At 70.6% G+C, this 110979-nt stretch carries 109 protein-coding genes, 4 pseudogenes and 1 riboswitch (2 of these 114 running past the window's edge); of the genes and pseudogenes, 51 read left to right on the top strand and 62 right to left on the bottom strand.

Going from position 1 to position 110979, the window contains the following annotated elements; all coding sequences use genetic code 11:
- The 3 genes from SLUN_RS05960 to SLUN_RS05950 all read left to right on the top strand — a co-directional run.
- Positions 1 to 627, top strand: partial view of an ABC transporter substrate-binding protein gene (locus tag SLUN_RS05960; RefSeq protein WP_108147492.1) — the 3' portion only. It extends 954 nt beyond the left edge of the window; 627 of the gene's 1581 nt are visible here — the last part of the coding sequence; the start codon falls outside the window, past its left edge; its stop codon occupies positions 625 to 627.
- Positions 628 to 695: 68 nt separating this feature from the next.
- The gene (locus tag SLUN_RS05955) at positions 696 to 1379 is read left to right on the top strand and encodes a uracil-DNA glycosylase (protein ID WP_108147491.1); all 684 of its coding nucleotides are present in this window, start codon (positions 696 to 698) and stop codon (positions 1377 to 1379) included.
- 189 nt (positions 1380 to 1568) lie between these two features.
- Positions 1569 to 2006, top strand: coding sequence for a hypothetical protein (locus tag SLUN_RS05950; RefSeq protein WP_108154559.1), 438 nt, complete (start codon positions 1569 to 1571; stop codon positions 2004 to 2006).
- 707 nt (positions 2007 to 2713) lie between these two features.
- On the opposite strand, the gene SLUN_RS05940 is transcribed toward SLUN_RS05950, so the two are convergent.
- A complete protein-coding gene (locus tag SLUN_RS05940) occupies positions 2714 to 3226 on the bottom strand; it encodes a DinB family protein (protein ID WP_108147490.1) in 513 nt (170 codons plus the stop codon).
- On the opposite strand from SLUN_RS05940, the gene SLUN_RS39340 reads away from it, so the two are divergent.
- Together SLUN_RS39340 and SLUN_RS05935 are read left to right on the top strand one after the other, a co-directional pair.
- Positions 3225 to 3395 carry a hypothetical protein gene (locus SLUN_RS39340; protein ID WP_159100193.1) on the top strand — a complete coding sequence of 57 codons (171 nt, stop codon included), beginning with the start codon at positions 3225 to 3227 and terminating at the stop codon, positions 3393 to 3395. The genes SLUN_RS05940 and SLUN_RS39340 overlap by 2 nt on opposite strands.
- A complete protein-coding gene (locus SLUN_RS05935) occupies positions 3392 to 4297 on the top strand; it encodes a Gfo/Idh/MocA family protein (protein ID WP_108147489.1) in 906 nt (301 codons plus the stop codon). The genes SLUN_RS39340 and SLUN_RS05935 overlap by 4 nt, the downstream gene beginning before the upstream one ends.
- Here the strand turns inward: SLUN_RS05935 and lnt are convergent.
- From lnt to SLUN_RS05915, 5 genes are all read right to left on the bottom strand, one after another.
- Complete coding sequence (lnt, locus tag SLUN_RS05930) at positions 4221 to 5837, bottom strand: apolipoprotein N-acyltransferase (protein ID WP_108147488.1); 1617 nt, start codon at positions 5835 to 5837, stop codon at positions 4221 to 4223. The two genes, SLUN_RS05935 and lnt, sit on opposite strands and share 77 nt — an antisense overlap.
- A 141-nt stretch (positions 5838 to 5978) precedes the next feature.
- On the bottom strand, positions 5979 to 6443 hold the full coding sequence (locus SLUN_RS05925; protein ID WP_175309132.1) for a nuclear transport factor 2 family protein: 465 nt from the start codon (positions 6441 to 6443) through the stop codon (positions 5979 to 5981).
- 239 nt (positions 6444 to 6682) lie between these two features.
- On the bottom strand, positions 6683 to 7840 hold the full coding sequence (locus SLUN_RS05920) for a methyltransferase (protein WP_108147487.1): 1158 nt from the start codon (positions 7838 to 7840) through the stop codon (positions 6683 to 6685).
- A gap of 67 nt (positions 7841 to 7907) precedes the next feature.
- Complete coding sequence (locus tag SLUN_RS39920; RefSeq protein WP_170146555.1) at positions 7908 to 8081, bottom strand: hypothetical protein; 174 nt, start codon at positions 8079 to 8081, stop codon at positions 7908 to 7910.
- A 53-nt stretch (positions 8082 to 8134) separates the two neighbouring features.
- On the bottom strand, positions 8135 to 9010 hold the full coding sequence (locus SLUN_RS05915; protein WP_108147486.1) for an undecaprenyl-diphosphate phosphatase: 876 nt from the start codon (positions 9008 to 9010) through the stop codon (positions 8135 to 8137).
- A gap of 219 nt (positions 9011 to 9229) precedes the next feature.
- Here SLUN_RS05915 and SLUN_RS05910 point away from each other — a divergent pair, with 219 nt between their 5' ends.
- Positions 9230 to 10033: a VOC family protein gene (locus SLUN_RS05910; protein ID WP_108147485.1), complete on the top strand. Its 804-nt coding sequence runs from the start codon at positions 9230 to 9232 to the stop codon at positions 10031 to 10033.
- Here SLUN_RS05910 and SLUN_RS05905 read toward each other — a convergent pair whose 3' ends face one another.
- A complete protein-coding gene (locus tag SLUN_RS05905) occupies positions 10034 to 10759 on the bottom strand; it encodes a TVP38/TMEM64 family protein (protein WP_108147484.1) in 726 nt (241 codons plus the stop codon).
- A 49-nt stretch (positions 10760 to 10808) separates the two neighbouring features.
- On the opposite strand from SLUN_RS05905, the gene SLUN_RS05900 reads away from it, so the two are divergent.
- The 5 genes from SLUN_RS05900 (at position 10809) to SLUN_RS05885 (ending at position 14730) form a co-directional block, all read left to right on the top strand.
- Entirely contained in the window at positions 10809 to 11507 is a 699-nt protein-coding gene (locus SLUN_RS05900) for a DNA alkylation repair protein (RefSeq protein WP_108147483.1), read from the top strand.
- Positions 11508 to 11574: 67 nt separating this feature from the next.
- Positions 11575 to 11697 carry a hypothetical protein gene (locus tag SLUN_RS40950; RefSeq protein ID WP_257153676.1) on the top strand — a complete coding sequence of 41 codons (123 nt, stop codon included), beginning with the start codon at positions 11575 to 11577 and terminating at the stop codon, positions 11695 to 11697.
- 91 nt (positions 11698 to 11788) lie between these two features.
- Positions 11789 to 12967: an elongation factor Tu gene (gene tuf, locus SLUN_RS05895; RefSeq protein ID WP_108147482.1), complete on the top strand. Its 1179-nt coding sequence runs from the start codon at positions 11789 to 11791 to the stop codon at positions 12965 to 12967.
- Between the two features lie 67 nt (positions 12968 to 13034).
- Entirely contained in the window at positions 13035 to 13880 is an 846-nt protein-coding gene (locus SLUN_RS05890) for a patatin-like phospholipase family protein (protein ID WP_108154557.1), read from the top strand.
- 4 nt (positions 13881 to 13884) lie between these two features.
- On the top strand, positions 13885 to 14730 hold the full coding sequence (locus SLUN_RS05885; RefSeq protein ID WP_108147481.1) for a spermidine synthase: 846 nt from the start codon (positions 13885 to 13887) through the stop codon (positions 14728 to 14730).
- On the opposite strand, the gene SLUN_RS05880 is transcribed toward SLUN_RS05885, so the two are convergent.
- The gene (locus tag SLUN_RS05880) at positions 14692 to 16002 is read right to left on the bottom strand and encodes an MFS transporter (protein ID WP_108147480.1); all 1311 of its coding nucleotides are present in this window, start codon (positions 16000 to 16002) and stop codon (positions 14692 to 14694) included. The genes SLUN_RS05885 and SLUN_RS05880 overlap by 39 nt on opposite strands.
- A 51-nt stretch (positions 16003 to 16053) precedes the next feature.
- The gene (locus tag SLUN_RS05875; protein WP_108147479.1) at positions 16054 to 17079 is read right to left on the bottom strand and encodes a DUF8017 domain-containing protein; all 1026 of its coding nucleotides are present in this window, start codon (positions 17077 to 17079) and stop codon (positions 16054 to 16056) included.
- 110 nt (positions 17080 to 17189) lie between these two features.
- Here SLUN_RS05875 and SLUN_RS05870 point away from each other — a divergent pair, with 110 nt between their 5' ends.
- Positions 17190 to 17627: a DUF4442 domain-containing protein gene (locus tag SLUN_RS05870; RefSeq protein ID WP_108147478.1), complete on the top strand. Its 438-nt coding sequence runs from the start codon at positions 17190 to 17192 to the stop codon at positions 17625 to 17627.
- 102 nt (positions 17628 to 17729) lie between these two features.
- Positions 17730 to 18392 carry a DedA family protein gene (locus SLUN_RS05865; RefSeq protein ID WP_108147477.1) on the top strand — a complete coding sequence of 221 codons (663 nt, stop codon included), beginning with the start codon at positions 17730 to 17732 and terminating at the stop codon, positions 18390 to 18392.
- 77 nt (positions 18393 to 18469) lie between these two features.
- Here SLUN_RS05865 and SLUN_RS05860 read toward each other — a convergent pair whose 3' ends face one another.
- Positions 18470 to 19000 carry a gamma carbonic anhydrase family protein gene (locus SLUN_RS05860; RefSeq protein WP_108147476.1) on the bottom strand — a complete coding sequence of 177 codons (531 nt, stop codon included), beginning with the start codon at positions 18998 to 19000 and terminating at the stop codon, positions 18470 to 18472.
- 195 nt (positions 19001 to 19195) lie between these two features.
- Here SLUN_RS05860 and SLUN_RS05855 point away from each other — a divergent pair, with 195 nt between their 5' ends.
- A complete protein-coding gene (locus tag SLUN_RS05855) occupies positions 19196 to 19939 on the top strand; it encodes an acyltransferase (protein ID WP_108154556.1) in 744 nt (247 codons plus the stop codon).
- Between the two features lie 12 nt (positions 19940 to 19951).
- Here the strand turns inward: SLUN_RS05855 and SLUN_RS05850 are convergent, their stop codons facing one another.
- Positions 19952 to 20818 carry a DMT family transporter gene (locus SLUN_RS05850; RefSeq protein ID WP_108147475.1) on the bottom strand — a complete coding sequence of 289 codons (867 nt, stop codon included), beginning with the start codon at positions 20816 to 20818 and terminating at the stop codon, positions 19952 to 19954.
- A gap of 93 nt (positions 20819 to 20911) precedes the next feature.
- Here SLUN_RS05850 and SLUN_RS05845 point away from each other — a divergent pair, with 93 nt between their 5' ends.
- From SLUN_RS05845 to fxsT, 5 genes are all read left to right on the top strand, one after another.
- Complete coding sequence (locus SLUN_RS05845) at positions 20912 to 21484, top strand: helix-turn-helix domain-containing protein (RefSeq protein WP_108147474.1); 573 nt, start codon at positions 20912 to 20914, stop codon at positions 21482 to 21484.
- Positions 21485 to 21532: 48 nt separating this feature from the next.
- Positions 21533 to 22096, top strand: coding sequence for a YbaK/EbsC family protein (locus tag SLUN_RS05840; RefSeq protein WP_108154555.1), 564 nt, complete (start codon positions 21533 to 21535; stop codon positions 22094 to 22096).
- Between the two features lie 443 nt (positions 22097 to 22539).
- Positions 22540 to 24954 (top strand): FxsB family cyclophane-forming radical SAM/SPASM peptide maturase, encoded by a 2415-nt coding sequence (locus tag SLUN_RS05835; RefSeq protein WP_175313518.1) that lies wholly within the window; start codon positions 22540 to 22542, stop codon positions 24952 to 24954.
- Between the two features lie 90 nt (positions 24955 to 25044).
- Positions 25045 to 26379 carry a TIR-like protein FxsC gene (locus SLUN_RS05830; RefSeq protein WP_257153675.1) on the top strand — a complete coding sequence of 445 codons (1335 nt, stop codon included), beginning with the start codon at positions 25045 to 25047 and terminating at the stop codon, positions 26377 to 26379.
- Positions 26376 to 30356 (top strand): FxSxx-COOH system tetratricopeptide repeat protein, encoded by a 3981-nt coding sequence (gene fxsT, locus SLUN_RS05825; RefSeq protein ID WP_108147472.1) that lies wholly within the window; start codon positions 26376 to 26378, stop codon positions 30354 to 30356. Before SLUN_RS05830 ends, fxsT begins: the two co-directional genes overlap by 4 nt.
- A 22-nt stretch (positions 30357 to 30378) precedes the next feature.
- Here fxsT and SLUN_RS05820 read toward each other — a convergent pair whose 3' ends face one another.
- The 3 genes from SLUN_RS05820 to SLUN_RS05810 all read right to left on the bottom strand — a co-directional run bounded on the left by SLUN_RS05820 (position 30379) and on the right by SLUN_RS05810 (position 32632).
- Positions 30379 to 31242 (bottom strand): alpha/beta fold hydrolase, encoded by an 864-nt coding sequence (locus SLUN_RS05820; RefSeq protein WP_108147471.1) that lies wholly within the window; start codon positions 31240 to 31242, stop codon positions 30379 to 30381.
- Positions 31243 to 31369: 127 nt separating this feature from the next.
- Positions 31370 to 32197: an AAC(3) family N-acetyltransferase gene (locus SLUN_RS05815; protein ID WP_254710013.1), complete on the bottom strand. Its 828-nt coding sequence runs from the start codon at positions 32195 to 32197 to the stop codon at positions 31370 to 31372.
- Between the two features lie 27 nt (positions 32198 to 32224).
- Entirely contained in the window at positions 32225 to 32632 is a 408-nt protein-coding gene (locus SLUN_RS05810) for a CoA-binding protein (protein WP_108147470.1), read from the bottom strand.
- A gap of 63 nt (positions 32633 to 32695) precedes the next feature.
- Here SLUN_RS05810 and SLUN_RS05805 point away from each other — a divergent pair, with 63 nt between their 5' ends.
- From SLUN_RS05805 to SLUN_RS05795, 3 genes are all read left to right on the top strand, one after another.
- Positions 32696 to 33322 carry a YigZ family protein gene (locus tag SLUN_RS05805; RefSeq protein ID WP_108147469.1) on the top strand — a complete coding sequence of 209 codons (627 nt, stop codon included), beginning with the start codon at positions 32696 to 32698 and terminating at the stop codon, positions 33320 to 33322.
- Positions 33323 to 33390: 68 nt separating this feature from the next.
- The gene (locus SLUN_RS05800; protein ID WP_108147468.1) at positions 33391 to 34557 is read left to right on the top strand and encodes an exonuclease SbcCD subunit D; all 1167 of its coding nucleotides are present in this window, start codon (positions 33391 to 33393) and stop codon (positions 34555 to 34557) included.
- Positions 34554 to 37682, top strand: a complete 3129-nt coding sequence (locus tag SLUN_RS05795; RefSeq protein ID WP_108147467.1) for an AAA family ATPase — start codon at positions 34554 to 34556, stop codon at positions 37680 to 37682. Before SLUN_RS05800 ends, SLUN_RS05795 begins: the two co-directional genes overlap by 4 nt.
- Here the strand turns inward: SLUN_RS05795 and SLUN_RS05790 are convergent.
- Positions 37672 to 38118, bottom strand: a complete 447-nt coding sequence (locus SLUN_RS05790) for an Lrp/AsnC family transcriptional regulator (protein ID WP_108147466.1) — start codon at positions 38116 to 38118, stop codon at positions 37672 to 37674. The genes SLUN_RS05795 and SLUN_RS05790 overlap by 11 nt on opposite strands.
- Positions 38119 to 38211: 93 nt before the next feature.
- On the opposite strand from SLUN_RS05790, the gene SLUN_RS05785 reads away from it, so the two are divergent.
- Positions 38212 to 38694, top strand: a complete 483-nt coding sequence (locus tag SLUN_RS05785) for a rhodanese-like domain-containing protein (protein ID WP_108147465.1) — start codon at positions 38212 to 38214, stop codon at positions 38692 to 38694.
- A gap of 162 nt (positions 38695 to 38856) precedes the next feature.
- On the opposite strand, the gene SLUN_RS05780 is transcribed toward SLUN_RS05785, so the two are convergent.
- Both SLUN_RS05780 and SLUN_RS05775 read right to left on the bottom strand, forming a co-directional pair.
- Positions 38857 to 40539, bottom strand: coding sequence for a DUF885 domain-containing protein (locus SLUN_RS05780; RefSeq protein WP_108147464.1), 1683 nt, complete (start codon positions 40537 to 40539; stop codon positions 38857 to 38859).
- 93 nt (positions 40540 to 40632) lie between these two features.
- The gene (locus SLUN_RS05775; RefSeq protein ID WP_108147463.1) at positions 40633 to 41127 is read right to left on the bottom strand and encodes an Lrp/AsnC family transcriptional regulator; all 495 of its coding nucleotides are present in this window, start codon (positions 41125 to 41127) and stop codon (positions 40633 to 40635) included.
- Between the two features lie 59 nt (positions 41128 to 41186).
- Between SLUN_RS05775 and SLUN_RS05770 the strand changes: the two genes are divergently transcribed.
- Positions 41187 to 42401, top strand: a complete 1215-nt coding sequence (locus SLUN_RS05770; RefSeq protein ID WP_108147462.1) for a trans-sulfuration enzyme family protein — start codon at positions 41187 to 41189, stop codon at positions 42399 to 42401.
- On the opposite strand, the gene SLUN_RS05765 is transcribed toward SLUN_RS05770, so the two are convergent.
- Together SLUN_RS05765 and pdxR are read right to left on the bottom strand one after the other, a co-directional pair.
- Complete coding sequence (locus SLUN_RS05765) at positions 42322 to 43710, bottom strand: GNAT family N-acetyltransferase (protein ID WP_108147461.1); 1389 nt, start codon at positions 43708 to 43710, stop codon at positions 42322 to 42324. The two genes, SLUN_RS05770 and SLUN_RS05765, sit on opposite strands and share 80 nt — an antisense overlap.
- A 346-nt stretch (positions 43711 to 44056) precedes the next feature.
- The gene (gene pdxR, locus SLUN_RS05760; RefSeq protein WP_108147460.1) at positions 44057 to 45541 is read right to left on the bottom strand and encodes a MocR-like pyridoxine biosynthesis transcription factor PdxR; all 1485 of its coding nucleotides are present in this window, start codon (positions 45539 to 45541) and stop codon (positions 44057 to 44059) included.
- Positions 45542 to 45588: 47 nt separating this feature from the next.
- On the opposite strand from pdxR, the pseudogene SLUN_RS42565 reads away from it, so the two are divergent.
- Positions 45589 to 45993 (top strand): annotated as a pseudogene (locus tag SLUN_RS42565) (EamA family transporter); the annotation flags it as partial.
- A gap of 504 nt (positions 45994 to 46497) precedes the next feature.
- Here the strand turns inward: SLUN_RS42565 and SLUN_RS05750 are convergent.
- Positions 46498 to 47328: an alpha/beta fold hydrolase gene (locus SLUN_RS05750; RefSeq protein WP_108147459.1), complete on the bottom strand. Its 831-nt coding sequence runs from the start codon at positions 47326 to 47328 to the stop codon at positions 46498 to 46500.
- A 168-nt stretch (positions 47329 to 47496) separates the two neighbouring features.
- Between SLUN_RS05750 and sigJ the strand changes: the two genes are divergently transcribed.
- Both sigJ and SLUN_RS05740 read left to right on the top strand, forming a co-directional pair.
- Entirely contained in the window at positions 47497 to 48381 is an 885-nt protein-coding gene (sigJ, locus tag SLUN_RS05745) for an RNA polymerase sigma factor SigJ (protein ID WP_108147458.1), read from the top strand.
- 250 nt (positions 48382 to 48631) lie between these two features.
- The gene (locus SLUN_RS05740) at positions 48632 to 49402 is read left to right on the top strand and encodes a GntR family transcriptional regulator (protein ID WP_108147457.1); all 771 of its coding nucleotides are present in this window, start codon (positions 48632 to 48634) and stop codon (positions 49400 to 49402) included.
- Between the two features lie 75 nt (positions 49403 to 49477).
- Here the strand turns inward: SLUN_RS05740 and SLUN_RS05735 are convergent, their stop codons facing one another.
- Positions 49478 to 50635 carry an ROK family transcriptional regulator gene (locus SLUN_RS05735; RefSeq protein WP_108147456.1) on the bottom strand — a complete coding sequence of 386 codons (1158 nt, stop codon included), beginning with the start codon at positions 50633 to 50635 and terminating at the stop codon, positions 49478 to 49480.
- A 129-nt stretch (positions 50636 to 50764) separates the two neighbouring features.
- Entirely contained in the window at positions 50765 to 52054 is a 1290-nt protein-coding gene (locus SLUN_RS05730; RefSeq protein WP_108147455.1) for an ATP-binding protein, read from the bottom strand.
- A gap of 171 nt (positions 52055 to 52225) precedes the next feature.
- Here SLUN_RS05730 and SLUN_RS05725 point away from each other — a divergent pair, with 171 nt between their 5' ends.
- Positions 52226 to 52648, top strand: coding sequence for a hypothetical protein (locus SLUN_RS05725; RefSeq protein ID WP_108147454.1), 423 nt, complete (start codon positions 52226 to 52228; stop codon positions 52646 to 52648).
- A gap of 158 nt (positions 52649 to 52806) precedes the next feature.
- Here SLUN_RS05725 and SLUN_RS40945 read toward each other — a convergent pair.
- The 5 genes and pseudogenes from SLUN_RS40945 to SLUN_RS05700 all read right to left on the bottom strand — a co-directional run.
- Positions 52807 to 52938, bottom strand: a pseudogene (locus SLUN_RS40945) (mismatch-specific DNA-glycosylase); the annotation flags it as partial.
- Positions 52939 to 52992: 54 nt separating this feature from the next.
- Positions 52993 to 53808 (bottom strand): DUF899 domain-containing protein, encoded by an 816-nt coding sequence (locus SLUN_RS05715; RefSeq protein ID WP_108147453.1) that lies wholly within the window; start codon positions 53806 to 53808, stop codon positions 52993 to 52995.
- A gap of 326 nt (positions 53809 to 54134) precedes the next feature.
- Positions 54135 to 54305 (bottom strand): annotated as a pseudogene (locus tag SLUN_RS42305) (uracil-DNA glycosylase family protein); the annotation flags it as partial.
- Positions 54289 to 55722, bottom strand: a complete 1434-nt coding sequence (purB, locus tag SLUN_RS05705; RefSeq protein ID WP_108147452.1) for an adenylosuccinate lyase — start codon at positions 55720 to 55722, stop codon at positions 54289 to 54291. The pseudogene SLUN_RS42305 and the gene purB, both read right to left, overlap by 17 nt.
- 59 nt (positions 55723 to 55781) lie before the next feature.
- On the bottom strand, positions 55782 to 56561 hold the full coding sequence (locus tag SLUN_RS05700; RefSeq protein ID WP_108147451.1) for an SGNH/GDSL hydrolase family protein: 780 nt from the start codon (positions 56559 to 56561) through the stop codon (positions 55782 to 55784).
- Between the two features lie 59 nt (positions 56562 to 56620).
- On the opposite strand from SLUN_RS05700, the gene SLUN_RS05695 reads away from it, so the two are divergent.
- Positions 56621 to 57625 (top strand): maleylpyruvate isomerase family mycothiol-dependent enzyme, encoded by a 1005-nt coding sequence (locus SLUN_RS05695; protein ID WP_108147450.1) that lies wholly within the window; start codon positions 56621 to 56623, stop codon positions 57623 to 57625.
- A gap of 86 nt (positions 57626 to 57711) precedes the next feature.
- Here SLUN_RS05695 and SLUN_RS05690 read toward each other — a convergent pair whose 3' ends face one another.
- The 5 genes from SLUN_RS05690 to SLUN_RS05670 all read right to left on the bottom strand — a co-directional run bounded on the left by SLUN_RS05690 (position 57712) and on the right by SLUN_RS05670 (position 64197).
- Positions 57712 to 58725 (bottom strand): hemolysin family protein, encoded by a 1014-nt coding sequence (locus SLUN_RS05690; protein ID WP_108147449.1) that lies wholly within the window; start codon positions 58723 to 58725, stop codon positions 57712 to 57714.
- Positions 58722 to 60059, bottom strand: a complete 1338-nt coding sequence (locus SLUN_RS05685) for a hemolysin family protein (protein ID WP_108147448.1) — start codon at positions 60057 to 60059, stop codon at positions 58722 to 58724. The genes SLUN_RS05690 and SLUN_RS05685 overlap by 4 nt, the downstream gene beginning before the upstream one ends.
- A gap of 186 nt (positions 60060 to 60245) precedes the next feature.
- Positions 60246 to 60668: a GNAT family N-acetyltransferase gene (locus SLUN_RS05680; protein ID WP_108147447.1), complete on the bottom strand. Its 423-nt coding sequence runs from the start codon at positions 60666 to 60668 to the stop codon at positions 60246 to 60248.
- A 144-nt stretch (positions 60669 to 60812) separates the two neighbouring features.
- Positions 60813 to 63377 carry an ABC transporter permease gene (locus tag SLUN_RS05675; RefSeq protein ID WP_108147446.1) on the bottom strand — a complete coding sequence of 855 codons (2565 nt, stop codon included), beginning with the start codon at positions 63375 to 63377 and terminating at the stop codon, positions 60813 to 60815.
- A gap of 7 nt (positions 63378 to 63384) precedes the next feature.
- The gene (locus SLUN_RS05670) at positions 63385 to 64197 is read right to left on the bottom strand and encodes an ABC transporter ATP-binding protein (RefSeq protein WP_254708356.1); all 813 of its coding nucleotides are present in this window, start codon (positions 64195 to 64197) and stop codon (positions 63385 to 63387) included.
- Between the two features lie 164 nt (positions 64198 to 64361).
- Here SLUN_RS05670 and SLUN_RS05665 point away from each other — a divergent pair, with 164 nt between their 5' ends.
- Entirely contained in the window at positions 64362 to 64652 is a 291-nt protein-coding gene (locus SLUN_RS05665) for an antitoxin (RefSeq protein WP_257153674.1), read from the top strand.
- Positions 64649 to 65020 (top strand): fic family toxin-antitoxin system, toxin component, encoded by a 372-nt coding sequence (locus SLUN_RS05660; RefSeq protein ID WP_108147443.1) that lies wholly within the window; start codon positions 64649 to 64651, stop codon positions 65018 to 65020. The genes SLUN_RS05665 and SLUN_RS05660 overlap by 4 nt, the downstream gene beginning before the upstream one ends.
- A gap of 1 nt (position 65021) precedes the next feature.
- Here SLUN_RS05660 and SLUN_RS05655 read toward each other — a convergent pair whose 3' ends face one another.
- The 5 genes from SLUN_RS05655 to bioB form a co-directional block, all read right to left on the bottom strand.
- A complete protein-coding gene (locus SLUN_RS05655) occupies positions 65022 to 65699 on the bottom strand; it encodes a class I SAM-dependent methyltransferase (RefSeq protein WP_108147442.1) in 678 nt (225 codons plus the stop codon).
- A gap of 61 nt (positions 65700 to 65760) precedes the next feature.
- Entirely contained in the window at positions 65761 to 66114 is a 354-nt protein-coding gene (locus tag SLUN_RS05650) for a VOC family protein (protein WP_108147441.1), read from the bottom strand.
- Positions 66115 to 66119: 5 nt separating this feature from the next.
- Positions 66120 to 66866 carry a dethiobiotin synthase gene (bioD, locus tag SLUN_RS05645; protein ID WP_108147440.1) on the bottom strand — a complete coding sequence of 249 codons (747 nt, stop codon included), beginning with the start codon at positions 66864 to 66866 and terminating at the stop codon, positions 66120 to 66122.
- Positions 66867 to 66975: 109 nt separating this feature from the next.
- Positions 66976 to 68295: an adenosylmethionine--8-amino-7-oxononanoate transaminase gene (locus SLUN_RS05640; RefSeq protein WP_108147439.1), complete on the bottom strand. Its 1320-nt coding sequence runs from the start codon at positions 68293 to 68295 to the stop codon at positions 66976 to 66978.
- Positions 68288 to 69457, bottom strand: coding sequence for a biotin synthase BioB (gene bioB, locus SLUN_RS05635; protein ID WP_108147438.1), 1170 nt, complete (start codon positions 69455 to 69457; stop codon positions 68288 to 68290). Before bioB ends, SLUN_RS05640 begins: the two co-directional genes overlap by 8 nt.
- A 145-nt stretch (positions 69458 to 69602) precedes the next feature.
- Here bioB and SLUN_RS05630 point away from each other — a divergent pair, with 145 nt between their 5' ends.
- Positions 69603 to 70748, top strand: a complete 1146-nt coding sequence (locus SLUN_RS05630) for an 8-amino-7-oxononanoate synthase (RefSeq protein ID WP_108147437.1) — start codon at positions 69603 to 69605, stop codon at positions 70746 to 70748.
- Between the two features lie 89 nt (positions 70749 to 70837).
- Here SLUN_RS05630 and SLUN_RS05625 read toward each other — a convergent pair whose 3' ends face one another.
- Both SLUN_RS05625 and SLUN_RS05620 read right to left on the bottom strand, forming a co-directional pair.
- The gene (locus tag SLUN_RS05625) at positions 70838 to 71044 is read right to left on the bottom strand and encodes a DUF397 domain-containing protein (RefSeq protein ID WP_108147436.1); all 207 of its coding nucleotides are present in this window, start codon (positions 71042 to 71044) and stop codon (positions 70838 to 70840) included.
- A gap of 22 nt (positions 71045 to 71066) precedes the next feature.
- The gene (locus tag SLUN_RS05620; protein WP_108147435.1) at positions 71067 to 71921 is read right to left on the bottom strand and encodes a helix-turn-helix domain-containing protein; all 855 of its coding nucleotides are present in this window, start codon (positions 71919 to 71921) and stop codon (positions 71067 to 71069) included.
- Between the two features lie 292 nt (positions 71922 to 72213).
- On the opposite strand from SLUN_RS05620, the gene SLUN_RS05615 reads away from it, so the two are divergent.
- Positions 72214 to 72645, top strand: coding sequence for an ATP-binding protein (locus tag SLUN_RS05615; RefSeq protein WP_108147434.1), 432 nt, complete (start codon positions 72214 to 72216; stop codon positions 72643 to 72645).
- Positions 72646 to 72707: 62 nt separating this feature from the next.
- On the opposite strand, the gene SLUN_RS05610 is transcribed toward SLUN_RS05615, so the two are convergent.
- Positions 72708 to 73619 carry a LysR family transcriptional regulator gene (locus SLUN_RS05610; protein ID WP_108147433.1) on the bottom strand — a complete coding sequence of 304 codons (912 nt, stop codon included), beginning with the start codon at positions 73617 to 73619 and terminating at the stop codon, positions 72708 to 72710.
- Positions 73620 to 73701: 82 nt separating this feature from the next.
- On the opposite strand from SLUN_RS05610, the gene SLUN_RS05605 reads away from it, so the two are divergent.
- Positions 73702 to 74331, top strand: coding sequence for a LysE family translocator (locus tag SLUN_RS05605; RefSeq protein WP_108154552.1), 630 nt, complete (start codon positions 73702 to 73704; stop codon positions 74329 to 74331).
- A gap of 44 nt (positions 74332 to 74375) precedes the next feature.
- Here SLUN_RS05605 and SLUN_RS05600 read toward each other — a convergent pair whose 3' ends face one another.
- From SLUN_RS05600 to SLUN_RS05590, 3 genes are all read right to left on the bottom strand, one after another.
- On the bottom strand, positions 74376 to 74855 hold the full coding sequence (locus SLUN_RS05600; protein WP_108147432.1) for a C40 family peptidase: 480 nt from the start codon (positions 74853 to 74855) through the stop codon (positions 74376 to 74378).
- A gap of 3 nt (positions 74856 to 74858) precedes the next feature.
- Positions 74859 to 75014: riboswitch (cyclic di-AMP (ydaO/yuaA leader) on the bottom strand.
- Positions 75015 to 75359: 345 nt separating this feature from the next.
- A complete protein-coding gene (locus SLUN_RS05595; RefSeq protein ID WP_108147431.1) occupies positions 75360 to 75668 on the bottom strand; it encodes a hypothetical protein in 309 nt (102 codons plus the stop codon).
- 7 nt (positions 75669 to 75675) lie between these two features.
- Positions 75676 to 76311, bottom strand: coding sequence for an ATP-dependent Clp protease proteolytic subunit (locus tag SLUN_RS05590; RefSeq protein WP_108147430.1), 636 nt, complete (start codon positions 76309 to 76311; stop codon positions 75676 to 75678).
- An 80-nt stretch (positions 76312 to 76391) separates the two neighbouring features.
- On the opposite strand from SLUN_RS05590, the gene SLUN_RS05585 reads away from it, so the two are divergent.
- Complete coding sequence (locus tag SLUN_RS05585; protein ID WP_108154551.1) at positions 76392 to 76670, top strand: type II toxin-antitoxin system Phd/YefM family antitoxin; 279 nt, start codon at positions 76392 to 76394, stop codon at positions 76668 to 76670.
- A 133-nt stretch (positions 76671 to 76803) separates the two neighbouring features.
- On the opposite strand, the gene SLUN_RS05580 is transcribed toward SLUN_RS05585, so the two are convergent.
- Positions 76804 to 77796: a hypothetical protein gene (locus SLUN_RS05580; protein WP_108147429.1), complete on the bottom strand. Its 993-nt coding sequence runs from the start codon at positions 77794 to 77796 to the stop codon at positions 76804 to 76806.
- 105 nt (positions 77797 to 77901) lie between these two features.
- On the opposite strand from SLUN_RS05580, the gene SLUN_RS05575 reads away from it, so the two are divergent.
- From SLUN_RS05575 to SLUN_RS05540, 8 genes are all read left to right on the top strand, one after another.
- Positions 77902 to 78522 (top strand): TetR/AcrR family transcriptional regulator, encoded by a 621-nt coding sequence (locus tag SLUN_RS05575; RefSeq protein ID WP_108147428.1) that lies wholly within the window; start codon positions 77902 to 77904, stop codon positions 78520 to 78522.
- A 137-nt stretch (positions 78523 to 78659) separates the two neighbouring features.
- Positions 78660 to 78962 carry an urease subunit gamma gene (locus SLUN_RS05570; RefSeq protein WP_108147427.1) on the top strand — a complete coding sequence of 101 codons (303 nt, stop codon included), beginning with the start codon at positions 78660 to 78662 and terminating at the stop codon, positions 78960 to 78962.
- An 11-nt stretch (positions 78963 to 78973) separates the two neighbouring features.
- Positions 78974 to 79285, top strand: a complete 312-nt coding sequence (locus SLUN_RS05565; protein WP_108147426.1) for an urease subunit beta — start codon at positions 78974 to 78976, stop codon at positions 79283 to 79285.
- The gene (locus SLUN_RS05560) at positions 79278 to 80999 is read left to right on the top strand and encodes an urease subunit alpha (RefSeq protein WP_108147425.1); all 1722 of its coding nucleotides are present in this window, start codon (positions 79278 to 79280) and stop codon (positions 80997 to 80999) included. Before SLUN_RS05565 ends, SLUN_RS05560 begins: the two co-directional genes overlap by 8 nt.
- Before the next feature lie 10 nt (positions 81000 to 81009).
- Entirely contained in the window at positions 81010 to 81684 is a 675-nt protein-coding gene (locus SLUN_RS05555; RefSeq protein WP_108147424.1) for an urease accessory protein UreF, read from the top strand.
- Positions 81685 to 81703: 19 nt separating this feature from the next.
- Positions 81704 to 82381, top strand: a complete 678-nt coding sequence (gene ureG, locus SLUN_RS05550) for an urease accessory protein UreG (protein ID WP_108147423.1) — start codon at positions 81704 to 81706, stop codon at positions 82379 to 82381.
- On the top strand, positions 82378 to 83118 hold the full coding sequence (locus SLUN_RS05545; protein ID WP_108147422.1) for an urease accessory protein UreD: 741 nt from the start codon (positions 82378 to 82380) through the stop codon (positions 83116 to 83118). The genes ureG and SLUN_RS05545 overlap by 4 nt, the downstream gene beginning before the upstream one ends.
- A 150-nt stretch (positions 83119 to 83268) precedes the next feature.
- Positions 83269 to 84846 carry an alpha/beta hydrolase gene (locus tag SLUN_RS05540; protein ID WP_108147421.1) on the top strand — a complete coding sequence of 526 codons (1578 nt, stop codon included), beginning with the start codon at positions 83269 to 83271 and terminating at the stop codon, positions 84844 to 84846.
- Positions 84847 to 84930: 84 nt separating this feature from the next.
- On the opposite strand, the gene SLUN_RS05535 is transcribed toward SLUN_RS05540, so the two are convergent.
- The 3 genes and pseudogenes from SLUN_RS05535 to SLUN_RS05525 form a co-directional block, all read right to left on the bottom strand.
- Positions 84931 to 85419 carry a YbaK/EbsC family protein gene (locus SLUN_RS05535; RefSeq protein ID WP_108147420.1) on the bottom strand — a complete coding sequence of 163 codons (489 nt, stop codon included), beginning with the start codon at positions 85417 to 85419 and terminating at the stop codon, positions 84931 to 84933.
- Positions 85416 to 85903: pseudogene (locus tag SLUN_RS40940) on the bottom strand (NAD-dependent epimerase/dehydratase family protein); the annotation flags it as partial. The pseudogene SLUN_RS40940 and the gene SLUN_RS05535, both read right to left, overlap by 4 nt.
- 9 nt (positions 85904 to 85912) lie before the next feature.
- Complete coding sequence (locus SLUN_RS05525) at positions 85913 to 86620, bottom strand: lysophospholipid acyltransferase family protein (RefSeq protein WP_108147418.1); 708 nt, start codon at positions 86618 to 86620, stop codon at positions 85913 to 85915.
- 277 nt (positions 86621 to 86897) lie between these two features.
- Between SLUN_RS05525 and SLUN_RS05520 the strand changes: the two genes are divergently transcribed.
- Positions 86898 to 87314, top strand: coding sequence for an SSI family serine proteinase inhibitor (locus SLUN_RS05520; RefSeq protein ID WP_108147417.1), 417 nt, complete (start codon positions 86898 to 86900; stop codon positions 87312 to 87314).
- A gap of 43 nt (positions 87315 to 87357) precedes the next feature.
- On the opposite strand, the gene SLUN_RS39915 is transcribed toward SLUN_RS05520, so the two are convergent.
- From SLUN_RS39915 to SLUN_RS05500, 5 genes are all read right to left on the bottom strand, one after another.
- Entirely contained in the window at positions 87358 to 87516 is a 159-nt protein-coding gene (locus SLUN_RS39915) for a hypothetical protein (protein WP_170146553.1), read from the bottom strand.
- Positions 87517 to 87579: 63 nt separating this feature from the next.
- Positions 87580 to 88533 (bottom strand): cytochrome c oxidase assembly protein, encoded by a 954-nt coding sequence (locus tag SLUN_RS05515; RefSeq protein ID WP_108147416.1) that lies wholly within the window; start codon positions 88531 to 88533, stop codon positions 87580 to 87582.
- Positions 88534 to 88673: 140 nt separating this feature from the next.
- Positions 88674 to 89699, bottom strand: coding sequence for a 6-phosphofructokinase (locus SLUN_RS05510; protein ID WP_108147415.1), 1026 nt, complete (start codon positions 89697 to 89699; stop codon positions 88674 to 88676).
- A 127-nt stretch (positions 89700 to 89826) separates the two neighbouring features.
- Complete coding sequence (locus tag SLUN_RS05505; RefSeq protein WP_108147414.1) at positions 89827 to 90555, bottom strand: type 1 glutamine amidotransferase; 729 nt, start codon at positions 90553 to 90555, stop codon at positions 89827 to 89829.
- Positions 90556 to 90574: 19 nt separating this feature from the next.
- Positions 90575 to 91813 carry a Mur ligase family protein gene (locus tag SLUN_RS05500; RefSeq protein WP_108147413.1) on the bottom strand — a complete coding sequence of 413 codons (1239 nt, stop codon included), beginning with the start codon at positions 91811 to 91813 and terminating at the stop codon, positions 90575 to 90577.
- A gap of 115 nt (positions 91814 to 91928) precedes the next feature.
- Between SLUN_RS05500 and def the strand changes: the two genes are divergently transcribed.
- Positions 91929 to 92549 carry a peptide deformylase gene (gene def, locus SLUN_RS05495; RefSeq protein ID WP_108154550.1) on the top strand — a complete coding sequence of 207 codons (621 nt, stop codon included), beginning with the start codon at positions 91929 to 91931 and terminating at the stop codon, positions 92547 to 92549.
- A gap of 47 nt (positions 92550 to 92596) precedes the next feature.
- On the opposite strand, the gene SLUN_RS05490 is transcribed toward def, so the two are convergent.
- A complete protein-coding gene (locus SLUN_RS05490) occupies positions 92597 to 93244 on the bottom strand; it encodes a TetR/AcrR family transcriptional regulator (RefSeq protein ID WP_108147412.1) in 648 nt (215 codons plus the stop codon).
- A gap of 168 nt (positions 93245 to 93412) precedes the next feature.
- Here SLUN_RS05490 and SLUN_RS05485 point away from each other — a divergent pair, with 168 nt between their 5' ends.
- The gene (locus SLUN_RS05485) at positions 93413 to 94642 is read left to right on the top strand and encodes an acyl-CoA dehydrogenase family protein (RefSeq protein WP_108147411.1); all 1230 of its coding nucleotides are present in this window, start codon (positions 93413 to 93415) and stop codon (positions 94640 to 94642) included.
- A gap of 302 nt (positions 94643 to 94944) precedes the next feature.
- Here the strand turns inward: SLUN_RS05485 and SLUN_RS05480 are convergent, their stop codons facing one another.
- Entirely contained in the window at positions 94945 to 95433 is a 489-nt protein-coding gene (locus tag SLUN_RS05480; protein ID WP_108147410.1) for a glutathione peroxidase, read from the bottom strand.
- A gap of 105 nt (positions 95434 to 95538) precedes the next feature.
- On the opposite strand from SLUN_RS05480, the gene SLUN_RS05475 reads away from it, so the two are divergent.
- Positions 95539 to 95811 (top strand): DUF4873 domain-containing protein, encoded by a 273-nt coding sequence (locus tag SLUN_RS05475; protein WP_108147409.1) that lies wholly within the window; start codon positions 95539 to 95541, stop codon positions 95809 to 95811.
- A 68-nt stretch (positions 95812 to 95879) separates the two neighbouring features.
- On the opposite strand, the gene SLUN_RS05470 is transcribed toward SLUN_RS05475, so the two are convergent.
- Together SLUN_RS05470 and SLUN_RS05465 are read right to left on the bottom strand one after the other, a co-directional pair.
- The gene (locus SLUN_RS05470; protein ID WP_108147408.1) at positions 95880 to 96770 is read right to left on the bottom strand and encodes an acyl-CoA thioesterase; all 891 of its coding nucleotides are present in this window, start codon (positions 96768 to 96770) and stop codon (positions 95880 to 95882) included.
- 61 nt (positions 96771 to 96831) lie between these two features.
- Positions 96832 to 99405: a DEAD/DEAH box helicase gene (locus SLUN_RS05465; protein WP_108147407.1), complete on the bottom strand. Its 2574-nt coding sequence runs from the start codon at positions 99403 to 99405 to the stop codon at positions 96832 to 96834.
- A 60-nt stretch (positions 99406 to 99465) separates the two neighbouring features.
- On the opposite strand from SLUN_RS05465, the gene SLUN_RS05460 reads away from it, so the two are divergent.
- Positions 99466 to 100257: a metal-dependent hydrolase gene (locus tag SLUN_RS05460; protein ID WP_108147406.1), complete on the top strand. Its 792-nt coding sequence runs from the start codon at positions 99466 to 99468 to the stop codon at positions 100255 to 100257.
- A 111-nt stretch (positions 100258 to 100368) separates the two neighbouring features.
- Here the strand turns inward: SLUN_RS05460 and SLUN_RS05455 are convergent, their stop codons facing one another.
- The 3 genes from SLUN_RS05455 to SLUN_RS05445 all read right to left on the bottom strand — a co-directional run bounded on the left by SLUN_RS05455 (position 100369) and on the right by SLUN_RS05445 (position 104580).
- Positions 100369 to 102150: an ABC transporter ATP-binding protein gene (locus tag SLUN_RS05455; protein ID WP_108147405.1), complete on the bottom strand. Its 1782-nt coding sequence runs from the start codon at positions 102148 to 102150 to the stop codon at positions 100369 to 100371.
- The gene (locus SLUN_RS05450; protein ID WP_108154549.1) at positions 102147 to 103967 is read right to left on the bottom strand and encodes an ABC transporter transmembrane domain-containing protein; all 1821 of its coding nucleotides are present in this window, start codon (positions 103965 to 103967) and stop codon (positions 102147 to 102149) included. The genes SLUN_RS05455 and SLUN_RS05450 overlap by 4 nt, the downstream gene beginning before the upstream one ends.
- A gap of 151 nt (positions 103968 to 104118) precedes the next feature.
- A complete protein-coding gene (locus tag SLUN_RS05445) occupies positions 104119 to 104580 on the bottom strand; it encodes a MarR family winged helix-turn-helix transcriptional regulator (protein WP_108147404.1) in 462 nt (153 codons plus the stop codon).
- A gap of 115 nt (positions 104581 to 104695) precedes the next feature.
- Here SLUN_RS05445 and SLUN_RS05440 point away from each other — a divergent pair, with 115 nt between their 5' ends.
- The 3 genes from SLUN_RS05440 to mltG are packed head-to-tail and all read left to right on the top strand — an operon-like array spanning position 104696 to position 108040.
- Positions 104696 to 106504 carry an ABC transporter ATP-binding protein gene (locus SLUN_RS05440; RefSeq protein ID WP_108147403.1) on the top strand — a complete coding sequence of 603 codons (1809 nt, stop codon included), beginning with the start codon at positions 104696 to 104698 and terminating at the stop codon, positions 106502 to 106504.
- Positions 106505 to 106543: 39 nt separating this feature from the next.
- Positions 106544 to 107137 carry a hypothetical protein gene (locus SLUN_RS05435; RefSeq protein ID WP_108147402.1) on the top strand — a complete coding sequence of 198 codons (594 nt, stop codon included), beginning with the start codon at positions 106544 to 106546 and terminating at the stop codon, positions 107135 to 107137.
- Positions 107138 to 107197: 60 nt separating this feature from the next.
- A complete protein-coding gene (gene mltG / locus SLUN_RS05430; RefSeq protein WP_108147401.1) occupies positions 107198 to 108040 on the top strand; it encodes an endolytic transglycosylase MltG in 843 nt (280 codons plus the stop codon).
- Between the two features lie 12 nt (positions 108041 to 108052).
- Here the strand turns inward: mltG and SLUN_RS05425 are convergent, their stop codons facing one another.
- The 3 genes from SLUN_RS05425 to SLUN_RS05410 form a co-directional block, all read right to left on the bottom strand.
- A complete protein-coding gene (locus tag SLUN_RS05425) occupies positions 108053 to 109135 on the bottom strand; it encodes an NAD(P)-binding domain-containing protein (RefSeq protein WP_108147400.1) in 1083 nt (360 codons plus the stop codon).
- Positions 109136 to 109269: 134 nt separating this feature from the next.
- Positions 109270 to 110163 carry an LLM class flavin-dependent oxidoreductase gene (locus tag SLUN_RS05420; protein WP_108147399.1) on the bottom strand — a complete coding sequence of 298 codons (894 nt, stop codon included), beginning with the start codon at positions 110161 to 110163 and terminating at the stop codon, positions 109270 to 109272.
- Between the two features lie 385 nt (positions 110164 to 110548).
- Positions 110549 to 110979 carry the 3' end of an aldo/keto reductase gene (locus SLUN_RS05410; protein WP_108147398.1) on the bottom strand. 589 nt of this gene lie beyond the right edge of the window, so the window shows 431 of its 1020 coding nt (coding positions 590-1020); the start codon falls outside the window, past its right edge; it ends in the stop codon at positions 110549 to 110551.

The following is a 110979-nucleotide window of genomic DNA, read 5'->3' as shown; positions in this document are numbered from 1 at the left end:
GCCGAGCCGCTGTACTCCATGGTCCCCAAGGGTATTTCCAGCCACACCACCGAGTTCTTCGACCGCTACGGCGAGCCGGATGTGGACAAGGCGCGGGACATCCTCAAGGACGCCGGGATCACCAAGCCGGTGTCGCTGATGTTCGGGTACTCCTCCGACCGTTACGGCTCCGCCTCCAAGCCCGAGTTCGACGAGCTCAAGCGGCAGCTCGACGCCTCCGGCCTGTTCAAGATCACGGTGGAGGGCAAGTCCGAGAAGGACTTCCAGGAGGCCTACAAGGCCGGCGAGTACCCCGTCTTCGGACGCGGCTGGTTCCCCGACTTCCCGGACCCGGACAACTTTGTGGCGCCGTTCGTCGGCGAGAACAACGCGCTCAGCATTCCGTACGAGAGCCCCGAGATCACCAACCAGCTGCTGCCCGCGTCCCGGCGCGAGAGCGACCGCGGTGCGGTCACCAAGCAGTTCGAGCGGGCACAGGAGGTCCTCGTCGACGACCTTCGGCTGCTGCCGCTGTGGCAGGGCAAGATGTACGTCGCCTCCAGCGAGGAGATCGGCGGCGGCGAACTCGCGATCAACCCGCAGACATTCATGCAGATGTGGCAGCTGTACCGGAAGGCCAGCTGGTAGGGCCGGTTGTCAGTGGCCGCCGGTAGGTTCAGTGCTCGATAACTGATCGCATACCGGAGGTTGTTGACGTGACCGACACCGACATGCTGCCCGAGTCCTGGCGTGGCGTCCTCGGCGAAGAGCTCCAGAAGCCCTACTTCAAGGAGCTCACCGACTTCGTCGAGGAGGAGCGGGCGAAGGGGCCGGTCTATCCGCCCCGCGAAGAGGTCTTCGCCGCGCTCGACGCCACGCCCTACGACCGGGTCAAGGTGTTGATCCTCGGCCAGGATCCGTACCACGGGGAGGGGCAGGGGCACGGCCTCTGTTTCTCCGTGCGGCCGGGCGTCAAGACCCCGCCCTCACTGCGGAACATCTACAAGGAGATGAAGGAGGAGCTCGGTCACCCCATCCCGGACAACGGCTATCTGATGCCGTGGGCCGAGCAGGGTGTCCTGCTGCTCAACGCGGTTCTGACGGTCCGGGCCGGCGAGGCCAACTCCCACAAGGGCAAGGGCTGGGAGAAGGTGACGGACGCGGTGATCCGCGCCGTGGCCGAGCGGTCCGACCCGGCGGTGTTCGTGCTCTGGGGCAACTACGCGCAGAAGAAGCTGCCGCTGATCGACGAGGAGCGGCATGTGGTGGTGAAGGGCGCGCACCCCTCGCCGCTGTCGGCGAAGAAGTTCTTCGGCTCCCGCCCGTTCACGCAGATCAACGAGGCGGTCGCGGCCCAGGGCCACGAGCCCATCGACTGGCGGATCCCCGACCTCGGCTGAGCGTTCGCGCACCCGGCTGACAGGCTCGGACCCCTGCCCGAGCCTGTGCGGCATTGCCGGTGGCGGCGGCTAGCGTCGTGACCCGCGGCGTCGGCATCAGCGGCCGACGTCGCGGCCGGCACATTCGCCGCACGGACGTGGGAGGCCGCAGTGACGGAGCAGCAGCAGGAGGCGTCGGACGACGCCGTCATGACCCGGATCGGGCAGGCGATCATGCTGCTGCACGGCGGTGACCGCGAGGAGGCGCGTAATCGTTTCGGCGCGCTCTGGTCGGAGATCGGCGAGGTGGGCGATCCGCTCCACCGCTGCACGCTCGCGCACTACATGGCGGACACCCAGGACGACCCCGGCGACGAGCTCGCCTGGGACCTGCGGGCGCTGTCGGCGGCGGAGGGACTGAGCGAGGAGCGGCTGGCCCGGCACCAGGAGGCGCTCGCGGTGCGGGCCTTCTACCCCTCGCTCCATCTCAACCTCGCCGCCGACTATGTGAAGCTGCACCGCCCCGAGGCCGCGCGGGTCCATATCGAGCGGGCGCGCGCGGCGACGGATGCCCTGGGGGACGACGGATACGGAAACGGCGTCCGTTCGGCGATCGACCGGCTGGAGCGCCGACTGCGCGAGGAGTGAGGGCTCAACTGCCGTAGGCCTTGCGGCAGATGAGGGCCTCGGGGCTGCCGGGCCGCCAGCGGCCGTAGCTCTCACCCAGTGCGCAGAGGTCCGGGCGGGCTGCCGGGCGGGTGCGCGGGACGGGCGGCAGGGCGGGCGCTGCACGGTACGAGGCCAGGGCGGCCGGGGCTGGTCGCGAGGGTGAGCCGTGGCGCCGGGGCGGGTTTCGAGGGGCCTGCCGTGGGGAGGGTGGTGCCGGCGGGGCGGGGCCTCAAGGACCTCACGGGCCGGGCCCTGCACGATCTGCGGTTCCACGACGCGTGCCGGGCCCCCGCCCCGGGCGGGGGATGAGGGCACGGGCAGCGGGTCGGCGGAGACACAGCCGGTCACGGTCCAGGCGGCCACCCCTATCAGGGCGATGGCGGTGATGGTGGTTCGGTGCACCCGCGCAACTCTGCTGGGTGCGGGGCTCGTTCACAGCCGTACGGCCCTCAATGGCCCGCACGGGTGACGCCGGTCAGCTGCCGTCGGCCGCGGGGCTGCTAGGCCGTGTCTGGCAAATCCCGCCTGGTGCGCGACGCCCGGCACGCACACTCGCTGCGTTGTCGGAGTCATCCAAGTACGTCCAGTACGAGGATGATCCTCCGCCTTGCGATTGCACGCACCGAACGCCGCGCACCCCGCCCTGCGGGCGGACGGCGCTATTTGTCAGACACGGCCTAGCCGGGTCATTCGCCGGTCGCACCGTCGATCCGCTCGCGGATGAGGTCGGCGTGGCCGTTGTGGCGCGCGTACTCCTCGATCATGTGCGTCATGATCCACCGCAGGTTGAAGACCTCTCCCGTACGGGGGTGCTTGCTCTGCGCCACGTCGTCGAGGCCGTGGGCGGCGGCCAGTTCACGGGCCCGTACGATCTCGGCCTGCCAGGTCGCGTGCGCCTCGGCGTAGGTGTCCTGCTCCGAGACGTGGAAGTCCCCGTCCTTGTCCTCGCTGGAATAGATCCACTCCACACTCTCACCGGCCAGGATCTTGCGGAACCAGCTTCGCTCGACCTCTGCCATGTGCCGTACGAGTCCCAGCAGCGAGATCTCGGAGGGCGGCACGGACAGCTGCCGCAGCTGCTCGTCGCCCAGGCCCGCGCACTTCATTTCCAGGGTCTCGCGGTGGTATTCGAGCCAGCCCTCCAGCATGTCGCGCTCGCCGGCGGTGGTGGAGGGTTCGGTGCGCTCAGGTGTCGTCATGTCGATCATCCTGAACCACCGGTCGCCGCGTCGCCAGGTGTTAGTCAGTGAGCATCCCGCGCAGCAGTTCGCCATCGCCGACTGGCAGCCGCCGCAGCGCACGTATGCTGCCGGAGCACGCGCCGCACAAGAAGGACAATCGGCACAGCGCCAAGGGAGGCCCCTGTGAAGGTCGGCTGCATCGGGCTCGGAGACATCGCGCAGAAGGCCTATCTGCCCGTGCTCACCACCCTGCCCGGCGTCGAACTGCATCTGCAGACCCGCACTCCGGCCACGCTGGCGCGGGTCGCCGAGACCCATCACATCCCCGCCGAGCGCTGCCACACCGGCCTCGATTCCCTGCTGGCCCAGGGCCTGGACGCCGCCTTCGTGCACGCCCCGACATCCGTGCACGCCGAGATCGTGACCCGGCTGCTCGAGGCCGGGGTCGCGACGTACGTCGACAAGCCCCTCGCGTACGAACTGGCCGACTCGGAGCGGCTTGTGGGCCTCGCCGAGGAGCGCGGCATCAGCCTCGCCGTCGGCTTCAACCGCCGTCTCGCGCCCGGATACGCCCAGTGCCTGGAGCACCCGCGCGAGCTCATCCTGATGCAGAAGAACCGCGTCGGCCTCGCCGAGGACCCGCGCACGCTCGTACTCGACGACTTCATCCATGTCGTCGACACCCTGCGCTTCCTGCTCCCGGGACCGGTCGAGCACACCGACGTACGGGCGCGCATCGTCGACGGGCTGATGCATCATGTCGTGCTCCAGCTGTCCGGCGACGGTTTCACCGCCATCGGGACGATGAACCGGATGAGCGGCTCCACCGAGGAGATCCTCGAGGTGTCGGGGCAGGACACCAAACGGGAGGTCCGCAACCTCGCGGAGATCGTGGACCACAAGGGACAGCCGAGTGTGCGGCGGCGCGGCGACTGGGTGCCGGTCGCCCGGCAGCGCGGCATCGAGCAGTCCGTGCTGTCCTTCATCGATGCCGTACGGGCCGGAAAGCAGCTCAGCGCCCAGGACGCGCTGCTGACTCATGAGTTGTGTGAACGGGTGGTGCGGCAGGCCCTGGAGCAGGCCGCCTGAGCGAACGCGCACCCTCGGAGGCGCAGAGCGCGGCGAGGACGGCGAGCGCCGCGTAGACCGGCCAGTCGCCGAACCTGACGTACAGCGTCGTCCCTGCGGCCAGCGGGACGTCGTAGACGGCGGAGGTGCTGGTGTCCGTACCGATGAGTCCGCCGACCCGGTCGCCGTCCGGCCCGTACACCGCGCTGACACCGGTGAGCGTCGCATGCACCATCGGACGCCCGCTCTCGGCGGCGCGCAGCGCCGCCAGCGCGGCGTGCTGTTCCGGCGCCCAGCTCCCCTGGAAGGACGAGGTCGACGATTGGGCGATCAGGACCTGTGCACCGTCCCGGGTCAGTTGCCGGCTCATGTCCGGGAACGCCGACTCGAAGCAGACAAGAGGCCCGAGCCGCAGTCCGTCATCGCCGTCGCCCGGCAGCACCATCACCACCGGGCGGCTGCCGCGCAGCCGGTCCTCGCCCGCGGCCTTGCCCACCGAGGTGGCCCAGCCCAGCAGCGCACGGGCCGGTATGTACTCACCGAAGGGGACGAGCCGCATCTTGTCGTAGCGATCGCCCGTCGGGCCCTTGGGACCGATGAGGACGGAGCTCTTGAAGATTCCGGCGCCGCCCGACTCGTCCGTGCGCCGGGCGTCCACATTGACCAGCACATCGGCGCCGACGACGCGGGAGAGGACGGCGATACGAGCCGCCAGTTCCGGGCGTTCGCGCAGATCCGCGCCGACGCTGCTCTCGCCCCAGACCACCAGATCGAGGTCCTGGCCCGCCAGTTCGCGGGTGAGTTCCTCGCTGCGGGCGAACCGGCGGTCGACGCTCTCGACACCGTCGACGACACCCGGCTGCACGACCGCGATCCGGGCCCGTCCCGACGGCTCCGGCTGCGGCACCCAGATCCAGACCGCGGTCGTGGTGAGCGCACAGATGACGCCGCCGCCCACAGCAGCCGCACGGGCCTTGGGCACCGCGATGAGTACAGTGACCGCAGTATTCACTGCGAGCACCAGCAGGCTCACCAGCCACACACCTCCCACCGAAGCAAGCCGCAGCGCGGGGGAGACGTCCCACTGACTGGCCCCGAGCAGACCCCAGGGGCCGCCCAACCCCTCCCAGGACCGGGCCAGTTCAATCATGAGCCAGCCCGAGGGGACGACCGCGACAGCGGCCGCGGCACGGGCCGGTGAGGGCCTCCCGCCGAGCAGCGAGTGCGTCAGCCAGCCCCAGGGCGCCCACATCAGCCCCAGCAGCGCGGCCAGCACCACGATGAACACATGCAGACTCGGTATCAGCCAGTGGTGCACGGCGATCATGAAGCCGATACCGCCGAGCCACCCGTCGATCGCCGCACGGCGACCCGTCGGCGCGGACCGCACCAGCAGCATCCACGGCACCAGCGCGACGTACGCGAACCACCACAGCGACGGCTCGGGGAAGGCGAGCGCGGGCAGCGCCCCGGCCGCGACGGCGGCGACGGAGCGCCGAAGGGGAGACGCCGCGAACGCTCGCGCGCGGGCCCAGCCAGGCCGGCCGACCGGAATCCGCATGCCGCGCCTCCTCGTGCTGCCTCGAAGGGCCCGCAAACAGTCTCCCCACCAGTGTGCGGGACCGGGACCGGCACCGACAGTGCGCGCGTCATGTCCCTGGGGGCTTCGCCCCCAGTGCTCGTACGGCCTCCGGCCGGGTCCTCAATCGCCGGACGGGCCGCCTGCCCCGGCTCCCCGGCGCCACTTCTCGTGGATCACCACCGTGCGCAGCCGCCAGCCCGCGTCCGTGCGCAGCAGGCTGAAGGTGTACCGCCCGCCGGAGACGAGGTCGTCCCCCGACTCCAGCCGCATCGGGTTCACATAGTCGGCCTGCACCTCGGCGCGGTCGCCCGGATAGCCGCCCAGGTCCTGGATGTGGAGCCGCCGGTTGACGATGAGGTGCTGGCGTACGGGGAAGAGCCGCATCGTCTCCGCCATCCAGTCGGCGACCTCGGCGGCCGGGCCCTCCACACCGCCCGAGCTGCGGTAGTCCGCGCGCCCCTCCTGTGTGAACAGAGCCCTATAGGCACTCCAGTCGGCATCGTCCACGGCCACCGCGTAACTGGTGATCAATTCATCGATGGTCAGCCGGTCCATCACGGTCGCGAGATCCACGCGCTGCGTCATCGCGCCAGTTTCGGGCAGAGCGGGCGCTACGCCAAGTGCTGTGCACGTCAGTCACCCGCACTTCACCCGCTCTTGGTCAGCAAACGGTCGATCTCCGCCAAATCGGTGTCCGAGAAGCCGGGCGCGTCGAGCGCTCCCAGGTTCTTCCCGCCGACCAGCGGACCGCGTGGATCTCCCGCATCCCGTACGGCCAGTGGCGGGACGTCGACGGCCTCGGCCGGTAAGGACGGCCCCGGCCGCTACCCCTTGACGGCCCGCAGGAGGACGAACTTCGGGTCGCTGGCGACGATTTCACAGTTGCCGAAGAGCCGGCGCAGCCTCACGTGGTAGCCGAGGTGCCGGTTTCCGATGACCCACAGCTCGCCCCCTGGGCGCAGCGCGCGACGCGCCCCCCCGAACATCCGGCGGGCCGTCGCGTCGGTCGTCGCCTGGTGCGAGTGGAACGGCGGGTTGTTCAGCACCAGATCGACGGTCCCGTCCGGCACACCGGACAGCCCGTCGCCCACCACGAACTCCGCCTTGGCGTCCGAAACGATGTTCTCCCGGTAGGTGGCCTCGGCCGAGGCCACCGCGGAGAACGACTCGTCGACGAAGGTCAGCGCCGCCTCCGGGTTGGCGAGCGCGGCAGCCGTGCCGATCACACCGTTGCCGCAGCCCAGATCGACCACGCGTTCGGAGCCGTGGCGCTGCGGCAGGCCGCGGAGGAAGAACCGCGTACCGATGTCGAGACGCTCGGCGCAGAAGATCCCGGCGTGGTTGGTGACGGTCCGGCCCGCGAGCGTGCCGACATCGGCGGGCAGTGCGTAGTGCAGCGGCCATGGGCTGGGGACGCGGGCGAGCTGCGGATCAGGGGTGCAGACGATCAGCCGCGCCTTCTTCACCGCCAGCGAGGTCCTGGTCGGACCGAGAATCCGCTCGAAGAGTTTCAGCGTAGAGGTGTGGATCTCGGTGACCATCCCCGTACCGACGACGACGGTGTCCGCGTGGACGGCGGGTGCCAGGCGGTGCAGCTGGTCCTCCAGCAGCGCGAGGCTCTTGGGCACCCGGATCAGCAGTACGTCGATGCGCTCCGGTGGCAGGTCCCGCACCGACAGCAGGCGCACCGCGTCCGCGTCGATGCCGTTGCGCGCCAGATTCGCCCGAGTCGCCTCCTGGCCGAGGAAGGAGTCGGTGATCTGCACGGGGCGGTGCGCTGCGAGCGAGGTGACCAGGGAGCCCCATCGGTCACCGACGACGACCACGGTGCCGGAGAGGTCTGCCGGCCCGGCGTCGTCGATCCCCTCGAGATGCCGGAGAAGGTACTCATCGGCGGCGTCCCAGGCGCGGAGCGGGTCGCGCGGGTCCTCGGGGAAGCGGGTGAGGTCGAAGCCGCCCCATGACGTCGTCAATCGGTTCATCGTGCACTCAGGCTAGCGGAGTGCCTGTTCAAGCCGCGTATCCGTGGTGTGCGCGGCTTGAACGCGATCAGGCGGCGTGCTCGACGTCCACGAGCGCCGCGGCGGCCCACTCCACGACCAGTGCCTCGTACTCCGGGCGCCGGTCGTCGGGCAGCTCGCCGTCCGCCCACAGCTCTCGGATCCGGGCATTCAGCTCGGCGGCGGACATTGCGGTTTCTGACTCGCGGGACAAGGGGGACATGGAGACAGGCTAAGGCCTCGGTACGACAGTCGTCAGCACCGCTCAAGCGGTACTCAGCCGGCCGACTCACCCGCGTGCGGGCTCAGCGCATCCGTTCCGACCAGGATGAACAGCAGGATTCCGAGCGCGATGCGGTAGATCACGAACGGCATGAAACTCTTCGTAGTGATGAACTTCATGAACCAGGCGATCACCGCGTAGCCCACGGCGAAGGCGATGATCGTCGCGAAGACCGTCTGCGGCCAGTCCACGTGCCCGCCCTTCGCCGCGTCGTTGAGCTCGAAGGCGCCGGAGGCCAGGACCGCCGGGATGGCCAGCAGGAACGAGTAACGAGCCGCCGCCTCACGGGTGTAGCCCATGAGCAGACCACCACTGATCGTGGCGCCCGAGCGCGAGACGCCGGGGATCAGGGCCATCGCCTGGCAGAGGCCGTAGATCAGACCGTCCCTGACGGTCAGCTCCTGCAGCGACTTGCGCTCCTTGATGGCGCGGTGCTTGCCGCCCGTCTCGTCGCGGGCGGCCAGACGGTCGGCGATACCGAGGACGATGCCCATCACGATCAGGGTGGTGGCGATCAGCCGCAGATCGCGGAACGGGCCCTCGATCTGGTCCTTGAAGGTGACGCCGAGCACACCGATCGGGATCGAGCCGATGATGACGAGCCAGCCCATCTGGGCGTCGTGGTCGCTGCGCATCGCCTTGTTCGTGAGCGAACGGGACCAGGCGGAGACGATCCGGACGATGTCCTTGCGGAAGTAGATGAGGACGGCCGTCTCCGTACCGATCTGGGTGATCGCGGTGAATGCCGCGCCCGGGTCGTTCCAGCCGGCGAAGGCGGCGGTGAGCCGCAGATGCGCGCTGGAGGAGATCGGCAGAAACTCGGTCAGCCCCTGGACGAGCCCGAGGATGAATGATTCGAACCAAGACATCGAAAACTACGCCACCCAAGAAATGATCACGGTCTGACGGCGCGTAGCTTTCCCGATCATGCGCCAGTTCTCAGGCAGCGTAGCGTCCCCGAAAATCCGGCTTGTCGCTGGCCCTGTGGGATCCGGCGCGCGCGGCCCCGTGATTCGGGGCCGGGGACCGTCGCTCCCGGCCGCTACCGTGGCGGCGGGGACAGCCGTCAACCGTCGGAGAGGCAGCTCATGCTGACGACCAGATACGTACCGGGCGCACCGAACTGGATCGACCTGGGGACCCCGGACGTCGAGGCGGCCACGGCTTTCTACGGTGCCGTGTTCGGCTGGGAGTTCCGGTCCGCGGGGCCCGGCACGGGAGGATACGGGTTCTTCCTGCTCGAGGGGAGGACGGTCGCCGCCGCCGGAGCGCTCACCGCGGACGGCGCGAGCTCCGCCTGGACGCTGTACTTCCACAGCGCGCACGCGGACGCCACCGCCAAGGCCGTCGAACAGGCCGGTGGTGCGGTGCGGTTCGGACCGCGCGACATCTTCACCGCCGGCCGGCAGGCCGGCTTCACCGACCCGGGAGGCGCCGAGTTCGCCGTCTGGCAGCCCGGTGACATCCAGGGACTCGAAGCGGTCCAGGTCCCGAACACACTGTGGTGGACACAGCTGTACGCCACCGATGTAACGGCGGCGAAGGACTTCTACCGCGCGGTGTTCGCCTGGGACACCGCGGACGTGGTCCTGGTACGCGGTGCCGAGTACACCGTCGTCTCGCCGTCCGGCAGGGGAAGGCTCGGTGCCCACGGCGGCATCATGGCGCCGCCCGCCGATGAGGAGTCCGCAGCCCAGCAGGGCGGTGCGAGCATCCTGGGGTGGCATCCGTACTTCGAGGTGTCGGACTGCGACGCGGCCGTCGCCACGGCCGTGGAGCGCGGTGCCACGGTGGTCTTCCCGGCCGAGACGGCTGCCGGCATCGGCCGGCAGGCCACCCTCCGCGACCCGTTCCAGGCCCTCTTTTCCGTGAACCAGAGCGACGCGGTCTGACTACGTTCTGTCCGCTGTGCCGGCGGCGCCCCGCAGGCCGTGCCGCTTGCGCCAGGCGACCACGGCCGCCGCCGCCCCGGTCAGCACGATGAAACCCATCGCGATCAGGAACGCCGGTGACGTCGGAGAACCCGCCCGGCTGCCCGCCACGACATACGCCGCCGTGTTGGGGATCGAGCCCAGGCCGGTCGCCAGCAGGAAAGGGACGTAGCCCATCCGGGACACGGCCGCGCAGTAGTTCGCCGCGGCGAACGGCACACCCGGGAAGAGCCTGATCGCCAGCATAGAGCGGAAGCCGTGCCGGCTCAGCTGGCTGTCGGCGGCCCTCAGCCAGCGGCCCCGCAGCAGCGGCCGCAGCGCGTCCTGGCCGAGTACCCGGCCGAGCGTGAAGGCGATGCCCGCCCCCAGCACCGTGCCGGCGAGCGCCGAGACGGTACCGGCCTGCGAGCCGAAGAGGGCTCCCGCCGCCAGATTGAGCAGCGGACGGGGGACGAAGGCCGCCGAGCACACCCCGTACGCGACACCGAACAGCACGACCGCCGCGCCGCCGCTCAGCTGCGCAGGCCAGCCGGCCGAGAGCAGCCGCTGCGGCTCGTACAGCACCACCAGCACGGCCCCGGAGGCCAGCATCGCCACCAGCAGCGACAAGCGGGACCAGGGGGAGAACAGCGCCCTGGTGCAGCGGATCGCGAGCGTGGAGGACGGCCTGGGGACGGGCTCGAGCATCCGGGGAGACTAACCGACACCGGGCTGTGATCGCCGTAATCTGGGCCTCATGCCCCCCGCCGTCCCGCCCAGCGAACTCGCCGACACCGTCATGGACCGGCTCACCACCGTGTACCCCACGGGCGCTGACGCGGCCCGGGCCGAGGGTGCCGCCGCGTACATGAAGGACATCGCGCCCTTCCTCGGGCTCTACACGGCTGCCCGCCGCGACCTCTCCCGTACTGTCCTCGAAGGCACCGCACGACCCGACGAGGCGGACTGCGCGGCGATCGCCCTGCGCTGCTGGGACCTGCCCGAGCGCGAGTACCAGTACTTCGCCGTCGACTATCTGCGCCGCCATGTGAAGCGCTGCTCGCCCGGATTCCTGCCCGTCGTCCGCCACCTCGTCGTCACCGTCCCATGGTGGGACACCGTCGACGCGCTCGCCTCGCACGTCGTCGGTCCACTGGTGAGTGCCGATCCCAAGCTGAAGACGGTCATGGACGCCTGGATCGACGACGACCATCTGTGGGTCGCGCGCACGGCGCTGCTCCACCAGCTCCGCTACAAGGACACGACCGACGCCGAGCGGCTCTTCGACTACTGCCTCCGCCGCGCGGACCACCCCGACTTCTTCATCCGCAAGGCGATCGGCTGGTGTCTGCGCGAGTACGCGAGGACCGACCCGGACGCGGTACGCGACTTCGTCGAAGGCGCCGGCGACCGGCTCTCGCCGCTGTCCGTACGGGAAGCGACGAAGCACCTCTGAGCTGCTGAACTCCCGTACGCGGAAAACCATTCGACGCTGCCCCCCGCCGTTGGCGATGATCAGCGACATGTTCCGGTACGCCTTCCTCGCAGCGCCGTCCGCCGTCGCGGACGCGCCGAAGGCTGCCGCATTCCCCGCAGCGGCCGCAGCGGCCGCTGCCGCAGCGCCCTTCGGCGGCGCCCGAAGCTGACCCTTCCCGGATCGTCCGGCGGACCCCACAGGGGGAGGGTCGGCAAGGCCGAGGGGTCCCCGTCACGCTTCGAATTCCGAGGAAGAAAGCCATGCCCAAGACGGCATACGTGCGCACCAAGCCGCACCTCAACATCGGCACCATGGGCCACGTCGACCACGGCAAGACCACTCTGACCGCCGCCATCACCAAGGTCCTCGCCGCGCGCGGGACCGGCACGTTCGTGCCCTTCGACCGGATCGACCGGGCGCCGGAGGAGGCGCGGCGGGGCATCACCATCAACATCGCGCACGTCGAGTACGAGACCGACACCCGGCACTACGCGCATGTGGACATGCCCGGCCATGCCGACTACGTCAAGAACATGGTCACCGGAGCCGCGCAGCTGGACGGGGCGATCCTCGTCGTCTCCGCGCTCGACGGGGTCATGCCGCAGACCGCCGAGCATGTCCTGCTCGCCCGCCAGGTGGGCGTCGACCACATCGTCGTCGCTCTCAACAAGGCGGACGCGGGCGACGACGAGCTCACCGACCTGGTGGAGCTGGAGGTCCGCGAGCTGTTGACGGCCCATGGGTACGGCGGCGACGCCGCCCCGGTCGTCAGGGTCTCGGGCCTGGGGGCGCTGGAGGGCGACCCACGCTGGACCTCCGCCGTGGAGGCGCTGCTCGACGCCGTCGACACCTATGTGCCGATGCCCGTCAGGTACACCGACGCGCCGTTCCTGCTCCCGGTGGAGAACGTCCTCACCATCACCGGGCGCGGCACGGTCGTCACCGGCGCGATCGAGCGCGGCACCGTCCGTGTCGGCGACCGCGTACAGGTCCTCGGTGCGGACGGCGATCCGCAGACCAGCACAGTCACCGGCCTCGAGACCTTCGGGAAGCCGATGGAGTCCGCGGAGGCCGGTGACAACGTCGCGCTGCTGCTGCGCGGCATGGCGCGCGACGCGGTGCGCCGCGGCCATGTGGTGGCGGCGCCCGGCAGCGTCGTACCGAGCAGGCGATTCACCGCGCAGGTGTACGTCCTCTCGGGCCGCGAGGGCGGGCGTACCACCCCGGTCTCCACCGGCTACCGGCCGCAGTTCTACATCCGCACCGCGGACGTCGTCGGTGACGTCGACCTCGGCGAGACGGCCGTCGCGCGGCCCGGCGACACGGTCACCATGACCGTCGAGCTCGGCCGTGACGTGCCGCTGGAGCCAGGCCTCGGCTTCGCGATCCGCGAAGGCGGCCGCACGGTCGGTGCCGGCACGGTGACCGGGCTGGTCTGACCAGTGCTGCCCGCCTCCTGTCACCACACGGGAGGCGGGCAGTTGGCTGTGCGCGACACTGATGCGCATGGCTGAAGCGGCACTGGTACTGGGCGCGGGCGGCATCACGGGCGTGGGCTGGGAGATCGGGGTCCTGCACGGTCTCGCCGAGGCGGGAGTGGACCTCTGGACGGCCGACCTGGTCATCGGCAGTTCGGCCGGCTCGGTCGTCGCCGCACAGATCACCTCCGGGAAGCTGACCAGTGCCGAGCTGTACGAGCGCCAACTCGCCGATCCCCGGGGCGAGATCCCGGGCCGGCTCGGTGCGCCGATGATCCTCCGCTACGCACGGGCCATCCTGTCCTCCCGTACCCCCGAGGCGTACGGACGAAAGCTCGGCCGGCTGTCGCTCGGTACCCGCACCGCCGTCGACGAGAGCGCGCGGCGCGAGGTGATCGCCGGGCGGCTCCTCTCGCACGAGTGGCCGCAGAGCCGCCTGCTGGTCACCGTGGTCGACGCCCTCACCGGCGAGCTGAAGACCTACGACAAGGACAGCGGCGTGCCGATCGTCGACGCGGTCACCGCCAGCTGCGCCGTGCCCGGTGTGTGGCCGGCCGTCACCATCGACGGACGGAAGTGGATCGACGGGGGAGTGCACTCCACGGCGAACGCACACCTCGCCGCCGGATACCGGAAGGTCGTCGTCCTGGCACCGATGGCCGCCGGCAACAAGGTGCTCGTCTCGCCGCGCGCACAGGCCGCCCGGCTCGCGGCCGAGGGCGCCCGGGTCGAGGTCATCACCCCGGACACCGCCGCGAAGAAGGCCTTCGGCCGCAACTCGCTCGACCCCGCCCGGCGGGCCCCGGCCGCCCGCGCCGGACGCGAGCAGGCGGCGGCCCATGCGGAGGCCGTCGCCGCGCTCTGGGCACAATGAGAGCGTGAACGAGCAGATACCCGTCATCCGGGACGTCGACGGGGGCATCGCCAAGCTCATGCCCGATGTGGACCGGGAGCGTGCCTGGCTGCTGACCGTCGACGGCGCCCCCCAGTCGTACGTCGACCTGGACGCGCCCACGCATCTGGAGTTCGAGTATGTGCGCCGGCTCGCGCATATCGTCGACTGCGCGGCGGACGAGGGCGCTCCGCTCGATCTGCTGCACCTCGGCGGCGGGGCGCTGACCCTGCCCCGCTATGTGGCCGGGACGCGGCCCGGCTCGCGCCAGAACGTGGTGGAGGCGGACCGGGGGCTGCTGGCGCTGGTCGCCGAACACCTGCCCCTGCCGGACGGCGCCGGGATCTGCGTACACGGAGCCGACGCCCGCGCCTTTGTGGAAGCGGCGCCTGCGGACTCGGCGGATGTGCTGATCGCCGATGTCTTCGGCGGCTCACGGGTACCCGCGCATCTCACCTCGGTCGAGTACGCACGGGCCGCGGAGCGCGTCCTGCGGCCCGGCGGCATCTACGCCGCCAACCTCGCCGACGGCGCGCCGTTCACCTTCCTCCGCTCCCAACTGGCCACCTTCGCCGCGGTGTTCGATCAGCTCGCGCTGATCGCCGAACCGGCCGTGCTGCGCGGCCGCCGCTTCGGCAACGCCGTGCTCCTCGCCTCGCACGCGCCCATCGACGCGGCGGCCCTGGCCCGCCGCACCGCCTCCGACGCCTTCCCCGCCCGGCTCGAGGACGGCTCGTCGCTGCGGCGCCTCATAGGGGACGCGACCGCGGTACGGGACGCCGAAGCGGTGGCGTCACCCGAGCCGCCCGACGGCGCCTTCAGCATCGGCTGAGGCGGCCCCGGAAGCGGGCTGCGCGACAGCGACCGACTTCGTACGACGGGTCAGCCGCCGCACATCGGGCACCAGCAGCACCGCGGCGGTGAGCAGAACGATCAGCCCCGCACACCCCCAGAGGGACGCGGTGCGCCCGAACGCGCTCTCGGCCGGACCCGCGAGGGCGGTGGCCACCGGAAGCAGCGCCAGCGAACCGAGCCAGTCGTACGCGGAGACCCGGGAGAACTTGTCCTCGGGAATCTCCTGGTGCAGCGCCGTCATCCACGAGACACCGAAGACCTCGACCGCGACTCCGCTGAAGAACATCACCGCCACCAGGGGAGCCACCTGCAACGGCAGCGCCAGCGCTGCCGAGGGAAGGGCCAGCGGGAAGATGCACAGGGTCCCGGCGAGCAGCAGCCGGCGCGGCTTCCAGCGCATCATCACCAGAGCGCCGCCGACGGTGCCCGCACCGAAGGCGGCCAGCGCCAGACCCCAGGGTCCTGGCCCGCCCAGACTGTCCCGGGCGACCAGTGGTCCGTACACGGCCTCAGCGGCGCCGACGACCGCGTTGACCACCGCGAACTGCAGCACGATGCTCCACAGCCAGGGCCGGCCGGCCACCTCGCGCCAGCCCTCTCGCAGATCGGCCAGCATTCCCTCGCCGGGCTCACGAGGAGCGATATGGCTGACGTCCAGGAACGCCCGCAGCGAGCCGGCCACGGCGAACGCCGCCGCGTCGACGGCCAGCACCCAGCCGGGACCGATGGCGGCGATCATCGCCCCGCCGAGCGCCGCTCCGCCGATCCCGGCGCCGTGCATCGCCATCCGGTAGAGCGCGAAGGCGCGGCCGGCCTGTTCGCCCTGGACGCTGGAGAGCAGCATCCCCTCGGAGGCGGGGGAGAAGAAGGCGTGACCGGCACCGCCGAGACCGGCGAGCAGCATCATCTGCCACAGCTGCGCCTCGCCGGCCAGTACCAGGACCGCGAAGGCCGCCTGCGAAAGGCAGTTGAGGGTGTTGGCCGCGACCATCACCCGGTGCCGCGGCAGCCGGTCGGCCACCGCGCCCCCGATCAGCAGGAAGAGGACGAGCGGGAGGGTACGGGCCGCCGCGACCAGACCCACGTCGCCGCCGTCCCCGCCGGACTGCAGCACCGCGAAGGCCGCCGCGATCAGAGCGCCGTGGCTGCCCAGGTTGGTCACCACCGCGGCGGCGGTCAGCAGGGTGTAATTGCGGCCGGCCCATTCGGGGCGGCCGGCACGGCGGGGAGCGGGGGCGGCAGTCGTCACCCGGGGACTATCCCGCTGTCGTCCCGCCGTGCCAAACGCTTATCCGGACGGCTATCCGGCAGGCGTGCCCGCGACCCGCACGGTGCTCAGGATCTGCTGGATCGTGGCGTCGGGAACCTCGTCAGGGACGCCCTTGTTGCCGTAGAGCACCCAGCTGGTGAAGTCACCCTTGCTGTTCTTGAAGGTGAAGGCGATCGACTTGCCGTCGGTCTCGCACTTGTTCTCCTTCTTGACACCGATCGCGGTGCCCGTCGAGACGCTGCCGCTGAGCCCCGACTTGGTGGTGTACGGCACGGCCTTGGTGATCTTGACCGTGCCCTTGGGCTCCGTCTGCGCGTAACCGGCCCAGACCCAGTTGCCGGCCTCGTTGTAGGCCGCCGTGGCGCTGTCCGTGGCGCCCTTGCCGCCCTTGGTGCCGACCGTGCCCATGCCCCACTCTTCGAGCTTGCCGTCCTTGTCGGTGTCGAAGGTGCACCACTTGGACTTGTAGTGGGCCGGGGCCGACATCATGACGACCGCAGAGCCGTCGCCCTTCTTCTCGTCCTCGAAGCCCGTGGCCATGCCCGATCCGGCTACCTCCCAGCCGGCCGGCACGTCGAACTGCGTACCGTGCTTGGGGTTGGTGACGACCTTCCAGCCCGCGATCGTCGGCTTGGCGTCCTCGCGGCCGCGCGGGTTCTCGGTCGGCGAGGCGGGAGCCTGGGTGGGCGTGTCCGACGCCGGCTTCTTGGACTCGCCGACGTTCTTGGCGTCCGCCTTGTCGGTGCCCTTGCCGTCGTCCTTCAGCACGATGACACCGGTGACCACCGCGGCCACGACGACGGCCGTGGCCGCGACGATCGCGATGACGGTCGTCTTCTTCTTGTCGTCCTGCGGCGGCTGCGGCCCGCCGGGCGGCTGCCCGGGCACGGCGTACTGCGGCACGGTCGGCTGCTGGTACGGGTTGGGTTGCTGGTACTCCGGCTGCTGATACCCCGGCTGCTGGTAGGGATTCGGCTGTTGGTACCCCGGCTGCTGGTACGGGTTCTGGTCCTGCGGGTTCTGCTCGCCCCCGGGCGGCTGCTGTCCTGGCCACATGGCGGGTAACGATAGAGGTGCCGCGTCACCGCTGCCACGTCCACCCCCGGCAGGGGATGGCCAAGCGGTACTACTCGTGGGTAACATCGCGTTCCATGAGCGCTGATCAGATGTCCGTGGGCGAGATGCTCGCCGCCACCGTCCCCATGGCCAGGACCCTCAACCTGGAGTTCCTGGAGACCACCGCCGAGCGGGCCGTCGTCCGCATGCCCGACCAGGCCGACTTCCACAACCACGTCGGCGGACCGCACGCCGGAGCGATGTTCACGCTCGCCGAGACCGCGAGCGGGGCGATCGTCATCGCCGCCTTCGGGGACCAGATGACGCGCGCCGTACCGCTCGCCGTCAAGGCGGAGATCGGCTACAAGAAGCTGGCGATGGGCGTCGTCACGGCGACCGCCACCCTCGGCCGCCCGATCGCGGACGTCGTCGCGGAACTGGACGCGGGCGAGCGTCCTGAGTTCCCCGTCAACATCGAGATCCAGCGCGCGGACGGCGCGGTGACCGGTGTCATGACCATCGTGTGGACGCTCCGCCCCAACGCCTGAGCCTCGTCCGGAGCCCGTGGAGTCACCAGGTAGGCTGCCCGGCGTGCGCCGCAGGCGGCGCACGCCGGGCAGCGGCATCTGCACATACGGGAGGAACCGGCGTTGCACGTCCAGGAGTGGCTCGAGACCGTCCCCGCGGTCAGCATCTACATCCTGGTGGGTGTGGTCATCGGACTCGAGAGCCTCGGCATCCCGCTGCCGGGCGAGATCGTCCTCGTCAGCTCGGCGCTGCTCGCCTCGCAGCACGGCGAGATCAATCCGTACATCCTCGGCGCCTGTGCCACCGCCGGCGCGATCATCGGCGACTCGATCGGGTACGCCATCGGGCGCAAGGGCGGCCGGCCGCTGCTGGCCTGGCTCGGCGGGAAGTTCCCAAAACACTTCGGCGAAGCGCAGATCGCCATGGCCGAGCGGTCGTTCGAGAAGTGGGGCATGTGGGCCGTCTTCTTCGGCCGCTTCGTCGCCCTGCTGCGGATCTTCGCCGGGCCGCTCGCCGGCGTACTGCGCATGCCGTACTGGAAGTTCCTCATCGCCAATGTCTTCGGCGGGATCCTCTGGGCCGGTGGCACGACCGCGGTCATCTACTCCGTCGGCGTGGTCGCGGAGGCATGGCTCAAGCGGTTCTCCTGGCTCGGCCTGGTCCTCGCCGTGCTGATCGGGCTCACCTCGATGCTGGTGCTGAAGAGCCGCGCGAAGAAGGCCGCCGAGCAGGCGGAGGCTCGTCCGGCGGCGGCCGAGCCGGAGCCCGTGCCCGCGGGGGACTGAGCCGGCTCGTCGCCCGTACCGTCAGCGCTTGCCCGTACCGCCAGTTCTCGCTCGTTCCTCAGTTCTCGCTCGTTCCGTCACTGCTCGTGCGCCGCGCGGTGCTCCTTGGCGAGGTCCACATAGACCGCCGCGTTGAGCTTGATGCCCTCCAGCTCCTCCTCGGTCAGCTCCCGCTTGACCTTGGCGGGCACGCCCGCGACCAGCGAGCCCGGCGGGACGCGCATCCCCTGCGGCACCAGCGCCTGCGCGGCGATCAGTGAACCGGCACCGATGTGCGCGCCGTTGAGCACGGTGGCGCCCATGCCGACCAGTACGTCGTCCTCGACCGTGCAGCCGTGCAGTACGGCGTTGTGGCCGACCGAGACGCGCTCGCCGACGGTGACCGGGAAGCCCGGGTCGACATGCACCGTGCAATTGTCCTGCATGTTGCTGTTCGCGCCGATGGTGATCGGCCCGCAGTCGGCGCGCAGTACGGTCTGGTACCAGACGCTGGACCCGGCGGCGAGCGTGACGTCGCCGACGACCACGGATGTCGGCGCGGTGAACGCCTCAGGGTCGACCTTCGGGTCCCTGCCGCCCACGCCTGAGATCAATGCCCGTTCCGCCATGCCGTCTTCTCCTCGGTACTCACCGGTTCCACGTGCACCGTAAGCGACCGCCCCGCAGGAGCCCTATGGAGGGGTACTCGGCGCGCGCTCGGCTTAGTCAGTCCCGAACTCGCCGTGCCCGCTGGTGCGGCGTTGGGGCGAACATCACAGCACACCGCGCCGATCGCCCCAGGTGCGGCCGACTACCGTGTGCGGGTGCCGAAGAACAGAAACACGTTCTCATCGCTCTCCGCCTGGCGGCGGCGCTTTCTCGCGTCCGCCGTCCATTGCGGCTGGCGCTGGGTGCAGGAGGCGGGCGCCGTCACCGCCGAGCACCCCGGACGCCTGAGTTTCCGGCGGCTCGGCTCCGGCACCCGGCTCGCCTTCCCGCAGGGCACCGTCTTCGGCGAGGCCTGGATCGAGCTCGGCGACCACTGCATCATCGGCGAGCAGGTCACGCTCACCGCCGGGATGATGCCGGGTCTCGACCTCGGCGCCGACCCCATCCTGACCCTGGGCGACGGGGTGGTGCTGGGGCGCGGCAGCCATGTCATCGCCGACACCAGGGTGACCATCGGCTCGGACACGTACTGCGGTCCGTACGTCTACATCACCTCGACCAACCACAGCTACGACGACCCGCACCAGCCTGTCGGCAAGCAGTGGCCGCGCATGGAACCGGTGACCATCGGCCCGGGTTGCTGGCTGGGGACCGGCGCGGTGGTCCTGCCCGGCGCGCGGCTCGGCCGCAACGTGGTGGTGGCCGCAGGTGCCGTCGTACGGGGAGAGGTTCCCGACCACTCGGTGGTGGCCGGAGCCCCCGCCAGGGTCGTACGGAGCTGGGATCCGGTCCGCGGCTGGGAGCCCCCGCTGCGTACGCCCGCTCCCGTGCCGATTCCGGAGGGCGTCACGCCCGCGCAGCTGCTGGCGCTGGCCGAACTGGAGCCGGACACCCCCTGACCGCCTCGCTCGCTAACCGCTCGCGAGCAGCACCGTCCCCACCAGCGCGAGACCGGCGCCGGCCGCCTGGACCACGCGCAGCCGCTCCTTGAGCAGCACCAGCGCGGCGATGACGGTGACGACCGGGTAGAGGTTGGCGAGTACGGCGGCTTCGGTGACGGGGCCGTGCTGCGCGGCGATGGAGTACGTGCCGTTGGCCGCGACATCGGCGAGACCCACGAAGGCGAGCGCCGGGAGCGAGGACCAGATCACCCGCATCCCGCCGTCCTCCGGCAGCGCCCGTCCGCCGCGCTTCACCGAGACGTACAGCGCCGCGCCACCGACCGTGACATTGGTGACGCGCTGTACGAACAGCGCGAGGAAGAGCCCGGTGAGCGTGGTCGAGGCCTCGGAGATCAGCGCCATCACGGCGCCGAAGCCGAAGGCGGCGACCAGGGTCAGCAGGATCGCCTGCCGCTGCACCGGCGCACCGCGCAGCTCGGGCCCGCCCGCCAGCACGATGCCGGCCACGGCCACCGCGATACCGGCGAACTGGAGCAGTCCCGGACGCTCGCCGATGATCAGCCCGACGCCGACGGGCACGGCGACGCCCAGCGATCCGAGCGGTGAGACCACGCCCATCGGACCGAGCGCGAGCGCCTTGTAGAAGCTCAGCATCGCCACCGGGCCCACCACGCCCGCGGCCACGGCGTACCAGAGCAGCGGCCCGGCTTCGGAGAAGCCGCCGGTGGCGACGACGATCGAGCCCAGCACCAGCACTGCCGTCGACTGCGAGGCGACGACGACGGTGAGCGCCGGAGTACGTCGTGTGAGCAGCCCGCCGCCGAAGTCGGCCAGCCCCCAGAGCAGGCTGGTGGCCAGGGCGAAGAGTGCGGTCATGGCGGGCCTCGCAGTACAGTGCAGTGAACGTTTCGGTGCACCACACGGTAGTGCAGTCTATTGAACTGTGTCATCCATAATATTGGACGGAATGTGTCGGACCTCGACCAGCTCACGCAGTCGCTCGCCCGTAACCTCAAGCGCTGGCGCGGCGAGCGAGGGTTCACCCTCGACGCCCTCGCGGCCCGGGCGGGGGTCAGCCGGGGCATGATCATCCAGATCGAGCAGGCGCGTACGAATCCGAGCGTCGGCACCACGGTGAAGCTCGCCGACGCGCTGGGGATCAGCATCACCACCCTCCTGGACTACGAGCAGGGCGCGCAGGTCCGCGTCGTACCCCCGGAGCAGGCCGTACGCATGTGGTCCACGTCAACGGGCAGCTACACCACCCTCCTGGTCGGCACCGAGAAGCGCGGGCCCCTCGAACTATGGGCCTGGCGGCTGATGCCCGGCGACAGCAGCGCATCCGATCCGCATCCGGACGGAACGGTCGAGCTGCTCCATGTCACCGCAGGTGAGCTCACGCTCGTCGTGGACGGCGAGCTCCATACCGTCCCGGCCGGGGCCTCTGCCACCTTCGAGGCCAACGTCCCGCACGCCTACCGCAACGACGGCGAGGAGGAGGTCGAGATGACCATGGCCGTCTCCATTCCGCCCGCGCACTGAGGAGCCCCTCCAACTGTGCGCATGGGCACGGCTGTTACGGTGGCGCGCATGCGCGCGCCCATCGGAGACTTCGACGACGCCCGGCTCGCCGCCGACTGCCTCGAGCTGCTGCCGCAGCCGGTCGCGGACGCGGTCCGCGCGTGGCACGGCGATGTCCCTGCCGAGCAGCTGATCCACGTCGACACCGCCCCGGAAATCGCGGACACCGCCGTCTTCGTGGAGTACTACGGTCGCGAACTGCTCGACGTGTCGGCGAACTGCGTGGTCGTCGCGGGCAAGCGGGGCGGGGAGTCCATGCTCGCCGCGTGCGTGGTCCTCTCCAGCACGCGCGTCGACGTCAACGGCGTCGTACGCAAGCAACTGGGCGTCCGCAAGGCTTCGTTCGCGCCGATGGAAACGGCTGTGAGCGAGACCGGCATGGAGTACGGCGGCATCACGCCCATCGGGCTGCCCGCCGCATGGCCCCTGCTGGTGGACTCCGCCGTCCTCGACCGTGAGTGGGTTCTCATCGGCAGCGGCGCCAGGCGCGGCAAGATCATCTTGCCCGGCAAGGCTTTCGCGGATCTGCCCGGTGTGGTGATTGTCGACGGCCTCGGCAGGGGCCAGTCTTGACTGTTCCTCAGCGTGGCGCTAGCACCATACCCAGGGCGCTGCCTCCGGGCGTCGCCCGAAGGGGTGGCACTGCCTGTATCTCCCAGAACTATTCAGCCACCAGTTTCGTTGGCGAGGAGATGCGTGTCGTGCAGAATGTCCGAATAATATGGATTCGGTCGTAATTGCAACGGAACGTCATGGCGTGTGTCTGTACGTCATGAGTCATCCACATCGAAAGGCGCTCAATGGACACTGCTCTTGTCTCCGCGGTCGGCAGGCCCGGAGTCGCACCCCGTCGGGGGGCTGCCCGTCGGGTGCCGCTGGCCAAAAGGGCCGCTGCGCAAAATGGTGGGAACCTTCCCGCGTCCGTCAGTCGGCTGCTGTCGACCGGTGATGGGCCGAGTCCGTTGGTTGTTGCAGCCTTTCAGTCGTCGGTCTGAGTGACTGAACGGATCCGGGTCATGGACCGGCCACAGCCGTCGTTGAGCCAATTTGTGCTGAAGGTGCATAGTCGATGTGATCTCGCCTGTGATCATTGCTACGTCTATGAGCACGCGGACTCGAGCTGGCGTGGTCGGCCCAGGGCAATGTCCGAAAGAGTCATGGAAAAGACGGCGGAACGAATCGCCGAGCATGCCAGAGCCCACCGGCTTTCAGCGGTCCACGTAGTGCTTCACGGCGGAGAGCCGTTGCTTGCCGGGCCGGAGCGGTTGCGCAAGGCCGCCGAGGAGCTGTACGGCGCATTGGACGGATGGTGCGCGCTGGATCTGCGCATCCACACCAACGGCGTACTGCTCGACGAGCGTTTCTGTGAGCTCTTCGCCGAACTGGGCATCAAAGTCGGCGTCTCGCTCGACGGTGACAAGGCGTCCAATGACCGGCACCGCCGCTATGCCGACGGCCGGAGCAGTCACCCGCAGGTGATGCGGGCAGTGGACCTGCTCAACCGCCCCAGGTACCGCCCGCTGTTCGCGGGACTGCTGTGCACCATCGATGTCGAGAACGATCCCCTTGCCGTCTACGACGCGCTGATCGCTCTCGATGCTCCGCGCATCGACTTCCTCCTGCCCCACGCGACCTGGGACGCACCGCCACCCCGGCCCGGGGTATCGGCGACGCCCTACGCGGACTGGCTGGACGCCGTCTACCAGCGGTGGGACGGCGCGGGACGGCCGGTCCCGGTGCGGACCTTCGACTCCGTACTGCGCACGCTGCGCGGCGAGAGCAGCCTCACCGAGTCGCTCGGCCTGGCGCCCGCGGATCTTGTGGTGATCGAGACCGACGGCACCTTCGAACAGGCTGACAGCCTCAAAACGGCCTACGACGGCGCTCCTGTCACCGGCATGGACGTCATGGCGAACTCCCTGGACGAGGTGCTCGAGCATCCCGGAATGCTCGCCCGCCAGCAGGGAGTTGAGCAGCTCAGCGATCAGTGCCGCGCCTGCCCGGTGGTCACGTCCTGCGGCGGTGGCCTCTACGCCCACCGCTACCGGACCGGACACGGATTCGACAATCCCTCCGTCTTCTGTGCCGATCTGCTGGAACTGATCACGAACATCCGCACCAGGGAAGCCTCCGCACCAGCCCGGCCGGCCGGCTCTCTCTCGCCCGAGGAATCGGCTGAACTCGACGAGCTGGCAACGGGGTTCGGAAGCGCGGAAACAGTGGGACGGTTGGCGGACGCCCAACTCGAGGTCAATTGGGATCTGTTGGCAGCGGTGCATGAACGTGCTCCGCGGGGCGACAAGGCGGCAGCGGCAGCCTGGGAGCTGCTGACCGAGCTGGACCGCGACGCCCCCGACGTACTGGACGCGGTGGTTGCTCACCCGTACACGCGACCCTGGGCGCTTCGTATTGTGGAGGGTCGGGCACCGGCGACCATCACGACCGGCCTTGCGGAGCTGGCGGCCGCCGGCGCGCTGCGGGCCGGGCACGGCGCCACCGTCGACGTTCCGACACGTGACGGGGTGCTGCGACTGCCGGGCATGGGCGCCGTGATTCTCGCCCACGAAGCCACCCACGCCGAGGTGACCGCGGGCGCCGAGGGCTTCACGGTACGGGCCGCGGGCCGGACGCTGAGGATCGGCTGGGACGAAGGGGCGGACGGGCTCACCCCGCAGTGGCATCCCGTGCGCCGCGCCGAACTGCCGGGCTGGACCGTGGCGCTGGAGGACACCGACCCGCTGCGCGACTCCCATCAGTGGCCCGTGGCAAAGCGTCTCTCCGTCGGTGAGGCCAAGATGTGGGCCGCGGACCTGACCGAGGCATGGTCACTGATCACGCGTGAACTGCCTGCCTATGCGCCGGGAGTGGCCGTCGGTCTCCGGGCCATCACACCGCTTCACTCTCCGGACGGCAGCGATGTCAGCGCCGCTTCCAGGGAGGCGTTCGGGGCGGTGGGGGCAGCCCGGCCCGCCTCGTCCGACCTGCTGGCGCTGCTGATCATCCATGAGTTCCAGCATGTGAAGCTGGGCGCGGTGCTCGACAATCACGACCTGTACGATCCAGCGGACAGCCGGACGTACTACGCGCCGTGGCGCAACGATCCAAGGCCGCTGGCCGGCTTGATTCAGGGTACGTACGCGCATATCGCGGTGACCGACTTCTGGCGTGTACGGCGCCTGACTGCGGTGGGGCAAGCCGCCAGGACCGCGGAGGCGCAGTTCGCCCGCTGGCGGCTGCAGACCTCCGAGGCGGTCGGGGTACTGGCCGGGTCCGGGGTGCTGACGCCCCTGGGCGAGCGGTTCGTGGCGGGAATGGCGAGCACGGTGCACGGATGGTCGAGTGAACCCGTCTCGGCCGAGGCGCTGTCCGAGGCCGGACGCGCCGCCGAGCGCCACCGCGCCGGCTGGCACGCCCGGAATTCGATCAACTGACGCAGAACACAGGCGTGTTCGCGCTGTTCCGCCGAGTAATCGATGTTTTCTACACTGAGGCCCCATCCACCTGGAGCGGGGGAGACATTGGTGCTTGGAGCCACGGGGGCCGGGGGAGATGGGTCGGAACCATACTTCTTCCTCAGCTACGCGCATACGCCGAAGAACCATCCCAAGGACAAGGACCCGAACATCTGGGTGGAGAGGTTCTACCGTGATCTGTGCGCCCATGTGCTGCAGCTGACCTCGCTGCCCGCCGGGGTACCGGCCGGGTTCCTGGACCAGCAGATGCAGCCCGGGGAGGGCTGGCAGGAGCGGCTCTCGGAGGCCCTGGCGAACTGCAGGGTCTTCGTTCCGCTCTACTCGCCGCGGTATTTCCTGAGTGAGCAGTGCGGCCGCGAATGGTTCGTGTTCTCCACGCGCGCGGTGCACCATCAGGCACGCAGCAACAGCAACGCGGTGAGCGGGATCGTGCCGGCGCTCTGGGTGCCCGTACCCGCGAAGCAGCTGCCGCAGCCCGCCGAGCGGCTGCAGTTCAACCACGCGACGTTCGGCGACGACTACGCCGACGAGGGGTTCTACGGACTGATCAAGCTCAGATATCTGCGGGACCAGTACGAGCGTGCCGTCTATCTCCTGGCGAAACGCATCGTCAGCGTGGCCGAACAGACCAGGATCGCCCAGGGTGACCCCCACCAGGACTACGGAGCCATGCCCAGCGCCTTCGGGCCGCCCGGCCCCGCACGGGAGATGGAGGTCTCCGTACTCGCCTGCTCGCAGTCCGACCTGCCGCAGGACCGTGGCCCCGACTGCTACGGCCCGCGCCCGCGCGACTGGAATCCGTACCATCCGAAATCGTCCAGGCCGCTCGCCGACCATGCCGTCGATCTCGTCCGGAACCTGGACTACCGGGTGCGCGTGGGGGAGTTCGAGGCGGATGCGGAGCGCCTGCTGGCCGCGGACTCACCGCAGGCGCCGGGTCTGCTGCTGCTGGACCGCTGGGCGCTCGACGCCCCGCACCGCAGGGAGCTGGTGCGGCGGCTGTGCGCCGAGGAGCGGCCGTGGTTCAGCGTCATGATCCCCTGGAACCGGGAGGACCCCGAATCCCGGCAGCGGGAGGGGGAGCTGAACAGGGTCACCGAGCGGTCACTGGCACCGCGGCTGGAGGAGAGGAGCGGCCATCGGACACCCAGCGGCGGACTTCCCACGCTGGAGGCCTTCAGCCAGGAGCTGCCGGGTGCCGTGAAGGCCGCGGACAGGCACTACGCGGCCCATGCGCGGACCTACCCGCCCCAGGGGCCCAGCGATCCGATCCCCCGGGTGCTTCCGTCGGGTATCGGCTACGGCGCCGGAGTCCCCGCATCCACCGCTCGCGACGCGGACCAGGGCAAGGGCAACGCCGACAAGGGGCAGGTGTCGTCATGACAGAGAATCGCGAAGGGACCATCGTCACCTTCTACTCGTACAAGGGCGGCACGGGCCGCACCATGGCGCTGGCCAATGTCGCCTGGATTCTGGCGGCCAACGGATACCGGGTCCTGGCTGTCGACTGGGACCTGGAAGCACCGGGGCTGCACCGGTTCTTCCACCCCTTCCTCGACCTTTCCGCCCTGGAAGCCACCCCCGGGCTGATCAATCTGATCACCGAGTACCAGGAGGAGGCCCGGCGGGCCGCGGAGCGCGAACCCGACTGGCACCGCGACTACGCGCGGGTCAGGCCGCATGCCACCTCTCTCAACTGGCCCTTTCCGCAAGGCGGCAGCCTGGACTTCCTGTCCGCGGGACGGCGCAATCGCGACTACTCCTCGACCGTCGGAAGGATGGACTGGGACGACTTCTACGAGCGTTTCGGAGGCGGCCAGTTCTTCGACGCGATGCGCGCGGACATGAGGCGGCACTACGACTACACCCTGATCGACAGCAGGACCGGACTCAGCGACATCGCCGATATCTGTACGGTCCAGATGCCGCAGGTCCTGGTGGTCTGCTTCACCCTGAGCGACCAGAGCATCGACGGCGCATCGGCCGTGGCCCGCTATATCGAGGAACGCTTCCAGGACAAACGCATCCGCGTTCTGCCGGTGCCGATGCGGATAGACGACGGCGAGAAGGAGAAGGCCGACGCCGGGCGCGCGCTGGCCAGGGAGAGCTTTTCGGGTCTCCCCGCCGGATTGAACAGGGACGAACTGGCCAATTACTGGGGCTCGGTGGAGGTTCCCTACCGCCCCTTCTACGCCTATGAGGAGATCCTGGCGACCTTCGGGGACGCCCCGAACATCTCCAGTTCCATGCTCACCGCCTGCGAGCGGCTCACCTCGGTGCTCACCGACGGGCTGGTGAACACGCTCCCGTCGATCGACGAGTCGGAGCGGCTCACCCATGTGGCCGCCTATACGCGCCGACGCCCGGTTCCGCCGTCCAACGTGGTGCTTACCTACGTCGCCGAGGACCAGATGTGGGCCGACTGGCTGGTGTCGGTGCTCGCGCGCGCCGGACTCCATGTGGTGCCGGTGGATGTCCGTACGGCCCATCTGACGGGCGTCGAAACGGAGTTCGCGTCGGGCGGGGCGTACCGGGTGCTCGCCGTGGTCTCCCAGGCCTACCTCAGCTCGCAGCGGGCAGGGAACCTGTGGGAGTCGTTCATGAGTCTCGACCCCTCCGGCAGCCGGCGTCAGCTTCTCCCGGTACGCGTCGGCGACGTACGGCTGAACCTGCCCATCAGCAGCCGGGGCCTCGTAGACCTGGTGCGGCTCGACGAGGACGAGGCGGCGACCACGCTGCTGTCCGCGCTGGACCGCGGCGAGGCAGCGGCCACGCCCGCGCCGACGGCCACGGCGGCCGGCGTGCGCTACCCCGGGACCGTGCCGAAGGTGTGGAACGTACGGCCGCGCTACGCCTGGTTCACCGGCCGTGCTCCCGTCCTGGACCGACTGCGCGACCAGCTGCGCGGCGACAGCCGCTCGGCCCAGCGCTTCCCCCAAGTTCTGTACGGACTCGGGGGTGTGGGCAAGACACAAGTGGCCCGGGAGTACGCGCACCGGTTCCGGGCCGACTACGACCTCGTGTGGTGGGTGGAGGCGGAACAGCCCGAGCGGGTCGTGTCGTCGCTGGCCGAGCTGGCCGAGGAGATGGACCTCCGGGCCGGCGACGTGGTCGCCGAGGCGGCGAAGGCGGCGCTCCAGGCGCTACGGCGCGGAGTACCGTACTCCCGCTGGTTGTTGATCTTCGACAATGTGGAGGATCTCGACCGGGCGCTGGGTCTGCTGCCCGAGGAGATCGGCCCCATATCCGGCGGCGTGTACGGCCACATCCTCGCCACCTGCCGCAACAAGCCGGTGTCGACGCGGCTGGAACCCCTGGAGGTAGAGGTCTTCACCCGCCCGGAGAGCGTGGAGCATCTCTGCCGACGGGTGAACAGACTGCCCGCCCGGGACGCCGACCGGGTCGCCGAGGCCGTCGGTGACCTCCCGCTGGCCGTGGAAGTGGCGGCGGCCTGGCTCGCCGAGACGGCCACGCCGGTGGACTCCTATGTGGAGCAGCTGAAGGAGCAGAGCACCAAGGTGCTGTCGCTCGGCAAGCCCGAGGACTACTCGAAGCAGATCGGCGCCACCTGGAACATCTCCATCGCGCGGCTGCGCGAGGAGTCCAGGGCGGCGGTACGGCTGCTCGAACTGTGCTCGTTCTTCTCCGCGGAGCCGATTTCGATGCGGCTGATCGGCAGCGACTCGATGTTCCAGTCGCTCCTGCCCTACGACCCCGACCTGCGGGAACGGTACATGCTGGGCAAGGTCATCCAGACCCTGAACCGGTTCGCGCTGGCCAAGGTGGACCCGGCGGACAGCAGCATCCAGGTCCACCGCCTCGTACAGGCGGCGGTCCGCGCCGGTCTCTCGCCGGACGAGCAGGAGGAGGCGAAGCACGAAGTGCACCGCATTCTCGCGGAGGCCCGGCCCGCCGAGGGGGTGGACAGCGACAATCCGGTCAACGACCCGAAGAGCTGGCCGAGTTTCGATCTGATCTGGCCCCACCTCGGCCCGTCGGGGATCGCGGAATGCGACGAGGAGGGCGTACGGCAGCTGATGGTCGACCGCATCCGCTATCTGCTCAAGCGCGGCGAACTGGAGGGCGCACGGGTCCTGGGCTCGCAGCTGAACGAGACCTGGACCCGCGAGCTGGGTGAGAACGATCTGCAGACCCTCAACATCCGCTTCGAACTGGCCAACGCGCTGCGCGCACAGGGCAAGTACCAAGAGGCCCGCGCCATGGACGAGGACACCCTCGCCCGGCAGATCCAGGTGCTGCACGAGGACCACCCCAACGACGACCACCCCAGCATTCTGATCACCACGGGCAGTCTGGCCGCCGATCTGCGAGCCCTGGGGAGGTTCGACGAGGCACTCGAACGGGATCTGCGGATCTATCACGGATTACGCCAGATCTTCGGGGAGCACCATCCGCGGACGCTGATCGCGGCCAACAACCTCGCGATCGACTACCGGCTGACCGGCGACAGCGAGCGAGCGCGCAGGCTCGACGAGGAAACCGTGGAGCGCCGCAGCGCGCTGCTGGGGGAGGACCATCCGTTCACCCTGACGACCAAGGGGCATCTCGCCCGTGACCTGCGCGAAACCGGCGAGTACCGGTCCTCGGTGCAGGTCCTGCGGGAAGTGGTGGCCGCTTTCGAGCGGGTGCTGAACGCGGATGTGCCCGAAGTGCTGCGCACCGCCAAGAGCCTTGCGGTCTCCCTCCGCAAGGCCGGCTACCCGCACGAGGCGAAGCGCATCACCGAGGAAACGTACAACCGCTACCGGGAGCGGTACGGAACAAAGGTGCCCGATGCCCTGGCCTGCGGTCTCAATCTGGCCGCCGACTACTCGGCGGTCGGCGACAAGCAGGCGGCCCTGGATCTCGCCCACCAGATCATGGACGGGTACCGGGAGACCCTGGGCGAGGACCACCCCTTCACCCTGGCCTGCCGCAACAACGTGACGATCTATCAGCGTGGCCTCGGGGACGCGGCGGAGGCAGCGGAGGCGGGCGAGCGTGTCCGTACGGCGCTGGAGGAGGCACTGGGCCCGCGTCATCCCTTCACGCTCTGCACCGCGATCAACCTCGCCAACTCCTATGGGGACCTGGGGCGGCAGGACCTGGCGGAATTCTGGGAACGCAGCGCGCTGGAAGGCCTGTTGCAGCGGTACGAGCCGACTCACCCCGATGTACTGGCCTGCCGGACCAATCTCGCGATCACGCTGCGCTCGGCCGGCCGGGAGGAGGAGGGCCGCCAACTGCGCGCCGAGATCCTGGAGTCGGCTGCCAAACAGCTCGGCGTCGAGCATCCGATCACCGAGGCGGCGCGTGCCTGGCGGCGCGTCAACCGGGACCTCGAACCACAGCCGGTCTGAACACGTGGCAACGTGGGGCGGTTCAGGAGATGGCCCAGCTCAGTATCCGGGTGAGCACTCGCAGGGCCCCGAAGTGCGCCGCCCCGCTCTCCACCTCGAGGTGCGCACCCGGAATGCGCTCGGCCAGCCAACGGGTGTGCTGTACGGGTGCGAAGACGTCGTCCTCGCCGTGCCAGAGCAGCACGTTCGCGGCGATGTCCTCGGGGCGGAATCCCCAGTCCGTGCTGAACGCCATGACGTCGTCGACCCAGCCGTCGGCCGAACTGCGCAGCGCCTCGGTGAAGTTGCGCACCAGCATGGCCTGGATGCCGACGTCCGCGACGATCCCGCGGTCCGATGCGGACAGTCCGCGGCGCAGGTCGTCGACCGAGCCCCTCGGATCCGACCGGATCGCCACCGAACGGAACTCCAGCGCGGCGGTGAGCTGTTGGCCCCCGGCGGCCGCGTTGTTGTACTCGCGGACATTGGCCTCGGTCATGCCGGCGAACCAGTCGAGGCCCTGGGCATTGCGCGGGGCGAGCCCGACGAGCGCCGCCGTCCGTACGGCGCGCTCCGGCAGCAGCGCGGCGCAGGCGAGCGCGTGCGGGGCGCCACCGGACCGCCCTACGACGGCGAACTCGCCGATGTCCAGTGCGTCGGCGATCGCTTCGACGTCGGCCGCGGCACTGGCCACCCGGCGACCCGGTAATCGGTCCGATTTACCGTAGCCGGGACGATCGAACGTGATCAGATTGACCCCCAGCTGGTACAGCACAATGCTGCGGGGAGCCTGTCCCAGCCGGCTGCCCGGGGTGCCGTGCAGCAGGAAGACCGGCCTGCCGCGCGGATTGCCGTGGTGTTCGACAGCCAGATCCCGACCGTCACTGGTGCGAATCAGCTGCCCCAACTGGTGCCTCCCCGTACGACGACTCCCGTATGACCACCGACACGCGGCAAGTATGGGCGCATGCCGGTGCTTGGTACATACCGCCACAACCCGAATGCGCTCGCGCGGGCGCCCGGCTCGGCCGTGGTCAGCCGTGCCCCGGCACCACCCCCTGCCGGGGCTTCCGGTGCTCCGGCAGCCATCGCTGCGCGAAGTCGACGGCGTCCGCGATCCGAAGCAGCCGGCTCTCCGCCGACCCCACCCGCCCCTTCCGTACGGCTCCGCCGCTCGCCCCGCGCTCGAAGTCGGACCCCAGGGCGGCGAAATCACTGTCGTCCAGATCCACGTCCGCGTACTCCCACCACTCGCGTCCGCCGTTCCCGGACACCACACAGCGGTAGAGGCGTTGGGGCGGGCTCGGCACCCGGTACTCGCCGAGGTGAAAGGCGGTGCAGCGGTCGAAGCCCGTACCCAGGAGCAGCACCTGGGCCCGCAGCTCGTACAGCCGGGCCAGCGGGGACTCCTCGCCGAGGTGGCAGTCCGGGCTGTGGTCCGCGACGATCCGCTCGGCGTGCGGTCCGAGCGCCGCGAACGACGTCTGCGGATGGCCGCTGCGCAGCGCCCCCGGACTCAGCCGGACGGTCTCCGCCAGCGTTCCCATCAAGGGCGCGGGCGTACTCGCCCTGTCGAAGGGCGGCATGCTCGCTCGTACGGCCGCCCGCTCCTCCTCACCGAGGCCGCGCACCCGGTCGTGGAAGCTGGGCGAAGTGTCGGAGTTCTCCGTGGTGAAGGAAGGCACCACCAGCGTGCCCTGTGGCCCGAGCGCCTGGCGCAGCGCGCGGACCATAGCCCCGGGGCCGCCCTCCACCGCGCCCACCGTACGCAGCGACGCATGAACCATCAGGACGCCGTCCGGCTCGACACCCAGCCCGGCCAGTTGTCCGGCCAGCTGCCGGTCGCTGTGGTTCGCGCTCAATGCGGCTCCCCCCGACGGGTCGGCCCGTCAGCCGTGCCGTGGAATCTCGATGGCGGGGCAGCGGTCCATGACCATGTCGAGACCGGCTGCCCTGGTGCGGTCGTAAGCATCCTCGTCGATCACACCCAGCTGGAACCAGACCGCCTTCGCGCCTATGGCCGCCGCCTCGTCCGCGACCGGCCCCGCCAGATCGGAATTGACGAAGACATCGACGACGTCGACCGGGAAGGGGATCTCGGCGAGCGCGGCGTACCCCTGCTCGCCATGGACCGTCTCGGCCTTGGGGTGCACCGGCACGATCCGCTTCCCGTAGCGCTGGAGCACATCGGCGACGCCGTGCGCCGCCCGCGCCTCGTTGTTGGACAGGCCCACGACCGCCCAGGTGTCGCCCGTCGAGGTCAGGATCCTGCGGATCGTCTCTGCGTCTGCGTACATGTCCGGAACAACGGGCGGCCCGCGCGGAGCATTCCCCTCCGGGCGGCGCATAGGGTGGCCGATATGCAGGAGCAGTACCGGACGGTCGCCCGCGAGGGTGTCCACGAGACCGAGATCAACAGATCGCGCTTCATCTGCGCGCTCGCACCCGCCGCGACCGAGCAGGAGGCGCAGGCCTTCGTCGCACGCATCCGCAAGGAGCACCCGACCGCCACCCACAACTGCTTCGCGTATGTGATCGGCGCCGACGCGGCCGTACAGAAGGCGAGCGACGACGGCGAGCCGGGCGGTACCGCGGGCGTGCCCATGCTGCAGATGCTGATGCGGCGCGAGGTCCGGTATGCCGCGGCCGTCGTCACCCGGTACTACGGCGGGGTGAAGCTCGGCGCGGGCGGGCTGATCAGGGCGTACGGGGGAGTGGTCGGCGAAGCCCTGGACGCACTCGGCACGCTCACCCGGCAGCGTTTCCGGCTGGCCACCGTCATCGTCGACCATCAGCGGGCGGGCAAGCTGGAGAACGATCTGCGGGCGACCGGGCGCGATGTGCGCGAGGTGCGGTACGCGGAGGCCGTGACCATCGAGATCGGGCTGCCGGACGCCGACATCGACGCCTTTTCCGCCTGGCTTGCCGATGCCACGGCGGGGGCGGCGGGACTCGAGCTCGGCGGTGAAGCGTACGGGGACGCCTGAGCGGTGATGCGTACCGAGATGCCTGAAGCCGCCTGTGATGTCCGACCCCACCGATACTCTCGGGGATCATGAGATTCCTGCACACGTCGGACTGGCACCTGGGGCGGTCGTTCCACCGGGTGAGCCTGCTCGACGCCCAGGCCGCGTTCCTCGACCACCTGGTGGCGACGGTGCGCGATCGCGACGTGGACGCGGTGCTGGTCGCGGGAGACGTCTACGACAGGGCCGTGCCGCCCCTCGCGGCCGTGGAGCTCTTCGACGAGGCGCTGCACCGGCTCGCCGACACGGGGGTGCCGACCGTGATGATCTCCGGGAACCATGACTCGGCGCGCCGGCTCGGCGTCGGCGCGGGGCTGATCGAGCGCGCCGGAATCCATCTGCGCACCGATCCCGCGGGGTGCGCCACCCCGGTGCTGCTGAGCGACGCCCACGGCGAGGTGGCCTGCTACGGGCTGCCGTATCTCGAACCCGCCCTGGTGAGGGACGAGTTCAAGACGGACAAGGCGCGGCACGAGGCCGTCATCGGTGCGGCGATGCAGCGCGTGCGGGCCGATCTCGCCACGCGCGCCGAGGGCACCCGGTCCGTCGTCCTCGCCCACGCCTTCGTCGCGGGCGGCGAGGAGAGCGACAGTGAACGGGACATCACCGTAGGGGGCGTCTGTGCCGTGCCCGCCGGGGTGTTCCACGGCGTCGACTATGTCGCGCTCGGACATCTGCACGGCTGCCAGACCATCACGGACCGGGTGCGCTACTCCGGATCGCCCCTCGCCTACTCCTTCTCCGAGAGCCTGCACCGCAAGACGATGTGGCTCGTCGACCTCGGCGCGAAGGGCGAGGTCACCGCCGAGCGCGTCGGCTGCCCCGTGCCGCGTCCCCTCGCCCGGCTGCGCGGCACGCTCGACGACCTGCTCGACGACCCGGAGCTGGAGCGGCACGAGCAGTCGTTCGTCGAGGCGACGCTCACCGACCCGGTCCGCCCGGCCGAGCCGATGGCGCGCCTCGCCGAGCGCTTCCCGTACACCCTCGGTCTCGTCTTCGAGCCCGACCGCTCCGACGAGGACACGGCCGCCTCGTACGCGCAGCGGCTGAAGGGGCGCAGCGACCAGCAGATCGCGGAGGACTTCGTGGCCCATGTGCGCGGCGGCAGTGGGCCCGACGACCGCGAACGCACCGTGCTGCACGGCGCCTTCGACGATGTGCGGGTGGCCGAGAGCGCGCGCGAGGTGAGCCGGTGAGACTCCACAAGCTGACCGTCACCGCGTTCGGTCCCTTCGGCTCCAGCCAGCACATCGACTTCGACGCGCTGTCCAGTGCGGGGATCTTCCTCCTCCACGGCCCGACCGGCGCGGGCAAGACCTCCGTCCTCGACGCGGTCTGCTTCGCGCTGTACGGAGCGGTGCCGGGCGCGCGCCAGAGCCCCGGGGCCTCGCTGCGCAGCGACCACGCCCCCGCGGACATCGCGACCGAGGTGTGCCTCGAACTGACCGTCGCAGGACGGCGGATGGAGATCACACGCCGGCCCGCGCAGCCGCGCCCGAAGAGCCGAGGCACCGGTTTCACGACCGAACGGGCCCAGAGCTGGCTGCGCGAGTACGACTCCGGCAGCGGCGCGTGGCAGGCCCTGAGCCGCTCGCACCAGGAGATCGGCGAGGAGATCACCCAGCTCGTCGGGATGAGCCGCGACCAGTTCTGCCAGGTGGTGCTGCTGCCGCAAGGGGAGTTCTCCCGCTTCCTGCGCGCCGACGCGGAAGCGCGCGGCAAGCTGCTGGGCCGGCTCTTCGACACCCGCCGCTTCGCGGCTGTCGAGGATCGCCTCGCCGAACGGCGGCGGGGCGCGGAGCAGCAGGTACGAGCCGGTGACGAGCGGCTGCTCGCGACCGCCCACCGGATGGAACAGGCCGCGGGCACGGCGGCGGGGGAGTGGCCACTGCCGCGGCAGCAGCCCGGCGATCCCGGGCTCGCCACGGCCGTACTGGAATGGGCGGCCGTCGCCCGCGCGGGCGCGCGGGAAGAGCTGGACATCGCCGGATGCGCGCTGGCAGCGGCCGAGAGCCGGCAGGCCGCCGCCCGCCGTGACCTCGACGCCGAACGTGAACTGACCCGGCTGCAGCAGCGGTTCGAGGATGCGCGGCAACGAGCGGAGTTGCTGGAGTTGCGGCGTCCTGAACGGGAAGCGGCGCAGACCAGGCTGGAGCGGGCGCGCAAGGCGGAGCGGGTGGAGCCCGCGCTCCGGCTGCGCGAGGACGCCGAACGGGAGCACGGCGGCGCGAGCGCGGAGCGGGACCGGGCGCGAGCCGTCCTTCCTCCCGATCTCGCCGACGCCGGGGCGGAACAGCTCGCGGCGCGTGAGCACAAGCTGCGCGAGGACCTGGGCGGTCTCGAAGCGGCCCGTCGGGCGGAGCGCCGCAGCGCGGAGATCAGCCGCGAGCGTACGGACCTCGACCGCCAGGCGAGGGCCGACGACGAGATCCTCCAGGACGCTGCGGGCTGGCTGTCCGGCTGGGAGAGCCTCCGCCGGACCCACCAGGAACGGATCGTGGCCGCCCAGGAGGCGGCGACCCGCGCCGAACAGCTGGCGGGCCGGCTGGATCCGGCCCGCGGCAGGCTGCGGGCGGCCCGCGAGCGGGACGCTCTCGCGGGGCGCACCGAGCAGGCGGAGGACCGGCTGCGTACGGCCCGGGAGCGGGCGAACGGCGTGCGCGAGAGCTGGCTCGACCTCAAGGAACGCCGACTGAGGGGCATCGCGGCGGAGTTGGCGGCGGGCCTGGTGGCCGGCCGGCCGTGCGCGGTCTGCGGCTCGGCCGAGCACCCGGCACCGGCGCGTGCCGAGGACGGCCACGTGGACCCTGCGGCCGAGGAGGCGGCGTACCAGGAGTACGTGCGGGCGGGCGAGTCGAAGGCGGACGCGGAGCGCGAACTGGCGGTGGTACGGGAGGCGTTCACAAGGGCGCGGGAGGCGGCGCGTCCCACACCGGCAGGGAGCGGGGCGCGGAGTCAGGACGCGAGGGCCGGCGGCGGGCCAGGGCATGCTGACGCGGAGCTCGATGCGGCGGCCGGCGGTGGGCAGCGGCCCGCCGATGGCGACGACCCCGATGCCGGCGAACTGCTCTCCCTCGTCCAGCGATTGGAGCGCGAGCACGCCGACGCCCACACCGTCGCCTCCGGTATGCACGCCGCCCGCGAGGCGCTCGACCGGGTCGAGCGGGAGTACGAGGAGCGACGCGCCGCGCAGCAACAGGCCGAGCGGCGTGCTGCCGCGCGGACCTCGCAGCGGGAAGCTCTCGACCGTGAACAGACCGCGCTGGAAAGCGAACTGGCCCGGGCCAGGGGCGAGGTGGGCAGTGTCGCCGAGCACGCCGCGCTGCTGGAGCGGCGGGTGCGGATGCTCGCCGAGGCGGCCGAGGCCGTACGGTCCCTCGACAGCACCGCGCAGTGGCTGAAAGAGGCCGACGACCGGCTGGCCGACGCGGCGTTCCGGGCCGGGTTCGAAACGCCCGGGGCCGCGGCCGCCGCGCTGCTCTCCGACGCCGCGCAGCGCCACCTGCAGCACCGCATCGACGCCTGGCACGCCGAGGCCGCCGCGGTCGCCGACCGGCTGGCCGAAGCCGACACCCGCAGCGCGGCCGAGCACCCGGCCGCCGACCCGGAGGCGGCCCGGGCTGCCCATGACACCGCCGAGAGAGCCCTGCGCGATGCCGCGTCCGGGCTCGCCGCCGCCCGCGACCGGTGCGCCGAGCTCGCCCGGCTGTCACGCCAGGGCGTCGCCGAGGTGCTCCGGATCGGACCGCTGCGCGCGGAGTACGAACAGGTGGCCCGGCTCGCCGGACTCACGGCCGGCACCTCCGCCGACAACGAACGCAAGATGCGCCTCGAGTCGTACGTCCTGGCCGCCCGGCTCGAACAGGTCGCGGCCGCCGCCACCGTACGGCTGCAGCGCATGTCGTCCGGCCGCTACACCCTGGTGCACTCCGACGCCAGAGCCGGCGGCAAGCGTTCCGGGCTCGGACTGCATGTGGTGGACGCCTGGACCGGCAGCGAGCGGGACACCTCGACCCTCTCCGGCGGCGAGACCTTCTTCGCCTCGCTCGCTCTCGCGCTCGGCCTCGCCGATGTGGTGACCGACGAGAGCGGTGGAGTACAGCTGGACACGCTCTTCATCGACGAGGGCTTCGGCAGCCTGGACGAGCAGACGCTCGACGAGGTGCTCGACGTACTCGACTCGCTGCGCGAACGGGACCGCAGTGTCGGCATCGTCAGCCATGTCGCCGATCTGCGCCGGCGGATCCCCGCCCAGCTGGAGGTCGTCAAGGGCCGGCACGGCTCGGCGGTGCGGCTCCGCGCGACGCCGCTCAGCGGCTGATCGCGCGGCGTGGCAGCGGCGACGAGTAGACGACGCTCGTGGTGACCGAGCCGAGCGCGCCGATCTTGCCCGAGACCTCCTCCAGGTGGCTCATCGAGCGGGTGGCGACCTTGAGCACGAAGCAGTCGTCACCTGTCACATGGTGTGCCTCGAGGATCTCGGGCGTCGTCGCCAGCAGATCGTGAAACGGCTTGTAGTTGCCGTTCGGATAGCGCAGCCGTACGAAGGCGAGGATCTGCAGCCCGAGCCGCTCCTGCTCCACCACCGCGGTGTACCCGGAGATCACCCCGGCCTCCTCCAGCCGGCGGATCCGCTCCGTCACGGCGCTCGAGGACATCGAGACGGCCCTGGCCAGCTCGGCGAAGGTGGCCCTGCCCTGGCTCTGCAGGGCGTCGAGGATGCGCCAGTCCGTGGCGTCCGGTGAATATCCGCTCATTACCGAGAGATAGCAGGGGAATCCCCGGCCGATCAAGACAAGTGCCGGGATATCTCACTTCAAGGAAGCGATCGCCGATCGTAGATTTCGGTCATGACTACGACGCAGCTCACCACGAACCCTGTCCTCCGCGTTCCGCCGGCCTCGCCCGCAGCTGCCGCCGCCCACTTCGGCGCCTCCCTGGCCTTTCATGCCGATGTCTCCGATGTCGCATCGGCACTGGCGGCCGGCGGCGACCCGGGATTCGTCGTCCTCGACTCGCGTTCCACCGAGTCCTGGGACCAGGGGCATGTCCCCGGGGCGATCCACCTGCCGACCGCGCTGATCCCCGAGCAGGCGGAGGAACTGCTGGACAAGTCGGTTCCGGTCCTCACCTACTGCTGGGGCCCAGGCTGCAACGGAGCGACGCGCGCCGCCCTCGCCCTCGCCGAACTCGGCTACCAGGTCAAGGAGATGCTCGGCGGCTTCGAGTACTGGGCACGTGAGGGCTTCGAGTTCGAGACCTGGGAGGGCAGTGCCACGCGCGCCGCGGACCCGCTGACCGCGCCGCTCGACGCGGAGGACTGCGGCTGCTGATCCGCGGTCCGCCATCGCGTGACGGACGGGGGCGGGGCGGGACGCAGGAACGGCGCGTCAGTGGCTCGAGCCCGGCCGCCCGCCGCAAACGCGTCGCGGCAGATGGCGGCCGGGCTCGAGCCACTCACTCGAATCCGGCCGCCCCGCCGCCCTGCCCGACCGTCAGAGTCTCGACAGCTCGTCGACCAGATCGTCGAGACCCAGCGACCCCTGCGACAGCGCCGCCATGTGCCACGCCTTCGCGTCGAACGCCTCGCCGTGCGCCTTGCGGGCGTTCTCCCGCCCCAGCAGCCACGCCCGCTCGCCCAGCTTGTAGCCGATCGCCTGCGCCGGCATCGACAGATACCGGATCAGCTCGCTCTCCACGAAGTCCGCGGGCCGCCCGCTGTGGTTGCCGAAGAACTCCTGTGCCAGCTCCGGCGTCCAGCGCTCGCCCGGGTGGAACGGCGAGTCCGCCGGAATCTCCAGCTCCAGGTGCATGCCGATGTCAACGATCACCCGGCAGGCCCGCATCATCTGCGCGTCCAGATATCCGAGCCGGCGCTCCGGATCCGGCAGGAAGCCCAGCTCGTCCATCAGCCGCTCCGCGTACAGCGCCCAGCCCTCGGCGTTGGCACTGACGCCGCCGATCGTCGCCTGGTAGCGGGAGAGCCGGTCCGCGACATGCACCCACTGCGCGATCTGCAGATGGTGCCCGGGCACGCCCTCGTGGTACCAGGTCGACACCAGGTCGTACACGGGGAAGCGGGTCGCGCCCATGGTCGGCAGCCAGGTGCAGCCGGGCCGGGTGAAGTCCTCGGACGGTCCGGTGTAGTACGGCGCCGCCGCGCCGCCCGGCGGAGCGATCCGGGACTCCACCTTCCGTACCCGCTCGGCGAGTTCGAAGTGGGTGCCGTCCAGCGCCTCGATCGCCTCGTCCATGATCTTCTGCAGCCAGACGCGCACCTCCTCGACGCCCTCGATGTGCTCACCGTGCACGTCCAGATGCGCGAGTGCCTCCCAGGGCTCCGCGCCCGGAAGGATCTTGCCGGCCTCGGTCCTCATCTCGGCCAGCAGCCGGTGGTATTCGGACCAGCCGTACGCGTACGCCTCGTCGAGGTCGAGGTCGGTGCCGTTGAAGTAGCGCGACCAGCGTGCGTACCGCTCGCGGCCCACCGTGTCGGGCGCGTGGGCGACGGCGGGGGCGTACACGTCGCGCATCCAGTCGCGCAGCTCCGCCAGGGACTCGGTCGCGATGCGGGCCGCCTCGTCGAGCTCGGTGCGGAGCGTGAGGGGGCCGTCCGCCGCGAACTCATCGAACCAGCTGCGGTCCGTGCCGAGCCACTCGGTCATCTGCTCGACATTGGTCCGCGTGGCACGCGGTCCGCCCAGCAGCTTCCGCTCGAGTCCCAGCGCCAGCGAGGCGCGGTAGCCCTCGAGTGCGGGCCGCACCGCCCGCAGCCGCTGTGCGACGGCCGACCAGTCCTCGTCGGTCTGCGTCGGCGTCACGGTGAACACCTCGCGCACGTTGTGCACCGGCGAGCGCATATTGCTCACCGTTCGCAGTCCTTCGTCGGCCTCGTGGACGGCGAGTTCCGCTGTCAGGCGCTCTCGGAGCAAACGGCCGCAGCGCCGTTCCGTGTCACTCCCGGCGCCCGGCAGCTTCTCGGCGTCGTCGAGTCTGGCGAGTGTCTCGCGGGCGAGTGCGGCGACGGCCTCCTGACCGGCGGGTGAGTAGTCGGGAAGGAGGCCTGAGCTCTCCTTCAGTCCCAGATACGTGCCGATGGTCGGGTCGAGTTCGATGAGTGCGTCGACGTAGGCGTCGGCGACCTGGCGGGGCAGCTCGCTGCTGGAGGTGACTGACATGCGCACATCCTCATACGAGTGAGGCCTCCGCGTCACCATCATTGGATCTCGGTCGCCTGTCATCTGGCGCGGTCAGGCGCCTGTCCGTGCCAGTCAGTCGTCGAGGGCGGCTTCCGGCAGCGGCGGGAGCATCGGCCCGCAGTCCCACTGCTGGAATATCAACCGTGTCTCAACTCTGGCTACTTCTCGCCGTGAGGTGAACTCGTCGACCACCAGCCGTTGCAGATCCGCCGTGTCCGCCACGGCCACATGCACCAAGTAGTCGTCGGGGCCGGTGAGATGGAACAGCGCCCGCGATTCGGGCAGTGCGCGGATCCGCTCCACGAAGGGGCCGATCAGCTCGCGCCGGTGCGGACGCACCTGCACCGAGAGCAGCGCCTGCAGCCCGCGCCCCAGCCGAGCGGGGTCCAGGGCCAGCCGGTGCCCCAGGATCACGCCGGAGCGGCGCAGCCTGGCCACCCGGTCCAGGCAAGTGGAAGGAGCCACTCCGACCTCCGCCGCCAGGTCCCGGTAGGTGGTCCGGGCGTCGTTCTGCAGGAGGCGGAGAATCTGCAGGTCCACCGGGTCCAGTGCGACAGATTCAGCCATTCGCCGAACGTAGCACGAGCCATGGCCAAAACCTGCCGGTAGGTGTTCACCCTGCGGGCATGGAGAACGCAGCCTCGGTCACCCCCGCACCCCGGGCCCTGGCCACCGAAGCCGTACACGCCGGCCGCGAGGACCTCGCACGGCTCGGCGTGCACGCCCCGCCGCTGGACCTGTCCACCACCTACCCCTCGTACGACGCCGCCGGCGAGGCCGCACGCATCGACGGGTTCGCCGCCACCGGCGCGCGGCTGGAGGGCCCGCCCGTCTACGCCCGGCTGGACAACCCGACCACAGCCAGGTTCGAGACAGCGCTCGCCAGGCTCGAGGGGGCCGAGAGCGCGGTGGCCTTCGCCAGCGGGATGGCCGCACTCACCGCCGTACTGCTGGTGCGGGCGAGCATGGGACTGCGCCACGTCGTCGCCGTCCGGCCGCTGTACGGCTGCAGCGACCACCTGCTGGGCGCCGGGCTGCTCGGCACCGAGGTGACCTGGACCGACCCGGCGGGCATCGCGGAGGCGATCCGGCCCGACACCGGTCTGGTGATGGTGGAGACGCCGGCCAATCCGACCCTCGCCGAGGTCGATCTGCGTGCCGTCCGGCACGCCTGCGGCTCGGTACCGCTGCTCGTCGACAACACCTTCGCCACGCCCGTCCTCCAGCGGCCGCTGGAGGACGGGGCGCGGATCGTGCTGCACAGCGCGACCAAGTATCTGGGCGGGCACGGCGATGTGATGGGCGGGGTGGTGGCCTGCGACGAGGAGTTCGCCCGCAAGCTCCGCCAGGTGCGGTTCGCGACCGGCGGCGTACTGCATCCGATGGCCGGATATCTACTGCTGCGCGGACTGTCCACGCTGCCCGTCCGGGTCCGCGCCGCGTCCGCCACCGCGGCGGATCTGGCCCGCCGGCTGGGCGCCGACCCGCGGATCGCCCGGGTCCACTATCCGAGCGTGGGCGGGGCGATGGTCTCCTTCGAGGTATACGGGGACCCGCACAGCGTGATCGCGGCCGTACGGCTGATCACGCCGGCGGTCAGTCTCGGCAGTGTCGACAGCCTGATCCAGCATCCGGCCTCCATCAGCCACCGCATCGTGGCTGAGGGAGACCGGCGCTCGGCGGGCGTCAGTGACCGGCTGCTGCGGATGTCGGTCGGGCTCGAGGACGTCGAGGATCTCTGGCGGGATCTGACCGAGGCGCTCAGCGCTCAGCCTGTTCGCGCTCAGGCTGTTCGTACCGGGAGTGAGGGAGTACGGGAGTCGCGTCGAGTCGGGCGGTGACGACCAGTATGCCCTCCTCGATCTGGTAGTCGAGCGGCAGGTCGAGGCCGCGCATGGCCGCCACCATCCCGGTGTTCGAGGACTGCGTGACGGCGTAGACGCTGCCGCAGCCGGCCTCGATCGCGAGCGCGACCAGCCGGCCGAGCAGCTCCGAGCCGATGCCGCGGCGCTGCCATTCGTCCTCGACGAGCAGCGCGACCTCGGTCTCGTCGCCGTCCCACAGGAGGTGGCCGAGGGCGACGAGCCGGCCGGAAGCCGTCTGGACGGCGAGGGTGCGGCCGAAGCGCGGGCTGAGCAGGTGGTTGAGGTAGCGGTCGGCGTGACTGACCGGGCCGTGGTAGCGCAGGCCCAGGGTGCGCTGGGAGCAGCGCTCGTGCATGGCCAGGGCGGCTTCGACGTCGCTCTGGTCGGCGCGGCGCACGGTGATCTCGTTGCCCTCGGGGAGGGTGAGGACGTCCTGGCTGCGCGGGATACGGGAGCCGAGGCGGGCATCGAGTTCGACGAGGGCGCGGGCCCGCGCGAACTCGGTGGGCGTGAAGGGGAGATAGGGCCGCTCGACGGTGATGGCGCCGCCGTTCGGGTCGCGCAGCCGCATCACCGTGTCCTCCAGGACGCCCTCCACCGGCGGAGTCTCGCCGGTGGGCCGGCCGGTCAGCGAGACGGCGGGCAGCGAGTGGATGGTGCAGCGGCCCAGCAACTGGCGTAGTGCCAGCGGCAGTTCGGCCGCGTCCAGCGCGGTGCGGGTGGCGAGGCCGAGCACCCGGGTCGGGGTGTCGACGAGATCGTGGGCGTCGGCGCGCTCGATCCAGGTGTTGCGGCCGCCGGATTCCGAGATCTCCCTGGTGAGCTGCTTGGCGTGCAGGGACGCGGGCGCACGCAGGAGGAACTCGTCCACCGTACCCTCGGCGAGCGGGTGGGTCTGCAGGGTGAGTATGTCGACGCGGTGCCCGGCGAGTGCGATGCACAGCGCGGCCAGGCTGCCGGGGGCGTCCCTGACGGTGGTACGCATCCGCCACAGCGCCGTCTCGTACAGGTCGGGCCCGGTATCTCCTGCCACATCGGCGGTGGCAGGGGTGGCTGTCGGAGGGGCATGGCTGTGGCGTCGTGCCCACCATGTGTGGAAGGCGGCCGTGGCGACGAGGGTGACGGCGGAGACGATGAGCAGGAACGGGCCGTCGGGTCCATGCCCGATCATGTTCGCGACGGCGTCGGCGATCACGACGGCGGTGAACAGGGCTGCCAGTTCGATGAGATCCCGCCGCCAGTGGTGTGGACGGCGGGCACTCTTCGCAGAAGTCACATCTGTCATGCCATCACTGTGGCGGAGTGGTGTTGCGTGATCACAAACGCTTTGTGACTGACGGGTTAAGTGTCGATCTGGTCGACTATCGGCTGTTTTTCGCCGTTTCTGGCGTGGAGTGATCGCCTCCCCGCTGCAAGGCGTCCAGCTGCCGGGACGCCTGGGCGACCAGCCGGGAGGAGCCCCCGCGCCCGGCCCCCGCCGCCAGTATCTCCTCAGCCCGCGCTGTGATGCTTCGGCGGTCAGCGGTCCCGGCGGAGGGGCCGAGGCGGCGACCGAGCCGCGCGGTACCGAACGACGGTCGGGGGACGGCATCCGTGGGCTGTGCCACATCGTTGCGCCTCACAGGAGCAGGTCAGCGTGCCGCTCGTACCGCATGCGCCATCAGCCGCACCCCGCGCACGATGTCGGACGGCGCCAGATGCGCGTACCCGAGGACGAGCCGTACTCCGGCATCCGGTACGTCGGCCGTCCGGTAGTCGGCCAGCGGGCGCACCGCCACTCCGGCCCGCTCCACCCGCTCCAGAAAGCGCGGCTCGGGACCGTACCGCTCGGGCAGCCGCGCGATGATGTGCAGTCCGGCCGCGATGCCGCTGACCTCGGTGCCGGGGAAGTGCTCCTGCAGCGCGTCGACCATCGCGTCCCGCCGTTCCCGGTAGGCCCGCTGGCAGCGCCGCAGTTGACGGTCGTACTCGCCGCGGGTGATGAAGTCCGCCAGCAGCGCCTGGTCGAGGGCCGGATTGCCGAGATCCATGGTGCGTTTGCGCTCGACGACCTCGTCCATCAGGTCCGACGGTACGAGCAGCCAGCCGAGCCGGAGTCCGGGGGCCAGGGACTTGCTCACCGAGCCGGTATAGGCGACGCGTTCCGGATCGAGACCCTGGAGCGCGCCGACCGGGGCGCGGTCGTAGCGGAAGTCCCCGTCGTAGTCGTCCTCCACGATCAGGCCGTCCACCGAGCGTGCCCAGTCGAGGAGTTCGGCGCGGCGGCGGGCGGAGTAGGCGAGCCCGGAGGGGAACTGGTGCCCGGGCGTGGTGATTACGGCCCCCACCCCCGCACGCCGGAGCGGCCCCGGCGCGATCCCCTCCGCGTCCAGCGGCAGCGCGACCGTGCCGAGGCCCGCCGCCGCGAACAGCACGGCGTGGTCGGGGCTCCCGGGATCCTCGACGCCCACCGTGCGCAGCCCGCGTTCCCGCAGTGCGAAGCCGAGCAGGCTCATCGCCTGGGCCACCCCGGAACACACCAGCACCCGCTCGGGGTCGGCCACCACCCCGCGCCGTCGCGTCAGCAGGGCGGCGAGCGCGGTGCGCAGCTCGGGCAGGCCGCGCGGATCCGGGTATCCGAGCGCGTGGTGCGGCAGCCGCGCCAGCACGGCCTTGTGCGCGGCGGCCCAGGCGGCGCGCGGGAAGAGCGACAGGTCAGGGGTGCCGGGCCGGAAGTCGGCGCGCGCGCCCGGAGTGCGCGGCGCGAGATCGCGCGCCGGGCGCGCGGCCTCCCGCACCGCGTCACCCACCCACGTCCCCGCACCCCGTCCGCTGCGCAGATATCCCTCCGCGGCCAACTGCTCGTACGCCTCGGTCACCAGGCCGCGCGATACGCCAAGGTCGGCGGCGAGCTCGCGGCTCGAAGGCAGCCGCGTCCCGGCCGTCAGCCGGCCCGATCTGACCGCCACACGCAGCGCCGACTGGAGCGCCCGCCCGCGCCGACGGGCCGGGGCGGACGCGGCGGGCAGCAGCAACTCCCAGGCCGCGGCCCACGGCTCACCGTCGGCGCTCACGGAATCGCCGGTCACGGAATCGCCGCTGGTGTCGTCGGCCGAATTGGTCCCCGAAGCTGCCATGGAAGTGGACCTTAATCCGGACCGCTCCGCTTTCTAGCGTCGGCTCCATGAACACGTACTCCCCGCGAGGGTCGTTGCTCGCCGCACTCGCCTGCGTCCTCGTCGGCGCCTCCTTCACCGCCAACAGCGTCCTCGGCGACTACCCGTTCGCGGGCGGCCAGGCGCTCCGCTACGGACTGGCCTTTCTGCTGCTCCTGCCGCTTCTCGGGCGCGGCGGTACGGCTCCGCTGCGCTCCCTCACCCGCCCCCAGTGGGGCCGGCTCGCCCTGCTGGCCGCCGTCGGGATGGTCGGCTTCAACCTCGCGATACTGGCCGCGGAGCGCACCGCGGAACCGGCCGTTCCAGGCGTGTTCGTCGGCTGCGCGCCGGTCATGGTGGCGGTCCTCGTCCCGCTGCTGGGCGGCCGCCGCCCGATCCGGCCCGTGCTCTACGGCGCGCTGCTGGTGGCGGCCGGCGCCTTCACCGTCCAGGGGTGGGGCCGCACCGACCCGGCGGGCATCGCCTGGTCGGTGGCCGCGCTGGTCGGCGAGGTCGGGTTCGCGGTACTCGCCGTCCCGGTGCTGCGACCGCTCGGCCCGAAGCTGCTCTCCGCCACCGTCTGCGCCGTGGCGGCCCTGGAGTCGGCCGCCCTCGGTCTCGTGCTCGACGGGCGTGGCTTTCTGGCCGTGCCCACCGGACAGGAGGCCGTCGCGCTGCTCTGGCAGGCCGCTGTCGTCACGGTGATCGGCTTCGTCTGCTGGTACATGGGCATGCAGCGGATCGGCGCCGAACGGGCCACCCTCTTCTCCGGCCTGATCCCCGTCTCCGCCGCGCTGACCGCCCCGATCGTCGGCACCGGGGCGTACGGCATCGCACAGGCTGCGGGCAGCGCGCTCGTCGGCGGCGGGGTGGCGCTCGGCTCGGGGGTCCTGGGCCGTGTCTGGCAAATCCCGCCGAGACACGGCCCAGCGCGCCGGTCAGCGGCTCCCGTCCAGGAGAACGCGCGCGACGAGCGCGGGGTCGTCGTTCATGGGGACGTGACCGCAGCCGGGCAGCCGGACGAGGCGCGCCTTGGGGATGGCCTGTTTGGCCCTGATGCCCTGGCGGCGCAGGAGCAGCCGGTCCCGCGTCCCCCAGCCGATGGTGACCGGCACATCGGGCACGTCGTCGGTGAACAGGATGTCGCGGCCGGCGGCGAGCGTCTGGTGGAATCCGGCTGCCGCACGGAGTGCGAGCGTCTCGGCGACGGCCGCCTCGGGTGAGCGCCGGCCGGGCCTGGCGTAGATGCTGCTGGTCAGCGCGGCCCGTCCGGCGGCCGACCGGGACAGCCGCTCGATCAGCGGCAGGGGCATCGACTCGGCACCGAGGCGCATGGCGCGGAGCGCCAAGAAGGCGTAGCGCCGCTCGCTCTGCGACCAGAAACCGGCGGGCGAGAGCGCCGTCACCGACCGTACGAGCTTCTCGCGCCCCAACTCCAGGGCGAGCAGCCCGCCGAGGGAGTTCCCGGCGACATGCGGACGCTCGATGTCCAGCGCCTCGCAGAGCGCGCCGAGCACCGAGCGGACGGCGGCGAGATCGTACGACACTCCCTCGGGCAGCGCGCGGGAGGTGCCGAATCCGGGCAGGTCGACGGCTATGACATCGCGTTCGGCGGCCAGGATCCCGAGCACCGGCTCCCAGGCCTGCCAGTGGTGCCCTATGCCGTGGAGCAGCAGCAGCGGCTCACCCTTCCCTGCGCGCTCATACGCGACGGACAGCGTGTGGCTGCCCCGGGGGGTCTCGATGGGGAAGGAGATCTCTGCGGCCATGCTGCTGCTCCCTGTGTCGCCGGCCGCCCGATGCAGACAGTCCGTCAGTAACAATTACCGCTCAGTAGCTTCCAGTTCAAGGGGGCGGGAAGGGCCTGCTGTGCACTGTGCCGCGCGACGCACCCGCACCGCCTGGACAGCCGGTGCGAGGTCGGCTGGGATGGGGGAGTGGCAGCCGACACCGTGACCGACGTCTTCGAAGACCTCCGGCCCGTCCTGACAGGAGTGGCCTACCGGATGCTCGGCCGGGTGGCCGACGCCGAGGACGTGGTGCAGGAGGCCTGGCTGCGCTGGTCCGCCGGTGAGCGCACCGACGTCCTGGACCCGCGCGGCTATCTCGTACGGATCACCACCCGCCTGGCCGTCGACCGGCTGCGGCAGATCCGGTCACGGCGCGAGGTGTACGTCGGCCCCTGGCTGCCGGAGCCGATCGCCACCGACTTCGGTGACACCGTGCCCGACACGGCCGAGCGTGCGGTCCTCGCCGAGTCGGTGACGCTCGCCGTACTGGTGGTCCTGGAGGCGCTGTCGCCGCTGGAGCGTGCGGTGTTCGTACTGCGCGAAGCCTTCGGATTCCCCTACGGCGAGATCGCCGCCACGCTCGACCGGTCCGATGCGGCCGTACGGCAGCTCGCGGGCCGGGCGCGCCGGCATGTCGAGGAGCGCAAGCCCCGCTACGACGTCGACCCGGCCCAATGCCGCGATCTCACCGAGCGGTTCATGGCCGCCGCGTCCGGAGGCGACCTCGACGCGCTGCTCGCCCTGCTCGCGCCCGATGTGCGGCTGGTCGGCGACAGCGGCGGCAAGGCGAAGGCGCCGCTGCGTGTCATGGAGAGCGCGGACAAGGTCGGACGCTTCCTCTTCGCCGTGGCGCAGCAGCCGATTCAGGAGATGGGCTTCCGCTTCATCGAGATCAACGGCGCCCCCGCGCTGCTCGTCCTGTCGGCCGGAAAGCCGGACAGCGTCTTCCAGTTGGAGGTTCTGGACGGACGGGTCCAATGCGTCTACATCATCCGCAACCCCGACAAGCTGGTCTCCCTGGCATCTCTTTAGAACCTGCGACACCGCACGTCAGACCCCGTGTCCGGATCGGGCGCGGGGTCTTGTGCTGCGCGCGCTTCACGAGGGTACGAACGTCCTGTGAACGCTCTGCGACTCCGGCCCGCTGCGCTGCGTAACCGGCGCAGGATTGGTCTTGACCAAGGGTGTGCGCCGTCCTATGGTCGGAGGGATAGTGCAAGAACCTTTAATAAACAAGGGCGCGGAAAAGCCGCCGGTGACACGGCGATTGCGGAGGATCAGGGTGGGGACCACGCAGCTGGAAACAGTGCCGGAGCCGAAGTACTGGCACCTCAAGACCGTGATCGGCGAAGCACTCGACTCGGACTTCTCAGTCGGCGAGATCCTGCCGAACGAGCGGGATCTGGCCGCTCGCTTCGGAGTCGCCCGCGCCACGCTCCGGCAGGCGCTCGAACAGCTCGAACTGGAAGGCCGGTTGCAGCGACGCCGTGGCGTCGGTACGACCGTCGCCCCGCCCCGTATGGGCGTCGACGTCTCCACTACCGAGCACGCCTGGCCGGGAGCCGGCCAGGACGCCTGGCAGTCCGTCGACTGCACGAACGTGGTGCCGCCCCAGGCGGTGGCACGGCTGCTCGACACGGACGCCGGCGAAGAGACCCACACCGTGCGCAGGCTGCGCGTCAGCCATGGCCAGTCCGTCGCCGCCGAACTGCTCTATGTGCCGGTCTCGTCCGTGCCCGAGCTCTCCGCGATCGACGCGCCGTCCGGGCCCGCTCGCGCCCGTGGCGTACTGCGTGAGCTCCAGCGGCTCGACCTCGAGGGCCAGGACCGCGCGGTGGAGCTGGGCTCCGCGCGTGCCGACCACGCCAAGGAGCTCGACCGGCTGCCGGGCGCGCCCGTCCTGGTCGTCACCACCCGCTACTTCTCCGAGGGCAGGACCGCGGCCGTCTCGGTCGCGACCTACCGCGCCGACACCTGCCGGCTCACCTTCGGGGACTCCGGCGACCTGGAGATCAGCGAACACGAGCAGGAGCAGGAGCGCCGCGCTTCCTGAGCCACGCTGCCTCAAGTCCCGTCGTCGTACGGCACGTCACGTCTCTTCGTACGGCCCGTCGCACCGAGCTCGCGCTCAGCGGCGGGCCGTCACCGTTCGCTCGACGGCGAAGAGCTGCTCCTCGACATGGTCGAGCGCCAGCCGCAGCGCGCCCGTCGCCACGGCCGCCTCGCCGAGCAGCGAGAGTGCCACCCGCGGCGGGCGCAGACAGTAGCGGGACAACTCGTCGCGCAGCGGATCGAGTACGCCGTCCAGGCCGGCCGCCCAGCCGCCGATGACGACCAGCTCCGGATCGAGGGCGAGCACCAGCGCCGCCACATCGTGCACCAGACGCTGGATGAACCGTTCGACCGCCGCCTGCGCCCGGAAATCGCCCTGCTTGGCGAGGGTGAAGACATCGGCCACGGCCTGCTCGTCGAGTGGGTGCAGCGGCTCGTCCGTCGTCGACAGCAGCTTCTCGGGGGTCACTTCGCGGCCCAGCAGATGCAGCGCCCCGATCTCGCCCGCCGCGCCGCCGAAGCCGCGGTGCAGCCGCCCGCCGATCAGCGACCCGGCTCCCGGGCTGAGCCCCGCCAGGACGAAGACGATGTCGTCCGAATCGGTCGCCGCGCCCTTCCAGTGCTCGGCGACCGCGGCGGCATTGGCGTCGTTCTCCACGAGCACCGGGCAGCGGAACGACCTGCGCAGCCGCTCGCCGAGCGCAAGACCGGTCCAGCCGGGCAGCGCGGTCCCGAGCCGTACGGTGCCGTCGGCCTCCACGATCCCCGGGGAGCCGACACCGACCGCCCGCAGACTGCTGCGTGCGACCCCGGCCCGCCGCAGTACATCGGCGACGACCAGCCGTACCCGCTCCAGCCGCTCGTCCTCGGAGGCCGCCTCCGACACATCCCGGGAACCGGCGCCGATGATCCGCCCGTCCAGACCCGAGAGCAGGGCGGCGACGCGGTGCGATCCGATCTCGACACCCAGCAGATGCCCGGCCTCGGCCCGGAACCGGAACTTGCGGGCAGGCCGCCCCTGACGGCGCGTACCGCCCTCCTCGGCGACGCTCTCCACGACGAGACCGGTCTCGATGAGTCCCTCGATCACGCCCTCGACGGTGGGCCGGGACAGCCCGGTGATCCGGGTCAGATCCGTGAGCGTGGGGCAGTCAGCGCCCCGCAGTGCATGGAGTACCACCGCGGAGTTGATCCGCCGCAGCAGCGACGGGTCTCCGCCGGTCAGCCGCCCCACCGTGTGTCCTCCCAGCTCGAGCGCGTGTCAGGCGGATCGTACTCGTTGGCAGCAGGGGCGGCGAGTGGCGTACGGGGTGCGCGGGACTGCATGTGCGAGGCACGAATACCGGCCGCACGCCGCGCGCCCTCAGAACCGTGCGTGGGCGGTGATGTCCGCGCCGAACTGGTCGATCATCTCGGGTGTCACGGTCGGCCTGCACTGGGCGACGGCCGCCAGATAGTCCTCGGTGCTCGCGCCGAGCGCCCGCTGATCGCCCGCCCCGATCCCGATGGTCGCCAGATCCCGCTCGAACGCGGACTGGGCGGCGATCCGGGCCGCGTGCTCGATATCGGCCGGAGTGAACAGTTCACTGGCTGCCACGAGCACGGTCACATCCACATCGGCCCGGCCGTCCGTGTACCGGGACCAGATCGCAGCCCGCGCTGCCGTGTCCGGAGTGCCGATGGGGATCAGATAGTCGAACCTGCCGGGCCGCAGGAACGCCGGGTCGAGCGACCGGATCGAGTTGGTGGCACACACCAGCAGCCGCTCGTCCCGCTCCCGGAAGCCCGGTATCAGCTTGAGCAGTTCATTGGTCACCCCGTGCATCCCGCCGGGCTGCGCGGGCTCGGTGCGCACCGGCGCGATCTCCTCGACCTCGTCGATGAAGACAAGCACCCGCTCGAGCTCCGCGATCCGCGCGAACGCGCTGCGCAGCGCCGCCGCGAGATTGCCCTCGTCGGCCAGCCGGGAAGGCAGCAGCTCGACGAACGGCCAGCCCAGTTTGGAGGCGATGCCCCGGGCGAACGTCGTCTTCCCGGTCCCGGGCGGGCCGAACAGCGCGACGGCCCGCGGCGGCCTGACCCCGTGCCGGGCGGCCCGCTCCGGCTCGGCCAGCGGCAGTACGACGCGCCGTTCGATCAGATCCTTCTCCGCCTCCATGCCGGCCACCTTGGCCCACAGGTCGCTCGGCAGGAACCGGCCGCCGAGGTCCTCCAGCAGGCTGGCCGCGGGGCCGTGCAGCGGCTCGACCTTCTCGAAGTAGGCCACGGCGGGCTGCCGGGTGTAGCCGGCGTTGAGCAGGCCCTCGCCGAGCAGGTCCTCCTCGGGCAGGACGTAGGCGATACGGCCCACGCGGGCGGCGACGAGCCGTCGCTCCAGCTCCACGAGGAGCGCGCTGGCCAGCCCGCGGCCGCGCCAGACGGAAGAGATCGCGATACGCATCACCCAGGCGCGCTCTCCGGCCACACAGGCGAGCGCCGCCCCGATGGGGACGCCCTGATGGACGGCGACGACGGCGGGCTGCCGGGAGGTGAGCGCGCCGATGCATTCGGCCAGGGAGAAGACGGACTCCTGCCCCAGTTCGGCCGTGGTGTCGATCAGGTGGACCACTGCCGCGAGATCGCTCTCGCGGTAGTCGTGGATGAGCCAGTTCACCGGTACCGCCCCTCGTTCGTGCTGTTCCGGTGAGGCTAGGGGCGACGGTGCGCCGGGTCGTGCTCCACTTCGCACAAGCTGCTGCCGCAAGTCGGCCGTTCTGGCTCTGGGCCGCCTCCAAGATGGCCTGACGGAGCGCCAGTTGTCAGTGCCTGCAGGTTTACTGGGGGCATGACCACGGCACGGCACCTCGACATGATCGACTTGCTGCGCTCCCGGGAGTTCCCCGCGGAGCCGGGCCCGGCGGACGTCGGCACGGCAGGTCCCGGATTCCATATCGCGGAGCTGAACGGGCACTTCGGCGACTGCGCGGACGCGGACGAGGGGGACGAGGGGACAAAAGCGGCGCAGCGTGCGGCCGAGCACGAGGCTTTGCTCAGAGTACTCACCAAGCGCTGGGGTGAGGCCGATGTCCTCAGTCTCTTCAGCACATCGCTGCGCGCAGCCGCTGACGAACCCATACCGGAGCCGTGGCTGCGGCTCAGCGCGACGGTCCCGGATGTGAGCCTGTGGCGGATCGAGGACCGGTGGATCGCGGTCGGCGCCTCCGAGGTCCAGCTCCTGGTGGTCGTGACCGAGATCGACCCGCCCTAGGGCCTCTCGTTTGGATCTTGCCGGGCTCGCGTGCCCTGGCACGCACACTCGCCGCGTTGTCGTCGGTCGGCATGGCTCCGCCATGCCTCCCTCCTCCGCCTTGCGATCGCACGCACCAGACCCCGCTCACTCATCCGGCCTGATCCAAACGAAAGACCCTAGGAGGCCTCGGCGGCAGCCCGCAGCCGGCCGAACTCCTCCGCCATCGTCTGCGCCGTCCAATGGGCGTTGAGCCCGCTGGGGTTGGGCAGCGCCCAGATCCTCGTGTCACCGATCGTCCGCTCCTGCGGCCTTGCGTACAGCGGGGGTCGCCACCTTTTGCCGACGCCGTCGACGAAGGCGCGTCAGTGGTGGTGGCCGTGCCGGCCGAGGGTCTCCACGGGGGTCGCGCCGGGGCGGGTCCACTGCGGCACGGGCCGGCTGGTCGGGCCCCAGGTGGCGACGCCGTCGGCGTCCGAGCGCCAGTACCAGCAGGCCTGGCGGCCCTCGGACGGGTGCCCCTCGCGGACATCGCCGATCACGGGCCGGCCCTCGGGGTTGTCCTCCCACGCCTCGCCGCGGCCGTAGGGCGTCATGTCGAGCAGGCCGAGGGACCCGTTGACCGGCTCGTTGCCACGGCCCGTCGTGGAGTAGGTGAGGAACACGCGGTCGTCGTCGCGCAGGAAACAGGCGATGTGCCCCATTTCTCCGCCGACCGGCGCCTCCACGCCCCGTACCGAGTACCAGGGCTGGGTGTAACCCATGAACTCGACGTAGGGAGCCACCTCGTCCCACGGGCCCGAGGTCAGGACGGCGAACGAGACGCCCCGGGCGTTGACGTAGACGGCGTCCTTCACGTGCCAGGCCGTGGTGGTGCAGCCCTCGCACTGCCCCTGGTACGGCGCGCCGTCGTACCACATGTGCTTGTAGACCACGAGCTCGTCGCGCCCCTGGAACAGGTCGAGGAACGGGACCGGCCCGTCAACGCCGGTGACCTCGACCGCGCCGTCGAGCTCGACCATCGGCAGCCGCCGCCGGGCCGCGGCGATCGCGTCGCCCTCACGGGTGTGCGCCTTCTCGCGGACCAGCAGCTCCTCGCGCGCCGCCTGCCAGGTGGCCAGGTCGACGACTGGCGGCTTGCCGGGGAGGTTGCTGCTCGCGTTGCCGGGCGTGGTCGTCATGGTGTCCTCCGTGATCTCTCGTGCCAGGCAGCGTCGTACGACGTCCTGCGACGCTCACCAGAACAGACTCGCGCCCCGGCCGGAACTCATTGCGGCAGGGGGTGCTCTCGGCCGAGCCTGCACGGACCACGTCGGGCCGACAAGTTCACAGACGCGCTCGCAGAGATCTGGCGCCTGAGGTCCTCGACCGTCCTCACAGGGCAACTACCGGCAACGACCTCCTCCAGGTTCTCTCGGAGTAGGGCACACTCACGAGTGATTCAGCACCCTGGTCCGGGGAGTCAGCGCAGACGACGTCACACCCGAACGGGTGAAGTGCAGAGAAGTAGAACCGGCCAGAAGCGGTTCCCCGGCCGGGCGAAGTGGTGCCCCGTCGCCGCGGACATCGGGCCCCGGTTGATCCCGCAGAACAGCACACGCAAACCGCCCGCGACCACATCGTCGATGACGCGGTCGCGGGCGGCCTTCAGCTCCTCGGGGTCAGAGGATCGACCCAGGGGTGTAGCCGGCGGCCTCCGGGTGCTGCTTGACGATCTCCTCGATGCGGGAGACCACCGCCGCCACCTGGTCGGCCGCGGCACCGGTGAACGACAGCTTGTCGGCCATCAGCTCGTCCAACCGCGCCCGGTCCAGCGGGATCCGCTCGTCCGCCGCCAGCTTGTCGAGCAGCTCGTTGCGCTCGGCTCCCCGCTCGCGCATCGCCAGAGCCGAGGCGACCGCGTTCTCCTTGATGGCCTCGTGCGCGACCTCCCGCCCGACCCCGGCGCGCACCGCGCCCATCAGGACCTTGGTCGTGGCGAGGAAGGGGAGGTACCGGTCCAGCTCACGGGCGACGACGGCGGGGAAGGCGCCGAACTCGTCGAGCACCGTCAAGAACGTCTCCAGCAGACCGTCGAAGGCGAAGAACGCGTCGGGCAGTGCCACCCGCCGTACCACCGAGCACGAGACGTCGCCCTCGTTCCACTGGTCGCCCGCCAGCTCGCCGGTCATCGACGCGTAGCCGCGCAGGATGACCATCAGGCCGTTGACGCGCTCGCAGGAGCGGGTGTTCATCTTGTGCGGCATCGCTGAGGAGCCCACCTGGCCGGGCTTGAAGCCCTCGGTGACCAGCTCGTGCCCGGCCATCAGCCGGATCGTCTTGGCGACGGAGGACGGCGCGGCGGCAAGCTGCACCAGCGCGGAGACGACGTCGTAGTCCAGCGAGCGGGGGTAGACCTGGCCGACCGAGGTGAAAGCGTGTGCGAAGCCCAGGTGCCCGGCGATGCGCTGCTCGAGCTCGGCGAGCTTCGCGGCGTCGCCGCCCAGCAGGTCGAGCATGTCCTGCGCGGTGCCGACCGGGCCCTTGATGCCGCGCAGCGGGTAGCGGCCCAGCAGGTCCTCGAGGCGTCCGTACGCCACCAGCAGCTCGTCGGCCGCGGTCGCGAAGCGCTTGCCCAGCGTCGTGGCCTGCGCGGCGACATTGTGCGAGCGCCCGGCCATGACCAGCTCGGCGTACTCACCGGACAGTTTGCCGAGTCGCGCCAGCACCGCGACCGTACGGTCGCGCATCAGCTCCAGCGAGAGCCGGATCTGCAGCTGCTCGACGTTCTCGGTCAGATCCCGGGAGGTCATGCCCTTGTGGACCTGCTCATGGCCCGCGAGCGCGTTGAACTCCTCGATCCGCGCCTTCACATCGTGGCGGGTGACCTTCTCGCGCTCGGCGATCGACGCCAGGTCGACCTGGTCGAGCACCCGCTCGTAGTCGGCGAGGGCGGCCTCGGGCACCTCGATGCCGAGGTCCTTCTGGGCGCGCAGTACCGCGAGCCAGAGCTGACGCTCCAGCCTCACCTTCTGCTCGGGGGACCACAGGACGGCCAGCTGCGCAGAGGCGTAGCGGCCGGCCAGGACATTGGGGATGCGGGGCTTGGCAGTCACGTGTACGGATTCTACTGGCGGTTTACGCAGGCCAGCGCCCCGGTCCGGTTTGTGGCTTACTACGAACGCGGATCCTTGAACGGCAGCAGCTCGGGCCGCTTCGCCGGCCGGCCGTCCCCGGACGAGCGTCCGGTGAGCCGCCGCCCGATCCACGGACCCAGATACTGGCGCGCGAACCGCAGGTCGCCGACCCGCCGCGTCGCCCACCCGGGGTGCACGACGGGCGGCAGCAGGGCCTGCCAGTCGTCCTCAGCCGCCAGCCCCAGCGTCTGCCAGACGGCCTCGGCGACCCGTCGGTGCCCGTCGGGCGTCAGATGCAGCCGGTCCACGTCCCACATCCGCTGATCGCCGAGGGCCTCGGACCCGTACAGATCCACCACCAGGGCACCGTGCCGGGCGGCCAGCTCGTCGACGAAGGTGAACAGCTCCTCCATGCGAGGGCGGAACCGTTTCATCACCGGCCCCTTGCGGCCGGGGCTGCGCATCAGCACCAGCTGCTTGCAGGATGGCGCCAGCTTCTCCACGGCCTCCTCCAGGAGTCCGTGCACCCGCCCCATGTCGTACGTGGGCCGCAGCGTGTCGTTGAGGCCGCCCACCAGCGTGACCACATCCGCCTGCATGGCGGCAGCGACATCGACCTGCTCGTCGACGATCTGGCCGATGAGCTTTCCGCGTACGGCGAGATTCGCGTACCGGAAACCCGGGGTGCGGGCCGCGAGCCTGGCCGCGAGCAGATCCGCCCAGCCGCGGTACGAGCCGTCGGGCAACAGGTCGGACATGCCCTCGGTAAAGGAATCGCCTATCGCGACAAAACTGGTGTAGCTGGCATTGATCTCCATGGCGGACCGATACTACCGCGCGGTAAGGTCCGTCGGTTCCGTACCGGGAGGGGAGCTCTGTGAGTGACGCGCTGCTGAACGCGCTGGCCGAGTCGCTGGCCGATCTGGTGACCACGATCGACACCTGTGACGACGGTGTCCTGGACCCCGACACCGCCGTGAAATGGCTGGAGAGCACGGGCTATCTGCTCGCCCGGCTCCCGCCCACGGACCGCCGGGCCCTGTCCGTACTGGTGCGCAGGGCCGCGGCGCGCCAGCCCGACGGAGCCTGGCGCGACGATCTGCTGCGGATCCCCGAGAGCTTCGGCCTCGACGACGACCAGCACGAGCTGTACTGCGACGCCGTCGAACAGCTGGCGCGGCGGTTCGTGGAGACGGTGCGTGATGTGGATCCCGGCACGCCCGTGCCGAGCTGTCCCGGCTGGACCTTCGCCGACCTGGTGAGGCACCACGGCACCACGCACCGCTGGATGGAGCACCTCGTCCGGACACGGGCCGCCGAGCGGGTCTGGTCGCGGGACGTTCCCCTCGACCTCCCCGACGACCCGGCAGCGTATCCCCAGTGGCTGGCCGCCGGCGCCGAGGCCACGCTGCGCACGCTGCGTACCGTCGACCCCGAGACGCCGATGTGGTCCCACGGCGCCGACCAGCGCGTGCGCTTCTTCCCCCGCCGGCTGCTCTTCGAGGCCGTCGTCCATCTCGCCGACGCCGAACTCACCCTCGGCGTCGAACCCCGTATCCCGGCGAGCACGGCGGCCGACGGGATCGAGGAGTTCCTGGAGAACCTGCCGTACTACTCCTGGATCGCCGAGCCCGTCGGAGCCATGGCGGACGGCTCGGTCCGGCTGGCGGCCGCCGACACCGGCGCCGCCTGGACGATCACCTTCGGGGGCGGCAGTTTCGCCTGGACGAGGAGCGCGGGGGAGGCCGCCGCCGGAGTCGAGGCCACCGCGGGCGATCTCCTGTTGCTCGTCTACGGGCGCGTCCCGGCGGACGACGAGCGGTACGGCATCACCGGCGACCGCGCGGTCCTGGATGCCTGGCTGGCAGCGAGCGCGTTCTAGGCTTTGTCAGACACGGCCGAGGGCCTGTCCGGACGGCCCGGTCCGTGGTCTCACCGAGACCACGGACCGGGCCGTCAGGGAACCGGTCAGCGCGGCCGGCCGACCAGCTCGCGCAGTACGTCCTCCATCGTCACCAGGCCCTCGGGCGTGCCCTCCTCGTCCACGACCGCCGCCAGGTGCGTACGGCTGCGCCGCATCGCCGTGAGCACATCGTCGAGCGGGGTTGACGCCCGGACCCGCGCGATCGGGCGCATCGCCGTGACCGGGAAGGGAACATCGCGCGGAGTCGCGTCCAGCGCGTCCTTCACATGGAGATAGCCCAGGAGCCGGCGGCCCGCGTCGACCACCGGGAAACGGGAGAACCCGGATTCCGCCGAGAGCAGCTCCAGCTGCTCGGGCGTCGTCCCGACGCGGGCGTACACCACGCGCTCCGCCGGCATCACCACATCCCGCACCGGCCTGCGCCCCAGCTCCAGCGCGTCCCGCAGCCGTTCGGCCGACCGGTCGTCGATGAGCCCGGCATCGCCTGCGTCCCGCACCAGCCGCGCCAGCTCGTCGTCCGAGTAGGTCGCGGACACCTCGCCCTTCACCTCGACCCGCAGCAGTTTGAGCAGTCCGTTGGCGAGGGCGTTGATGGTGAAGATCACCGGTCGCAGTGTCCGCGACAGCGTGACGAGCGGCGGGCCGAGCTGCAGGGCGGTCCGGGTGGGCTCGGCCAGTGCGATGTTCTTCGGCACCATCTCGCCGAGCAGCATGTGCAGATACGTCGCCAGGGACAGCGCGATCACGAACGAGATGGGGTGGACCAGGCCGTGCGCGACACCCACGGCGTCGAACACCGGCTCCAGCAGATGCGCGATGGCGGGCTCGGCGACGATGCCGAGCACCAGGGTGCAGAGCGTGATGCCGAGCTGCGCGGCCGCCAGCAGCGCCGAGACATGCTCCAGACCCCACATGACACTGCGGGCCCGCCGGTCCCCGGCCTCCGCCAGCGGTTCGATCTGGCTGCGGCGTACGGAGATCATGGCGAACTCCGCGCCGACGAAGAAGGCGTTGACCACCAGGGTCAGAAAGCCGATCAGAATCTGAATCGCGGTCATCGTCCGGCCGCCTCGCTCGGGTCGGCGGACGGGAGTGGCGCGTGCATCAGCACCCGTGCCGCGCGCCGCCCGGAGGCGTCGACGACATCGAACCGCCAGCCCTCCAGATCGATCCGGTCGCCCTCGACGGGGATGCGCCCGAGCTCGGTGGCGATGAGCCCGGCGAGTGTCTCGTACGGGCCTTCCGGCACCCGCAGCCCGACCCGCTCCAGCTGGTCGGTGCGTGCCGCGCCGTCCGCCGACCAGAGCGCGCGCCCGTCGGCGTCCTCGCCCGCCGCGGCCAGGTCGGGAGTCTCGTGCGGATCGTGCTCGTCGCGCACCTCGCCGACGACCTCCTCGACGATGTCCTCCAGCGTCACCACACCGGCCGTGCCGCCGTACTCGTCGATGACGACGGCCATCGTGTTCTTGCCGGACAGCCGGTCGAGCAGCCGGTCCACGGTCAGTGTCTCGGGCACGAGCAGCGGCTCGCGCAGCAGCTCGGAGACGCGGTGGCGGCGGCGGCGTGCCGCCGGGACCGCCAGGACGTCCTTGATGTGTGCGATGCCGACGACGGTGTCGAGGCTGCCCCGGTAGACGGGGAAGCGGGACAGGCCGGTGGCGCGGGTGGCGTTGGCGACGTCCTCGGCGGTGGCCTGCACCTCGAGGGCTGTGACCTGGACCCGCGGGGTCATGACGTTCTCGGCGGTCAGCTCGGCCAGATTGAGGGTGCGTACGAACAGCTCGGCGGTGTCCGCCTCCAGCGCGCCCTCCTTGGCCGAGTGGCGGGCCAGTGCGACCAGTTCCTGCGGGCTGCGGGCCGAGGCCAGCTCCTCGGTCGGCTCCATGCCGAGCCGTCGCAGAATGCGGTTCGCGGTGTTGTTGAGATGGCTGATGAGGGGCTTGAAGGCCGCGGTGAAGACACGCTGCGGGGTGGCCACCACCTTGGCGACGGCCAGCGGGGACGAGATCGCCCAGTTCTTCGGGACCAGCTCGCCGACGACCATCAGCACGACAGTGGACAGCGCGGTGCCGATGACCAGGGCGGCCGACGAGGCCACCGAGGGGGAGACGCCGAGTGCCTCGACCGGCCCGCGGATCAGCTTGGCGATCGACGGCTCGGAGAGCATGCCGACGACCAGATTGGTGACGGTGATGCCGAGCTGGGCGCCGGAGAGCTGGAAGGTGAGGCTGCGCACGGCCTTCAGCGCGGACGCCGCACCGCGCTCGCCGCGCTCGACGGCCCGCTCGAGGTCGCCGCGCTCAACCGTGGTGAGGGAGAACTCCGCCGCGACGAAGGCTCCGCAGGCGAGCGAGAGCAGCACCGCCACGGCGAGCAGGAGCACTTCGGTCATCGGTTCACCTCCGTCCCATGATCGGGCAGGGGGAGGTGGAATGCGCGATGTCGGCTACTGGGAGGCTCGCCCATGGGCGGACGCTCACACCTTTCGTACGGGGGTGAATAGTCCACCCATGGTAAAGGACGGGCAAAGTGGCCGGCGTGTCGGCTGCCGCCTGCGTGGGATCGGCCGGACAGGGCCTTAAACGAACGGCTTCACCCAGCGGCGCCAGTGGTCCTCGCGGTGGTAGCCGGCGGCTGCCCACGCGTGCTGGGCGCGCTCGTTGGCCTCCAGCACCATGGCGTCGCCGCGCCTGCCGCCCACGGCCAGGAAGCGCTTCTCGGCCGCTTCGAGGAGCGCCGTCGAGATCCCCTGGCGGCGGTGGGAGGGGAGTACGGCGAGCCGGTACAGGGAGCAGCGCCAGCCGTCGTACCCGGCGATCACGGAGCCGACCACCCGGCCCTCGGACTCGGCCAGGATGAGCGCCTCGGGGTCGCGGGTGATCAGCCGGGCGACCCCGTCGACGTCATCCGTGATGCTGGTGCCCTCCGCCGCCTCCTTCCAGAAGGCGAGGATGGTCTTCGCCTCGTCCGCCGCCGCGGGGCGTATGTGCAGGTCGATCATGTGCGGGAGCCAAGCACGGCCCGGCGTGGCCCCGCCACCGACTTCCAGTGTTCGAGACGGGTCCGCATGTTTGCCGTCCGGGGTGGGACTCACCCGCGCGGTTCCTCGAACACCGGGCCGGAGCGCGCCGGCTCACCTGGGCGACTACTCGTGGGCGATGGCGGCCAGCACATTCATCCGCGAGGCGCGCAACGCCGGAAGCACCGCGGCCGCGAGCCCGACCACCACCGAGCCCACCACTACCGCGACGAGCGTGCCCCAGGGCACCGCGAACGCCTTCAGGCCCTCGAGTGCCAGCACCTGCTGCACCGCCACACCCCACACCATGCCCAGCGCCAGCCCCAGCAGTGCCCCGAACACTGCGATGACGACGGATTCCAGCCGGATCATGCGGCGCAGCTGGATCCGGGAGAGACCGATGGCGCGCAGCAGCCCGATCTCGCGGGTCCGCTCAACCACCGACAGGGCAAGGGTGTTGACCACACCGAGCACCGCGATCACGATCGCCAGACCCAGCAGCGCGTAGACGAGATACAGCATCACGGCGATCTGCTGGCGGATCAGTTCCTTGTAGTCGGCCTGATCCCTGACCTGTACCTGCGGATAGGGATCGAGTGCGCTTTCAAGGCCCTTGCGCAGTTCTGTCGCATCGCTGCCGCTCGCGGCGTTGACGTACAGCGCGGCCTCCTGCCCGCCCGGCAGATACTTCTCCACGGTGGCGAGCCCCATGAACAGGCCGCCCTCCATGCCCGGGCCCCCGCTCTGGTCCATGTTGGTGAGCGCGCCCACCGTCAGCCGGGTCTTCTGCCCGCCCGGGAACTCAGCCGGAAGGACGGACCCGATCCGCACCTTGTGGTCCATGGCGAAGTCCCGGTCCATGGCGATGCTGCCGGGTGCCAGCGCCGCGGCCGTGTCCCCGCTCGTGTAGGTGATCCTGGCGGCCTCGTCGAGCTTCGGGTCGTAGCCCGAGGCCGTCGACTTCACCCGCTTCCCGTCCGGCAGGTTCAGCGCGAGTGGCGCGAAGCGCTGCCGTACGACCGTCCCGGCGCTCTCGACGCCCCGTACCTTCTCCGTGATCTCCTGCGGGAACGGCATGAAGTTGCTGTTCTGCACGACGAAGTCGGCGCCCAGCGTCTTGTCGATCTGGTCGTCGAAGGACTTGGTCATCGAGGCGCTGGCGATCGAGAGCCCGGCCACCAGCGCCAGGCCCACCATGAGCGCGGACGCGGTGGCGCCCGTACGCCGTGGATTGCGCAGCGCGTTGCGCTGGCTCATCCGGCCGACCGAACCGAAGATCCTGGGGAACGCCCCGCCGAGCACCCGGATCACCGGCCGCACCAGCAGCGGCCCCGCCACCACCGTGGCGATCAGCGTCAGCACCACGCCGAGACCCAGCAGCGAGGCCGCCGTGGAGGTCTTCTCGCTCACCACGCAGCCGGCGAGCGCGGCGGCTCCCGCCGCCGCCAGCACGCTCCCCGCGATCGCCCGGATCCTCAACGGCCGTCCCACACCCGCCACTTCGGCATCGGTGAGCGCGGCCATCGGGGAGACCCGGGCCGCCCGCCGGGCGGGCAGATACGCGGCCACGAAGGTGACGCCCACGCCGACCACGTAAGCGGACACCGGAGTGGCCACCCCCACCACCATCTCGGCGGCGCTCAGATTCATGCCGAACAGGGCCATCAGCTCGATCAGCCCGGCCGCCAGCCCGATTCCGGCGGCCAGCCCGAGCGTCGAGCCGACAAGACCCAGCAGCAGCGCCTCGGTCAGGACCGAGCGCCGCACCTGTCGGCGGTCCGCACCGAGGGCCCGCAGCAGCCCCAGCTCACGGGTGCGCTGCGCGATCAGCATCGAGAAGGTGTTGACGATCAGGAAGATGCCGACCAGCACCGCGACGCCCGCGAAGCCGAGCATCACGTACTTGATGACATCGAGGAACGGACCCAGCTGGGCGGCGGCCGACTCGGCCTGTTCGTCGGCGGTCTTGAGCTCGTACGCATCGCCCAGTTCGGCCGCGATCCGCTGCTTGAGCGTCGCGTCGCTGACGCCCGCGGCGGCGTCCACCGAGAGCGAGGTGGCGACCCCTGGCCTGCCGAGGAGCTTCGTCTGGGCGGTCGGGGTGTCCAGGAAGACCAGCGCGGCACCGGGGTTGGTGGTGGTGAAGGTCGCGATACCGACGATCTCGACCTTGAACGACCCGGGCTGAGCGAGGACGGTGAGGCTGTCCCCGATCCGTACCTTCTTCTTGTCGGCGGTGTCCTTGTCGAGCAGCGCCTCGCCCGGACCGCTCGGCTCGCGCCCGCTGGTCAGCTTCACCGGGCTGCGTTCGGTGACATACCAGTTGGTGGCGATGGTGGGCGCGCCGGTCGTCGGCCCGACCGGGTCGTTCGCGGCGTCGACGACGGTGATGTTCTCCACGGCCGCGTCGACGTGCGTCGCCGCGACCCCGTCGACCGCGCCGATCCGGTCCGCGAGAGCGACGGGCACGGTGCGTACGACGCCCGTCGGCAGGGACTCGTCGATGCCTTCCTTCGGCGCGACCGTCACATCGGCGGAGGTGGAGGCGAAGAGCCGGTCGAAGGTACGGGAGACGGTGTCCGAGAAGATCAGACTGCCGCTGACGAAGGCCACGGACAGCAGCACCGCGAGCGCCGAAAGGAGCAGACGGCCCTTGTGCGCGAAGAAGCTCCGAAGTGTTGCCCTCAGCATCGCGGCCTCAGCTCTTGCGCAGGGAGTCGGTACCGGGGGTCTGGGGGTTTCCTCCGGAGAGGAGGCGCATGCGGTCCAGCACCGTCTCGGCCGTCGGGTCCTGCATGAGGTCGACGATCCGCCCGTCAGCCAGGAAGAGCACCTGGTCGGAGTGGCCGGCCGCGCCCGGGTCGTGCGTCACCATCACCACCGTCTGCTCCAGCCGGTCGACGGCCTCGCGCAGGAAGGACAGCACTTCCGCGCCGGCCCGCGAGTCGAGATTGCCGGTCGGCTCGTCGGCGAAGATCAGCTCCGGTCGCGAGGCAAGCGCGCGGGCACAGGCCACGCGCTGCTGCTGCCCGCCGGAGAGCTCGGCGGGCCGGTGCCGCAGCCGGTCGCGCAGACCGAGGGTGTCGATGACCTGATCGACCCACTCGCGGTCGGGTTTGCGCCCGGCGATGTCCATGGGGAGCGTGATGTTCTCGGCGGCGGTCAGGGTGGGCAGCAGATTGAACGCCTGGAACATGAAGCCGATCCTGTCCCGGCGCAGCCGCGTGAGCTCGCGCTCCTTCAGGCCGGTGATCTCGGTGTCGCCGAGCCAGACCTGACCGGCGGAGACGGTGTCGAGGCCGGCGAGGCAGTGCATCAGCGTGGACTTGCCCGATCCGGAGGGGCCCATGACCGCGGTGAACCGGCCGCGCGCGATGTCGACATCGACGGCGTCCAGGGCGCGCACGGTCGTCTCGCCCCTGCCGTACGCCTTGGTCAGGGCCCTCGCCCGGGCGGCGAGCGGCACATCCGCGGCCTGGTCGTGGGTGGGTGCAGTGGCAGGTGTGGACAAGGCCGCCTCCCGGGTCGTGGCCGCTCCGACTCCCGTACAGGAGGCGAGAATAGAGGGGGTGCGCGGGCGTTGGTATCCATCGTAGGTCCGGTCATCGGGGTTCATGTAAGGGGCATTCGACGGACCGCTTGCCGATGCTAGCGTCGGCGCGCTAGCGTATGGATGTGGCCAAGACTCAGTTGAACGTAAGAGTGGACGAGACCACCGCCGAGGCCGCGCGTCAGCGGGCCCTCCAGCGCGGGATGAGCGTGAACCGCTATATCGAGGAGCTCGTCAAACAGGACGCGGGCGAGGTGGGGCGCACCTTCGTCGAGGCGGCGTCGGACTTCATGAAGCAGTACGAGTCCGTCTTCGCGGAGGAATTCGGCGAGTTCGGCACCGATACGGGTACGGGTTCCGCCGAGGGCACGGGTAAGGCTTCCGGCACGGGCGCCGGCCGCGAAGGCAAGCGTTGAACCTCTCGATCGACCTCGCCTGGCTCCTCATGGTCGCCGAGCACAAGACCCCCGGCGATCCGCAGGTCACCGACTGGGGCGCACTTGTCGCCGCCGTCAGCCGTCATGACGCCGAGATATTCGGTATCGACGTCTACAGTGACCCGCACGCACGGGCCGCCGCCCTGCTCCAGCTGCTGCTGCATGTGCCCGCGCTCGAGCACTCCAACGCCATGTTCGCCTCCGCCGTCGCCTACGGCTATCTCGTCGCCAGTGGGCTGAAGGTCGTCACCTCGCCCGAGCAGGTACGGGACCTGGCGCGGCTGGTCAAGGAGGCCAAGGCGGACGTCAGGACCATCGCCGGCGAGCTGCGCCAGTGGAGCGAGTGAGCTAGTCCGTGGCGAAGGGCCGCCGTGCCACGCCCAGCACGCAGGGGGACGACGGCAGTCGAATCCCGCCCTCGGGCACGGAGAACCTGCGGTACGTCCCGAGCTCGAAGCCGGCGGCCTCGATCGCGGCGATGGTGTCCCGCGAGGTGTGGCAGCCGCCGAAGAGCAGCGGCCAGACCGTACGGTCCAGGGCCCGCTGTGTCCTGGCCATGCCCCGTCCTGCGGCCAGTCCGTGCTCGAAGAACCGCAGCTCACCGCCGGGGCGCAGGACTCGTCTGATCTCGGAGAGCGCCCGCGGCAGATTCCGTACGGAGCACAGCACCAGCGAAGCCACGGCCGCGTCGAAGGCCTCACTCTTGACCGGCAGTGCCTCGGCCGCGCCCGGCACCACATCCACCGGGACACCAGCGCGCTGGGCCGCCTCCACCGCCAACTTCCGCAGGCTGCGCTCCGGTTCGAGCGCGATCACCTCGGAGACGGCGGAGGGATAGCGCGCGAAGTTCAGACCGTTGCCCGCGCCGATCTCGATCACCCGGCCCGAGACTCCGGCCAGCAGCTCATCGCGGTAGGCACCGATGCCGCCCTTGACGTCGGCCGTCACGCTGATCCGTGCGTAGAAGCGCGCGAAGAGCGGATGGTGGACCGCGTCCCGGGGCACGTTTCTGCTGCGCATCGGCATCGTGGGCCTCCCTGGGGACGGACGGGCCGGTCACCGTCATTGTCCCCCTGTGCGGTGCCGGTCAGCCGCCCAAGGCGGCGACGAAGCAGAACTCGTTGCCCTCCGGGTCCTGGAGCACCTGGAACCGCCCGTGGTCGTCGGTGACGACCGCTCCCACTCGTACCGCGCCGAGCCCCACCGCCTCGACGGCAGCCGCGTCGACGTCGCCCGCGTCCAGATCCAGGTGGAGCCGGTTCTTGGCGGCCTTGCCCTCGGGCACGCGCTGGAAGGCGACCCGTACGAAACCGGGCGGGTCGGTGTACGACCAGTCGGCGCTGCGGTCCACCGGGTCGCCGCCCAGCAGGGCGGCCCAGAAGCGCACGAGGTGTGCGGGGTCGTGGCAGTCGAAGACGATCTCGTCGATCCGTGCGTGCATGGCGATCAGCGTACGGCGGCAGCGGTGAAGGTGTCGGCGGTGAAGGTGTCGGCGGTGAAGACGTCTGCGTCCCAGGAGCCGCCGAGCAGCGGCGCGAGCCAACTTCCGGCCCGCGCCCGGAACTCCGCGGTCGCCAGCGTGCCCACCCCCGCCGGTACGGCCCCGAGCAGTGGCGCGCCCGCGGCCTCGGGCAGGTCGGCGAGATTGCACCGCGCCGCCAGATCCGGCTCGCCGGGCCAGCTCCCGACCACGACGCCGAGCTGCTCCAACTCCCGGGCGCGCAGGGCCTCACCGGTCAGCGCGGTCGCATTGAGCGTGCCAAGACCGGCGGCCGCAACGACCAGCACGGGCGCGCCGAGCAGCCGGGCCACATCGGCGAGCGTCCCTCCGTCCTCGTCCAGCCGCACGAGCAACCCACCGGCGCCCTCGACGAGTACGAGATCGTGCTCACCGGCCAGCTTCTCCACCGCCTCGACGACCTCCTGGGGCCGCACGGCATCCATTCCGGCCCGCCGCGCGGCAGTGGCGGGCGCGAGCGGCTCGGGATACCGCGCGAGTTCGACGACGGCGACATCCCCCACGAGCCGCCTCACCTCGTCCACATCCCCCGCCTCACGGCGCCCGACCCCGGTCTGCGCGGGCTTGACCACAGCGACGCCCAGTCCTTGCGCCCGCGCGACGGCGGCGAGCGCGGCGGTGACGACGGTCTTCCCGACCTCGGTCCCGGTCCCGGTGACGACGATGACTGCCATGGCTGTTCTCTGGCCTTTCGTTGGTGCGTGTGCGTGTGCGTGTGCGTGTGCGTGTGCGTGTGCGTGTGCGTGTGTGGTGTCCTGCGCCGCGAAGCCGGCGCCACCCACCTCACCCCGCACGTACCGCCGCGCACACCGCCCGGCACACCCGCGCCAGATCCCCGTCCCCCGTCACATACGGCGGCATCGTGTACACCAAGTCCCGGAACGGGCGCAGCCACACCCCGGCCCTCACCGCCGCCTCCGTCGCCGCCGCCATGTCCACCTCGTGGTCCAGCTGTACGACGCCGATCGCGCCCAGCACCCGTACGTCCTTCACGCCCGGCAGCCCCTCCGCCTCGGCGAGCCCCTCCCGCAGACCCGCCTCCAGGCGCTTGACCTCCTGCTGCCAGTCCTGGCCGAGCAGCAGGTCGATCGAGGCGCAGGCCACCGCCGATGCCAGCGGATTGCCCATGAACGTCGGGCCGTGGGCGAGGACCGGGACCTCGCCCAGCGAGATGCCCTCCGCCACCCGTGACGTGCACAGCGTCGCCGCCATCGTGAGATAGCCGCCGGTCAGCGCCTTGCCCAGGCACATCACATCCGGCGAGACCCCGGCGAGCTCCGCCGCGAACAGCGCACCCGTACGCCCGAACCCAGTCGCGATCTCGTCGAAGATCAGCAGCACCCCGTGCTCGTCGCACGCCGCCCGCAGCACCCGCAGATACCCGGGGGAGTGGAACCGCATCCCGCCCGCGCCCTGCACCACCGGTTCCACGATCACCGCGGCCAGCTCGTCCGCGTGGCGGGCGACAAGATCACGCAGGTCCGCCGCGTACGACTCGTCGAATTCCGCCGGCGGCGCCTCCGCGAAGATCTGGCGCGGCAGCACCCCCGACCACAGCTCGTGCATCCCGCCCTCGGGGTCGCACACCGACATCGGCTGCCAGGTGTCCCCGTGGTAGCCGCCGCGCCAGGTCAGCAGCCGCTGCTTGGCCGGGCGGCCCACCGAGCGCCAGTACTGCAGGCACATCTTGACCGCGACCTCGACCGAGACGGAGCCCGAGTCGCAGAGGAAGACATGCCGCAGCGGCTCGGGCGTGATCTCGACCAGCCGGGTGGCCAGCCGTACGGCGGGCTCATGGGTGAGCCCGCCGAACATCACGTGGCTCATCCGCTCCAGCTGCCCGTGCGCCGCCTCGTTGAGGACGGGGTGGTTGTAGCCGTGGATCGCCGACCACCAGGACGACATGCCGTCGATCAACTCGCGCTGTCCGTGGACGGGTTCGGCGAGCCGCAGCCGTACGCCGGACGCGGACTCCACGATCAGCGGGTCCGTACGGCCCGGCATGGGGCCGTACGGATGCCAGACATGGGCCCGGTCCAGCGCCAGCAGCTCGCCGGGGCCGTAGCCGGAGTGCGGCCCCGGGCGGTGAGGGGAGTCAGGCATTGGGTGCGAGATCGGTACCGGCGCCCCTGCGGCGTACCGCGACCAGGTCCGTACGTGCCGCCGAGACCTCCGCCTGAGCCGGAGCCCCCGCAGGGGCGTCTCCGCACGGCTCGCAGCCGCCGGAGTGCGACCCGCAGCCGGCGCCGGCCGCGGCGTCCACCCGGTGCTCCGGCAGCGTCGTCGTGTCCGCGCCCTCCACCTCGAACCCCGCGTCCGCGATCATGTCGAGGTCGGCCTGGCCCGCCTGGCCCTCGCTGGTCAGATAGTCACCGAGGAAGATCGAGTTGACCAGGTTCAGCGCGAGGGGCTGCATCGAGCGCAGATGCACCTCGCGGCCGCCCGCGAGCCGTACCTCCACATCCGGGCAGACGAACCGCGTCATCGCCAGAATCCGCAGGCAGCGCTGCGGGGTCAGGTTCCACTCCTTCGCCAGTGGCGTGCCCTCGAAGGGGATCAGGAAGTTCACCGGCACGGAGTCCGGGTCGAGCTCGCGCAGCGAGAAGACGACATCGACCAGGTCCTCGTCGCTCTCACCCATGCCCGCGATCAGGCCGGAGCACGCGGACAGACCCGCGGCCTGCGCCTGGTGCACCGTGTCCACCCGGTCGGCGTACGTGTGGGTGGTGGTGATGTCCCCGTATGTCCCCTCGGACGTATTGAGGTTGTGGTTGTACGCGTCGGCACCCGCGGCCCGCAGCCGCTCCGCCTGACCGCCCGAGAGCAGTCCGAGACAGGCGCAGACCTCGACGCCCTCGTTCTGGTCCTTGATCGCCTCGATGGTCTTCGAGACCCGGTCGACATCCCGGTCCGTCGGGCCGCGGCCGCTCGCCACCAGGCAGACCCGCTTCGCCCCGCCCGCCACGCCGGCGGCGGCCGCCTTGGAGGCCTCGTCGGGCTTGAGCCAGGTGTACTTGAGGATCTCGGCCTTGGACCCGAGCCGCTGGGAGCAGTACGAGCAGTCCTCAGGGCACAGCCCCGACTTCAGATTGACGAGATAGTTCAGCTTCACCCGCCGTCCGAACCACTGGCGGCGCACCTTGCCGGCCGCGGCCACCACCTCGAGCAGATCGTCGTCGGAGGTCGCCAGTACGGCGAGCGCCTCTTCACGGGTCGGCAGCTCGCGCCGCAGCCCCTTCTCCACCAGCGTGTTCAGCAGGTCCATGGCGCAGATCCTGACGTACGGCACATGCCGCGGCCAAGGCGGAAACCCACAACAGAGCAGGTTTGAGGTGTGTGCATGGCCACATCCGTTCCTCGAGCGAGCCCGGTTAGGGTCTGTGCGCTGCCTACAAAAGGACCGGACCACTATGACCCAGGATCCTTTCGACTGGATCGACGACGAGTCGCGCCGCCGTGCGGCCGCGGGTCTCGTGCGTACGCTCCGCCCGCGCGCCGCCGACTCCGAGCTGCTGGATCTCGCCAGCAACGACTATCTGGGCCTGACCCGCCGCCCGGAGATCACCGAGGCGGCCGCCGAGGCCGCCCGCCGCTGGGGCGCGGGGGCCACCGGCTCCCGGCTGGTCACGGGCAGCACCGCGCTCCACGCCGAGCTGGAGCGCGAACTGGCCGCCTTCTGCGGCTTCGAGGCCGCCCTGGTCCTGTCCTCCGGCTATGCGGCCAACCTCGCCGCCGTGACCGCGCTGAGCGGCCGCGACGCGCTGATCGTCTCCGACGCGGGCAACCATGCCTCGATCGTCGACGGCTGCCGGCTCTCCCGTGCGGAGACCGCGGTCGTCACCCACGCCGACGTCGAGGCCGTACGCAAGACACTCGAAGCGCACCCGGGGCGGCGCGCCCTCGCCGTCACCGACTCGGTCTTCTCGGTGGACGGCGACGCCGCTCCGCTGGCCCCTCTCGCGGACGCCTGCCGGGAGCACGGCGCCGCGCTGCTCGTCGACGACGCGCACGGGCTCGGCGTACTCGGCGAGGGCGGCCGCGGCGCGCTGAACGCCGCGGGACTCGCGGGCCGGGACGGTGTGGTCGCCACCCTGACCCTGTCCAAGTCCCTCGGCAGCCAGGGCGGAGCGGTGCTCGGCCCGGCGCGCGTCATCGACCATCTGGTCAACACCGCCCGCACCTTCATCTTCGACACGGGCCTGGCTCCTGCCGCGGCGGGAGCGGCGCTGGCGAGCCTGCGGCTGCTGGGCCGCGAGCCCGCGCTGGCCGGCAGTGCCCGCGCGGTCGCCGGCACGCTGCACCGCCGCCTGACGGACGCGGGCCTGACCGCGGTACGTCCGGAGGCGGCGGTGGTCTCCGTACGGGCGCCGTCACCGGAGTCCGCCCTGCGCTGGGCAGCGGACTGCCGCAGCGCCGGGCTGGTCGTCGGGTGCTTCCGTCCGCCGTCGGTGCCGGACGGCATCTCGCGCATCAGGCTGACGGCCCGGGCGGATCTGACCGATCAGCAGATCGAAACGGCGATCGCCACGATCATCGAGGCCGCGCCGGTCGGTTGAGGGTCCGTACGGTCGGTTGAGGGTCCGTACGGTCGGTTGAAGGTCCGTACGGTCGGTTGAAGGTCCGTACGGTCCGGTTGGGGGTCCGGTCAGTCCACGGTGCCGTCGTGGACCGCGGTGAGGAACCGCGACCAGGCGGTGGGGGAGAAGCGCAGAGCCTGACGCGCGATGTTCTTCGAGTCTCGTACGGAGAGCGTGGCGTCGGGCAGCCGGGCCGCCTCGACGCAGTTGTTCATTCCCACGCTGCGGCTGCTGCGCCGCCACCGTAATTCGTCCTGTGCGAGGAGGTCTGGCATGGGGGTGCCTCCCTGTGAGCCGTCACTGATCCGGGATCCGGGCGATGAGATCCAATGAGTCCTCGGGCGACAGTGCCCGCGCCTGCATCGTGCGGAAGGCGGCGCAGTACACCGCAAGGTCTTCTTTCCGCTCGAGGTAGAGGCTACTCGTCAAGTGGTCGAGAACGACTACGTCCAGATCAGAAATGTTCGGAAAGGAGAAAATAACGAAAGGACCTGTGAGGCCGACATACCCGCCGACCGAGAACGGCAGCACCTGGAGCCGCACATGGGGCAGTTGCGCGGTCTCCGCCAGCCCACGCAGCTGATCCCGCATCACCTGACGACCGCCCACCTCGCGCCGCAGCACCGCCTCGTCGAGTACCGCACTCAGCTCCAGCGGCTGCTCCGCGCGCAGCACCGACTGACGGGCGAGCCGCACCTCCACCAGCGAGTTCACGGTCGCCGCCGGCAGATCCTCCAGCGCCGCCCGGGTCACCGCGAGCGCATAGTCCGGTGTCTGCAGCAGCCCGGGGACCACCGAGGTCTCCAGCGTCCGCACCGCGCAGGCCTGCGACTCCAGACTGATGAAGTCCCGGTACTCGGTCGGGATCAGCCCGCGGTACCCGTGCCACCAGCCGCGTCCCCCGCCGTCGGCCGCGCCCGCCAAGATCTCGAGCAGCGAACGCAGTTGGCGGTCGCCGACCGCGTACGCGTCCAGCAGCAGGGTCACATCAGCGGTCCTGACCCCGCTGGTGCCGGTCTCGATCCGGCTCACCTTGGACTGGTGCCAGCCGGCGAGCCGCGCGGCGTCCCGGCTGGTGAGGCCCGCTGCCAGGCGCAGCCTGCGAAGCTCCTCGCCGAGCTTGCGGCGGCGCACCGCGGGTCCGTGCCGCATCTCGCGCTCCTTCCCGTCCCCGCACTCGTGTGTCCGGCCGACAGCCGACCGGACAGCCGACCGGACTCGGGCAGACCTCCGGCCGTGACCAAGGGGTGAGTCTCCGCCCAAATACGGTCTCGCGTCGTAGAGTTCACCGCTTTGAGCGACAGATATATGCACATCTTGGTGGATCACCACCTCTGACGGCACGATCAGTGGCACTCTGGCGCGAAGCGCAATCCGTGGCCGCCCTCGCATTCATCCGCTACGAGTCGGAGCCCGGCCCCGGTGGGAAAGGGACAGCGTCGCCATGGCAGACCATCAGGAAGCCTCCCTCACTCTGCCGAGCGATCCCGCCTCGGTCTCCGAGGCCCGCAGATACGCAACGCACGTCATCGCCGAATGGGGCCTGCCGGTCGAGACCGAGGCCGTCGACACCGTGCGGCTGATCGTCTCCGAGCTCGCCACGAACGCAGTCCAGCACACCTTCGGCCAGTCGCCGACCTTCACCGTCGACCTCCGTCTCGACCGGGACGAGCAGCTGCGCATCGGCGTCACCGACAGCCACCCCCGCTGGCCGCAGCGGCTGCCGGCCGCCGTCCGCCAGGACAACGGCCGCGGCATGGTCATCATCCGCAGCCTGACCGCGGAGTGGGGTGGACAGCTCTCCGTCACGCCGACCCCGGAGGGCGGCAAAACCGTCTGGATCGCCCTGCCGTGGTCGGTCCCGGTCCAGGGCTGACGCCCCCGGAGGGTACGCCTCAGGCCCTGTCAGGCACCCCGCCCGGACTTCCCCGGGGCCGCTTAGCCGCCTGCGCGGCCGAACGTGCCGCGCAGCAGAGCCCGCAGGGACTCGGCGGCGGGACTCGACTCCCCGCCCCGGTGCGCCACCGAGATCGTCCGCCTGAAGGCCGCCGGCTCCAACTGCCGTACGCCGAGCGGCGTCGCGGACATCCCCGCGACCATCTCCGGCACCACCGCCACCCCCAGACCCGCGCTGACGAGCGCGCACACCAGCCCGTAGCCCGGTGACTCGCACACCACGGCAGGAGCAGCCCCGGCCCGCGCCAGCGCACCCTCCACGCCCTTGCGCGGCGGATGCGACGGCGCGCTGCTGATCAGTGGCTGTCCGGCCAGCTCGGCCACCGGGAGCCGGCCCGAGCCGCCCGCCAGCGCATGACCGGGCGCCGTCACCAGCACCAACTCCTCCACGAGCAGCGGTTCCAGCACGACGCCCGCGGGCGACGGCGCCGGATCGGCGGGTTCGTACGCATGGGTCAGCGCCAGATCCACCTCGCCGGCCGCCACCGCCAGGACGCCGCCCGGCGGCTCGTACTCCGCGACGGTCAGCTCCACATCCGGATGCGCCCGGCGGAAAGCGCTCAGTACCGGCGGCAGCAGATGGATGCCGACCGTGGTGAAAGTGCCCACGCGCAGCCGCCCGCCGGAGAGCCCCGCGAGCCGCGCCAGCTCGTGCCTCGCCCGGTCCATCTCGTCCAGCACCCGGCGGGCCCGGGATGCCAGCAGCTCGCCCGCAGCCGTCAGCCGTGCCCCACGGTGGTGCCGCACCAGCAGCGCCGCACCCGCCTCGCGCTCCAGTTTGGCCAGCTGCTGGGAGAGCGCGGGCGCGGTGTAGCCCATACGGGCGGCGGCGCGGGTGATCGAACCGGCCTCCGCGACCGCCACCAGCGCGGCCAGTCGTGTCGGGTCGTACATGCCACCCCTTAAGCGTTTCTTTAGGCAGACCCCGAGGATTCCAAGTACACGCTAAGGCCTGCACGGGTCCAGGATGGTCGGCATGGACGCACAACTGATCGCCTTCATCGGGGTCGCCGCGGGCATGGTCGCCATGCCGGGCGCGGATTTCACCGTCGTCGTGCGCAACGCTCTCGCCTCCCGCCGTGCGGGTGTGGCCTGCGCGGTCGGCGTGGCCGGGGGACTTGTGGTGCACACGGCGCTGGCGGTCGCGGGACTCGCGGCCGTACTGGTCGCGGTGCCGGTGCTCTACCGGACGCTGCAGATCGTGGGCGGCGCGTATGTGCTCTACCTCGGCATCAAGGCCGTGCGCGCCGCGCTGCGTCCGGGGCTGGAGGTGGCGGAGCCCGACGGAGCGCCGGCCGGCGGCGTCCGGCGCAGTCTGCGGCAGGGCTTCCTCACCAACGTCCTCAACCCGAAGGCGCCGGTGCTGTTCCTCAGCCTGCTGCCGCAGTTCGTCCCGGAGGGCGCCCCGGTGCTGCCGCGCACGTTGCTGCTCGCGACGATCGTCGTCCTGCTGGCGCTGCTGTGGTTCCCCATGGTGGCGCTGCTGGTGGACCGGCTGGGCGGGTGGCTGCGGCGCCCGCGTACGACGCGCGCGGTGGAGGGGGTCACGGGAGGGGCGCTGACGGCGCTGGGCGCGACGCTGCTGGCGGAGCCGCTGACGCACTGAGGCGGCGTCCGCTGCGCGGGGTCCGGGGCGGAGCCCGGAAACCGTCAGCGGACCCGGCCGTACCACACGCGCTTCGACCAGATCTTCTCCAGCCGCACCACCGACCCCGACTTCGGCGAGTGCCAGATCTTCCCGCTCCCCGCATAGATCCCCACGTGGTACACGGAGCCCCCCGAGTGGAAGAAGACCAGGTCCCCGCGCTGCCGCGACATGCGCGAGACATGCTTGGACTTGTTGTACTGCTGCTGGGCCGTGCGTGGCAGCTTCTTGCCGGCCTTCTTGTACGAGTAGAGCGTCAGGCCCGAGCAGTCGAACCGCGACGGGCCCGCGGCGCCGTAGCGGTATGGCGCCCCCCTCTTCGAGGCCGCCACCTTGAGGGCCTTGCCCGCATGGACCGTAGTCGCCGCGTGTGCCTCGGACGCGGCGCCCGGCGCCAGCATCGAGCCCCCGACGGCCGCGAGGGTCAGGGCCGATACGGCACCCGCCCGGGAGATCAGAGACGGGACATGAATCTGCGCGGTCATGCGCAACCCTTCGTCAGCCGCCTGTGAAGGATGACCTGTCGGGTTCGGACGGACGAAGATGCCCGGCCGCGGATGCGGCTTCACCCCTAGGGACGGCCGGTCTGTCCGGCCACCCCGTCGTGCTCGGGTCCTCCACTCCTGCCGATGCACTTCTGTCGACCAGACATCCGGAGCGGCGGCAGGACTCGGCGTCCACCCGGACCGCCCCGCCGAGGTGGCGGGGGCTTGTCGTCTCTGGGATCTTGACCCACACCGTGCCGGATTTCCGAGCCGAAACGACGGTATGTGAGTCTCGTCACCCTTGATCTGTTCGGGTGGACAGGGCCGTTTTTGTGACCGGTCCGCGACAGCTGCCGACCCCTGCACCAGCAGCGGAACGACTCATTCCGCCAGATCGGTAGTCGTGTTGCGCAAGTTGTCCGGTACTGCGGTTGAGGCGACTACTACACCGAACGGGGTACACACATTCGTACTCCGATGGCGTAGACGAGAGCAGAGGGCACGTCAAGGCATGGAAGCTGGAGGCATCGTCACGCGGCGCGCCCTGCGCTCTCCGTCGAGCACTCTGAGCGCCCCGGCGAGTGTCGCCGCGTGTACCTCGCTCTCGCCGCGCGTATGCATCAGCGTCAGGGCCTCCTTGAGCGCGCCGGCCCGGCCCACCAGGGCCTGGGCCGCGCGGAGTGCGCCATAGGTGTGCGTCGAGCGGGCCGGATTGATCTGCCCCAGCAGATCGACGACTTCGAGATAGCTGTCGATGAACTCGGCCTCGGCGCGGGTCAGCGCGGGCAGCGGCGGCAGCTCGGGTGGCAGCATCGGGCGCTCACCGCGAACCGGGGCTGATGAGCGAGGTCTTGCGGTTCTTGATCACGTGGTCCACCAGGCCGTAGGACTTGGCGTCCTCGGCGTCGAAGATCTTGTCGCGCTCCAGGTCCTCGGTGACCCGCTCCGGTGTCTGGCCGGTGTGGCGCACGAACATGTCGGTGAGTTGGGCGCGCAGCCGCAGCAACTCCTGCGCGTGGATCTCCAGATCGGACGGCCGGCCCCGCAACGGCTCCTCGAAGGCGGGCTGCTGGACGACGATCCGGGCGCCGGGCAGTGCCATCCGCTTTCCGGGGGCGCCGGCGGCGAGGAGAAGGGCGGCGGTCGAGGCTGCCTGGCCCAGGCAGGTCGTCTCGATGTCGCAGGTGACCACCTGCATCGTGTCGTAGATCGCCGACATGGCGCTGGGTGAGCCGCCGGGGGAGTTGATGTACAGGGAGATGTCGCGGTCCGGCGCCGCGTACTCGAGGTGCAGGAACTGCGCGATCACGTCATTGGCCGAGGTGTCGTCGACGGCGGTCCCGAGAAAGATGATCCGCTCCTCCAGCAGCCTGGAGTACGGGTCGAGGGTGCGGGTCCCCGAGCTGGTGCGCTCGGTGAACTGGGGCAGGACGTAGCGGGCGTCAGGGCGGTTCATGACGTACCTCTCCTCATGCACGGGCCTGTTCGGGTCTCTGTAAAAAATGTACAGGACGTACAGATCGTAAGATGGTGAGCATGGCCTACGAGATTCCGGTGACGCAAGCCCGCGCAGAGCTGGCCGAACTGATCAACCGCGTTGTCTACGGCGGGGAGCGGGTCGTCGTGACGCGCCACGGGAAGCCGCTCGTGGCGCTGGTGTCCGCCGCTGACCTGGAAAGACTCGAGAGCGAGCAGGAGGCGGCCGAGGAGCAGGTGATCAGCTCGGTCTCCTCGCTCGGCTCCGCCGCGTCCGCTGCCGGCGAACGGGGGCGCTTCGGTCTGGCGGCCCAGACCCCCCGCCACGACCAGCGCTGACCGCGCGCCCCCACACGTAAAGGCCACGCGCCACCACGCGCAAAGGCCGCGCGTCCCCGTCCGCTACAGCGGGGACGCGCGGCCGGTCGAAGGGCTGGGCTGCCAGGTGCGTCGGCAGTCGCCAGGTGCCGCGTCAGCCGACGGGTACCGGTTCGGCCGCCCGGTGTTCGGCGGTGGCGACGGGCCGTCCGCGCCGCCGCCGCCCGCCCACCAGGACGGCGGCCAGCCCGAGCGCGGCCCAGAGCGAGAGCGTGAGGACCGCGCTCCCGGCGGCGCTGCCGTCGAAGTACGACACCGAGCGGAGCAACGTCGCCCCCGCGCCCGGCGGCAGCCACTGGCCGATCAACCCGGCCGGATCCGGAAGGAGTTCGGGCGCGCTCGCGGCGCCCGAGAACGGGTTGCCGATGAGCACCATCAGCAGACCCCCGAGGCCGAGACCCGGTGTGCCGATCAGGGCGGCGAGGCCGGACACGGCCGCGCCGATGGCCAGAACGGTCAGCCCCAGCACCCCCGCCTCGGACCACCAGGGGCCGCCGAGCACCCCGAGCCAGCTGTCGGCGAGTGCGGCGGCGGTGATGCCGACCAGGGCTGCGGCGCCGATCAGCGCGGTCGCCGCACGGGCCCCGCGCAGCTTCATCAGCGTCACGACGGCCCCGGCCGCCATACCGGCCAGAGCGAGCGGCAGGATGCTCGCCGCCAGCGCGCTGCCGCGCGGATCGCCGGCGGGTGTCGGCACGACATCCGTCGCGTGCACCTGTGTGCCGGCCGGTGCCTGTGAGGTGACGGCCTCCGTGAGGAGCTGGGCGACCACCGGGCTCGCCGCCGACGCGGTCAGCAGCCGAGGCCCTTCGGCGGTGGCGACCACGGCTCCGTATACGACCCGGCCCTCGATCGCGGTGCGGGCGGCGGCCTCGTCGTCGTAGCGGTGGACGTCGAAGGCTCCCTCCCGTTGCTCGAAGCCCTGCTCCAGCCGGGCGGTCGCGGAGGCCGGTCCCGCGATGCCGATCGGTACGTCACGAGGCGCGGTGCGGGCCGCGGGCCAGGCGAAAGCCCACAGGGCCAGCGCCACCAGGACGGGGATCAGGACCATGACCCCGACCATGCGTCGGGTGGGCGTAGCGGACATGATGACGCTCGATTCAAAGAGAAGGATCGTTCGTTTTGCTGTTGCCCCACTGTCCCGTCGGGGTCGGTCCTTGTCAAGAATGAATGTTCGTTTTAAATTGGCGCCATGGCCCGCGTATCCCAGGAACACCTCGACGCCCGCCGCCGCCAGATTCTCGACGGCGCCACCCGCTGCTTCGCCCGCAACGGGTTCCATGCGACATCGATGCAGGACATCCTGCGTGAGGCGGGTCTGTCGGCCGGTGCGGTCTACCGCTACTTCCGCAGCAAGGAGGAGCTGATCGCGGCCATCGCCGACGAGGCGTTCGCCACGATCCGCGGGGCCTTCGAGGACGCCGCCCGGACGGCTCCGCCGCCCACGCCCGACGTGCTCCTCGGGCGCGTGATGCGCACGATGCTGGAGGAGCATGTGCCAGGCGGCGACCGGCAGGCGTTCGCTCGACTGATCGTGCAGGTGTGGACCGAGACGCTGCGCAACGAACTGCTGGCCACCACCCTCGACGAGGGCTATACCGGGATGCGCCAGGTCTGGGCGAAGCTGGTGGACGCCTACCGCGACAACGGCCTGATGGGCGCCGATGTACCCGCCGACCATGTCGCGCGCACCCTCATTGCCACCGCCCAGGGCTTCATCGCCCAGCAGGCGCTCTTCGGTGACGTCCAGGTCGAGGTACTGGAGAACGGGCTGCGGGGTCTCATGTCCATGCGGGAGACCAAGATCAGTTAACGCGGTGGAAAAACTTCCCGCCTAACGTTCAACCGCTCGCCTCAAGGCACTCATGCATTGGTCAACAGAGTGTTGAAGCGAGTGAGGGTCCCGCCGCGCCCAGGCGGGTCCGGTCCGGACGACAGTGAGGTGGACGCGTGCAACTCTCTCCGCACGAGCAGGAACGCCTGCTCATCCATGTGGCCGCCGACGTGGCGGAGAAGCGCCGGGCACGCGGACTGCGGCTGAACCACCCCGAGTCCGTCGCCCTGATCACCTCGCACATCCTCGAGGGCGCGAGGGACGGCCGCACCGTCGCCGAGCTCATGGCCTCGGGCCGCAAGGTCCTCGATCGCGCCGACGTCATGGACGGCATCCCCGAGATGATCCACGACATCCAGGTCGAGGCGACCTTCCCGGACGGCACCAAGCTCGTCACCGTCCACGACCCGATCGTCTGAGGGGTACGAGGATGATTCCCGGAGAGATCCTTTACGGCGACGGGCCCATCGCCCTGAACGAGGGCCGCGAGGTCACCCGCCTCGCGGTCGTCAACGCCGCCGACCGGCCCGTCCAGGTCGGCTCCCACTACCACTTCGCCGAGGCGAACCCGGGTCTGGACTTCGACCGCGCCGCCGCGCGCGGCAAGCGACTGAACATCGCCGCCGGAACCGCCGTGCGCTTCGAGCCCGGTATCCCCGTCGACGTCGAACTCGTCCCCCTCGCCGGGCTGCGCACCGTCCCGGGGCTGCGGGGAGAGACCGGAGGTCCTCTCGATGCGTGAGCTGAACCGCGCCGTGTACGCCGATCTCTTCGGCCCCACCACCGGCGACCGCATCCGGCTCGCCGACACCGACCTGCTCGTCGAGATCGAGGAGGACCGCTCCGGCGGGCCCGGACTCGCGGGCGACGAGGCCGTGTTCGGCGGCGGCAAGGTGATCCGCGAGTCGATGGGCCAGTCCCGTACGACCCGGGCCGAAGGCGCACCCGACACCGTCGTCACCGGCGCCGTGATCGTCGACCACTGGGGCATCGTCAAGGCCGACATCGGCATCCGCGACGGCCGGATCACCGGGATCGGCAAGGCCGGCAACCCCGACACCATGGACGGCGTGCACCCCGATCTCGTCATCGGTCCCGAGACCGAAGTCATCGCCGGGAACGGGAAGATCGTCACCGCGGGCGCCATCGACGCGCACGTCCACTTCATCTCGCCGACCATCATCGACCAGGCGCTCGCGACCGGCGTCACCACGCTCGTCGGCGGCGGCACCGGACCGGCCGAGGGCACCAAGGCCACCACCATCACCCCGGGTCCCTGGCACCTTGCCCGGATGTTCGAGGCGATGGACTCCCTGCCCGTCAACATCGGGCTCCTCGGCAAGGGCAACACCATGTCCCGCGAGGCCATGCACTCCCAACTGCGCGGCGGGGCACTCGGGTTCAAGATCCACGAGGACTGGGGCGCGACCCCCGCCGTCATCGACGCCTGCCTGAGCGTCTGCGAAGAGACCGGCGCGCAGCTCGCCATTCACACGGACACCCTGAACGAGGCGGGCTTCGTCGGCGACACCCTCGCAGCCATCGCGGGCCGCACGATCCACGCGTACCACACCGAGGGCGCCGGCGGCGGGCACGCACCGGACATCATCACCGTGGTCTCCGAGCCGTATGTCCTGCCCAGCTCCACCAACCCGACCCGGCCGCACACCGTCAACACCATCGAGGAACACCTCGACATGCTGATGGTCTGCCACCACCTCAACCCGGCGGTGCCCGAGGATCTCGCTTTCGCCGAGTCCCGGATCAGGCCCTCCACCATCGCGGCCGAGGACATACTGCACGACCTCGGCGCCATCTCGATCATCTCCTCCGACTCCCAGGCGATGGGGCGCATCGGCGAAGTGATCATGCGCACCTGGCAGACCGCGCACGTCATGAAGAAGCGCCGTGGCGCACTGCCCGGCGACGGCCGCGCCGACAACCACCGCGCACGTCGCTATGTCGCCAAATACACGATCAACCCGGCGGTCGCGCAGGGCCTCGACCGCGAGATCGGCTCGGTCGAGACCGGCAAACTCGCCGACCTGGTGCTCTGGGACCCGGCCTTCTTCGGTGTCAAGCCGCAGCTCGTCATCAAGGGCGGGCAGATCGCGTACGCGCAGATGGGCGACGCCAACGCCTCCATCCCGACCCCGCAGCCGGTGCTGCCGCGCCCGATGTTCGGTGCGCTGGGGCGGGCAGCGGCGGCGGGCTCGTTCAACTTCGTCGCAGGGGCGGCGATCGAGGACGGGCTGCCCGAACGACTCGGCCTGGCCAAGAAGTTCCTGCCCATCGCCAACACCCGGCAGCTCACCAAGGCCGATATGCGGGAGAACGACGCACTGCCGCGCGTCGAGGTCGACGCCGACACCTTCACGGTGACGATCGACGGCGAGCCGGTGGAGCCCGCGCCGGCCGCGGAACTGCCCATGGCCCAGCGCTACTTCCTGTTCTGATGAGTACGCCATGAGCCGCGCTGCCCTGCTCGTCCTCGCCGACGGCCGGTTCCCCGCCGGCGGCCACGCCCACTCCGGCGGCGCCGAACCGGCCGTCAAGGCGGGACGGATACGCGATGCCCACAGTCTGGCGGACTTCTGCCGGGGCCGGCTGCACACCGCCGGCCTCACCTCGGCGGCACTCGCCGCCGCGGCCACCCTGGGCCTCGACCCGCTGGAACTCGACGAGGCCGCCGACGCGCGTACGCCCTCGCCCGCCCTGCGGACCACCGCCCGGAAGCTCGGCCGGCAGATGATGCGCGCCGCCCGCGCCACCTGGCCGAGCCAGGAGCTCGACGCACTCGCCGCGGCCCGCCCGCGCGGCGCACACCAGCCCATCGTGCTCGGGCTCGCCGCCCGCTCCGCCGGGCTCGGGCCCGAGGACGCCGCGCACTGTGTGCTGTACGAGGCGGTCAGCGGCCCGGCCACCGCGGCGGTACGCCTCCTCAGCCTCGACCCCTTCCAGGCCACCGCGGTCCTGGCCCGGCTGGCGCCCGAACTCGACGCCGTCGCCGCCCAGGCCGCGCGGGCGGCTGCCGATGCGGCCGTCGAAGGGCTCGACGCGCTGCCCGCCGCCTGTGCCCCGCTGCTCGACATCACCGCGCAGGCGCACGCCGCCTGGCCCGTACGCCTCTTCGCCTCGTAGGACCGACAGGAGCCGCACCATGCACATCGACCACGCCCACGACGGCCCGGCCGCCGTCAGCGCCGACGCCCGGCGTCCCGACGGCACCCGGCGCGCCCTGCGGATCGGCCTCGGCGGACCCGTCGGCTCCGGCAAGACGGCGACCGTCGCCGCGCTCTGCCGTGCCCTGCGCGACCAGCTGTCCATCGCCGTCGTCACCAACGACATCTACACCCGCGAGGACGCCGAATTCCTGCTCCGTAACGCCGTACTGCCGCCCGAGCGCATCCAGGCCGTCGAGACCGGCGCCTGCCCGCACACCGCGATCCGCGACGACATCTCCGCGAACCTCGAAGCCGTCGAGGACCTGGAGGAGAGCGTCGGCCCGCTCGATCTGATCCTCGTCGAGTCCGGCGGCGACAATCTCACCGCCACCTTCTCCAAGGGGCTCGTCGACGCCCAGGTCTTCGTCATCGACGTCGCGGGCGGGGACGACATCCCGCGCAAGGGCGGCCCGGGCGTCACCACCGCCGACCTGCTCGTGATCAACAAGACCGACCTCGCACCCCATGTCGGCTCCGACCTCGGCCGGATGGCGCGCGACGCCAGGGAACAGCGCGGTGAACTCCCCGTCGCCTTCACCTCTTTGAAGGACGAGGAAGGGGTGGCCCCGGTCGCCGACTGGCTGCGCGCACAGCTCGCCGCCTGGACCGCATGAGCGTCCGGGCCACAGCCCGTGTCGTCGCCACCCGCGACGGACTGCCGGTGCTGGAGAGCGACGGGCCGCTCGCACTGCGCCGCACCCGGGCCACCGGCCCCTGCACCCGGGTCACCGTCGTCGGCGCGATGAGCGCACCGCTCGGCGGCGACCGGCTCGCCATCGAGGCCGAGGTGCGGGAAGGGGCACGGCTCGCCGTCGACTCCGCCGCCGCGACCATCGCCCTGCCCGGACGGACGCCCGAACAGGCCCGCTACGACGTGCGGTTGACCGTGGGCGAGCACGCCGAGCTGCGCTGGCTGCCGGAGCAGCTGATCTCGGCGTACGGCAGCGATCTGCGCATGCGCACCCGGGTCGAACTCGCCGCCACCGCACGGCTGGTACTGCGCGAGGAGCAGATCCTGGGGCGGTACGGCGAGCAGCCCGGCAGCCTCACCACCCGCCTCACCGTCCACCGCGCCGGACGCCCTCTGCTGGACCAGGAGCTCGGCTACGGCCCGGGCGCCACCGGCGGCTGGGACGGCGGTGCTGTGCTCGGCGGGCACCGGGCGGTGGGTCAACTCCTCATCGTGGACCCCGCGTTCGAGGAGAAGCCCGCCGAGCCCCGGCTGCTGGGGGAGACCGCCGCTCTCACTCCGCTCGCCGGTCCTGCCCTGCTGGTCACCGTCGTTGCGCCGGACGCCCGTGAACTGCGCCGCGTACTCGACGAGGTGCTGCACACAGAACTGCCCGCGTAGTACATCCAGGGGCATTTCGGTGCACCGCTCAGCGGGACACCGCATACCGGTTATTGGTTCGGCAAAGAAACAGCCGTACGACCTGTTCCCGGCAGCCCCGCAGACGAAAGGATCCCCCGGAGAACTCGACAACAGAAGGGGGAGTTCTACGTGAGACGCACAGCAGTGCTCGGCTCGGCCGGCACTCTGATCGCGGGCACCCTCATAACGGGCGCGATCGCGGCTCCGGCCGCCAACGCCGAAAGCCGCCACAGCGGCTGGTCACAGGCGCGCGGCGTTCAGGTCGCTGCCGAGCGTGCAGCCAAGAAGGGCATCGACTGGGCGGACTGCCCGGCGGACTGGGGCTTCGCCAAGCCCATCCAGTGTGGCGAGGTGAGCGTTCCGCTCGACTACGCACGGCCGAACGGCAAGCAGATCAAGATAGCCGTCGACCGGATCGGCAACACGGGCACCAAGGCGGAGCGCCAGGGCGCTCTGGTCTACAACCCGGGCGGCCCCGGCGGCTCGGGCATGCGCTTCCCGACCCGGGTCACCAACAAGAACCCGCTCTGGGCCAAGACCGCGAAGGCGTACGACTTCGTGGGCTTCGACCCGCGGGGCGTCGGCCACTCGACGCCCATCTCCTGCGTCGACCCGCAGGAGTTCGTCAAGGCGCCGAAGGCCGACCCGGTGCCCGACAGCGAGGCCGACAAGCGCGCACAGCGCAAGCTCGCCGCAGAGTACGCGGACGGGTGCGCCGAGCGCAGCGGCTGGATGCTGGCGCACATGACGACGCCGAACACCGCGCGCGACCTGGATGTCATCCGGGCCGCTCTCGGTGAGAAGAAGCTCAACTTCCTGGGCGTCTCCTACGGCACCTACCTGGGCGCGGTCTACGGGACGCTGTTCCCGAGCCACGTCCGGCGCATGATCGTCGACAGTGTGGTCAACCCGTCGCGGGAGAAGATCTGGTACGAGGCCAACCTCGACCAGGACGTCGCCTTCCAGATGCGCTGGGACGACTGGAAGGCGTGGGTCGCCAAGAACGACGCCACCTTCCACATCGGCAACACCCCGGAGAAGGTCGAGCAGCAGTGGGTCAAGCTGCGTGCCACCGCCAAGAAGAACCCGATCGGTGGCGTCGTGGGCCCCGCCGAGCTCCTCGGGCTCTTCCAGGGAGCTCCGTACTACGACTCCGCGTGGGTCCCGGTGGCCTCCACCTGGAGCAAGTACCTCGCCGGTGACACGCAGGCCATCGTCGACGCCGCGGCCCCCGATATGTCGGACACCGCGGGCAACATCGCCTCGGAGAACGGCAACGCCGTCTACACGGCCGTCGAGTGCGCCGACGCCAAGTGGCCGACCAGCTGGAAGAAGTGGGACCGGGACAACACCCGGCTCCACCAGGACTACCCGTTCCTGACCTGGTCGAACGCCTGGATGAACCTGCCCTGCGCCACCTGGGGCGCCAAGCAGCAGACCCCGCTGAACGTCAGGACCGGCAAGGGTCTGCCGCCCGTTCTGATCGTGCAGGCCACCCGTGACGCCGCCACCCCGTTCGAGGGCGCCGTCGAGCTGCACAAGCGTTTCGAGGGCTCGCGTCTGATCATCGAGAAGGACGCCGGTTCGCATGGTGTGACCGGCCTGGTCAACCCGTGCATCAACGAGCGGGTGGACGCCTACCTGCTCAGCGGCAAGCTGGACAGCCGCGATGTGACGTGCGCCCCGCACGCCACGCCGAAGCCGTAAGGCGCAGCAATAAGCCGTAAGGCTCAGTAATACGGGGAGGGGCGGCCGGTCACGGCCGCCCCTCCCTGCTGTGCACCCGGTGCTTCAGCCCGCGATGTCCGCCGTCCGCGGCTCCGCGACCGACACGTAGTCGGCGGTGCGCAGCGCCAGCGAACGGTCCAGCCGTGCCGCGTTGAAGAAGATCTCCTCATGCTCCAACAGGGCCGGATCCACGATCAGTTCGAGCTCGGGGTCGAAGGAGAACGGCAGGATGGTGCCGCTCACGCTGCGGGCCAGCCGCTCCGCCACCTCCGGAGTCGCGAACCCGGCGTACGTACCGCCGAGAAGCCCCTTCACCGCGCCCAGATCCACCCTCCGGTCGCCCGGCACCACGGCCAGGACGTACCGCTTCTCCTTCTTGCCGGTCTTCACCATCACGACGATGCACTTGGCGGCCTGCGCCAGGGTGTTCCCGCGCAGCGCGCTGACCGCCTCGGTCGCGCCCTGCTCCTCGTGCTCGATGATCCGGTGCACCGCACCGCGCTCGTCCAGCAGCGCGATCAACTTGGCGTAGGTGTCGTGCTGTTCGCTCACTTCGCTCCCCGTCCGTGCTGCTCCAGCCAGGCGTCCTCGTCCGCGTAGCCGAAGAGGTCACCGAACGGAGCGTACTGCGCGGCCATCTTCGGGAAGGCGTCCGTCCATTCCTTGCCGTGCAGCTGCTCGACGAGCCACTCGACGGTGGCGGCCAGTGAATCCTCGTACGTGGTGACGGGGCGGTAGCCCAGTTCGCGCTCAGCCGCCGCGATGTCGTACACCACCGGATGCTCGAGCCCCCATGGTGTCAACCCGACGGACCCCGTCGGGGAGCCGCCCTCGATCAGCAGGTCTCGCTCCGCCGGCCGAGCATCCCGTCGATCGCCGTACCGATCTCGGCGGCCGTCGGCACCTCCGGGTCGCCCGCGTTGAGCACCCGCGAGCCCGGCCTGAGCGCCGCCAGCCGGATCAGCTCGGCGAGATTGGAGACATGCACCGGGTGGGCGCGCGGGGATGCCGGGCCCGGGCGAGTTCGCCGAGCGCGGATCCGCTCTCAGCTTCGGCGCCGCGGGAACTTCTTCGGCGGCTCCAGCTCGGCCTTCACCTCGGCGGCGTAGCGGTCCACGTACTCCTGACCGGACAGCTCGAGGATCGCGTACATGATCTCGTCGGTGATGGCGCGGATCGCGGCCTTCTCGTTCTCCATGCCCGCGTACCGCGAGAAATCCATCGGCTCGCCGAAGCGGACGGTGACCCGCTTGACCTTCGGCAGGACCTGCCCGGGCGGCTGGATCTCGAAGGTGCCCACCATCGCGCACGGCACCACCGGAGCCTGCGCCCGCAGCGCCATCACGGCGACGCCGACCTTGCCCTTGTAGAGCCGGCCGTCGTGGGACCGCGTGCCCTCGGGGTAGATCCCCAGCAGCTCGCCCTTGCTGAGCACCCCGAGCCCCTCGCGGATGGCCGCCTGGCCGGCCTCCTTGCCGGAGCGGTCCACCGGGATCTGTCCCGCGCTGCGGAAGAACGCGGCGGTCAGCCGTCCCTTCATGCCGGGCCCGGTGAAGTACTCGGCCTTCGCAAGGAAGGTGATACGCCGTTTGATGATCGCCGGCATCAGAAAGTGGTCCGAGAACGACAGATGATTACCCGCGACGATCGCAGCGCCCTCGGCCGGGATGTGCTCGAGTCCCTCGATCCTGGGGCGGAACAGCAACCGCAACAGCGGCCCCAGAATGACGTATTTGAGCACGTAGTAGAACACGTAAGGGTGCTCCTCACTCTGTCCGGACAGGCATCAGGGGTGCGTTGTGCCAGGTCATTGGGCGTCTCGGGAGAGGTCAGTGTATGGGCAGGTGCCGCCCCGTGTAAGCGTCTGCGACCGGACACGCGACGACTCGAAGTCGACCTTGTGACGGTGTGTCATACCGGCCGTACGGGCGATCCGCGGCGCCCGTACGTGTTACCCGGCGGCGCGGCCGCTTGCCCGCGCCGAGACCGGAGGGTGCCCTGGCCTCGTCCCCGAGCCACAGGAGTACCGGATGCACCGCATGGCCACCCTCGCCGCAGCCGCCCTGGTCGCCCTCGTCGCAGGCGTGCCCGCGCATGCCGCACCCGCGCACGTCGCACCCGCTGTCGGCGAGGCGCCCAAGCCCGCCCCGGGCCTGTTCCTCACCCTGTCCGGGGCCGACAACACGTGGATCCGCGGGGTCCTGCTGCAGTGCCCCGTCAAGCCCGGCGGGCCGCACCCGCACGCCGCGGCCGCCTGCAGGGCGCTCTCCGTCGCGCGCGGAGACCTGGATGTGCTGCCCGGCGACCCGCATCCGTGCGACAAGAGGTTCGATCCGGTCACGGTCGGTGCGACCGGTACCTGGCGCGGCCGCCTCACCGCCTGGCACAAGACCTATGCGAACGCGTGCGAGCTCGACGCGGCGACCGGAGCCGTCTTCCGTTTCTGACGCCTCTCACCGCTGTGACGCCTCGGGGCTGCCGCCCGCCGGATCAGTTGCCGCGCGAAGCGACCACCCCGATCGTCACAAGCCCGAGTACCACCCAGCCGAACCAGAGCCAGCCGTTGCTTCCGAGTGCCGCCGAATAGGCCGTCACGACCACCAGGGTCCCGACGGTGAGCACTCCCATCGCCTTCGTGGATCCGGACATGCGCGCCCTCCTCCGACGGCCGCGGCCGTCGCCCTCATCGTCACCCGACAGGAGGGCCTCGCGCTACCGTCCGCGCGTCTGGAGCGAAGCGAGATAGGCGTTGTACGCCTGCAGCTCCTTGTCCCCGTCCCGGTCGGCGGCCCGGTCCAGACGCTTCGCCTGCCGCTGCTCCGAGCGGTACCACTGGAAGACCAGCGCGATGAGAACCAGCACCGACGGGATCTCACTGAACGCCCAGGCGATGCCGCCGGCAGCGTTCTGATCAGCGAGCGCGTCGATGCCGAGCGAGGCCGGCGGGTTCTCGTAGGCCTTGATCATCGGCTCGGTCGCCATCATCAGGGCGATGCCGAAGAAGGCGTGGAACGGCATGCCCGCGAAGAGCTCCAGCATCCGGATCACATAGCCGGGCCGGTGCGGCCCGGGATCGACGCCCATGATCGGCCAGAAGAAGACCAGGCCCACCGCCAGGAAGTGCACCATCATCGCCGCATGCCCGGTCCCGGACTCCATCAGGAAGTCGAAGAGAGGAGTGAAGTAGAGCCCGTAGAGGCTCGCGATGAAGAGCGGGATGGTGAAGGCGGGGTGCGTGACGATCCGCAGACAGCGGCTGTGCAGCAGGGCCAGCAGCAGCTCGCGCGGCCCCTTGCTGCCACGACGGCTCGCGACCGGCAGCGCGCGCAGCGCCAGCGTCACCGGCGCGCCCAGCAGCAGCACGATGGGGGAGAGCATGCTGATCACCATGTGCTGCACCATGTGCACGCTGAACATGACCATGCCGTAGTCATTGAGCTTGGTGCACATCACCAGCGCCACGCTCAGGACGCCGACGGTGAAGAAGACCGTGCGGCTGACCGGCCAGCTGTCACCGCGCCTGCGCAACCGCAGCACGCCCCAGCCGTACAGGGCAAGACCCAGCAGACAGGCGATCAGGAAGAACGGATCCGGTGAGAATTCGAGCCCCCGCCCCAGCGTGAACGGCGGCAGATCCATCGTCATGCCGTGCCCGCTGTGATCCATCTGTGCACTCCCGCCGGGACGTTCCTGAAGACGACCGGACCTGTTTCGTACCGGTTGTCCGCACCAGAGTAGAACTGCCCCCGGCCGCGGCAGCGACCGGGGGCAGTTCGTTCAGAAATGCACCAGATGGTGAACCGGATTCAGAGGACGCACTCCGCCTCGGCGTACCGCTCGGCCGGGACGGTCTTCAGCGTCTCCACGGCCTGGGCCAGCGGCACCATGGTGATGTCCGTGCCGCGCAGCGCGGTCATCATGCCGAATTCACCGCGGTGCGCCGCCTCCACCGCGTGCCAGCCGAAACGGGTCGCGAGCACGCGGTCGTACGCCGTGGGGGTGCCGCCGCGCTGCACATGCCCGAGGATCACCGCGCGGGCCTCCTTGCCGAGCCGCTGTTCCAGCTCGACCGAGAGCTGCTGGGCCACACCGGCGAAGCGCTCGTGTCCGTAGACGTCCTTGCCGCCCACGTTGAACTCCATCGAGCCCTCGCGCGGCTTGGCGCCCTCCGCGACCACGACGATCGCGAACTTCTTGCCCGCCGAGAAACGCTCCCCGACGCGCTCGGTCAGCTCGCGGATGTCGAAGGGGCGCTCCGGGACGACGATGGCGTGCGCGCCGGCCGCCATGCCGGAGTGCAGCGCGATCCAGCCGGTGTGCCGCCCCATGACCTCGACGATCAGCACACGCTGGTGCGACTCGGCGGTGGTCTTCAGCCGGTCCAGGGCCTCGGTGGCCACACCGACGGCCGTGTCGAAACCGAAGGTGACATCGGTCGACGAGATGTCGTTGTCGATGGTCTTCGGTACGCCGACGATGGGCAGCCCGGCCTCGGAGAGGAGGTTGGCGGCCTTGAGGGTGCCCTCGCCGCCGATCGGGATGATCGCGTCGAGACCCAGCTCGGCGACATGCCCCTTGGCCCGCTCCACGCCGTCCCGCAGATGCGCGGGCTGGACCCGGGAGGAGCCGAGAATCGTGCCGCCGCGGGCCAGAATGCCGCCCACCGCGTCAAGGTCGAGCTTGCGGTAGTCGCACTCCAGAAGGCCCTTCCAGCCGTCGTGGAAGCCGATGACCTCGTCGCCGTGGTCGACGACGGCGCGGTGCACGACGGAACGGATGACGGCGTTCAGACCGGGGCAGTCGCCTCCGGAGGTGAGCACACCAATGCGCATAGCCCGAAATACCTTTGCAACGTGGGCCGACTCCCGGACCACGTCGTCCGGTTATATCCCCGCCACCCTACCGGCGCAGGGTGACGGGTCCGAACCGGCTGTCCGACTGGTGGACGGCGGCGCTCTGTCAGGCTGGCTGCGTCGCGGACGCGATGCGCTCGGCGCGCAGCGCATCGGACCACCGGTCGTCCGTCGGCGGCAGCGCGTTCACATCGAGGGCCAGCTTCAGCAGCAGGTCCGCGATCTGCGGATTGCGGGCCATGACCGGGCCGTGCATATAGGTGCCGAAGACGGTGTCGTTGTACGCGCCCTCGGTGCCGTCGCCCGTGCCGTTGCCCCGCCCCAGGATGGTGCGGGCGAACGGACGGGCCGAGGGCCCAAGGTGGGTGATGCCCTGGTGGTTCTCGAAGCCGGTGAGCTGCGGCAGCCCCAACCGCGGGTCGATGTCGGCCAGTACGTCACCGACGCACCGCTCGCCCTCGCCGCGGGTGGAGACCACGTCGATCAGACCGAGACCCTGCTCACGCTCGCCCAGATCGTTGATGAACTCATGGCCCAGGATCTGGTAGCCGGCGCAGACCGAGAAGATGATCGCGCCGTTGGAGGCGGCCCGGCTCAGCCCGCCGTCGCGGCGCAGCCGCTCGGCCGCGAGCCGCTGCGGCCGGTCCTCCCCGCCGCCGATGAGATAGATGTCTCCCGAGGTGGGGATCGGCTGGTCGCTGCGTACGTCGATACGCATCACGTCCAGGCGGCGCTGGCGGGCCCGGCGCTCCACGACAAGGGCGTTGCCCTGGTCGCCGTAGGTGCTGAGCAGGTCGGGGTAGACCCACACCAGCCGCAGACTGTTGTCGCTCATTCTCGTCATCCTCTGCGGGTCAGTTGCCGACGCGGCGGCGCAGGTCCTGGAAGGCGGTGTAGTTGGCGATCGCCTCGATCCGTCCGGGCGGAGCCAGCTGTACCGCCTCGTCGACGGACTCGCACACCCGGAAGTCCAGGCCCGCGACCTCGAGACGCACGGCGAGGTCCAGCTTGCGGTCGCCGATGACGAAGATCGGGTGACCGGCGAGCCGGGTGTAGTCGACGTCCCAGAGCCAGGAGGTGTCCGTGCCGTCCGCGCCACGGGCGTTGACCGAGAGGATCACCGGGGTCGGCGGCGGGTCGATCAGGGAGAACGTTTCCAGCCAGCCCGCCGGGTTCTTGGCGAGGAGGAGGCGCAGATCGCGGCCGAGGAAGGAGACGACGTCGTACCGGCCTGCGATGGCCTGCACCGAGTACATGCGCTCCAGGGCCACCTGCGGCGGCACTCCGAAGCAGGCGGCGACCGCGGCGGAGGTGGCGGCGTTCGCCTTGTTGGCGCGGCCGGGCAGCTGGAGGTGGATCGGCCAGGCCGAGCCGTGCGGGTCCAGGACGTGGTCGCCGCTGAGCACCCAGCTCGGCGCGGGGCGGCGGAAGCCGCACTCGCCGCAGAACCAGTCGTCGCCGGGGCGCTGCATCACACCGCCGCAGGACGGGCAGGACCAGGCGTCGTCCTTCCACTCCTGGCCGGCGGCCACCCACACCACATTGGGGGAGGAGGACGCGGCCCAGACGATGAGCGGGTCGTCGGCGTTGGCGATGACCACGGCCTTCGTACCGGCCAGGCCCTCGCGCCACTTCTCGGCGAGCATCCGGGTCTCGGCCGCGCGGTCCAGCTGGTCGCGCGAGAGGTTCAGCAGCGCGATCGCCTTCGGCGTCACATCGCGGGCGACGCCGGCGAGGTACTTCTCGTCGACCTCGATCACACCGAACTTGGCGTCCGAGCCGCCGGACAGCGCCGAGGTGATGCCCGCGGGCATATTGGCGCCGAGCGCGTTGGAGACGACCGGGCCGCTGGCCCGCAGCGCCTCGGCGATCAGCCGGGTCGTGGTGGTCTTGCCGTTGGTCGCCGACACGAGGACGACGTCCAGGTGCTGCGCCAGCCGCCCCAGCAGATCGGGGTCGAGCTTGAGCGCGACCCGGCCGCCGATCACCGATCCGCTGCCGCGTCCGGCGGCGCGCGACACCGCCGCAGCGGCCTTGCCTGCCGTCACGGCCAGCTTGGCCCGCGGCGTCAGGGGCTCCGAGTTGCCTGACATCGTCCTTGATCCTCCTTGCATCGGTCGGGCTCAGCCTATCGAGCTCCCGTCCGCGGCCAGCACCGCGGCACCGTCGGAAACCGTGGAGGTCGGCGAGGACCGTACGATTACGGCCATGCGAAACCGGCCGATCCCCGGCAGTTCCGGACTCGTGCGGGCGATGAGCCTGCTCGGTGATCCGGTGCTGCACGCTCCCTGTGAGACCGTCACCGACTTCTCCGGTGAGCTGAGGACGCTCATCGACGACATGTTCGCGACGATGTACGCGGCCGAGGGCGTGGGCCTGGCGGCGAACCAGGTGGGGGTCCCGCTGCGGGTGTTCGTGTACGACTGCCCCGACGACGAGGACGTCCGCCATCTCGGACACATCGTCAACCCGCGCCTGGTGGAGGCGGACGGCGTGACGGTGCGCGGTGCGGAGGGCTGCCTGTCACTGCCGGGCCTCGAAGCCGGTACGGAGCGCTTCGACCATGCGGTGGTGGAGGGCGTGACGGCGGAGGGGGAGCCGGTACGGGTGGAGGGCACGGGCTTCTTCGCGCGGTGTCTGCAGCACGAGTGCGACCACTTGGAGGGCCGTGTCTACACGGACCGGCTGAGGGGCTGGCGCCGGGCGCGGGCGGGGTGGTCGGTGCGGAGGGCGGACTGGGCGACTTCAGCCTCGCCGGCGATTGAGGCGCGGGGCCCGGGGCGGAGCCCCAGCAAGGGCGGTGCGAAATCAAGTCCCGCCGGCGATTGAGGCGCGGGGTTCGGGGCGGAGCCCCAACTGGAGCCCCGCCCGCCCCGTCAGAAGGCCTGGCTGCCCGCGCGGTCGCCCGCCGCCGCCAGCCTGCCCCAGAGCAGATCCGCCAGGCTCCGCACCAACTCCGCGCGGGAGCAAGGGCGTTCACCCAGCCACCAGTCACCCGCCGCGTGCATCATGCCGACGATGCCATGGCCCCAGACCCGTGCCAGCTGCTCGCTGCCCGGCCCCAGGTCGACCCGGTCGTGGATCACCGTCGCCAGCTCCTCGCCGAGCCGGCGCAGCAGCGGCGCCGAGTGGCGGCCGACGTCGAAGCCCGCCTCCGACGGCTGCGCGTCCTCGGCCGGATGCATCAGGAAGCGGTAGACCTGCGGCCGTGCCTCGATCGCGGCGAGATAGGTGTCGAGCGTCGCCTCGACCCGCTCACGGCGCTCGGCGGGCGCGTCCAGCGCTGCCCGCAGCGAGTTGAGCAGTGCGTCGGTGTGGCGCTTGGCGAGCGCGCGGTACAGGCCGCCCTTGTCGCCGAAGTGCCGGTACAGGATGGGCTTGGTGATGCCGGCCTCGGCGGCGATGGCGTTCATGGAGGCCTGCGGCCCGTCCCGGAGCACGACCCGGTCCGCGGCTTCGAGCAGTTCACGGCGCCGCTGGTTGGCCGATCGCTGCTGGCCGGCCGCCTGCTGTGTGGTCTCCATCGTTGTTTCTCCCCGCCCGAGCGATTGCGTGACGCCTGCGCAACGTAACACCCTGCCCGTCCGCGCAGGGGATCGGGCAGTGGCCGGTTGACACGGTCTACTTGCCGGTAACAGACTTTCGTTACCACAAGTAACATGCAAGAAGTCACCGCAGTGCTGGAGGGCAACATGGCCGAGTTCACGTTCGAGCTCAACGACGACCAGAAGCAGGTCCGGGATTGGCTGAACGGATTCGCCAAGGACGTGATGCGCCCGGCCGCCGCCGAGTGGGACGAGCGTGAGGAGACCCCCTGGCCTGTCATCCAGGAAGCGGCCAAGGTGGGAATCTACTCCCTCGACTTCTACGCCCAGCAGTTCTTCGACCCCACCGGCCTCGGGATCCCGATGGCGCTGGAGGAGCTCTTCTGGGGCGACGCCGGTATCGGCCTGTCCATTGTCGGTACGGGACTTGCGGCCGTCGGCGTTCTCGCCAACGGAACCGAGGAGCAGATCGGCACCTGGATCCCGCAGATGTACGGCGACGCGGACGACGTCAAGGTCGCGGCCTTCTGCTCGTCCGAGCCGGACGCGGGCTCGGACGTCGGGGCGATGCGTACCCGTGCGGTGTACGACGAGGCCAAGGACGAATGGGTGCTCAACGGAACCAAGACCTGGGCGACCAACGGCGGCATCGCCAATGTCCATGTCGTGGTCGCCGTCGTCGACGCGGAGATCGGCTCCAAGGGCCACGCCTCCTTCATCGTCCCGCCGAACACCCCCGGCCTCTCGCAGGGCCAGAAGTTCAAGAAGCACGGCATCCGCGCCTCGCACACCGCCGAGGTCGTCCTGGAGAACGTCCGGGTCCCCGGGCACTGCCTGCTCGGCGGCAAGGACAAGCTCGACGAGCGCCTCGCCCGGGCCCGCGAGCGGGCGGCCACGTCGGGCGGCGAGCGCGTGAAGAACGCGGCGATGGCCACCTTCGAGGCGTCCCGCCCGGCGGTCGGCGCCATGGCGGTCGGCACCGCACGCGCCGCGTACGAGGTCGCGCTCGACTACGCCAAGACCCGCAGCCAGTTCGGCCGTCCGATCATCGACAACCAGGGCATCGCCTTCCAACTGGCCGATATGCGCACCCAGATCGACGCGGCGCGGCTGCTGGTGTGGCGCGCCTCCTGGATGGCGGCGGCGGGCAAGCCCTTCGACTCGGCCGAGGGCTCGATGTCCAAGCTGTACGCCAGCGAGACGGCCAAGAAGGTCACGGCGCAGGCCGTCCAGATCCTGGGCGGCAACGGCTACACCCGCGAGTACCCGGTGGAGCGCATGCACCGCGACGCGGCGATCTACACGATCTTCGAGGGCACGAGCGAGATCCAGCGCCTGGTGATCGCCCGAACCCTGTCGGGCATGCCGATCCGCTAAGCGGTGTCGGGGAGGTCCGGGTGGGTGAAGGTGGGGGTACCTCCCGTGCCCGCAGGGCTACGGGGGAGGGTCGAGGGCCGAGTCTGGCAAGGCGGAGGAAGGACGCGGAGCGTCGGCGACTGACGACAACGCAGCCGGGCGACAGCCATCGGCCCGCGACGCCGCCCGGACTTCCCCGGGGCCGCTTAGGCCGTGTCTCAGGCGGGATTTGTCAGACACGGCCTGGCGCGGCCGGACAGGACCTCGGCGCGAACCCCGGACGGGCCGGGAATCCGGCCGGTCCGGGTACAGAGGAAGACCCGTTACGCGGAGAGCAGCGCCTCGATGGCGGCGATGACCTCGGGGGCCTCCGGCTCGGTGCGCGGGCGGATGCGGGCCACGACCTCGCCGTCCTTCCCGATCACGAACTTCTCGAAGTTCCACTGGACGTCGCCGGCCTTGCCGTCGGCGTCCGCGACCTGCGTCAGCTCGGTGTACAGCGCGTGCCGCTCCGCACCGTTCACCTCGGTCTTCTCCAGCATGGGGAACGTCACACCGTACGTCGCCGAGCAGAAGGACCCGATCTCCTCGGCCGACCCCGGCTCCTGGCCCGCGAACTGGTTGCAGGGCACGCCGAGGACGGTGAAGCCCTGGTCGCCGTACTGCTTCTGCAGTCGCTCAAGACCCGCGTACTGCGGCGTCAGTCCGCACTTGGACGCGACGTTCACCAGCAGGACCGCCTTGCCCCGGTAGTCGGCCAGCGACGTGGGCTCGCCGGTGAGCGTGCGCAGCGGGATGTCGTACAGGGTCATCGGATTCTCCTCAGTGGCAGACATTCGGTGTTCATTGTGGACCCCACGGATCGACCCACGGCGACCGGTCGGATCACCGGCCGCCGGTACGGGCACACTGGGCCCATGAGTAACTACCAGGGTCCGGCGACCCTCATTGCCGGCGGCGCTCAGATCGAGGTCGTGGCCACGCTGAGCGGCGGCCGGTCCGGGCCGGGCAGCGAGTGGGGCGGCAGCGTGCAGACCGACAGCGCGGCGCAGGACCTCTGCTCATCGATGAACAACAACGAGGTGAAGCTCCGGCTTCCCGACGGGCGCGAGGGTGACGTGGTGGCGACCAGCACGGCCATCGGCAGCGGCCGGCTGAAGGTGTCCGGCCGCGGCCCCATGCCGTTCTAGACCGTGTCTGACAAATGGCGCCGTCCGCCCGCAGGGCGCCGGGCGGGATTTGTCAGACACGGCCTGGGTCAGTCCCGGGCTGCGGGTGTCGGGGTGTACGGACGGAAGAGTCCCTCCTGCACCACCGACACCAGCAGCCCGCCGTCGCGGTCGTAGATACGGCCCCGGGCAAGGCCCCGCCCGCCCGTAGAGACCGGCGACTCCTGGTCGTACAGGAACCACTCGTCCGCCCGGAAGGGCCGGTGGAACCACATCGCGTGATCCAGCGAGGCCATGTCGAACCCGCGCGGTCCCCATAGCGGCTCCACCGGGATACGGACCGCGTCCAGGAGCGTCATGTCGCTCGCGTACGTCAGCGCGCAGGTGTGCACCAGCGGGTCGTCGCCCAGCGGGCCCACCGCACGCATCCACACCGCGCTGCGCGGCTCCGCACCCTTGATCTCCTCCGCCGTCCAGCGCAGCCGGTCGACATAGCGGATGTCGAACGGCTGGCGGCGCTCCATCCGCTCCAGCGCCTCGGGGAGCGCGCCGAGATGCTCACGGATCTCCGTGGCAACCGTGGGCAGGGTTTCCGGGTCCGGGAATTCCAGCCGCGGCGGCAGCTGGTGCTCGATGCTGCCCTCCTCAGGCCGGTGGAAGGAGGCGGTGAGATTGAAGATGGTCCTGCCGTGCTGGATCGCCGTGACCCGGCGGGTGGTGAACGACCGGCCGTCCCTGACCCGTTCGACCTGGTAGACGATCGGCACGCCGGGGATTCCCGGCCGCAGGAAGTACGCGTGCAGCGAGTGCACCGGGCGTTCGCCGTCCGTCGTACGCCCGGCCGCGACCAGGGCCTGGCCGGCCACCTGGCCGCCGAAGACCCGCTGCAGGGACTCCTCGGGGCTGCGCCCGCGGAAGATGTTGACCTCGATCTGCTCCAGGTCGAGCAGATCGACCAGGCGCTCGGCCGGGTTCGTCATCGGATGTTCTCCTGTGTCAGAGCTGCCTGTGTCAGAGCTGCCTGTGTCAGAGCTGCCTGTGTCAGAGCTGGCCGACCGCGGTGACGCGCACGACGGCGAGGCCCTCCTCGTCGGAAGCCGCCAGATCGACCTCAGCGCTGATGCCCCAGTCATGGTCGCCGTTCGGGTCCGCGAAGATCTGCCGGACGCGCCACAGGCCGTGCGCCGCGTCCTCCTCGATCAGCAGCAGCTTCGGGCCGCGGGCGTCGGGCCCGGTACCCAGCTCCTCGTACTCGTCCCAGTACGCGTCCATCGCCTCGCCCCAGGCGTTCGCGTCCCAGCCGGACTCGGCATCCAGTTCGCCGAGCTCGCCGACCCTGTCCAGCGCGGCCAGCTCGACCCGGCGGAACATGGCATTGCGTACGAGCACCCGGAAGGCGCGCGCGTTGGCGGTGACCGGCTTGACCTGGTCGGCCTTCTCCTGGGCCTGCTCGGCCGTCTCGATCTCCGGGTTGGCGAGCTGCTCCCACTCGTCCAGCAGGCTGGAGTCGACCTGGCGCACCATCTCGCCGAGCCAGGCGATCAGGTCCTCGAGGTCCTCGGACTTCAGATCGTCCGGGATGGTGTGCTCCAGCGCCTTGTACGCGTTCGCGAGGTAACGCAGCACGATGCCCTCGGTGCGGGCGAGCTCGTAGTGCGAGGTGAACTCGGTGAAGGACAGCGCCCGTTCGTACATGTCACGGATGACGGACTTCGGCGAGACCGGATGGTCGCCGACCCACGGGTGGCTCTTGCGGTAGACGTTGTACGCGTGCCACAGCAGCTCTTCCAGCGGCTTGGGGTACGAGACCTCCTGGAGCCGCTCCATCCGCTCCTCGTACTCGATCCCGTCGGCCTTCATCGCGCCGATGGCTTCGCCGCGCGCCTTGTTCTGCTGGGCGGCGAGGATCTGGCGCGGGTCGTCCAGCGTGGACTCGAGGACCGAGACCATGTCCAGGGCGTACGAAGGGGATTCGGGGTCGAGGAGATCGAAGGCCGCCAGTGCGAACGTGGAGAGCGGCTGGTTGAGCGCGAAGTCCTGCTGGAGGTCGACGGTGAGCCGCACGATCCGGCCCTCGGCGTCGGGTGTGTCGAGGCGCTCGACCACACCGCCGTCGAGCAGCGAGCGGTAGATGGCGATGGCGCGGCGGATGTGGCGCAGCTGGGCCTTGCGCGGCTCGTGGTTGTCCTCAAGGAGGTGACGCATCGCGTCGAAGGCATTGCCGGGGCGGGCGATCACCGAGAGCAGCATGATGTTGGTGACCCGGAAGCGCGAGGTCAGCGGCTCCGGGTCGGAGGTGATGAGCTTCTCGAAGGTGGTGTCCGACCAGGCGACAAAGCCCTCGGGAGCCTTCTTGCGGACGACCTTGCGGCGCTTCTTCGGATCGTCGCCGGCCTTGGAGATCGCCTTCTCGTTCTCGATGACATGCTCGGGTGCCTGCGCGCCGACCAGACCGGCCGTGTCGAAGCCGGCGCGGCCCGCGCGGCCCGCGATCTGGTGGAACTCACGCGCGCGCAGAGTGCGCACCCGGGTGCCGTCGTACTTGGTGAGCGCCGTGAACAGCACCGTACGGATGGGGACGTTGACGCCCACGCCGAGGGTGTCCGTACCGCAGATGACCTTCAACAGGCCTGCCTGGGCGAGCTTTTCGACCAGTCGACGGTACTTGGGGAGCATGCCGGCGTGGTGGACACCGATGCCGTGCCGTACGTAACGGGAAAGATTGCGGCCGAACTTGGTGGTGAACCGGAAACTGCCGATCATCTCGGCGATCTGGTCCTTCTCCTCGCGCGAGCACATGTTGATGCTCATCAGCGACTGGGCGCGCTCGACGGCCGCCGCCTGTGTGAAGTGCACGATGTAGACCGGAGCCTGCTTGGTCTCGAGCAGTTCGGTCAGCGTCTCCGTGATCGGCGTCCGCCGGTACTCGTAGGAGAGGGGGACCGGGCGGGTCGCCGAGCGGACGACGGTGGTGGGACGGCCGGTGCGGCGGGTCAGATCCTCCTCGAACCGGGAGACGTCACCGAGGGTCGCCGACATCAGGATGAACTGCGCCTGCGGCAGCTCCAGGAGCGGGATCTGCCAGGCCCAGCCGCGGTCCGGCTCGGCGTAGAAGTGGAACTCGTCCATCACGACCTGGCCGATGTCGGCGTTCCTGCCGTCGCGCAGGGCGATGGAGGCGAGCACCTCGGCGGTGCAGCAGATGACGGGGGCGTCGGAATTGACGGACGCGTCCCCCGTCAGCATTCCGACGTTCTCCGTGCCGAAGAGCTTGCAGAGGTCGAAGAACTTCTCGGAGACCAGTGCCTTGATCGGCGCGGTGTAGAAGGTGACCTTGTCCTGGGCCAGCGCCGTGAAGTGCGCACCCGCCGCTACCAGGCTCTTTCCGGAGCCGGTCGGGGTGGAAAGGACCACGTTGGCCCCGGAGACCACCTCGATCAGCGCCTCTTCCTGAGCCGGGTAGAGCGTGATGCCCTGGCCTTCTGCCCATGAGGAGAAGGCTTCGAAGAGAGCATCGGGGTCGGCATCCGGCGGCAGCTGATCAATAAGGGTCACGCCCCCATCTTGCCTGGCTTCCGCCCGGATCAGGGAACCGGGCGACGGCCGCAAGATCACGAGCGATACGCTGCCCTGTCAACTGGGCTTCACCACAAGAGCAATGGGGCGGGAACGCACATGATGGGACCGGCGCACTCTCTGTCCGGGGCGGCTGCCTGGCTGGGGGTCGGCGCGGCGACGGCTGCCGCCGGCCACCCGATGCCGTGGCCGGTCCTCGTCGTCGGAGCGCTGATCTGCGCGGGCGCGGCGCTGGCGCCGGACCTGGATCACAAGGCGGCGACGATCTCCCGGGCCTTCGGGCCGATCTCGCGGGGACTGTGCGAGGTCGTCGACAAGCTGTCGTACGCCGTCTACAAAGCGACGAGGAAACAGGGCGACAAGCGCAGGACCGGCGGCCACCGCACGCTCACCCACACCTGGCTGTGGGCGGTCCTGATCGGCGCGGGCACCTCGGCGCTGGCGATCACCGGCGGCCGCTGGGCGGTCCTCGTGATCCTCTTCATCCACCTGGTGCTGGCCGTGGAGGGCCTGCTGTGGCGGGCCGCGCGGGTCTCCAGCGACGTCCTGGTGTGGCTGCTGGGCGCGACGAGCGCGTGGATCCTGGCGGGCGTGCTGGACCAGCCGGGCAACGGCGCGGACTGGCTGTTCACGGCGCCGGGCCAGGAGTACCTGTGGCTGGGGCTGCCGATCGTGCTGGGCGCCCTGGTCCACGACATCGGCGACGCGCTGACGGTCTCGGGCTGCCCGGTCCTGTGGCCGATACCCGTGGGCCGCAGGCGCTGGTACCCGATCGGCCCGCCGAAGGCGATGCGGTTCAGGGCGGGCAGCTGGGTGGAGCTGAAGGTGCTGATGCCGGTGTTCATGCTGCTGGGCGGAGTGGGCGCGGCGGGCGCGCTGAACTTCATCTAGGGTCCGGAGGGGCTCCACATGGAGCCCCTCCGGCGATTGAGGTGGGGGTCCCCCCACGCCCGCCAGGGCGTAGGGGGAGGGGTTCGGGGCCGGAGCCCCGACCGGCCGCCGTCAGCCGTGCCAGGACCGCCACAGCGCCGCATACGCGCCGTCCGCCGCCACCAGCTCGTCGTGGCTGCCCAGTTCGCTGATCCGGCCCTCCTCGACGACCGCGATCACGTCCGCGTCGTGCGCCGTGTGCAGGCGGTGGGCGATCGCCACCACCGTGCGTCCGTCCAGGACCCGGGACAGCGAGCGCTCCAGATGGCGCGCCGCCCGCGGGTCCAGGAGCGAAGTCGCCTCGTCCAGGACCAGCGTGTGCGGGTCCGCGAGGACCAGCCGGGCCAGGGCGATCTGCTGGGCCTGGGCCGGGGTGAGGGCGAGGCCGCCCGAGCCGACCTCGGTGTCCAGGCCGTCGTCCAGGGACTGCGACCAGGAGTCCGCGTCGACCGCGCCGAGCGCCGCCCACAGTTCCGCGTCCGTCGCGCCACTACGGGCCAGCAGCAGGTTGTCGCGCAAGGAGCCCACGAAGACGTGGTGCTCCTGGTTGACCAGGGCGACATGCTCGCGCACGCGCTCCGCGGGCATACGGGACAGCTCCGCCGCGCCGAGGGTGACGCGGCCGGCCCGGGGGCCGTAGATGCCCGCGAGCAGCCGCCCGAGCGTCGACTTGCCCGCGCCGGACGGTCCGACCAGGGCCAGCCGGGTACCGGGCGCCACGCTCAGCGACACCTGATGCAGCACGTCCACGCCTTCGCGGTAGCCGAAGTGCACCTCGTCCGCGCGCACTTCGCGCCCGTCCGGCACGACGAGCGCGTCGCCGGCGTCCGGCTCGATGTCACGTACGCCGACGAGCCGGGCGATCGACACCTGGGCGACCTGGAGCTCGTCGTACCAGCGCAGGATCAGATTGACCGGGTCGACGAGCATCTGCGCGAGCAGGGCGCCCGTCGTCAGCTGTCCGACGCTGATCCAGCCCTCGAGCACGAAGGCGCCGCCGATCAGCAGAGTTGAGCACAGGATCGTCACATGCGTCACGTTGATGACCGGGAAGAGCACCGAGCGCAGGTAGAGCGTATAGCGCTCCCATGCGGTCCACTCCTTGATCCGCTGCTCGGAGAGCGCCACCCGGCGGCCGCCGAGGCGGTGCGCCTCCACGGTCCGCCCGGCGTCCACGGTCTCGGCCAGCATGGCGGCGACCGCCGCGTAGCCCGCGGCCTCGGAGCGGTACGCCGACGGCGCCCGCTTGAAGTACCAGCGGCAGCCGATCACCAGCACCGGTACGGCGATGAGCACGGCCAGCGCCAGCGGCGGCGCCGTCACCGTGAGCGCGCCGATCAGCAGGGCCGCCCAGACCACGCCGATCGCCAGCTGCGGCACCGCCTCGCGCATGGCATTGGCCAGCCGGTCGATGTCGGTGGTGATACGCGAGAGCAGATCACCGGTTCCGGCCCGCTCGAGCACGCCCGGGGGCAGCCCCACCGACCGTACGAGGAAGTCCTCGCGCAGATCGGCCAGCATCTCCTCACCGAGCATCGCGCCGCGCAGCCGCATCAGCCGCACGAACACCGTCTGGACGACCAGCGCGAGCGCGAACAGCGCGGCGGTGCGCTCCAGATGGAGATCGCGCGCCCCGTCCGTCAGATCCTCGACGAGTCCGCCCAGCAGATAGGGGCCGACCATCGAGGCGATCACCGCGACGGCATTGGCGGAGACCAGCAGCACGAAGGCCCTGCGGTGCCGCCGCAGCAGTTCGCGGACGTACGCGCGCACGGTCGCCGGAGTGCCGACGGGCAGGGTCGCAGCCGTCTCCGGGGCCGCCGGGTCGTACGCCGGTGTTGCCACGCCGATCATGCCGATTCCTCGATCTCTTCCAGTACTGCCAGTTCGCCGATGGCGGTGATGCCGTCGAGCTGCTCTTCCTCGGTCTCGCGGGTGACGACCGCCCGGTATTCGGCGTTGCCGTGCAGCAGTTCGCGGTGCACACCGACCGCCGCCACGTCGCCGTCGTGCACGAACACCACCCGGTCCGCGCGGTCCAGCAGCAGCGGTGAGGAGGCGAACACGACCGTGGTGCGGCCGGCCCGCAGCTCCTTGACGCCCGCGGCGATCCGCGCCTCCGTGTGCGAGTCCACGGCGGACGTGGGCTCGTCCAGGACGAGCACCTCGGGGTCGGTGACCAGCGAACGGGCCAGCGCGAGCCGCTGGCGCTGCCCGCCGGACAGGGACCGCCCGCGCTCGGTGATCCGTGTCCGCATCGGGTCGCCGTCGCCGTCGCCGTCGGTGTCCACGGACGCCTGCGCCAGCGCGTCCAGTACATCGCCGCACTGCGCGGCCTTCAGGGCGTCCTCGGCGGACACCTTCCCGGAGGAGGGGACATCGAGCAGCTCTTGGAGCGTGCCGGAGAGCAGCACCGGATCCTTGTCCTGTACGAGGACGGCGGCACGGGCCTCGTCCAGCGCCAGTTCGTCCAGCGGCACCCCGCCGAGCAGCACGGACGCCGCGCCGTCCGGGTCGGCGGCCGGATGCCCGCCGAGCCGTTCGGCCAGCAGTCCCGCCGCGTCCGGGTCGCCGCACACCACGGCGGTGAACCGGCCGGAGGGAGCGAGGACCCCGGTGGCGGGGTCGTACAGATCGCCGCTCGGGCGCCCGTACTCCACGCCCGAGGGCTCCGTCGTACGCCGCAGCGCCAGCACCCGCGCGGCACGCTTCGCCGACGGCCGCGAGAAGGAGTACGCCATGGCGATCTCCTCGAAGTGCCGCAGCGGGTACATCAGCAGCGTCACCGCGCTGAAGACGGTGACCAGCTCGCCGACCTCGATCCGGCCGTCCTGGGCGAGCCCCGCTCCGTACCAGACGACCGTGATCAGCAGCAGGCCCGGCAGCAGCACCTGGACCGCCGAGATCAGCGCCCACATACGGGCACTGCGGACCGCCGCCCTGCGCACCTCCTGCGATGCCTGCCGGTAGCGGCCGAGGAACAGCTCCTCGCCGCCGATGCCGCGCAGCACCCGCAGGCCCGCGACCGTGTCCGAGGCCAGCTCGGTGGCCCTGCCCGCCTTTTCGCGCTGGACGTCCGCGCGCCGGGTGGCCCGGGGGAGCAGCGGCAGTACCGCCAGTGCCAGGACCGGGACGCCGACGGCGACCACGACGCCGAGCTCCGGCACGTACAGAACCAGGCCGACGCAGACCAGCACCACCGTGATGGCGGCGGCGGCGAAACGTGAGAGCGCCTCCACGAACCAGCCGATCTTCTCCACGTCGCCCGTGGAGACCGCTACCACCTCGCCGGCCGCGACCCGGCGGGTCAGCGCCGCGCCCAGCTCAGCGGCCTTACGAGCCAGCAGCTGCTGGACCCGGGCGGCGGCGGTGATCCAGTTGGTGACGGCCGTGCGATGCAGCATCGTGTCACCGAGGGTGATCGCCACGCCGCACAGGATGATCAGCGCGCCGGCGAGTGCGAGGGCGCTGCCGGAACGGTCCACCACCGCCTGCACGGCCCGGCCGACGCCCAGCGGGAGCCCGGCCACACCGCAGAAGTGCAGCAGCCCCCAGGCCAGTGCCTTGAGCTGTCCGCCCAGCTGATTCCGCCCGAGCCAGAGCAGGAAGCGCGGCCCCGACCTGGCATCGGCCACACCAGGGTCGGCGTACGGAAGATCGCGAATCTGCATGACGTCCCAGTGCTCGAAAGTGTGGCGGAAACCGTGCAAGGTTCGCCTTTCGGAGCCCCGTCCCGCAATCGATTTTTGTGCGGCAGGACACACAACACGCCAAGATCGAACACGTGTGAGGGGCGCCGCGCGTCCCTGTCCCTCGGCGGCTTCAGCAGCGCGGCCCCGGTCCGTCGACCAGCGTGGACAACAGTCCGCCGAAGACCTCGCGCTGATCGGCGGTCAAGGGAGCCAGGATGTCCTCCGCGGCCGCGCGGCGCGCGGTCCGCAGCGCTCTGAGCGTGGCGCGGCCGGCGTCGGTCAGCTCGATCCGGATCACCCTGCGGTTGCTCGGATCCGGGACGCGGCGGACGCGGCCGCTCGCCTCCAGACCGTCGACGAGACTCGTCACGGCGCGGGGCACCACTTCGAGGCGGGCGGCGAGATCCGCCATCCGCGGCGGCTGGTCGTAGTGCGCGACGGTGCGCAGCAGCCGGGACTGCGCGGGGGTGATCGCGATCTCGGCAGACTCCAGCTGCCGCTTCTGGCTGCGGTGGAGCCGCCGGGTGAGCCGCAGCAACTGCTCGGCCAGCAGGCCGTCGGGGTCGGGTGCCCCGGAAGATGAATCCAGCATGCCGGAACAATATCAGGACCAGGCTCATTGTGAATATAGGTAACAGTGAGCTATGCTCGCAAAATCTTTGCTGTCACACCCCTGTGTCTGCTGCCTCACCCCTGTGAAGGAGCCCATGCACCCCGAACCCGTCCCGTGGACACCCCCGGCCAAGAATCCGGAGCAGCCGCCCGCCGAGGTGCGGCGCATCCTCCGGCTCTTCCGTCCCTATCGCGGCCGGCTCGCCGTCGTCGGCCTGCTCGTCGGCGCCGCTTCTCTCGTCTCGGTCGCCTCGCCGTTCCTGCTGCGCGAGATCCTCGACACCGCGATCCCGCAGGGCCGCACCGGGCTGCTCAGCCTGCTCGCCCTCGGCATGATCCTCACCGCGGTGATGAACAGCGTCTTCGGCGTGCTCCAGACGCTCATCTCCACCACCGTCGGCCAGCGCGTCATGCACGACCTGCGCACGGGTGTCTACGCCCAGCTGCAGCGCATGCCGCTCGCCTTCTTCACCAGGACGCGCACCGGAGAGGTCCAGTCACGCATCGCCAATGACATCGGCGGGATGCAGGCGACCGTGACCTCCACCGCGACCTCCCTGGTCTCCAACCTCACCGCCGTGGTCGCCACGGTCGTCGCGATGCTCGCGCTGGACTGGCGGCTCACCGCCGTCTCGCTGCTTCTGCTGCCGCTGTTCGTGTGGATCAGCCGCCGCGTGGGCCGCGAGCGTAAGAAGATCACCACTCAGCGGCAGAAGCAGATGGCCGTCATGGCCGCCACCGTCACCGAATCGCTCTCGGTCAGCGGCATCCTGCTCGGCCGCACGATGGGCCGGGCCGACTCGCTCACCACGTCCTTCGCCGAGGAGTCCGAGCGCCTCGTCGACCTCGAAGTGCGCTCCAGCATGGCCGGACGCTGGCGGATGTCGACGATAGGCATCGTCATGGCCGCCATGCCCGCCTTGATCTACTGGGCAGCGGGCCTGGCGCTCCAGTCCGGCGGACCCGCGATCTCCATCGGCACCCTCGTCGCTTTCGTCTCGCTCCAGCAGGGCCTGTTCCGGCCGGCTGTGAGCCTGCTCTCCACCGGAGTGCAGATGCAGACCTCGCTCGCCCTCTTCCAGCGCATCTTCGAGTATCTCGACCTGCCGGTGGACATCACCGAACCCGAGAAGCCGGTCCGGCTCGAGACGGTCCGCGGTGAAGTGCGCTTCGAGGACGTCGACTTCGCGTACGAGGACAGGCAGGCGCGGCCGACCCTCGACGGGATCGATGTCACGGTCCCGGCGGGCGGCAGCCTCGCCGTCGTCGGACCCACCGGCTCCGGCAAGTCCACGCTCAGCTATCTGGTGCCCCGGCTCTACGACGTCACCGGCGGCCGGGTCACGATCGACGGCGTTGATGTGCGCGACCTCGACTTCGACACCCTCGCGAGGGCCGTGGGAGTCGTCTCCCAGGAGACATATCTCTTCCATGCCTCCGTCGCCGAGAATCTGCGCTTCGCCAAGCCGGAGGCCACCGACGCGGAGATAGAAGCGGCCGCGCGCGCCGCACAGATCCACGACCACATCGCGTCCCTGCCCGACGGCTACGACACTCTGGTGGGTGAGCGCGGCTACCGCTTCTCCGGCGGCGAGAAGCAGCGCCTTGCCATCGCCCGCACCATCCTGCGCGATCCGCCCGTTCTCATCCTCGACGAGGCGACGAGCGCACTCGACACCCGTACCGAGCACGCTGTGCAGCAGGCCATCGACGCACTCTCCGCGGGCCGGACCACCATCACCATCGCCCACCGGCTCTCCACGGTCAGGGACGCCGACCAGATCGTCGTCCTCGACGCCGGGCGCATAGCCGAGCGAGGCAGCCATGAGGAGCTGCTCGACGGGGACGGCCGCTATACCGCTCTGGTGCGCAGGGACACGAGGTTGGCCCCGGTCGCACCCTGACGCGGGGCAGCTCCGTCGCGTACGGCATGATCGCCGCCCATGAGAGCTCTTCTTGGTGTCGAACTGCCCGGATACCGGCCCGTCGACAACGACGTTTGGGCGAATAACGAAGGCGATGTGCTGTCGCTGCACTTCTTCGGACTGCCCCCGGACCTGCCCGCCTCGCTCGACGACGGTCCCGCGCTGCGCGCCGCCCTCACCCGCCTCACGGCCCAGGCGGGCGGCGGTCTGATCGAGGCCTCGGTGAAGTCGCTCGGACAGCTGCCCGCGCTGAAGCAGATACTCAAGCTGCCGCTGCCGGGACAGCCCTCGGGCCAAGCGTTCATCGGCAGCTTCACCGTACCGCGCGCGACCTGCAGCACCGTGGTGAAGATCCAGTCGCCCGAGCGCGGTATGACGGGCATGCGGGAAGCCATGGTCATGGCCAAGGTCGGGCACGACAAGTACTTCCGGCCGCACCCGTGCGCACCGGAGGTCCAGGGCGGTCTGCCGTTCCACGCCGCCGACCATGCGCAGTGGGACGCCCAGTTCCCCGACCACCCGCTGACCAAGGTCAGGCGCACCCTCGACGCGCTCGCCGAAGCGGTCCAGGTGGTACCGGAGTTCGCGGCTCTGCCGCCCTTCGCCCCCTGAGTCCGTGCCGCTCCGCACCCGGTGCCGGGATCGGCGCGCGCTCCGGGTTAGCGTGCCCGCATGATGAACGAACCCTCGTCGGCCAAGCCCGGGCGCAGGTCCCGGCTGACCCGGCGTGGCCGGCTGCTCCTGTTCGTCGGCACGGTCGTCGTCGTTGTGATCGCCGCGGTGCTGGTGACGCTGCTGCTGAAGGAGACCAAAGAGGAGAAGGCGTCGCTGGTCGTCCCCGAGGGCTGGCGAGCCTCACAGGTGTACGCGGCGGTCGACAAGGCACTCGACAAGACACCCGGCACCACCCGCAAGGCGGCGGGCGCCGCACAGTTGAAGCTGCCGGCCGACGCCAAGGGCAACCCCGAGGGCTACCTCTTCCCGGCCACGTATCCGGTCGACTCCAAGAGCACGCCGACGAGCCTGCTCAGCTACATGGTCAACACGGCCAATCAGCGGTTCGGGGCCGAGCACATCAGCAGCGGCGCGCAGCGCAGCGGGGTGACCATCTATCAGATGGTGAACATCGCCAGCATCGTGCAGGCCGAGGCCGACACCCCGCAGGACATGGCCAAGGTGGCGCGGGTCGTCTACAACCGGCTCGCCAAGGGCATGCCGCTCCAGATGGACTCGACGCTCAACTACGCCCTGAACCGGAGCACTCTGGACACCACGGCCGCAGACACCAGGATCGACAGTCCGTACAACAGCTACCAGCGCCCGGGCCTGCCGCCCACCCCCATCGCCAATCCGGGGGAGGCGGCGATGAACGCGGCGATCAATCCCTCGCCCGGGGACTGGCTGTACTTCGTAACCGTCGCGCCGGGGGACACCCGATTCACCGCCGACTACAAGGAGCACCAGCGCAACGTCGAGGAGTTCAACGCCCATCGCCGGGAGTCCGGTTCCGGTTGACGATCGCCGTGATCAGGCCAGGCTCGGTTCGCGTTCCAGCAGCTGCTTGATCTCGCGGACCGCCGCCCGGCCCGCCCGGTTGGCGCCGATCGTCGAGGCCGAAGGCCCGTAACCGACGAGATGGATACGGGCGTCCCGTACCGCACGGGTGCCCTCCACCTGGATGCCGCCGCCCATCTCACGCAGCCGCAGCGGCGCGAGATGGTCGATCGCCGCGCGGAAGCCGGTCGCCCAGAGCATCACATCCGCCTCCACGGTCAGCCCGTCGTCCCAGAGAGCCCCCGTCGGTGTGATCCGGTCGAACATCGGCAGCCGGTCCAGTACGCCGCTCTCGCGGGCACGGCGCACGGCGTCGGTGAGAGGCAGCCCGGTGACGGAGACGACGCTCATCGGCGGCAGTCCGCGCCGTACGCGCTCCTCCACCATGGCCACCGCCTCCCGGCCTGCGTCCTCGTTGAACGGGCCCTCGCGGAATACGGGCGGCCGGCGCGTCACCCAGGTGGTGTCCGCCGCCACCTCCGCGATCTCCATCAGATGCTGGGTCCCCGAAGCGCCGCCGCCCACCACGATCACGCGCTGCCCGGCGAACTTCTCCGGCCCCGGGTAGTCCACGGTGTGCAACTGCCGTCCACGGAAGGTCTCCTGGCCGGGGTAGCGAGGCCAGAACGGACGGTCCCAGGTGCCGGTCGCATTGATGAGCGCCCGCGTCGACCAGGTCCCCTCCGAGGTCGCGACGAGCAGCCGCCCGCCCTCGCCCTCGCGCACCGCCCTGACGTCCACGGGCCGGTGGACCAACAGACCGAAGCGCTCCTCGTATGCGGAGAAGTACTCGCCGATCACCTCGGAGGAGCGCCGTCCCTCGTCGGCGCCGGTCAGCTCCATACCCGGCAGCGCGTGCATGCCGTGCACCTTGCCGTACGTCAGTGAGGGCCAGCGGAACTGCCACGCGCCGCCCGCGCGCGGGGCATGGTCGAGCACCACGAAATCGCGGTCCGGCTCCAGGCCTGCGCGCCGCAGATGGTAGGCGCCGGACAGGCCCGCCTGTCCGGCGCCGATGACGACCACGTCCACGTCCCGCGCCCCGAAGTTGTTCACGCTTCTACCAACCGCGCCAGGGTCGTGGACCTTCCCGATCCCCCGAGGGAGCTACAGGCCAGTACGAGGATGATCCTCCGCCTTGCGATTGCACGCACCGGACGCCGCGCACCCCGCCCTGCGGGCGGACGGCGCTATGTGTCAGACACGGCCTCGGCCGACGTGCTGATGAGCTCGTCGGTGACCCACCGTGCGACGTCCGCGGGGTAGGGCGCCGGCAGTCCAAGGACGATGTGCCGGAAGCCGGCGTCGATCGCGTCGCCGATCGCGTCCCGCGTGGCGCCGGGCCGGCCGTAGGAGACGGGCAGGAGGACCGAGCGGGTGATTGAGGCGGGGTCGCGGCCGATCTCGGTGCAGTAGCGGTCCAGCAGTGCGCTGCGGCGGACGGCGTCGTCGATGTCGCCGCCCGGGATGTTCCACAGGTCGGCGTGCTCGGCGACCACGCGCAGCGTCGAGGACGAGCGTCCGCCGATGAGGATCGGCGGGTGGGGGCGCTGGACAGGTTTGGGGTTGCCGAACGCTCCGGTGAGGTGGAGGTAGGTGCCGTGGAAGTCGAACGGTTCCTCCTCGGTCCACAACCGCCGGATCACCGTGCAGGCTTCGGCGAGGCTCCCCACGGCGTGCGCGGAGTCGTGGAAGGGCAGGCCGTGTGCTGCGTACTCACGCCGGGCCAGGGGATGGCTGGGCCGTGAGCCGGCGCCGATGCCGAACTCGAGCCGTCCGCCGGAGACGATGTCGACGGTCGCGGCGATCTTGGCCAGCACCGCGGGCGGTCGGAACCGGTTGCTGGTCACCAGCACGCCGAGCCGCAGTCGTCGGGTGTGGGCGGCAAGGGCCGAGAGCAGCGTCCAGCTTTCGTAGGTCGGTCCGCCCGGGTCGCCGCCGATCGGCATGAGGTGATCGAACAACCACGCATGCTCGATCTCCGGGATCGAGTCCGCTTCGCGCCACACCCTCAGGACGTCGTGGTAGTCGACCTGCGAGGGGGCTGTCATGATCCCGAAACGAGGCCGGGTGGTGTGCGTCATGGGGCCGTTGGTCCTTTCGGTCCGTCCGTGATCTTCTTACCGGCGTCATGGCCGCGCGCGTCCCGGCATTCAATTCGACCCGGCGGACCAGGCATCCCCATCAACGCGGCGCGCGCTGCGGGCCAGCTGGGGTCTGCGGGGTAGAGCGCACTGCGGAGGTACGCCCATGTGAGCCTCTGGATCGCGGCGACTCGATCGGGGTTCTCGTCCGTCGTCTCCGTCACGGTGTACCCGGGAATCCCGCCGAGCGAGTGTTCCACCGAGACGACTGGAGTGGGCGCACCCATGGGCCCATCCGTAATCGCTGTGCCTGATGCGGCCATCGAGAGATCCCTCTTTCAGTTATGTGTGGTGCTGAGACGGCTCCGGCGGCCCTTCGACGCGATCAGCGGCGCCGTAGTGACGGGTCGAGCAGCGCGGGCGGAGTGTCGAACTTCTCGTGTGCGGCCAGGTCGACACCGGGGGCGACGATCGCGTCGATCGCGTCGAGCACGTCGGCGGAGAGCACGGTGTCGGCGGCGGCGAGTTGCGAGTGCAGGTGGTCCAGCGTGCGGGGGCCGATGATCGCGCTGGTCACGGCTGGGTGCGCGGTCACGAAACCGAGCGCGAGCTGGATCATGGTCAGGCCGGCCTCGTCGGCGACCTTGGCCAGCTGCTCTACGGCATCGAGCCTGGCCCGGTTGGACGGGATGGTGGTGTCGAAGCGTTGCGGCATGAACGTTGAGCGGCTGGTGGTGATTTCCTGGCCCTCGCGGATCGCGCCCGACAGCCAGCCCGAGGCCAGCGGGCTCCACACCAGCACACCGAGCCCGTACT

Origin of the sequence: Streptomyces lunaelactis (genome assembly GCF_003054555.1) — a bacterium.
Lineage (GTDB): Bacteria > Actinomycetota > Actinomycetes > Streptomycetales > Streptomycetaceae > Streptomyces > Streptomyces lunaelactis.
This window is presented reverse-complemented; position numbering and strand designations above follow the sequence as displayed.

What these genes read in the sequence shown, in the direction of transcription:
- SLUN_RS05950 (WP_108154559.1), top strand. Translation starts at nt 1,569, where the DNA reads ATGACCCGGATCGGGCAGGCGATCATGCTGCTGCACGGCGGTGACCGC.
- SLUN_RS39340 (WP_159100193.1), top strand. Translation starts at nt 3,225, where the DNA reads ATGTCGATCATCCTGAACCACCGGTCGCCGCGTCGCCAGGTGTTAGTC.
- SLUN_RS05940 (WP_108147490.1), bottom strand. Translation starts at nt 3,226, where the DNA reads ATGACGACACCTGAGCGCACCGAACCCTCCACCACCGCCGGCGAGCGC.
- lnt (WP_108147488.1), bottom strand. Translation starts at nt 5,837, where the DNA reads ATGCGGATTCCGGTCGGCCGGCCTGGCTGGGCCCGCGCGCGAGCGTTC.
- SLUN_RS05925 (WP_175309132.1), bottom strand. Translation starts at nt 6,443, where the DNA reads ATGACGCAGCGCGTGGATCTCGCGACCGTGATGGACCGGCTGACCATC.
- SLUN_RS05920 (WP_108147487.1), bottom strand. Translation starts at nt 7,840, where the DNA reads ATGAACCGATTGACGACGTCATGGGGCGGCTTCGACCTCACCCGCTTC.
- SLUN_RS39920 (WP_170146555.1), bottom strand. Translation starts at nt 8,081, where the DNA reads ATGTCCCCCTTGTCCCGCGAGTCAGAAACCGCAATGTCCGCCGCCGAG.
- SLUN_RS05915 (WP_108147486.1), bottom strand. Translation starts at nt 9,010, where the DNA reads ATGTCTTGGTTCGAATCATTCATCCTCGGGCTCGTCCAGGGGCTGACC.
- SLUN_RS05910 (WP_108147485.1), top strand. Translation starts at nt 9,230, where the DNA reads ATGCTGACGACCAGATACGTACCGGGCGCACCGAACTGGATCGACCTG.
- SLUN_RS05905 (WP_108147484.1), bottom strand. Translation starts at nt 10,759, where the DNA reads ATGCTCGAGCCCGTCCCCAGGCCGTCCTCCACGCTCGCGATCCGCTGC.
- SLUN_RS05900 (WP_108147483.1), top strand. Translation starts at nt 10,809, where the DNA reads ATGCCCCCCGCCGTCCCGCCCAGCGAACTCGCCGACACCGTCATGGAC.
- SLUN_RS40950 (WP_257153676.1), top strand. Translation starts at nt 11,575, where the DNA reads ATGTTCCGGTACGCCTTCCTCGCAGCGCCGTCCGCCGTCGCGGACGCG.
- tuf (WP_108147482.1), top strand. Translation starts at nt 11,789, where the DNA reads ATGCCCAAGACGGCATACGTGCGCACCAAGCCGCACCTCAACATCGGC.
- SLUN_RS05890 (WP_108154557.1), top strand. Translation starts at nt 13,035, where the DNA reads ATGGCTGAAGCGGCACTGGTACTGGGCGCGGGCGGCATCACGGGCGTG.
- SLUN_RS05875 (WP_108147479.1), bottom strand. Translation starts at nt 17,079, where the DNA reads ATGTGGCCAGGACAGCAGCCGCCCGGGGGCGAGCAGAACCCGCAGGAC.
- SLUN_RS05870 (WP_108147478.1), top strand. Translation starts at nt 17,190, where the DNA reads ATGTCCGTGGGCGAGATGCTCGCCGCCACCGTCCCCATGGCCAGGACC.
- SLUN_RS05860 (WP_108147476.1), bottom strand. Translation starts at nt 19,000, where the DNA reads ATGGCGGAACGGGCATTGATCTCAGGCGTGGGCGGCAGGGACCCGAAG.
- SLUN_RS05850 (WP_108147475.1), bottom strand. Translation starts at nt 20,818, where the DNA reads ATGACCGCACTCTTCGCCCTGGCCACCAGCCTGCTCTGGGGGCTGGCC.
- SLUN_RS05840 (WP_108154555.1), top strand. Translation starts at nt 21,533, where the DNA reads ATGCGCGCGCCCATCGGAGACTTCGACGACGCCCGGCTCGCCGCCGAC.
- SLUN_RS05835 (WP_175313518.1), top strand. Translation starts at nt 22,540, where the DNA reads ATGGACCGGCCACAGCCGTCGTTGAGCCAATTTGTGCTGAAGGTGCAT.
- fxsT (WP_108147472.1), top strand. Translation starts at nt 26,376, where the DNA reads ATGACAGAGAATCGCGAAGGGACCATCGTCACCTTCTACTCGTACAAG.
- SLUN_RS05810 (WP_108147470.1), bottom strand. Translation starts at nt 32,632, where the DNA reads ATGTACGCAGACGCAGAGACGATCCGCAGGATCCTGACCTCGACGGGC.
- SLUN_RS05805 (WP_108147469.1), top strand. Translation starts at nt 32,696, where the DNA reads ATGCAGGAGCAGTACCGGACGGTCGCCCGCGAGGGTGTCCACGAGACC.
- SLUN_RS05800 (WP_108147468.1), top strand. Translation starts at nt 33,391, where the DNA reads ATGAGATTCCTGCACACGTCGGACTGGCACCTGGGGCGGTCGTTCCAC.
- SLUN_RS05790 (WP_108147466.1), bottom strand. Translation starts at nt 38,118, where the DNA reads ATGAGCGGATATTCACCGGACGCCACGGACTGGCGCATCCTCGACGCC.
- SLUN_RS05785 (WP_108147465.1), top strand. Translation starts at nt 38,212, where the DNA reads ATGACTACGACGCAGCTCACCACGAACCCTGTCCTCCGCGTTCCGCCG.
- SLUN_RS05780 (WP_108147464.1), bottom strand. Translation starts at nt 40,539, where the DNA reads ATGTCAGTCACCTCCAGCAGCGAGCTGCCCCGCCAGGTCGCCGACGCC.
- SLUN_RS05775 (WP_108147463.1), bottom strand. Translation starts at nt 41,127, where the DNA reads ATGGCTGAATCTGTCGCACTGGACCCGGTGGACCTGCAGATTCTCCGC.
- SLUN_RS05770 (WP_108147462.1), top strand. Translation starts at nt 41,187, where the DNA reads ATGGAGAACGCAGCCTCGGTCACCCCCGCACCCCGGGCCCTGGCCACC.
- SLUN_RS05765 (WP_108147461.1), bottom strand. Translation starts at nt 43,710, where the DNA reads ATGACAGATGTGACTTCTGCGAAGAGTGCCCGCCGTCCACACCACTGG.
- pdxR (WP_108147460.1), bottom strand. Translation starts at nt 45,541, where the DNA reads ATGGCAGCTTCGGGGACCAATTCGGCCGACGACACCAGCGGCGATTCC.
- SLUN_RS05750 (WP_108147459.1), bottom strand. Translation starts at nt 47,328, where the DNA reads ATGGCCGCAGAGATCTCCTTCCCCATCGAGACCCCCCGGGGCAGCCAC.
- SLUN_RS05725 (WP_108147454.1), top strand. Translation starts at nt 52,226, where the DNA reads ATGACCACGGCACGGCACCTCGACATGATCGACTTGCTGCGCTCCCGG.
- SLUN_RS05715 (WP_108147453.1), bottom strand. Translation starts at nt 53,808, where the DNA reads ATGACGACCACGCCCGGCAACGCGAGCAGCAACCTCCCCGGCAAGCCG.
- SLUN_RS05700 (WP_108147451.1), bottom strand. Translation starts at nt 56,561, where the DNA reads ATGGAGATCAATGCCAGCTACACCAGTTTTGTCGCGATAGGCGATTCC.
- SLUN_RS05690 (WP_108147449.1), bottom strand. Translation starts at nt 58,725, where the DNA reads ATGACCGCGATTCAGATTCTGATCGGCTTTCTGACCCTGGTGGTCAAC.
- SLUN_RS05685 (WP_108147448.1), bottom strand. Translation starts at nt 60,059, where the DNA reads ATGACCGAAGTGCTCCTGCTCGCCGTGGCGGTGCTGCTCTCGCTCGCC.
- SLUN_RS05680 (WP_108147447.1), bottom strand. Translation starts at nt 60,668, where the DNA reads ATGATCGACCTGCACATACGCCCCGCGGCGGCGGACGAGGCGAAGACC.
- SLUN_RS05675 (WP_108147446.1), bottom strand. Translation starts at nt 63,377, where the DNA reads ATGCTGAGGGCAACACTTCGGAGCTTCTTCGCGCACAAGGGCCGTCTG.
- SLUN_RS05655 (WP_108147442.1), bottom strand. Translation starts at nt 65,699, where the DNA reads ATGCCGATGCGCAGCAGAAACGTGCCCCGGGACGCGGTCCACCATCCG.
- SLUN_RS05650 (WP_108147441.1), bottom strand. Translation starts at nt 66,114, where the DNA reads ATGCACGCACGGATCGACGAGATCGTCTTCGACTGCCACGACCCCGCA.
- bioD (WP_108147440.1), bottom strand. Translation starts at nt 66,866, where the DNA reads ATGGCAGTCATCGTCGTCACCGGGACCGGGACCGAGGTCGGGAAGACC.
- SLUN_RS05640 (WP_108147439.1), bottom strand. Translation starts at nt 68,295, where the DNA reads ATGCCTGACTCCCCTCACCGCCCGGGGCCGCACTCCGGCTACGGCCCC.
- bioB (WP_108147438.1), bottom strand. Translation starts at nt 69,457, where the DNA reads ATGGACCTGCTGAACACGCTGGTGGAGAAGGGGCTGCGGCGCGAGCTG.
- SLUN_RS05630 (WP_108147437.1), top strand. Translation starts at nt 69,603, where the DNA reads ATGACCCAGGATCCTTTCGACTGGATCGACGACGAGTCGCGCCGCCGT.
- SLUN_RS05625 (WP_108147436.1), bottom strand. Translation starts at nt 71,044, where the DNA reads ATGCCAGACCTCCTCGCACAGGACGAATTACGGTGGCGGCGCAGCAGC.
- SLUN_RS05620 (WP_108147435.1), bottom strand. Translation starts at nt 71,921, where the DNA reads ATGCGGCACGGACCCGCGGTGCGCCGCCGCAAGCTCGGCGAGGAGCTT.
- SLUN_RS05615 (WP_108147434.1), top strand. Translation starts at nt 72,214, where the DNA reads ATGGCAGACCATCAGGAAGCCTCCCTCACTCTGCCGAGCGATCCCGCC.
- SLUN_RS05610 (WP_108147433.1), bottom strand. Translation starts at nt 73,619, where the DNA reads ATGTACGACCCGACACGACTGGCCGCGCTGGTGGCGGTCGCGGAGGCC.
- SLUN_RS05605 (WP_108154552.1), top strand. Translation starts at nt 73,702, where the DNA reads ATGGACGCACAACTGATCGCCTTCATCGGGGTCGCCGCGGGCATGGTC.
- SLUN_RS05600 (WP_108147432.1), bottom strand. Translation starts at nt 74,855, where the DNA reads ATGACCGCGCAGATTCATGTCCCGTCTCTGATCTCCCGGGCGGGTGCC.
- SLUN_RS05595 (WP_108147431.1), bottom strand. Translation starts at nt 75,668, where the DNA reads ATGCTGCCACCCGAGCTGCCGCCGCTGCCCGCGCTGACCCGCGCCGAG.
- SLUN_RS05590 (WP_108147430.1), bottom strand. Translation starts at nt 76,311, where the DNA reads ATGAACCGCCCTGACGCCCGCTACGTCCTGCCCCAGTTCACCGAGCGC.
- SLUN_RS05585 (WP_108154551.1), top strand. Translation starts at nt 76,392, where the DNA reads ATGGCCTACGAGATTCCGGTGACGCAAGCCCGCGCAGAGCTGGCCGAA.
- SLUN_RS05580 (WP_108147429.1), bottom strand. Translation starts at nt 77,796, where the DNA reads ATGTCCGCTACGCCCACCCGACGCATGGTCGGGGTCATGGTCCTGATC.
- SLUN_RS05575 (WP_108147428.1), top strand. Translation starts at nt 77,902, where the DNA reads ATGGCCCGCGTATCCCAGGAACACCTCGACGCCCGCCGCCGCCAGATT.
- SLUN_RS05565 (WP_108147426.1), top strand. Translation starts at nt 78,974, where the DNA reads ATGATTCCCGGAGAGATCCTTTACGGCGACGGGCCCATCGCCCTGAAC.
- SLUN_RS05560 (WP_108147425.1), top strand. Translation starts at nt 79,278, where the DNA reads ATGCGTGAGCTGAACCGCGCCGTGTACGCCGATCTCTTCGGCCCCACC.
- SLUN_RS05555 (WP_108147424.1), top strand. Translation starts at nt 81,010, where the DNA reads ATGAGCCGCGCTGCCCTGCTCGTCCTCGCCGACGGCCGGTTCCCCGCC.
- ureG (WP_108147423.1), top strand. Translation starts at nt 81,704, where the DNA reads ATGCACATCGACCACGCCCACGACGGCCCGGCCGCCGTCAGCGCCGAC.
- SLUN_RS05545 (WP_108147422.1), top strand. Translation starts at nt 82,378, where the DNA reads ATGAGCGTCCGGGCCACAGCCCGTGTCGTCGCCACCCGCGACGGACTG.
- SLUN_RS05520 (WP_108147417.1), top strand. Translation starts at nt 86,898, where the DNA reads ATGCACCGCATGGCCACCCTCGCCGCAGCCGCCCTGGTCGCCCTCGTC.
- SLUN_RS39915 (WP_170146553.1), bottom strand. Translation starts at nt 87,516, where the DNA reads ATGTCCGGATCCACGAAGGCGATGGGAGTGCTCACCGTCGGGACCCTG.
- SLUN_RS05515 (WP_108147416.1), bottom strand. Translation starts at nt 88,533, where the DNA reads ATGGATCACAGCGGGCACGGCATGACGATGGATCTGCCGCCGTTCACG.
- SLUN_RS05510 (WP_108147415.1), bottom strand. Translation starts at nt 89,699, where the DNA reads ATGCGCATTGGTGTGCTCACCTCCGGAGGCGACTGCCCCGGTCTGAAC.
- SLUN_RS05505 (WP_108147414.1), bottom strand. Translation starts at nt 90,555, where the DNA reads ATGAGCGACAACAGTCTGCGGCTGGTGTGGGTCTACCCCGACCTGCTC.
- SLUN_RS05500 (WP_108147413.1), bottom strand. Translation starts at nt 91,813, where the DNA reads ATGTCAGGCAACTCGGAGCCCCTGACGCCGCGGGCCAAGCTGGCCGTG.
- def (WP_108154550.1), top strand. Translation starts at nt 91,929, where the DNA reads ATGCGAAACCGGCCGATCCCCGGCAGTTCCGGACTCGTGCGGGCGATG.
- SLUN_RS05490 (WP_108147412.1), bottom strand. Translation starts at nt 93,244, where the DNA reads ATGGAGACCACACAGCAGGCGGCCGGCCAGCAGCGATCGGCCAACCAG.
- SLUN_RS05485 (WP_108147411.1), top strand. Translation starts at nt 93,413, where the DNA reads ATGGCCGAGTTCACGTTCGAGCTCAACGACGACCAGAAGCAGGTCCGG.
- SLUN_RS05480 (WP_108147410.1), bottom strand. Translation starts at nt 95,433, where the DNA reads ATGACCCTGTACGACATCCCGCTGCGCACGCTCACCGGCGAGCCCACG.
- SLUN_RS05475 (WP_108147409.1), top strand. Translation starts at nt 95,539, where the DNA reads ATGAGTAACTACCAGGGTCCGGCGACCCTCATTGCCGGCGGCGCTCAG.
- SLUN_RS05470 (WP_108147408.1), bottom strand. Translation starts at nt 96,770, where the DNA reads ATGACGAACCCGGCCGAGCGCCTGGTCGATCTGCTCGACCTGGAGCAG.
- SLUN_RS05460 (WP_108147406.1), top strand. Translation starts at nt 99,466, where the DNA reads ATGATGGGACCGGCGCACTCTCTGTCCGGGGCGGCTGCCTGGCTGGGG.
- SLUN_RS05455 (WP_108147405.1), bottom strand. Translation starts at nt 102,150, where the DNA reads ATGATCGGCGTGGCAACACCGGCGTACGACCCGGCGGCCCCGGAGACG.
- SLUN_RS05450 (WP_108154549.1), bottom strand. Translation starts at nt 103,967, where the DNA reads ATGCAGATTCGCGATCTTCCGTACGCCGACCCTGGTGTGGCCGATGCC.
- SLUN_RS05445 (WP_108147404.1), bottom strand. Translation starts at nt 104,580, where the DNA reads ATGCTGGATTCATCTTCCGGGGCACCCGACCCCGACGGCCTGCTGGCC.
- SLUN_RS05440 (WP_108147403.1), top strand. Translation starts at nt 104,696, where the DNA reads ATGCACCCCGAACCCGTCCCGTGGACACCCCCGGCCAAGAATCCGGAG.
- SLUN_RS05435 (WP_108147402.1), top strand. Translation starts at nt 106,544, where the DNA reads ATGAGAGCTCTTCTTGGTGTCGAACTGCCCGGATACCGGCCCGTCGAC.
- mltG (WP_108147401.1), top strand. Translation starts at nt 107,198, where the DNA reads ATGATGAACGAACCCTCGTCGGCCAAGCCCGGGCGCAGGTCCCGGCTG.
- SLUN_RS05420 (WP_108147399.1), bottom strand. Translation starts at nt 110,163, where the DNA reads ATGACGCACACCACCCGGCCTCGTTTCGGGATCATGACAGCCCCCTCG.